This is a genomic window from Actinoallomurus purpureus (assembly GCF_024055795.1).
Taxonomy (GTDB): Bacteria; Actinomycetota; Actinomycetes; order Streptosporangiales; family Streptosporangiaceae; genus Actinoallomurus; species Actinoallomurus purpureus.
Genome location: NZ_JAMXMY010000025.1, coordinates 1 through 112,671 on the forward strand (window position 1 = coordinate 1; position 112,671 = coordinate 112,671).

The 112,671-nt window shown below is 70.8% G+C and carries 108 protein-coding genes, 2 tRNA genes, 3 pseudogenes and 1 riboswitch (1 of these 114 only partly in view); of the genes and pseudogenes, 38 read left to right on the forward strand and 75 right to left on the reverse strand.

The genetic code is table 11. The features are described from left to right. Positions 1-744 precede the first annotated feature (744 nt). From NE236_RS35065 to tig, 5 genes are all read right to left on the reverse strand, one after another. On the reverse strand, positions 745-3,330 hold the full coding sequence (locus NE236_RS35065; RefSeq protein ID WP_252846541.1) for a valine--tRNA ligase: 2,586 nt from the start codon (positions 3,328-3,330) through the stop codon (positions 745-747). 69 nt (positions 3,331-3,399) lie between these two features. Further along, positions 3,400-4,674 (reverse strand): ATP-dependent Clp protease ATP-binding subunit ClpX, encoded by a 1,275-nt coding sequence (gene clpX, locus NE236_RS35070; protein ID WP_252846542.1) that lies wholly within the window; start codon positions 4,672-4,674, stop codon positions 3,400-3,402. A gap of 160 nt (positions 4,675-4,834) precedes the next feature. Then, entirely contained in the window at positions 4,835-5,521 is a 687-nt protein-coding gene (locus NE236_RS35075; RefSeq protein WP_289851278.1) for an ATP-dependent Clp protease proteolytic subunit, read from the reverse strand. Beyond that, positions 5,518-6,156, reverse strand: a complete 639-nt coding sequence (locus tag NE236_RS35080; protein WP_308209193.1) for an ATP-dependent Clp protease proteolytic subunit — start codon at positions 6,154-6,156, stop codon at positions 5,518-5,520. The genes NE236_RS35075 and NE236_RS35080 overlap by 4 nt, the downstream gene beginning before the upstream one ends. A gap of 172 nt (positions 6,157-6,328) precedes the next feature. Continuing rightward, the gene (gene tig / locus NE236_RS35085; protein ID WP_252846543.1) at positions 6,329-7,759 is read right to left on the reverse strand and encodes a trigger factor; all 1,431 of its coding nucleotides are present in this window, start codon (positions 7,757-7,759) and stop codon (positions 6,329-6,331) included. Between the two features lie 299 nt (positions 7,760-8,058). Between tig and NE236_RS35090 the strand changes: the two genes are divergently transcribed. Next, complete coding sequence (locus tag NE236_RS35090; protein WP_252846544.1) at positions 8,059-8,436, forward strand: hypothetical protein; 378 nt, start codon at positions 8,059-8,061, stop codon at positions 8,434-8,436. A gap of 285 nt (positions 8,437-8,721) precedes the next feature. Further along, a complete protein-coding gene (locus tag NE236_RS35095; protein WP_252846545.1) occupies positions 8,722-9,132 on the forward strand; it encodes a pyridoxamine 5'-phosphate oxidase family protein in 411 nt (136 codons plus the stop codon). 129 nt (positions 9,133-9,261) lie between these two features. On the opposite strand, the gene NE236_RS35100 is transcribed toward NE236_RS35095, so the two are convergent. Beyond that, entirely contained in the window at positions 9,262-9,492 is a 231-nt protein-coding gene (locus NE236_RS35100; RefSeq protein WP_252846546.1) for a metallothionein, read from the reverse strand. A gap of 90 nt (positions 9,493-9,582) precedes the next feature. On the opposite strand from NE236_RS35100, the gene NE236_RS35105 reads away from it, so the two are divergent. Further along, positions 9,583-10,092, forward strand: a complete 510-nt coding sequence (locus NE236_RS35105) for a YbhB/YbcL family Raf kinase inhibitor-like protein (RefSeq protein ID WP_252846547.1) — start codon at positions 9,583-9,585, stop codon at positions 10,090-10,092. A gap of 130 nt (positions 10,093-10,222) precedes the next feature. Here the strand turns inward: NE236_RS35105 and NE236_RS35110 are convergent. Then, positions 10,223-10,296 (reverse strand) — tRNA-Pro (locus NE236_RS35110). Between the two features lie 847 nt (positions 10,297-11,143). Here NE236_RS35110 and NE236_RS35115 point away from each other — a divergent pair. Next, positions 11,144-11,644, forward strand: coding sequence for a hypothetical protein (locus NE236_RS35115; protein ID WP_252846548.1), 501 nt, complete (start codon positions 11,144-11,146; stop codon positions 11,642-11,644). A gap of 120 nt (positions 11,645-11,764) precedes the next feature. Further along, positions 11,765-11,838 (forward strand) — tRNA-Gly (locus NE236_RS35120). Between the two features lie 110 nt (positions 11,839-11,948). Here NE236_RS35120 and NE236_RS35125 read toward each other — a convergent pair. From NE236_RS35125 to NE236_RS35135, 5 genes and pseudogenes are all read right to left on the reverse strand, one after another. After that, a complete protein-coding gene (locus NE236_RS35125; protein WP_252846549.1) occupies positions 11,949-12,398 on the reverse strand; it encodes a tyrosine-type recombinase/integrase in 450 nt (149 codons plus the stop codon). Positions 12,399-12,699: 301 nt separating this feature from the next. Next, a pseudogene (locus NE236_RS45340) lies at positions 12,700-12,894 on the reverse strand (tyrosine-type recombinase/integrase); the annotation flags it as partial. Then, positions 12,818-13,045, reverse strand: coding sequence for a hypothetical protein (locus NE236_RS45570; protein WP_504915095.1), 228 nt, complete (start codon positions 13,043-13,045; stop codon positions 12,818-12,820). The pseudogene NE236_RS45340 and the gene NE236_RS45570, both read right to left, overlap by 77 nt. After that, positions 13,045-13,260, reverse strand: a complete 216-nt coding sequence (locus NE236_RS35130; protein WP_252846550.1) for an excisionase family DNA-binding protein — start codon at positions 13,258-13,260, stop codon at positions 13,045-13,047. The genes NE236_RS45570 and NE236_RS35130 overlap by 1 nt, the downstream gene beginning before the upstream one ends. 308 nt (positions 13,261-13,568) lie before the next feature. Then, a pseudogene (locus NE236_RS35135) lies at positions 13,569-14,123 on the reverse strand (replication initiator); the annotation flags it as partial. Between the two features lie 206 nt (positions 14,124-14,329). On the opposite strand from NE236_RS35135, the gene NE236_RS35140 reads away from it, so the two are divergent. Both NE236_RS35140 and NE236_RS35145 read left to right on the forward strand, forming a co-directional pair. Continuing rightward, positions 14,330-14,515 (forward strand): hypothetical protein, encoded by a 186-nt coding sequence (locus NE236_RS35140; protein ID WP_252846552.1) that lies wholly within the window; start codon positions 14,330-14,332, stop codon positions 14,513-14,515. A gap of 603 nt (positions 14,516-15,118) precedes the next feature. Continuing rightward, on the forward strand, positions 15,119-15,415 hold the full coding sequence (locus NE236_RS35145; protein WP_252846553.1) for a YcxB family protein: 297 nt from the start codon (positions 15,119-15,121) through the stop codon (positions 15,413-15,415). A gap of 552 nt (positions 15,416-15,967) precedes the next feature. Here the strand turns inward: NE236_RS35145 and NE236_RS35150 are convergent. Both NE236_RS35150 and NE236_RS35155 read right to left on the reverse strand, forming a co-directional pair. Then, on the reverse strand, positions 15,968-16,123 hold the full coding sequence (locus NE236_RS35150; protein ID WP_252846554.1) for a hypothetical protein: 156 nt from the start codon (positions 16,121-16,123) through the stop codon (positions 15,968-15,970). Between the two features lie 664 nt (positions 16,124-16,787). Further along, a complete protein-coding gene (locus NE236_RS35155; protein ID WP_252846555.1) occupies positions 16,788-17,072 on the reverse strand; it encodes a hypothetical protein in 285 nt (94 codons plus the stop codon). A 215-nt stretch (positions 17,073-17,287) separates the two neighbouring features. Between NE236_RS35155 and NE236_RS35160 the strand changes: the two genes are divergently transcribed. The 5 genes from NE236_RS35160 to NE236_RS44050 all read left to right on the forward strand — a co-directional run bounded on the left by NE236_RS35160 (position 17,288) and on the right by NE236_RS44050 (position 21,113). Next, on the forward strand, positions 17,288-18,532 hold the full coding sequence (locus NE236_RS35160) for a helix-turn-helix domain-containing protein (protein WP_252846556.1): 1,245 nt from the start codon (positions 17,288-17,290) through the stop codon (positions 18,530-18,532). 14 nt (positions 18,533-18,546) lie between these two features. Next, positions 18,547-19,080, forward strand: coding sequence for a GNAT family N-acetyltransferase (locus NE236_RS35165; RefSeq protein WP_252846557.1), 534 nt, complete (start codon positions 18,547-18,549; stop codon positions 19,078-19,080). A gap of 310 nt (positions 19,081-19,390) precedes the next feature. Next, positions 19,391-20,413 (forward strand): MDR family NADP-dependent oxidoreductase, encoded by a 1,023-nt coding sequence (locus NE236_RS35170; protein WP_252846558.1) that lies wholly within the window; start codon positions 19,391-19,393, stop codon positions 20,411-20,413. 13 nt (positions 20,414-20,426) lie between these two features. Beyond that, positions 20,427-20,825 carry a MerR family transcriptional regulator gene (locus tag NE236_RS35175; RefSeq protein ID WP_252846559.1) on the forward strand — a complete coding sequence of 133 codons (399 nt, stop codon included), beginning with the start codon at positions 20,427-20,429 and terminating at the stop codon, positions 20,823-20,825. 153 nt (positions 20,826-20,978) lie between these two features. Next, positions 20,979-21,113 carry a hypothetical protein gene (locus NE236_RS44050; protein WP_289851279.1) on the forward strand — a complete coding sequence of 45 codons (135 nt, stop codon included), beginning with the start codon at positions 20,979-20,981 and terminating at the stop codon, positions 21,111-21,113. Between the two features lie 59 nt (positions 21,114-21,172). Here the strand turns inward: NE236_RS44050 and NE236_RS35180 are convergent, their stop codons facing one another. The 5 genes from NE236_RS35180 to NE236_RS35200 all read right to left on the reverse strand — a co-directional run bounded on the left by NE236_RS35180 (position 21,173) and on the right by NE236_RS35200 (position 25,353). Further along, the gene (locus tag NE236_RS35180; protein ID WP_252846560.1) at positions 21,173-21,652 is read right to left on the reverse strand and encodes a GNAT family N-acetyltransferase; all 480 of its coding nucleotides are present in this window, start codon (positions 21,650-21,652) and stop codon (positions 21,173-21,175) included. Positions 21,653-21,708: 56 nt separating this feature from the next. Beyond that, a complete protein-coding gene (locus NE236_RS35185) occupies positions 21,709-22,827 on the reverse strand; it encodes a PP2C family protein-serine/threonine phosphatase (protein WP_252846561.1) in 1,119 nt (372 codons plus the stop codon). Between the two features lie 465 nt (positions 22,828-23,292). Continuing rightward, complete coding sequence (locus NE236_RS35190; protein ID WP_252846562.1) at positions 23,293-23,763, reverse strand: ribose-5-phosphate isomerase; 471 nt, start codon at positions 23,761-23,763, stop codon at positions 23,293-23,295. Beyond that, positions 23,721-23,903 (reverse strand): hypothetical protein, encoded by a 183-nt coding sequence (locus NE236_RS35195; protein WP_252846563.1) that lies wholly within the window; start codon positions 23,901-23,903, stop codon positions 23,721-23,723. Before NE236_RS35195 ends, NE236_RS35190 begins: the two co-directional genes overlap by 43 nt. 40 nt (positions 23,904-23,943) lie before the next feature. Then, entirely contained in the window at positions 23,944-25,353 is a 1,410-nt protein-coding gene (locus NE236_RS35200; RefSeq protein ID WP_252846564.1) for an aldehyde dehydrogenase family protein, read from the reverse strand. 177 nt (positions 25,354-25,530) lie between these two features. Here NE236_RS35200 and nicT point away from each other — a divergent pair, with 177 nt between their 5' ends. Beyond that, on the forward strand, positions 25,531-26,634 hold the full coding sequence (gene nicT / locus NE236_RS35205; protein ID WP_252846565.1) for a Nickel transporter NicT: 1,104 nt from the start codon (positions 25,531-25,533) through the stop codon (positions 26,632-26,634). A gap of 58 nt (positions 26,635-26,692) precedes the next feature. Here nicT and NE236_RS35210 read toward each other — a convergent pair whose 3' ends face one another. After that, positions 26,693-27,307, reverse strand: coding sequence for a mycothiol-dependent nitroreductase Rv2466c family protein (locus tag NE236_RS35210; protein WP_252846566.1), 615 nt, complete (start codon positions 27,305-27,307; stop codon positions 26,693-26,695). A gap of 299 nt (positions 27,308-27,606) precedes the next feature. Between NE236_RS35210 and pepN the strand changes: the two genes are divergently transcribed. Further along, positions 27,607-30,138: an aminopeptidase N gene (gene pepN, locus NE236_RS35215; RefSeq protein ID WP_252846567.1), complete on the forward strand. Its 2,532-nt coding sequence runs from the start codon at positions 27,607-27,609 to the stop codon at positions 30,136-30,138. A 52-nt stretch (positions 30,139-30,190) separates the two neighbouring features. Here pepN and NE236_RS35220 read toward each other — a convergent pair whose 3' ends face one another. Next, entirely contained in the window at positions 30,191-30,763 is a 573-nt protein-coding gene (locus tag NE236_RS35220) for a GTP-binding protein (protein WP_372494485.1), read from the reverse strand. Between the two features lie 367 nt (positions 30,764-31,130). Here NE236_RS35220 and NE236_RS35225 point away from each other — a divergent pair, with 367 nt between their 5' ends. Continuing rightward, the gene (locus NE236_RS35225) at positions 31,131-32,150 is read left to right on the forward strand and encodes a hypothetical protein (RefSeq protein ID WP_252846569.1); all 1,020 of its coding nucleotides are present in this window, start codon (positions 31,131-31,133) and stop codon (positions 32,148-32,150) included. A 58-nt stretch (positions 32,151-32,208) separates the two neighbouring features. Here NE236_RS35225 and malQ read toward each other — a convergent pair whose 3' ends face one another. Together malQ and NE236_RS35235 are read right to left on the reverse strand one after the other, a co-directional pair. Then, positions 32,209-34,371, reverse strand: a complete 2,163-nt coding sequence (gene malQ / locus NE236_RS35230) for a 4-alpha-glucanotransferase (RefSeq protein ID WP_252846570.1) — start codon at positions 34,369-34,371, stop codon at positions 32,209-32,211. Between the two features lie 59 nt (positions 34,372-34,430). Further along, positions 34,431-35,840, reverse strand: a complete 1,410-nt coding sequence (locus NE236_RS35235; RefSeq protein ID WP_252846571.1) for an amidase — start codon at positions 35,838-35,840, stop codon at positions 34,431-34,433. Between the two features lie 204 nt (positions 35,841-36,044). Between NE236_RS35235 and NE236_RS35240 the strand changes: the two genes are divergently transcribed. Together NE236_RS35240 and ilvD are read left to right on the forward strand one after the other, a co-directional pair. Continuing rightward, entirely contained in the window at positions 36,045-36,893 is an 849-nt protein-coding gene (locus tag NE236_RS35240; protein ID WP_252846572.1) for a nuclease-related domain-containing protein, read from the forward strand. A 126-nt stretch (positions 36,894-37,019) separates the two neighbouring features. Then, on the forward strand, positions 37,020-38,864 hold the full coding sequence (gene ilvD, locus NE236_RS35245) for a dihydroxy-acid dehydratase (protein WP_252846573.1): 1,845 nt from the start codon (positions 37,020-37,022) through the stop codon (positions 38,862-38,864). Between the two features lie 100 nt (positions 38,865-38,964). Here ilvD and NE236_RS35250 read toward each other — a convergent pair whose 3' ends face one another. Together NE236_RS35250 and NE236_RS35255 are read right to left on the reverse strand one after the other, a co-directional pair. Next, positions 38,965-39,744 carry a class I SAM-dependent methyltransferase gene (locus NE236_RS35250; protein ID WP_252846574.1) on the reverse strand — a complete coding sequence of 260 codons (780 nt, stop codon included), beginning with the start codon at positions 39,742-39,744 and terminating at the stop codon, positions 38,965-38,967. Then, positions 39,741-41,858: a prolyl oligopeptidase family serine peptidase gene (locus tag NE236_RS35255; RefSeq protein WP_252846575.1), complete on the reverse strand. Its 2,118-nt coding sequence runs from the start codon at positions 41,856-41,858 to the stop codon at positions 39,741-39,743. Before NE236_RS35255 ends, NE236_RS35250 begins: the two co-directional genes overlap by 4 nt. 115 nt (positions 41,859-41,973) lie before the next feature. Here NE236_RS35255 and NE236_RS35260 point away from each other — a divergent pair, with 115 nt between their 5' ends. The 3 genes from NE236_RS35260 (at position 41,974) to NE236_RS35270 (ending at position 43,734) form a co-directional block, all read left to right on the forward strand. Continuing rightward, positions 41,974-42,753 carry a hypothetical protein gene (locus tag NE236_RS35260; RefSeq protein ID WP_252846576.1) on the forward strand — a complete coding sequence of 260 codons (780 nt, stop codon included), beginning with the start codon at positions 41,974-41,976 and terminating at the stop codon, positions 42,751-42,753. A 218-nt stretch (positions 42,754-42,971) separates the two neighbouring features. Then, positions 42,972-43,481: an HNH endonuclease gene (locus NE236_RS35265; RefSeq protein ID WP_252846577.1), complete on the forward strand. Its 510-nt coding sequence runs from the start codon at positions 42,972-42,974 to the stop codon at positions 43,479-43,481. Positions 43,482-43,530: 49 nt separating this feature from the next. Continuing rightward, a complete protein-coding gene (locus NE236_RS35270) occupies positions 43,531-43,734 on the forward strand; it encodes an FmdB family zinc ribbon protein (RefSeq protein WP_252846578.1) in 204 nt (67 codons plus the stop codon). Between the two features lie 150 nt (positions 43,735-43,884). On the opposite strand, the gene NE236_RS35275 is transcribed toward NE236_RS35270, so the two are convergent. The 4 genes from NE236_RS35275 to NE236_RS35290 all read right to left on the reverse strand — a co-directional run bounded on the left by NE236_RS35275 (position 43,885) and on the right by NE236_RS35290 (position 47,887). Continuing rightward, the gene (locus NE236_RS35275; RefSeq protein ID WP_252846579.1) at positions 43,885-45,822 is read right to left on the reverse strand and encodes an FtsX-like permease family protein; all 1,938 of its coding nucleotides are present in this window, start codon (positions 45,820-45,822) and stop codon (positions 43,885-43,887) included. 2 nt (positions 45,823-45,824) lie between these two features. Further along, on the reverse strand, positions 45,825-46,595 hold the full coding sequence (locus NE236_RS35280) for an ABC transporter ATP-binding protein (protein WP_252846580.1): 771 nt from the start codon (positions 46,593-46,595) through the stop codon (positions 45,825-45,827). 387 nt (positions 46,596-46,982) lie between these two features. Further along, complete coding sequence (locus NE236_RS35285) at positions 46,983-47,078, reverse strand: DUF397 domain-containing protein (RefSeq protein WP_252846581.1); 96 nt, start codon at positions 47,076-47,078, stop codon at positions 46,983-46,985. After that, positions 47,078-47,887, reverse strand: coding sequence for a helix-turn-helix domain-containing protein (locus NE236_RS35290; RefSeq protein WP_252846582.1), 810 nt, complete (start codon positions 47,885-47,887; stop codon positions 47,078-47,080). The genes NE236_RS35285 and NE236_RS35290 overlap by 1 nt, the downstream gene beginning before the upstream one ends. Positions 47,888-47,992: 105 nt before the next feature. Between NE236_RS35290 and NE236_RS35295 the strand changes: the two genes are divergently transcribed. Then, complete coding sequence (locus NE236_RS35295) at positions 47,993-48,418, forward strand: ATP-binding protein (RefSeq protein ID WP_252846583.1); 426 nt, start codon at positions 47,993-47,995, stop codon at positions 48,416-48,418. Positions 48,419-48,597: 179 nt separating this feature from the next. On the opposite strand, the gene NE236_RS35300 is transcribed toward NE236_RS35295, so the two are convergent. From NE236_RS35300 to NE236_RS35310, 3 genes are all read right to left on the reverse strand, one after another. Beyond that, positions 48,598-48,861: a CPBP family glutamic-type intramembrane protease gene (locus NE236_RS35300; RefSeq protein WP_252846584.1), complete on the reverse strand. Its 264-nt coding sequence runs from the start codon at positions 48,859-48,861 to the stop codon at positions 48,598-48,600. A gap of 214 nt (positions 48,862-49,075) precedes the next feature. Then, a complete protein-coding gene (locus tag NE236_RS35305; RefSeq protein ID WP_252846585.1) occupies positions 49,076-49,417 on the reverse strand; it encodes a dihydrofolate reductase family protein in 342 nt (113 codons plus the stop codon). A 12-nt stretch (positions 49,418-49,429) separates the two neighbouring features. Further along, positions 49,430-49,924 carry a hypothetical protein gene (locus NE236_RS35310; protein WP_252846586.1) on the reverse strand — a complete coding sequence of 165 codons (495 nt, stop codon included), beginning with the start codon at positions 49,922-49,924 and terminating at the stop codon, positions 49,430-49,432. A 252-nt stretch (positions 49,925-50,176) separates the two neighbouring features. Here NE236_RS35310 and NE236_RS35315 point away from each other — a divergent pair, with 252 nt between their 5' ends. Continuing rightward, a complete protein-coding gene (locus NE236_RS35315) occupies positions 50,177-50,347 on the forward strand; it encodes an ATP-binding protein (RefSeq protein WP_252846587.1) in 171 nt (56 codons plus the stop codon). Positions 50,348-50,550: 203 nt separating this feature from the next. On the opposite strand, the gene NE236_RS44805 is transcribed toward NE236_RS35315, so the two are convergent. Then, complete coding sequence (locus NE236_RS44805) at positions 50,551-51,405, reverse strand: CPBP family intramembrane glutamic endopeptidase (RefSeq protein WP_252846588.1); 855 nt, start codon at positions 51,403-51,405, stop codon at positions 50,551-50,553. A 450-nt stretch (positions 51,406-51,855) separates the two neighbouring features. On the opposite strand from NE236_RS44805, the gene NE236_RS35325 reads away from it, so the two are divergent. Beyond that, the gene (locus tag NE236_RS35325; protein ID WP_252846589.1) at positions 51,856-53,172 is read left to right on the forward strand and encodes a sensor histidine kinase; all 1,317 of its coding nucleotides are present in this window, start codon (positions 51,856-51,858) and stop codon (positions 53,170-53,172) included. Continuing rightward, the gene (locus NE236_RS35330; RefSeq protein ID WP_252846590.1) at positions 53,157-53,816 is read left to right on the forward strand and encodes a response regulator transcription factor; all 660 of its coding nucleotides are present in this window, start codon (positions 53,157-53,159) and stop codon (positions 53,814-53,816) included. The genes NE236_RS35325 and NE236_RS35330 overlap by 16 nt, the downstream gene beginning before the upstream one ends. A 138-nt stretch (positions 53,817-53,954) precedes the next feature. On the opposite strand, the gene NE236_RS35335 is transcribed toward NE236_RS35330, so the two are convergent. Together NE236_RS35335 and NE236_RS35340 are read right to left on the reverse strand one after the other, a co-directional pair. Further along, a complete protein-coding gene (locus tag NE236_RS35335; RefSeq protein WP_252846591.1) occupies positions 53,955-54,521 on the reverse strand; it encodes a GNAT family N-acetyltransferase in 567 nt (188 codons plus the stop codon). 12 nt (positions 54,522-54,533) lie between these two features. Further along, entirely contained in the window at positions 54,534-55,985 is a 1,452-nt protein-coding gene (locus NE236_RS35340) for a tetratricopeptide repeat protein (protein ID WP_252846592.1), read from the reverse strand. 514 nt (positions 55,986-56,499) lie between these two features. Here NE236_RS35340 and NE236_RS35345 point away from each other — a divergent pair. From NE236_RS35345 to NE236_RS35355, 3 genes and pseudogenes are all read left to right on the forward strand, one after another. Further along, positions 56,500-56,790: a hypothetical protein gene (locus NE236_RS35345; RefSeq protein ID WP_252846593.1), complete on the forward strand. Its 291-nt coding sequence runs from the start codon at positions 56,500-56,502 to the stop codon at positions 56,788-56,790. A gap of 179 nt (positions 56,791-56,969) precedes the next feature. After that, positions 56,970-58,007 carry a mechanosensitive ion channel family protein gene (locus NE236_RS35350; protein WP_252846594.1) on the forward strand — a complete coding sequence of 346 codons (1,038 nt, stop codon included), beginning with the start codon at positions 56,970-56,972 and terminating at the stop codon, positions 58,005-58,007. A gap of 12 nt (positions 58,008-58,019) precedes the next feature. Continuing rightward, positions 58,020-58,397, forward strand: a pseudogene (locus NE236_RS35355) (globin); the annotation flags it as partial. 7 nt (positions 58,398-58,404) lie between these two features. On the opposite strand, the gene NE236_RS35360 reads toward NE236_RS35355, so the two are convergent. The 6 genes from NE236_RS35360 to NE236_RS35385 form a co-directional block, all read right to left on the reverse strand. Beyond that, a complete protein-coding gene (locus NE236_RS35360) occupies positions 58,405-59,601 on the reverse strand; it encodes an MFS transporter (protein ID WP_252846596.1) in 1,197 nt (398 codons plus the stop codon). 98 nt (positions 59,602-59,699) lie between these two features. Further along, positions 59,700-61,103, reverse strand: a complete 1,404-nt coding sequence (locus NE236_RS35365; RefSeq protein WP_252846597.1) for a S28 family serine protease — start codon at positions 61,101-61,103, stop codon at positions 59,700-59,702. A gap of 160 nt (positions 61,104-61,263) precedes the next feature. Then, a complete protein-coding gene (locus NE236_RS35370) occupies positions 61,264-61,710 on the reverse strand; it encodes an acyl-CoA thioesterase (RefSeq protein WP_252846598.1) in 447 nt (148 codons plus the stop codon). 286 nt (positions 61,711-61,996) lie between these two features. After that, positions 61,997-63,694 (reverse strand): energy-dependent translational throttle protein EttA, encoded by a 1,698-nt coding sequence (ettA, locus tag NE236_RS35375; protein ID WP_252846599.1) that lies wholly within the window; start codon positions 63,692-63,694, stop codon positions 61,997-61,999. Between the two features lie 10 nt (positions 63,695-63,704). After that, the gene (locus NE236_RS35380) at positions 63,705-65,021 is read right to left on the reverse strand and encodes a GGDEF domain-containing protein (RefSeq protein ID WP_252846600.1); all 1,317 of its coding nucleotides are present in this window, start codon (positions 65,019-65,021) and stop codon (positions 63,705-63,707) included. Positions 65,022-65,574: 553 nt separating this feature from the next. Continuing rightward, positions 65,575-66,573 carry an AraC family transcriptional regulator gene (locus tag NE236_RS35385; protein ID WP_252846601.1) on the reverse strand — a complete coding sequence of 333 codons (999 nt, stop codon included), beginning with the start codon at positions 66,571-66,573 and terminating at the stop codon, positions 65,575-65,577. A gap of 173 nt (positions 66,574-66,746) precedes the next feature. Here NE236_RS35385 and NE236_RS35390 point away from each other — a divergent pair, with 173 nt between their 5' ends. Both NE236_RS35390 and NE236_RS35395 read left to right on the forward strand, forming a co-directional pair. Next, on the forward strand, positions 66,747-67,721 hold the full coding sequence (locus NE236_RS35390; RefSeq protein WP_252846602.1) for an NADP-dependent oxidoreductase: 975 nt from the start codon (positions 66,747-66,749) through the stop codon (positions 67,719-67,721). A 466-nt stretch (positions 67,722-68,187) separates the two neighbouring features. Further along, a complete protein-coding gene (locus tag NE236_RS35395; RefSeq protein ID WP_252846603.1) occupies positions 68,188-68,778 on the forward strand; it encodes a hypothetical protein in 591 nt (196 codons plus the stop codon). A 453-nt stretch (positions 68,779-69,231) separates the two neighbouring features. Here the strand turns inward: NE236_RS35395 and NE236_RS35400 are convergent, their stop codons facing one another. The 19 genes from NE236_RS35400 to NE236_RS35490 all read right to left on the reverse strand — a co-directional run bounded on the left by NE236_RS35400 (position 69,232) and on the right by NE236_RS35490 (position 89,487). After that, positions 69,232-69,762, reverse strand: a complete 531-nt coding sequence (locus NE236_RS35400; RefSeq protein ID WP_252846604.1) for a single-stranded DNA-binding protein — start codon at positions 69,760-69,762, stop codon at positions 69,232-69,234. 116 nt (positions 69,763-69,878) lie between these two features. Beyond that, positions 69,879-71,609, reverse strand: coding sequence for a P-loop NTPase family protein (locus NE236_RS35405; protein ID WP_252846605.1), 1,731 nt, complete (start codon positions 71,607-71,609; stop codon positions 69,879-69,881). Between the two features lie 19 nt (positions 71,610-71,628). Next, entirely contained in the window at positions 71,629-73,350 is a 1,722-nt protein-coding gene (locus NE236_RS35410) for a GTPase family protein (RefSeq protein ID WP_252846606.1), read from the reverse strand. After that, a complete protein-coding gene (gene cobA / locus NE236_RS35415) occupies positions 73,347-74,585 on the reverse strand; it encodes a uroporphyrinogen-III C-methyltransferase (protein WP_252846607.1) in 1,239 nt (412 codons plus the stop codon). The genes NE236_RS35410 and cobA overlap by 4 nt, the downstream gene beginning before the upstream one ends. Before the next feature lie 66 nt (positions 74,586-74,651). After that, a complete protein-coding gene (gene cobT, locus NE236_RS35420) occupies positions 74,652-75,779 on the reverse strand; it encodes a nicotinate-nucleotide--dimethylbenzimidazole phosphoribosyltransferase (protein ID WP_252846608.1) in 1,128 nt (375 codons plus the stop codon). A gap of 307 nt (positions 75,780-76,086) precedes the next feature. Next, positions 76,087-77,148, reverse strand: a complete 1,062-nt coding sequence (cobC, locus tag NE236_RS35425) for an Rv2231c family histidinol phosphate aminotransferase CobC (RefSeq protein ID WP_252846609.1) — start codon at positions 77,146-77,148, stop codon at positions 76,087-76,089. Continuing rightward, complete coding sequence (locus tag NE236_RS35430) at positions 77,138-78,040, reverse strand: sirohydrochlorin chelatase (RefSeq protein ID WP_252846610.1); 903 nt, start codon at positions 78,038-78,040, stop codon at positions 77,138-77,140. Before NE236_RS35430 ends, cobC begins: the two co-directional genes overlap by 11 nt. Further along, on the reverse strand, positions 78,037-78,657 hold the full coding sequence (locus NE236_RS35435; protein ID WP_252846611.1) for a precorrin-8X methylmutase: 621 nt from the start codon (positions 78,655-78,657) through the stop codon (positions 78,037-78,039). Before NE236_RS35435 ends, NE236_RS35430 begins: the two co-directional genes overlap by 4 nt. Next, entirely contained in the window at positions 78,654-78,884 is a 231-nt protein-coding gene (locus NE236_RS35440; protein WP_252846612.1) for a hypothetical protein, read from the reverse strand. Before NE236_RS35440 ends, NE236_RS35435 begins: the two co-directional genes overlap by 4 nt. Positions 78,885-78,927: 43 nt before the next feature. After that, positions 78,928-79,128, reverse strand: a complete 201-nt coding sequence (locus tag NE236_RS35445; protein ID WP_252846613.1) for a ferredoxin family protein — start codon at positions 79,126-79,128, stop codon at positions 78,928-78,930. Further along, positions 79,119-80,876, reverse strand: coding sequence for a precorrin-3B C(17)-methyltransferase (gene cobJ / locus NE236_RS35450; RefSeq protein ID WP_252846614.1), 1,758 nt, complete (start codon positions 80,874-80,876; stop codon positions 79,119-79,121). The genes NE236_RS35445 and cobJ overlap by 10 nt, the downstream gene beginning before the upstream one ends. Continuing rightward, the gene (cbiE, locus tag NE236_RS35455) at positions 80,873-82,054 is read right to left on the reverse strand and encodes a precorrin-6y C5,15-methyltransferase (decarboxylating) subunit CbiE (protein WP_252846615.1); all 1,182 of its coding nucleotides are present in this window, start codon (positions 82,052-82,054) and stop codon (positions 80,873-80,875) included. The genes cobJ and cbiE overlap by 4 nt, the downstream gene beginning before the upstream one ends. Continuing rightward, entirely contained in the window at positions 82,051-83,208 is a 1,158-nt protein-coding gene (locus NE236_RS35460; RefSeq protein ID WP_252846616.1) for a cobalt-precorrin-5B (C(1))-methyltransferase, read from the reverse strand. Before NE236_RS35460 ends, cbiE begins: the two co-directional genes overlap by 4 nt. Before the next feature lie 11 nt (positions 83,209-83,219). Beyond that, entirely contained in the window at positions 83,220-84,014 is a 795-nt protein-coding gene (cobM, locus tag NE236_RS35465; protein ID WP_252846617.1) for a precorrin-4 C(11)-methyltransferase, read from the reverse strand. Then, entirely contained in the window at positions 84,011-84,757 is a 747-nt protein-coding gene (cobI, locus tag NE236_RS35470) for a precorrin-2 C(20)-methyltransferase (protein WP_252846618.1), read from the reverse strand. Before cobI ends, cobM begins: the two co-directional genes overlap by 4 nt. Beyond that, positions 84,754-85,290, reverse strand: coding sequence for a GNAT family N-acetyltransferase (locus NE236_RS35475; RefSeq protein WP_252846619.1), 537 nt, complete (start codon positions 85,288-85,290; stop codon positions 84,754-84,756). Before NE236_RS35475 ends, cobI begins: the two co-directional genes overlap by 4 nt. After that, positions 85,287-86,630 (reverse strand): cobyrinic acid a,c-diamide synthase CobB, encoded by a 1,344-nt coding sequence (locus NE236_RS35480; protein WP_252846680.1) that lies wholly within the window; start codon positions 86,628-86,630, stop codon positions 85,287-85,289. Before NE236_RS35480 ends, NE236_RS35475 begins: the two co-directional genes overlap by 4 nt. A 43-nt stretch (positions 86,631-86,673) precedes the next feature. Next, positions 86,674-87,276 carry a cob(I)yrinic acid a,c-diamide adenosyltransferase gene (gene cobO, locus NE236_RS35485; protein WP_252846620.1) on the reverse strand — a complete coding sequence of 201 codons (603 nt, stop codon included), beginning with the start codon at positions 87,274-87,276 and terminating at the stop codon, positions 86,674-86,676. Between the two features lie 39 nt (positions 87,277-87,315). Then, complete coding sequence (locus tag NE236_RS35490) at positions 87,316-89,487, reverse strand: putative cobaltochelatase (RefSeq protein ID WP_372494488.1); 2,172 nt, start codon at positions 89,485-89,487, stop codon at positions 87,316-87,318. 14 nt (positions 89,488-89,501) lie between these two features. Continuing rightward, a riboswitch (cobalamin riboswitch) is annotated at positions 89,502-89,623 on the reverse strand. 169 nt (positions 89,624-89,792) lie between these two features. On the opposite strand from NE236_RS35490, the gene NE236_RS35495 reads away from it, so the two are divergent. After that, the gene (locus NE236_RS35495; protein WP_252846621.1) at positions 89,793-90,821 is read left to right on the forward strand and encodes an LLM class F420-dependent oxidoreductase; all 1,029 of its coding nucleotides are present in this window, start codon (positions 89,793-89,795) and stop codon (positions 90,819-90,821) included. A gap of 72 nt (positions 90,822-90,893) precedes the next feature. Here the strand turns inward: NE236_RS35495 and NE236_RS35500 are convergent, their stop codons facing one another. Both NE236_RS35500 and NE236_RS35505 read right to left on the reverse strand, forming a co-directional pair. Beyond that, entirely contained in the window at positions 90,894-91,169 is a 276-nt protein-coding gene (locus NE236_RS35500; RefSeq protein WP_252846622.1) for a DUF6504 family protein, read from the reverse strand. 214 nt (positions 91,170-91,383) lie between these two features. Beyond that, complete coding sequence (locus tag NE236_RS35505; protein ID WP_252846623.1) at positions 91,384-91,659, reverse strand: hypothetical protein; 276 nt, start codon at positions 91,657-91,659, stop codon at positions 91,384-91,386. A gap of 318 nt (positions 91,660-91,977) precedes the next feature. On the opposite strand from NE236_RS35505, the gene NE236_RS35510 reads away from it, so the two are divergent. The 3 genes from NE236_RS35510 (at position 91,978) to NE236_RS35520 (ending at position 94,141) form a co-directional block, all read left to right on the forward strand. Beyond that, positions 91,978-92,868, forward strand: a complete 891-nt coding sequence (locus tag NE236_RS35510) for a helix-turn-helix domain-containing protein (protein ID WP_252846624.1) — start codon at positions 91,978-91,980, stop codon at positions 92,866-92,868. 27 nt (positions 92,869-92,895) lie between these two features. Further along, positions 92,896-93,006: a DUF397 domain-containing protein gene (locus NE236_RS35515; protein ID WP_252846625.1), complete on the forward strand. Its 111-nt coding sequence runs from the start codon at positions 92,896-92,898 to the stop codon at positions 93,004-93,006. A 91-nt stretch (positions 93,007-93,097) separates the two neighbouring features. After that, complete coding sequence (locus NE236_RS35520) at positions 93,098-94,141, forward strand: alpha/beta hydrolase (protein ID WP_252846626.1); 1,044 nt, start codon at positions 93,098-93,100, stop codon at positions 94,139-94,141. A gap of 92 nt (positions 94,142-94,233) precedes the next feature. Here NE236_RS35520 and manA read toward each other — a convergent pair whose 3' ends face one another. The 7 genes from manA to NE236_RS35555 all read right to left on the reverse strand — a co-directional run bounded on the left by manA (position 94,234) and on the right by NE236_RS35555 (position 102,580). Further along, positions 94,234-95,346, reverse strand: coding sequence for a mannose-6-phosphate isomerase, class I (gene manA / locus NE236_RS35525; protein ID WP_252846627.1), 1,113 nt, complete (start codon positions 95,344-95,346; stop codon positions 94,234-94,236). A gap of 3 nt (positions 95,347-95,349) precedes the next feature. After that, positions 95,350-96,393, reverse strand: a complete 1,044-nt coding sequence (locus tag NE236_RS35530; RefSeq protein WP_252846628.1) for an ROK family protein — start codon at positions 96,391-96,393, stop codon at positions 95,350-95,352. Further along, positions 96,390-98,282, reverse strand: coding sequence for a cellulase family glycosylhydrolase (locus tag NE236_RS35535; protein WP_252846629.1), 1,893 nt, complete (start codon positions 98,280-98,282; stop codon positions 96,390-96,392). The genes NE236_RS35530 and NE236_RS35535 overlap by 4 nt, the downstream gene beginning before the upstream one ends. 19 nt (positions 98,283-98,301) lie before the next feature. Further along, positions 98,302-99,144 (reverse strand): carbohydrate ABC transporter permease, encoded by an 843-nt coding sequence (locus tag NE236_RS35540; RefSeq protein ID WP_252846630.1) that lies wholly within the window; start codon positions 99,142-99,144, stop codon positions 98,302-98,304. Then, on the reverse strand, positions 99,137-100,105 hold the full coding sequence (locus NE236_RS35545; RefSeq protein ID WP_252846682.1) for a carbohydrate ABC transporter permease: 969 nt from the start codon (positions 100,103-100,105) through the stop codon (positions 99,137-99,139). Before NE236_RS35545 ends, NE236_RS35540 begins: the two co-directional genes overlap by 8 nt. A 2-nt stretch (positions 100,106-100,107) precedes the next feature. After that, the gene (locus NE236_RS35550) at positions 100,108-101,418 is read right to left on the reverse strand and encodes an extracellular solute-binding protein (protein ID WP_252846631.1); all 1,311 of its coding nucleotides are present in this window, start codon (positions 101,416-101,418) and stop codon (positions 100,108-100,110) included. Between the two features lie 127 nt (positions 101,419-101,545). Continuing rightward, positions 101,546-102,580: a LacI family DNA-binding transcriptional regulator gene (locus NE236_RS35555; protein ID WP_252846632.1), complete on the reverse strand. Its 1,035-nt coding sequence runs from the start codon at positions 102,578-102,580 to the stop codon at positions 101,546-101,548. 218 nt (positions 102,581-102,798) lie between these two features. Between NE236_RS35555 and NE236_RS35560 the strand changes: the two genes are divergently transcribed. Continuing rightward, positions 102,799-103,200 carry an NUDIX hydrolase gene (locus tag NE236_RS35560; RefSeq protein ID WP_252846633.1) on the forward strand — a complete coding sequence of 134 codons (402 nt, stop codon included), beginning with the start codon at positions 102,799-102,801 and terminating at the stop codon, positions 103,198-103,200. Between the two features lie 261 nt (positions 103,201-103,461). Here NE236_RS35560 and NE236_RS35565 read toward each other — a convergent pair whose 3' ends face one another. The 4 genes from NE236_RS35565 to NE236_RS35580 form a co-directional block, all read right to left on the reverse strand. Then, on the reverse strand, positions 103,462-104,334 hold the full coding sequence (locus tag NE236_RS35565; protein WP_252846634.1) for an alpha/beta fold hydrolase: 873 nt from the start codon (positions 104,332-104,334) through the stop codon (positions 103,462-103,464). Positions 104,335-104,406: 72 nt separating this feature from the next. Next, a complete protein-coding gene (locus NE236_RS35570) occupies positions 104,407-105,321 on the reverse strand; it encodes a LysR family transcriptional regulator (protein ID WP_252846635.1) in 915 nt (304 codons plus the stop codon). A gap of 166 nt (positions 105,322-105,487) precedes the next feature. Continuing rightward, positions 105,488-105,949: an NUDIX domain-containing protein gene (locus NE236_RS35575; protein ID WP_252846636.1), complete on the reverse strand. Its 462-nt coding sequence runs from the start codon at positions 105,947-105,949 to the stop codon at positions 105,488-105,490. A gap of 106 nt (positions 105,950-106,055) precedes the next feature. Further along, entirely contained in the window at positions 106,056-107,390 is a 1,335-nt protein-coding gene (locus NE236_RS35580) for an MFS transporter (RefSeq protein WP_252846637.1), read from the reverse strand. A 161-nt stretch (positions 107,391-107,551) separates the two neighbouring features. On the opposite strand from NE236_RS35580, the gene NE236_RS35585 reads away from it, so the two are divergent. From NE236_RS35585 to NE236_RS35595, 4 genes are all read left to right on the forward strand, one after another. Next, a complete protein-coding gene (locus NE236_RS35585; protein WP_289851283.1) occupies positions 107,552-108,961 on the forward strand; it encodes a helix-turn-helix domain-containing protein in 1,410 nt (469 codons plus the stop codon). 52 nt (positions 108,962-109,013) lie between these two features. Further along, on the forward strand, positions 109,014-109,427 hold the full coding sequence (locus tag NE236_RS35590) for a hypothetical protein (protein WP_252846639.1): 414 nt from the start codon (positions 109,014-109,016) through the stop codon (positions 109,425-109,427). Between the two features lie 358 nt (positions 109,428-109,785). Beyond that, a complete protein-coding gene (locus tag NE236_RS44060; RefSeq protein ID WP_289851284.1) occupies positions 109,786-109,914 on the forward strand; it encodes a hypothetical protein in 129 nt (42 codons plus the stop codon). Positions 109,915-110,019: 105 nt separating this feature from the next. Continuing rightward, a complete protein-coding gene (locus tag NE236_RS35595; RefSeq protein ID WP_252846640.1) occupies positions 110,020-111,090 on the forward strand; it encodes a methyltransferase domain-containing protein in 1,071 nt (356 codons plus the stop codon). 111 nt (positions 111,091-111,201) lie between these two features. On the opposite strand, the gene NE236_RS35600 is transcribed toward NE236_RS35595, so the two are convergent. Continuing rightward, positions 111,202-111,393 carry a hypothetical protein gene (locus tag NE236_RS35600; RefSeq protein WP_252846641.1) on the reverse strand — a complete coding sequence of 64 codons (192 nt, stop codon included), beginning with the start codon at positions 111,391-111,393 and terminating at the stop codon, positions 111,202-111,204. A 127-nt stretch (positions 111,394-111,520) separates the two neighbouring features. Continuing rightward, positions 111,521-112,671, reverse strand: partial view of an MFS transporter gene (locus NE236_RS35605; RefSeq protein WP_252846642.1) — the 3' portion only. The gene runs 436 nt beyond the window's last position; 1,151 of the gene's 1,587 nt are visible here — the last part of the coding sequence; the start codon falls outside the window, past its right edge; the stop codon is at positions 111,521-111,523.

A 112,671-nucleotide genomic window follows, 5' to 3' on the forward strand; every position in this document is an offset into this window, starting at 1 on the left:
CAAAAGGCACTGGCTTTTAGCACACTGTTGAGTTCTCAAGAAACGGACACACACCGTCAGGACCCTGTTTCCAGTTCCCGTCTGGGGCATTTCCTCTATCTTACCGATCCGTTTCCCTTTGTCGAATTGACCGACTCGGGATTCCTTCTCGGCCCCGCCCAGCATTAAGCGACCGAAGTATATAACTTCTGAAACTTTCACTGGGAGGCTCCCGGTGACCGCACCGCCTGATGGCGTCACGTACTCGACCGGGCCGACACCTCATGCTACCTCGCGCCAGAGCATTCTCTGTCACGATGTCGCGTGGAGTGTCTTCCGCGGGGCCGGCCGCCTCTCGGCGTCCTGCTCCCCTGCGGGCAAGATGAACACTACGTGTCTACGGCAGCAAGGTCAAATCCCGCCGCCGCCACGTATGGCTTCACAGGTCAATGCTCGTTGGGCTTCTCGTACCCCAGCGATCCGGCGGCGAAACATCGGGCACCGGAACATCATCGCCGTCCCCGAACCACACGAAGCCGTACACGTGACACACCGAGAGAACCCGCCTCCACTGCCGGGTCCCCCTCCATGCCGCAAGGGTGCTCGGCGACGTGCGGGCCAGGTCGCTGAATGACCGGTGGGCTTCCTCGCTCCGGAACGCCTCGTCTCCGGCATACGGCCGAGGCCGGCTCCCCGGACCTCGATGGATCCGGGGAGCCGGCCTCGGGGCGGCGCGACGGTGTTGCCGGGAACGCGGGAGGGCGCTCAGGCGCTCGGCAGGGCGGCCAGTTGTGCCTCCAGGCGGGCCACGTCGGCGTGGGCCTGCTCGAGACGGCTCCGGGTCTTGGCGACGACCTTCTCCGGCGCCTTGGCCATGAACTGCTCGTTGCCGAGCTTGCCCTCGGCCTGAGCGATCTCCTTACGGGCGGCCGTGAGGTCCTTCTCGATCCGGGCGCGCTCGGCGGCGACGTCGATCGCGCCGGCGGTGTCGAGGCGCACGGTGACACCGTCGGCGGGCAGGGACGCCGTCGGGGTGAAACCGTCCTCCGGCTGGGTGAGGCGGAGGATCGTGCGGGCCGCCTCCTCGTACGCGGGGTCGATGCCCTCCAGAGAGGCGGCGACCCGCTGCCCCGGCTTGAGACCCTGGTCGGCGCGGAACCGGCGGACCTCGGTGACGAGGCGCTGGAAGCCCGCGATCTCCGCCTCGGCACCCGGGTCGGTGAAGGCGCCGGGCCGCGGCCAGGACGCCGCCACGATGGTCTCGCCGCCCGTCAGCGCCGTCCACAGCTCTTCGGTCACGAAGGGCGTGAGCGGATGCAGGAGGCGCAGCAGGACGTCCAGAACGTGGCCCAGGACGGCGGAGGCGTCCACGCTCATCCCCGGAATCTTGGAAAGTTCGACGTACCAGTCGCAGAACTCGTCCCAGGCGAAGTGGTAGAGCGTCTCACACGCCTTGGCGAACTCGAACCGCTCGAAGTGCGCCTCCACCTCGGACACCACCGACGACAGCCGGGAGACGATCCAGCGGTCCGCCACCCTCAGGTCCGCGGGCAGGCCCTCGCCGACCACGCCGACACCGCCCGCCGGGCTCGTGGCGCCGTTCAGCAGAGCGAACCGGGTGGCGTTCCAGAGCTTGTTGCAGAAGTTGCGGGATCCCTGTGCCCACTCCTCGCTGACCGCGACGTCGCTGCCGGGGTTGGCGCCGCGCAGGAGGGTGAAGCGGGTCGCGTCCGCGCCGTACCGGTCGATCCAGTCGAGCGGGTCGACGACGTTGCCGAACGATTTGGACATCTTCTTGCCGAACTGGTCGCGCACCATGCCGTGCAGCGCGATGACCTTGAACGGCTCGACGCCGTCCATGGCGTACAGCCCGAACATCATCATCCGGGCCACCCAGAAGAACAGGATGTCGTACCCGGTGACCAGCACGGACGTCGGGTAGAACGCGCGGAGCTCGGGGGTGTCGTCGGGCCAGCCCAGGGTGGAGAACGGCCACAGCGCCGAGGAGAACCACGTGTCGAGCACGTCGGTGTCCTGCGTCCAGCCCTCCGGCGCCTCGTCGCCGGGGCCGACGCACGCCATCTCGCCGTCGGGGCCGTACCAGACCGGGATGCGGTGGCCCCACCACAGCTGACGGCTGATGCACCAGTCGTGCATGTTGTCGACCCACTCGAAGTAGCGGGGGGCCATCTCCTGCGGCTCGATCCGGACCCGGCCGTCGCGTACGGCGTCGCCGGCGGCCTTGGCCAGCGGCGCGACCTTGACGAACCACTGGAGCGACACCCGCGGCTCGACGACCGTCTTGCAGCGGGAACAGTGGCCGACGGCGTGGACGTACGGGCGCTTCTCGGCGACGATGCGGCCCTGCTCGCGGAGGGCCGCGACGACGGCCGGGCGCGCCTCGAGCCGGTCGAGCCCCTGGAACGGACCGTGCGCGGTGATGACGCCGCGCTCGTCCATCACCGTGATGGAGGGCAGGCCGTGCCGGCGCCCGATCTCGAAGTCGTTCGGGTCGTGGGCGGGCGTCACCTTGACGGCGCCGGTGCCGAAGTCCGGGTCGACGTGCGGGTCGGCGACGATCGAGATGCGGCGCCCGGTCAGCGGCAGCTCGATCTCGGTGCCGACCAGGTGGGCGTAGCGCTCGTCGTCGGGATGAACGGCCACCGCCGTGTCACCGAGCATCGTCTCCGCGCGGGTCGTCGCCACCACGATCGACGCGTCGCCCTCGCCGTACCGGATCGAGACGAGCTCGCCCTCGTCGTCGGAGTGCTCGACCTCGATGTCGGACAGGGCGGTGAGGCAGCGCGGGCACCAGTTGATGATGCGCTCGGCGCGGTAGATCAGGCCGTCGTCGTACAGCCGCTTGAAGATCGTCAGGACCGCCCGGGAGAGGCCCTCGTCCATCGTGAACCGCTCGCGGGTCCAGTCGACGCTGTCACCGAGGCGGCGCATCTGTCCGAGGATCTTGCCGCCGGACTCGGCCTTCCACTCCCAGACCTTCTTCACGAACGCCTCGCGGCCGAGGTCGTGCCGTGACAGGCCCTCCTGGGCGAGCCGCCGCTCGACGACGTTCTGGGTTGCGATGCCGGCGTGGTCCATGCCGGGCACCCACAGCGTCGCGACGCCCCGCATCCGCTGCCAGCGGATCAGCGCGTCCTGGATCGAGTGGTCCAGCGCGTGCCCGACGTGCAGGGAGCCGGTTACGTTCGGCGGTGGGATGACGATCGAGAAGTGGGGCTTGCCGGGTACGGCGTCCGGGGTGAAGTGGCCGCCGTCGATCCAGCGTTCGTAAAGACGCCCCTCGACGTCGGCCGGGGTGTATTGAGTCGGCAGGTCAGCACGCGAAGTCACGGATGCTGAGTGTACGGATGTTCGGGCGCGACCGTGGTCTTGCCCGAACATCGAGCGGCATGCGGCCGGTCAGGCCGACTTCTCACGAGGCTCACGCTTGTTCCGCTCGCGCGGCACCAGCGTCGGGTTGACGTGCTCCAGAACGGCCTCCCGGGTGATCACGACCCGGGCGACGTCGACGCGACTGGGCACCTCGTACATCACGGAGAGCAGGACCTCCTCCATGATGGCGCGCAGGCCACGGGCACCGGTGCCGCGCAGGATCGCCTGGTCGGCGATCGCCTCGAGCGCGTCGTCGGTGAACTCCAGGTCGACGCCGTCCAGCTCGAACAGCCGGTGGTACTGCTTGACCAGGGCGTTGCGCGGCTCGGTGAGGATGCTGATCAGCGCCTCACGGTCGAGGTTGTGCACGCTCGTGATCACGGGCAGCCGGCCGACGAACTCCGGGATCATGCCGAACTTCAGGAGGTCCTCGGGCATCACGTCGGCGAACCGGTCGGCGCCGTCGTCACCGTCGGCCTTGGTGCGCAGGACCGCGTTGAACCCGATGCCCTGCTTGCCGACGCGCTGCTCGACGATCTTCTCCAGGCCGGCGAACGCACCGCCGCAGATGAACAGCACGTTGGTGGTGTCGATCTGGATGAACTCCTGGTGGGGGTGTTTGCGGCCGCCCTGCGGCGGCACACTCGCGGTCGTGCCCTCCAGGATCTTCAGCAACGCCTGCTGGACGCCCTCCCCCGAGACGTCCCGCGTGATCGAGGGGTTCTCGCTCTTGCGGGCGACCTTGTCGACCTCGTCGATGTAGATGATGCCGGTCTCGGCCTTCTTGACGTCGTAGTCGGCGGCCTGGATCAGCTTCAGCAGGATGTTCTCGACGTCTTCGCCGACGTAACCGGCCTCGGTCAGGGCGGTCGCGTCGGCGATGGCGAACGGAACGTTGAGCAGTTTCGCGAGCGTCTGCGCGAGGAGCGTCTTACCGGAACCGGTCGGGCCCAGCAGCAGGATGTTCGACTTGGCGAGCTCGACGCCCTCGTCCCTGCCGCCGCTGCCCGACTGGATCCGCTTGTAGTGGTTGTACACCGCCACGGACAGGGCCTTCTTGGCCTTGTCCTGCCCGATCACGTACGAGTCCAGGAACTCGAAGATCTCCCGTGGCTTCGGCAGGTTGTCCCACTTGAGATCGGAGGACTCGGAGAGCTCCTCCTCGATGATCTCGTTACAAAGATCGATGCACTCGTCGCAGATGTACACGCCCGGACCCGCGATGAGCTTCTTGACCTGCTTCTGACTCTTGCCGCAGAACGAGCACTTGAGCAGGTCACCACCGTCGCCGATGCGTGCCACCCTGTCTCCTTTTCGTGGGGCCGCTCACCCGCTATGAGCGGGGCGAGGGAGCGTGCTGAGGCTCTCGACGTTGTGTCTCGACGTTACCGTCTCCTGGACCGTGAGTGAGCCCTCTGGCATGGTCAATCTGGCGGACACCGGGGCGACACCCACAGGCCGCTTATGACGACACTACCTCGGAGGGACGCTTCTTGCGGCTGGCGATGATGTCATCGACCAGACCGTACGTCTTGGCCTCCTCGGCGGTCAGGAACCGGTCGCGCTCGATGTCACGGCGAACCTTCTCCACGTCCTGGCCGCTGTGCCTGGCCAGGATCGTCTCCATCTCCGCGCGGATCCGGAGGATCTCGTTCGCCTGGATCTCGATGTCGCTGGCCTGGCCGTAGCCGCCCTCGGTGGCCGGCTGGTGGATCAGGATCCGGGAGTGCGGCAGCGCGGCGCGCTTGCCGGGCGTCCCGGCCCCCAGCAGAACGGCGGCGGCCGACGCGGCCTGGCCGATGCAGACCGTCTGGATGTCGCACCGGACGAACTGCATCGTGTCGTAGATCGCCGTCATGGCGGTGTAGGACCCGCCCGGGGAGTTGATGTAGATGCTGATGTCACGCTCGGGGTCGATCGACTCGAGCGTGAACAACTGGGCCATCACGTCGTTGGCGGAGGCGTCGTCGATCTGCACGCCCAGGAAGATGATCCGCTCCTCGAAGAGCTTGTTGTACGGATTCATCTCCTTGACGCCGTACGTCGTGCGCTCGACGAAGGACGGGATGATGTAGCGGCTTTCCGCAGGCTGGAGGCCGGCCCGGATCTCGTGGCTCACGCTGTTCAGTCCCCTCGGGTCAAAAGTCATGACACCGCGCCTTCCGAGGCGACCTGGTTGGCGTTGTGCACGACGTGGTCGATGAAGCCGTAGTCCTTCGCCTCGTCCGCGGTGAACCACCGGTCGCGGTCGGAGTCGGCCTGGACCTGCTCGAGCGGCTGACCGGTGTGGAAGGCGATGCGCTCGGCGAGCGTCTGCTTCACATAGAGCATCTGCTCGGCCTGGATCCTGATGTCGGCGGCCGTACCCCCGATGCCGCCGGACGGCTGGTGCATCATGATGCGCGCGTGCGGCAGGGCGTAGCGCTTGCCCGCCGTGCCGGCGCACAGCAGGAACTGCCCCATCGAGGCGGCCAGGCCCATGCCCACCGTCGCGACGTCGTTCGGGACGTACTGCATCATGTCGTAGATCGCCATGCCGGCGGTCACCGAGCCGCCCGGCGAGTTGACGTACAGGTAGATGTCCCGCCGGGAGTCCTCGGCCGCCAGCAGCAGGAGCTCCGAGCAGATCCGGTTGGAGATGTCGTCGTCGACCTGCTGACCGAGGAAGATGATGCGCTCGCGCAGCAGCCGCTGATAAAGCTGGTCCCCCAGCGGCAGAAGGGGCGCCTCGGCCGTACGCGCGTCAATGCGCGCCGGACGGTCGAAGGTCGGAGGCGTGGTCACTGCGTCACCTGCTCCGGTTCGTTGTTCGTGGTCGGTTGATTGCGACATTAACGCGCTGGAGCGGGGGCTTAAGCCGCGAGGGTGGCTTGTTCGCTGTCGGCGTGGAACCCGGAGGCGGGAATACGAACGGGCCGGCGCCCACGGCGCCGGCCCGTTCGTGGATTCGGCCTGATCAGGCGTCCGCCTTCTCGCCTTCGGCCTCGTTGTTCTCGTTTGCCTCGTTGTTCTCGTCGGTCACGGCGTCCGCCTCGTCACCGGCGGCCTCGGCGTCGTCCTCGCCGGCGAGCCGACGCTGCAGCGCCGCCAGGTCGACCTCGTCGCCGTTCTCGTCGGTGGCCTTGACGTGCTCGACCACGAGGTTGAGGGCCTTGCTGCGCAGGACCTCGGACACGACGGCCGGGATCTGGTTGTTCTCGGTGAGGTGCCGCGCCAGGACGTCGGGCTGCACGCCCATCTGCAGGGCGTTGGAGACGACGTACTCGGTGAGCTCCTCGTTCTCGACGGTCAGCTCCTCCTGCAGGGCGAGCTGGTCGAGGATGAAGCCGCCCTTGACCGCGTCGTGGGCGTCCTTCTTGAGCTCCTCGTCGTACTCCTCGGCGCTCTGCTCCTGCTGCTCGAGGTACTTCTCCCGGTCCAGGCCGTACATCTGGAGCTGCTGGTCGAGCTGCTCGTTGCGCCGCTCGATCTCGCTCTCGATCACGCTGTCCGGGAGCGGGATGTCGATCTTCTCCATCAGCGCCTCGAGGGCCTTGTCACGCGCCTCGCCGAGCTGCTGGGCGCGCTTCTGGTTCTCCAGGCGCTTACGGACGTCCTCGCGCAGTTCCTCGATCGTGTCGAACTCGCTCGCGAGCTGGGCGAACTCGTCGTCGAGCTCGGGCAGCTCCTTGATCTTGACGCTCTGCACGGTGACCGTGACCTCGGCCTCCTCGCCGGCGTGCTCGCCGCCGACCAGGGTGGAGGTGAAGGTCTTCGACTCGTCGGCGTTCATGCCGGTCAGCTGCTCGTCGAGCCCGTCGATGGACGAGTCGCTGCCGACCTCGTAGGAGTAGCCGCTCGTGCGGGCGTCCTCGACGTCCTCGCCGTCGATCTTCGCGGAGAGGTCGATGGAGGCGAAGTCGCCATCCTCCGCCGGACGGTCGGCGTTCGTCAGCGTCGCGAAGCGCTCGCGGAGGTTCGAGATGGTCTCCTCGATCTCCTCCTCGGTCACCTCCGCCGCGTCAATGGTGATCTCCAGGCCGTCGTACTCCGGCACCTCGAACTTCGGCCGGATGTCGACCTCGGCGGTGAACGCGAACTGCTCGTTGTCCTCGAGCTCGGTGATCTCCACGTCGGGCTGGCCGAGGGCGAAGACCTCGCTCTCCTGGACCGCGCGGCCGTACAGGTCCGGCAGCGCGTCGTTGACCGCCTCCTGCAGGACCGCGCCCCGGCCGACGTACTGGTCGATCAGACGAGCCGGCACCTTGCCCGGGCGGAAGCCCTTGAGGCGAACCTGCTGCGAGAGCTCCTTGTATGCCTTGTCGAGGTTGGGCTTCAGCTCGTCGAAAGGCACCTCGACGGTGAGCTTGACCCGAGTCGGGCTCAGCTCCTCAACATCGGTCTTCACTGGGGCGGTCTCCTTGATCCGGCCGCGGCACGGATTTCACGTTGGATGTCGTGGGCGGCTGCGTTTTTCAGCCGGACGCGGGCACGCTGAATGCGGTCACCGCGCGCCTTCGCGCGCCAAGTCTATGGTGTTCCAGCACGTCTGCGGACAGTCGGGGCCGCAATGCGTGCCCAAGCATTGCGAAAGGGCGGTCCTGCGGAGGTGCCGTCGGCCGTGATCGGGGTCCTCGGCGCGAGGATCTTCACGGCGGGGTCTGGGAAGCAACCACGAATCAGTAAATGTCATGCCATGATGCTGCGATGCTCGAGACGCGGGTCATCGGCGCGTGCGTGCTCGCCGCGCTGGCCCTGTCCACGGCGGCATGCGGCAGCGGAGTGGACAAGAAGGCGTGCGGCCGGCTGGAGAACACCCTCAGCGGCATCCGGCAGCAGGCCATGACGCACGTCGACGATCCCGGCCGTGTCGCCCAGACCTACGCGGCCGGCGCGGTGACCCTTCGCGACCAGGCGAAGCAGACGGACGGGAAGCTGCGCAAGTCCGCCGAGAAGGCGGCCGGCGCCCTGGACCAGCTGGGCCGGCAGGTGAAGGCGGCCGCCGACGGGACCGGGTCGAGCGTCGACTCTTCCCCCCTGATCGCCGCCACCAACGATCTCAAGCGCTCCTGCGGCGGCTCCTGACCCCGCCCGCGTGCGCGGTCGCGCACCGGAGCGGATCCGAGGGCGACCGCGCCGTACCGGCATGTCCGCGGGCGACGGCAAGGGACCTTGGTCCCGTGATCCAAGGATCTTCGCCCCGCCGCGTCCCCGCCCGTTGTCGTTAACGTCATAGGCATGGACGCCGTGATTCCAGTGGCCGACGGACGGCCCCGCACGGCCCGGTGTTCCGGCACCGGGTCGCCGTGTCGCGGCGGCTGCCGGTTTCTGATCAGCGTCCGCCCGAAGACCCTGCCTGAAGGATGACCCGTGTACGACTCCGGAGGCCTGGAGATCCTGTCGGAAGACGAGTGCCGGCAGCTGATCACCGCGGTCCAGCTCGGCCGGATCGTGTTCACGGACCGCGCGCTCCCGGCGATCCAGCCGGTCAACTTCGTCGTCGCCCGCGGTGAAGTGATCATCCGGACGTCGCCCGGGTCCAAGCTCGCCGCGGCGGCCCGCAACGCGGTCGTGGCGTTCGAGGTCGACGACTTCGACCCGGCGATCCGCACCGGCTGGTCCGTGGTGATCGTCGGACACGCCCGCATCGTGTCGGAGAACGGCGAACTCTCCGACCTGCGCAACCTCCCGCTCCGCACGTGGACACCGGCCGCCCAGGACTACTTCATCGCCATTTCCCCGGAGCTGATCTCCGGTCGCCGGCTGCCCAAGGCGGCCTGACCGATGCCGGGCCGCCCGAGGCGGCCGGCCTGGACGCTGGGCCGCTTGGGCGGCCTGGACGCCGGTCGCGGATGCCAGGCCCGTACGTCGCGGCCCGGACGTCGCGGCCCGGACGCCCGGCTGCGGATGTCAGGCCCGTACGTGCTCGATGCCGACCTCGCGCGCGCAGGCCGCACCACAGAAGATCCTGTCGTCCGCCTCGGCACCGTGCCCGAGGACCCGGCATCCGCAGTGGGCGCAGACCGGAGCGATCGCGTGCGCGGCGCACTCGATGCTGTCGAACACGCGTGAGGCCCCGTCGGCCGTGATGACGGTGAAGACCTTGTCGTACTCATTGCCGCAGACGTCACAGTGAGCCATGAGAGATCCCCCGATTCTCGCCATTAGGCCACGTCTTTAGCGATTCCCCGTACTCGGCGGTCGAAGCGAGCGCCGAGGGAGTTCCCGCAGGTGAATCGACCGGCCGGGCGCGGTGCGTCACCGGGCCGGAGCGGGCAGGACGCCCACATGCAGGAGATCACGCTACGAAGCCCCGCGTTCGACGACCATGCGGAGATCCCGAAGGAGTACTCCCACGAGGCCGGCGACGTCTCACCGCCGCTGCGGTGGTCGGGGGTGCCCGACGAGGCGGTCGAACTCGTTCTCACGTGCGAGGACCCGGACGCCCCGGTCGGCACGTTCGTCCACTGGCTGCTCGCGGGTATCCCGCCGGAGACGGAGGGCATGGAGGCGGGCGATCCGCCGACCGAGGCGGTCCCGGGACGCAGCGACTACGGGGGTCTCGGCTACGGCGGCCCGCACCCGCCTCCTGGCGACCGGCCGCACCGGTACGTCTTCCGGCTGATGGCCCTGTCCGAGCCGTCGGGGCTGACGGCAGGGCTCTCGGCCGGAGACCTGGACGAGGCGATCGAGGACAAGGTCATGACGACCGGAACCCTCGTCGGCGTCCACGGCAGATGAGGCGCGGCAAGCCGAACCCGTACGGGAGCGAGGACCTGCCGTGACACCGCACCGGCCGGGGTGACCCGGTGACAGAGGAGAACCCCCGAGGCGTGGTGCCCGGGGGTTCTCCTCTGTCACGAACGGAATGTCGGGCTGGGGAGATTCGAACTCCCGACCCCTGCGACCCAAACGCAGTGCGCTACCAAGCTGCGCTACAGCCCGTGCGTCACCGAGTGTACCGAAAAGCCGCCGTTCCCGGCTGCCGCGCGATTCTCACGCACAGTGACGGGCTCGCGAACGGCTCATACGACCCGGCGCGCGACCCCGGCGCTCCGCCGCGAGACGGCCCTGATCTCGAACGAGAATATCGGACTAATACAGATATAACCCTAAATTGGAAATGCGTCGGCGGCGTTGGTCGCGACCTTCTTCGGCACGCAACAAGGGCGGTTCGCCCGGATTGCCACCAGCAGATATTCACGTTGAGTAATCACTTCAGCGCTAAAAGTGATCTTATTAATAGTGCGATCAATTAATGCGTCCAGCGTGGCCGCAAAGCGGCTCTGGTCAGCTACTCTATTGCACACGTCACACATGACCGGGAGCTCCGGAACCCCGCGCCCGGCGCGGGTTCAGGACAGTCGGACGTCACTGCGAGTAGCGAAGAGCGGCATCTCAAGGGATACCGAGAGATCATTTTCGAAGCGGCCGGTCGCGACGGGATTCGCCCGGCACGACGGCGGAGGCCGGGAGAACGCGACCGACGCCCGAGAGGGCCGTACAACAGAAAAAGGCATCAGGGCCGCCCCCATCTCCGACCGGGGACTGTTGGCACAGCCGGCGGTAGACGCGGGCGGCCCCCTCCTCCATCGAACCTGCCGGTTTCGGGAACAGACAAGGCTCGCGGGAGTCTATGAAATGGCTATTTCACGCGTTTCGCCGCCATTGAGCTGGTCTAACGGCGGTCACGGGTTGCCATCGCGTCCTACCGTACGCCACCGGCGGTTCGCCGGTCGGGGGTTTACCGCTTCCGGCCCTGACGGGCCGCTCGGGACGATCGGCGGCCACCATGGATGACAGGACATCGCCCACGTCGCACCCGGCCAGCGGGCCCTCGCCCACCACACGCCACCGGCACGCCCGATCCGGCCCTCGGCGGCAGCGAGGCGTCCTGTACGTCGCCGGCGGGCTCTTCGGGGCGAGCGGCACTGGATGGTGGCTGTCCCAGGCACGCGACGACGGTCCTCGGATCACCGGTCTCCACGTGCCGCCGTCCGTCGCGCTGTGGGGCCTGGTCGGCCTGGCCGGTTGGGGAGCACTCCTGCTTCTCGGCGAACTGACGCTGTTCGTCCTGGCGATCGTCAACGTCGCGGATCCCGAGGTGCACGACCGCTGCCGCAACCTCATGATCCTCTGGGGGTACGTCCTAACGCTGGGCACCTCCCGGCTCTTCTGGAGACTGCCCGCGCAGTTCGCCCAGCTGTTCGCCGACGAGGACACGCCCCGCCCACCCACTCGCGACCGGCCCGGCGGCCGGCGACGGCGCCGGACACGGCCGCCACAGAGCTGAGACCTTCCCCGGGCCGTGCGCGCGATCACCGTCCATGCGTGCACGATCCGGGCGTGGGAACCGGTACGCTACGCGAGGGACGTTGTGGGATGGGCGCTCGTCCGCTCGTCTCCTGCGCACGCGGGCGTAGCTCAATGGTAGAGCCCCAGTCTTCCAAACTGGCTACGCGGGTTCGATTCCCGTCGCCCGCTCCAACCACAAAGGCCCAGGTCATCCGGCATTCCGGGACCTGGGCCTTTCGAACACCTGGGGGCCATTCTCGGCTCCGTGCCACAAACGTGCCACAGAGCGCCACGACCGTTGATCACATCCCGCGAACGGTCTTGAACGCCTCACCGAGCGCCTGGGCGACGACCTTGTCTCGATCACGGGTCGCGTGCTGGTAGATGAGCGCCGCACGCGGGGAGGCATGGCCCATACGGGTCACCAACTCCTTGAGGCTTGCGCCCGTGCTGGCGGCCAACGTGTTGCCGACGTGCCAGAGATCATGAAAGTGCAGGTCAGGTAGGCCAATCTGGGCACGGGCCTTGTTCCAGATGCGCCGGAAGCCGGAACGCCGCAACGGTCCCCCGCGTGGTCCGACGAACACCCTGCCTTCCGGTCCGAACTCGGCAAAGGTGTCAAGGTGCGCTTGCAGGTCCGGGATGGTCTCGGCGGGGATCGCCACCGTCCGGCGTCCGGCCCGAGACTTGGGCGTGTCCTCCATGAGCTTGCCGCCGTCGAGTTCGGCGACGGCCCCGGCGATCCGGACCACTCCCTCCCCGATCGAGCTGGCCACGACGAAGGCCGGCCAACTCGCCCCAGCGGAGACTGGCGAAGGTCCCCAGAAGCACGAGCGCCCGGTACCGCTCGGGAATGACCCCCATGATCTCGGCCACCTTGGCGAGCGGGATCATCTCCCGTTCGGGCGTATCCGGCGTTCCCGCGCCCTTGATCCGGCAGGGATTACGGCGGATCAACTCATCGTCCACAGCCGTACTCAGAATCGACTTGAGGAGCTGGTTAGCCTTGGCGACAGTGGACTGTCCGACCTCGCCAAGCCGTTCCTTGCGCCACCGACGTACATCCGGCTCCTTGATGTCCCTCAGGGAGTAACCGCCAAAGGTCGGGAGAAGGTGGTTGCGGAGCAGGCCCCGATACAGGTCCTCGGTGCGCGGCTTGAGCACGCGATCATCAATCCACTGAGTGGCAAAACTCGAAGGTGACCTTTCCGGCGTTCGGGTTGATCCAGTCCCCGCGATGGATCTCAGCCTCCTTCAGCACGAGCCACCGATCAGCGTCGCGCTTCGTCTCGAACGGTCTTGGTGCGGCGTACAGGACACCGTCAGGTCCTCGGTAGCGCGCTTGGAAGCGCCCGGACGGGAGCTTGCGTATGGTTCCGAACCGGCGTCGCTGAGTCATCAGGCCGCACCCCTGCCGAGTTGCACCGGTTCGACGACACCGGCAGCGACGAAGGCAGCGACAGCTGATTCAGGTACACGGACCTTCCGCCCGAGACGGACGAAGGTGATCCGCCGCTCCTCGATGGGTCGGCGAGGGAAACGCTCAGAGGTGTTGAGCAGTTCGGCGACCTCAGCCACAGTAAGCAGCCGATCTCGCGTGGGGTCGATCTTCACGCGTGTGGGTTCTCCTCACGGGTCAGGGCATACGGGCGTCCTTTCGTCGAGGGCGTGAGCTGCTGGCAGATCTCACGTCCGGCCTGCCGTGTTCTCCCGCGATGTCAGCGGCGGCGTTTGGCCTGGTGTCTTCTCACCGGTAGTGAGTCATGCAGCGTGCAGGGCGTCATCCTCGGTGGCGTCGAGGTGGACGAGTTCTTCACGGCCGGTCTCGCGCCATTGGCGGGCTTGGTCGGCTGCGGTGTTGGCAAGAAGGGCGTCTCCGGTGGTTTTCCAGCCGGTCCCGGCATAAGCGAGCCGACTGACGATCAGGGTTGTTTCGGTGTCAACGTCGTCTTGACGGTCAAAGCGGTCTTGGTCGTAGTCCGGGCCTTGTGGGCCTCGGTACGGCGGTAGATGACGCGTGCGTCCCGGAGGGCAGCGAAGGTGACCGAGTAGCGACGGGCCTTGGTGAGGAAGTGACCGCCGAACCCGAGCATGTGAGCCCACCGGCGCAGGGACTCCCAATGCTCACCAAGGTCCCAGGCTGCTTGCACCAGGCGTTCGGTGTGGGTGCCGTTGGGGTCGGCGTACAGACGGATGATGGAGGGATCAAGGCGGCGGGAACTGTGACCGGTGACCTCAGTGCCCTTAGTCGAGTACTTGGCCAGATAGCCCGCGACCATGGCGTCAGTGACGGTGCCATCGCCCGTAAGGGTGATGGGGCGGACGTCCAAGGCCTTATTCGGGTCACCCCAAGCGATAGGCCAGCCGTCGGGATGCTCGGGGTGCGGATCGGTGACGTAGCCGATTGACGCGGCGGCGTACCGGACGGCCTCATCGAGATCGGCGACGGTGAGGCCGGGGGGTGGCGGGATGATGCGGCTCTTGTCGTCGGAGTCGACGCCGAGCGCTCGGCGACTCCGGCCAGATGCTGTCCCTCAAGTCAATCGGTGTAACCGGGTTTCCTGCGGTGGCCGATACACGGTGTTCACGGACAATCACTTGTGCGTGCGCTAAACGGCACGCGAAACACACAGCCAAAAACCCGAACAGTCGGCCACACACCGACTACCATCAGGAGGAAGACATGGCGCAACGCGAACGCGAAGATGAATGGCGAGTTCCCTCCCCTGGCCTCCCGCAGCAGGCCGCCAACCTCAGCGACGCCATCGCGAACGGGTGCGTAACCCCCGAGGGGGCGGTCCGTTCGCTCGCCGAGGGGAACGGTATCTCGGAGAGCGAGGCGAAGGGCCTCATCGAGAACGCCAGCTAGTCCTGATCGCTGAACAGGTCACGGCCCTGGCCGGCTGGTGACCAACGGCTCCCGGTCCCTCGCTCAGGTGAGGGGCCGGGATCTTTGATTCCGGTGAGGGCATAAGAACTAGACACCGGTGACCGCCCTCGCGTCGGCGAACAGTGTGGTGATATGGCAGGATAAGCGAACCTCGATCCGGTCAAACGGAAAGGGGATTCGGCATGGTAAGACGTGTTGCGATGATGGCGGGGGCCATTGTTGTCGCGAGTGTCGCGAGTGTCGCGTTGACGGGTACGTCGGCGACGGCACAGGCCGCCAATGGGCAGGGCGGCAGGGCCGTCGTCAGCTCCACACGGACGCGACTGGCCGCCGCAGTGAGCCGGATGACGCTGCTGCGGCTCATCCGTGCGATGCCCGACCCGGCATCGGGCGGGCCGGTGCGGGTGCTGGGTGTCGATGACTTCGCCCTGCGCCGCGGTCACGTCTACGGCACCGTGCTGATCGACATCACGACCAGCCGGCGCGATCATTGTGCTGGGCGTTCTTGTCTTGAACCTCACGGGGTCGAGGGAGCCCAGCTCGACGGTGCGCTGCCTCGCGGGGTTGGCCCTGCTCATCGGTATGTACGTGCTGCTTCCTACGCTCCGGGGGCGGCGCGTATACAGGATGGTCGCCTCGCAGGGGAAATTCCAGGCCATCGTGGACGACAGCGGGGTGCGGGTGACCTCACGGGATACCGAAACGAGGTACCAGTGGCCGATGCTCACCCGGTATGCAGAGACGGATGAGCTGTTCGTCCTGATGACGCCCGACAAGCACGGCATCGGCTTCGTCGTCCTTCCCAAGCGCGGCGCCGCAACACCGGCGGACCTCGACCGATTGCAAGCCGTCCTCGACCGGAACTCCACCCGAGCCTGACCCAGAGGAATCCGGCCTAGATCGAACACGCCTCCGGCGGGGGCTCAAAGAGGCCGACTGGTCATGCCGGGTTAGTCGAGCGTGACACTGGGGGCTCCACCGCCCCCACGCCCCCGCGAGCCGGAGTACTCGCCCGCGCGCTCCTGTCTGTCACCACATCTCACCGCTCGCGCGGACGAGCACTCCGGGCCGATGCCGCCCGCCGCCATAAGCGTGCCCGCTGCGTGCCCGTCAGGATGGTGATCATGGAGGACTCACGGCGAGTCGCGGGCATCGTATGCAACGCGCTGAGCTGGGTCGGAGCAGTTCACAAGATCGCGGTCCGAAATCTTCCAAACTGGCTACGCGGGTTCGATTCCCGTCGCCCGCTCCAACCACAAGGCCCAGGTCATCCGGCATTCCGGAGCCTGGGCCTTTGATCTTCGTCAAGTCTTCTTGAGCCTTCGTGCCAGATCCGTGCCAGATTAAGACAAGCTCAAGAAAGGCCCCTTCCCCGAGGCTTCGGGGAAGGGGCCAGCGGGTCATAGTCGACCCTTTAGCAGCTCTGCCGAGCTACGACAGCGGGAACTCGACGATCCCGCCGTCAGTCTCGACCAGCACGGACTTGCTGGTCTCGGTGGTGTTGGTCGCGGTGGAGCCCAGCGGGAACTCGACGATCCCGTCATCGGTCTCGACCAGCACGTGCTGCGAGGTGTCCTTGTTGGACATGAGTTACTCCTTCATCAGTTGTCCGTGGATACACGTGTGGGGGTCTAGACACCCGCCACGGCAACGACTGTCTGCGGCATTCGTTGGAAGGCAACCCGCGAGAAGCGGCTAAGCCGCTGGTCGTGTTCCCGACGGGCCGCCCGTGCTGTCCGGCGATGGCAGGGTGAGCCTCCCTTCGAGCCGCAGCACCTGCCGGCATGCCTCCGTCGGGGGCGCTCCGGCTCGGGTATGGCCCCACCCGCACGCGGCGGGAGGTCTGAAAGTGGTTGAGGTGGAAGCCGGGTTATCCAAGCGGCCAGAACCGTGCGCGAGGCGCCCGCGTACGATGCGCGTTCGTGGGCCGTCCTCTCACTCTCCCGGCAGCGTCGCAACGCAGGTCACGAACGTATCTGGGGCGAAATGCGATACTGCCCTCACAGCCGCCCGTCACTTCAGGGATACGATCCGGCGCCTAAGGTCCACCGGGCCCCCTGCCGTGGTGCCGGCCAGGGCCAGACGTGAGCTTTGATGACCGCTTGGGTCAACTGCTCCGGGTCAGCGGCCTCGACGAGCCGCCACCCGCCCGAGATCGGCACGGCTGCCCACCAGACCCCGGTCCGGTGACCGAACCAGAACACCAATCCAGGGAATCGCCGCCTCAACACCCTGGTGGCTTCGGAGGCCATCACCTCTCCCCCGGTCCTGCGCCACGCGCTTCGAGATACTCCGCGATCGCTCTGGCCGCACCTGCCGGATCATCCACCGAGTGGCATGCTCGGTCGTCACGTCGCCATACGAACGACTCGCCAGAAGGATCGACCTCGATCCACGTTTTCCTGTCGACCAGACCACCGCGCACGGACAGTGCCGGGCGTGCGTCGCTCAGGCCCACTTTCACACCGAGCTTGGCGAGTTCCCGACACAGCTCCACCAGCAGGCCGAGATTCCGCTCGCTTTGGGGCGCGTTCACCGAGCACCCCTGGACAACGGGTCGTTCCCTATGACGAGATGGACGGTCGATGAGAAGTTCGTTTGCTGTGCAGGCACCTGCCACTCCCGGAATCGCCGTGTCGGTTCGGTCACGGACAGTCAAATGGCTGCGGGCCCGCCGCTGGTAGACGACAATGCGGGGCAGGGCGGGGCACTGGATATATGTGCTCTCGGCATGGTCCGTGAGGTGTGAACATGGCCGGTGTGCGACGGGAATGGGCTGCTCGCATCCGTACGGCCCGCAAAGCGCGCGGATGGGACAAACCCGAAATGGCGCGCAGGCTCGCGCAGGCTGCCGGCGAGTCCCGAAGCGGTCTCCCCGATCACGAGACGCTGCTCGGGTATGTCAAGCGATGGGAACGTGCAGCCGTCGGCATCTCCGAGCGGTACCGCATGCTGTACGCACGGGCGCTCTCGACGGACGAGGATGAGCTTTTCGGCGCCCAGCCATTCGCCGCCCCTGTCGATGAGCCGGCGATCATCGGTGCGAGCGAGCCTCTGGCCGGTTCCGCATCAGGGCGCATCGGTGTTCAGGATGTCGACGAGTTCCATCGGGCCATCCAGCAGCTCTACTCGATCGATGATCAATACGGTGGTGGCCGCCTACGCGACCCCGCGCTGAGGCTTCTGCGAGGGGTTCAGCATCTTCTGGACGAAGGAACCTACACCGAGCGAATCGGGACGACACTGCGCAGCGCCGCCGGTCACGTCTCCGAGCTTGCAGGCTGGGCGTTCTTCGATTCAGGCGATCAAGAACGCGCACGCCGTCACTACCTTGAGGCTTTGTTCGCCGCACACGTAGCGCAAGATCATCGACTCGCCACTCTTACCTTGTCGAGCATGAGCACCCAGGCCTACTACCAGCGCCGCCCGCAGGAGGCACTCAACCTGATCAGCGCGGCAGAGGCGTCTGCCCGTGGCTGGGCGACGCCGCGAGTCCGCGCCATGCTCGCGCTCCGTGAGGCGGTCTCGTATGCCGCCATGAGAGACCGCTCGGGGTTCTCGAACGCGATCGCACGGGCACGCTGGGAACACGCGGACGAGATCGAAACCGCCGATCCGCATTGGGTGCAGTGGCTCACCGAATCCGAACTGACCGTTCAGGAATCCAGCTGCTTCATGGACCTGGGCGAAGCCCGAGATCTGGACCGGGCTGAAATGCTCCTCAGTGAGGCGCTTGAGGATGTGATCGGCCCCTATCAGCGCAACCGCACGTTGTACGTCACCTGGCTGGCGGCCATCCGATATCGCCGGGGCGACGTCAACGGAGCCGCGAAGACCGGCATACAGGCCCTTGGGCTCCACTCCACGGTGTCCTCTGCGCGTGGCGTCGCACATCTCCAGGCCCTCCGAGATCATCTCGGTGCTCATAGCGGCAATACCGTCGTACGGGAATTCCTTGAAGGCTGCCGCGAGCGGTCCGCCGGATCGAACGGCTGAGCCCCGTGTCGGACTTGATCGTTCGTACGTATGACGGGTGCGGCGCCGCCGCGCTGACCGAGAAGGTCGTCGGCCTGTACGCGGCGGTGTTCGCCGAGCCGCCGTACGCCGAGGGACCGGAGGACGTCGAGGATTTCCGGGACCTGTTGGCCATCGAGATCCCGCAGCCGGGTTTCAGGCTGGTGACCGCCGAGGTCGACGGCGAGCTGGTCGGCTTCGCCTATGCCTACTCGCTCCGTGAGGCGACTCGATGGTGGGAGGACATCACGCCATCGCCCGCTCCCGAGGTCACGGCAGAACGTGATGGCCGCACGTTCGCGGTCAAAGAACTGGCCGTCGCGGCGCCGTACCGGCGAAAAGGGATCGGTCGGCGCCTGCACGGCGTGCTCCTCGCCCGGCGTTCCGAGGAGAGGGCCACCCTCACCGTCCGGCCGGACGCCGCTCCCGCCCTCGCGGCCTACGAATCCTGGAACTGGTCTCAGCTCGGCGTGATTCGACCGGGTGGTGGAGAGATCACGTACGTGGTCATGGTCCGCTCGCTGCCCTGACGCCTGGGTCCGTTCCATGTTCTCCGCTTGCTGACCCGGGGGCTGGCGCAATGCTCGGTGAACGCGCGAGCCAGGTGGCGGTCTGGGCGGGTTAGTTCCGGTTTGCGATGGCGGTTACCGAGCATTCTGCGCCGTTGCCTGGGCCGGAGCCCGGCTTCGGCGGTGGCGGGCGGGCATCGCGGCGGGGAGATGTCGCGGCTTGGCCGTCGTCGGCGGTTCGTACGGAGGTCGCGCGTTTGTCTTGCCTTTGACGCATGGGTCAAGGGTTAGCGTCGCGGCGCCTTGTTTTCGTTCTCTTGAGGAGCGTCTGATGTCGGAGCTGCCCCGTACCTCCCGTGAGGTGCGCCTCGTCGCTGTTCCCTCCGGGCTGCCGCGGCCCGGGGACTTCGCCGTCGCCGATACGCCTCTACCGGCTCCCGGTGACGGGGAGGTGCTGGTACGGAACCGGTTCTTCCACGTGTTCGCGGCGCTGCGGACGTTGCTCGGGGGCGGTGTGGAAGGGGCGCCGTTCCCTCCCCTCCGTCCCGGGGACACGCTGTTCGGACCGGCGGTCGGCGAGGTGGTCGCGGCACCCGGTGACAGCGGGGTGTGGCCCGGTGACCTGGTCTTCCACTGGCTGGGATGGCGCGAGTACGCCGTCATGGCCGCCGCGGACTGCTCTCCCCTCGATGACGCGCTGCCCGATCCGATCATGCATCTGGCGCAGGGACGGACCGTGTACGGGGCCCTGACCCGCGGCGCGAAGGTCCGGCCCGGTGACACGGTGTTCGTCTCCGGCGGAGCGGGGTCGGTGGGGTCGCTGGCCGGGCGGATCGCCCGGCTGCTGGGCGCCGAACGGGTGATCGGAAGCACCGGATCGCCGGAGAAGGCGAAGCGGATGGTCGCCGAGCTGGGCTACGACGCGGCGGTCGTCCGCGGGGCGGGGCCCCTCACCGAGCAGCTGGCAACGGCGGCGCCCGGCGGCATCGACGTCCTCTTCGACAACGTCGGCGGGGAGGAACTGCGCGCGGCGGTCGCGACGGCCCGGCCGGGAGCGCGGTTCGTCCTGGTCGGTGCGCTGTCGGGGCAGCTGGCGGAGAGCGGCTCCGGCACCACGGCCCCGGTCGAACTCGACTCCTACCAGCTCATCATCAAGCGGATCACGATGCTCGGGTACAGCGCCCTCGACGATCCGGGCGTCCAGGCGGAGTGGATCGACCGGTTCGGCGGCTGGGCGCGCTCCGGCGCACTCGGCTTCCCGCACGTCCGCGTCGACGGCATCGAGAACGGGCCGCGGGCGTTGCACGAAATGATGAGCGGCCGGCATCTGGGCACCGTCGTGGTGTCCCTGTAGGACCGGAGGACCCATGCGGATCGGCGACGCGGCGGCAGCGGCGGGCACGACACCCCGCGCGTTGCGCTTCTACGAACAGAACGGCCTGCTGCCGCCGCCACGGCGCACCGCCACCGGACAGCGGGAGTACGGCCATCGGGACGTGGCGCGCGTCCGTGTCATCCGCACGCTGCTGTCGCTCGGACTGACCGTCGCGGATCTACGCGACTGCGGGGATCGGCTGGATCTGCTGGAGGACGACGCGCTGCCGCCGTACGGCGGGCCGGGGGCGTGCTCGCGGCCCAGCGGCGTCGCGGAGCGTCGGCTCGCCGCCCTCGACGCCGAGATCACCCGGCTGACGCGGCTCCGCGAACGCCTCGCGGCCCGGGTCGGCGCGCAGGCCCAGGGCGTGTCTGACAGATCCCGTTCGTAGCGAGCGGCGTCCAGGCGGAGGAGGGGGTCAGCCTGGTTTGGCCGGCGACCGACGACAACGCGGCGGGGCGTCGCCTGAGCGTCGCGCAGCCGGACAGCGGATCTGTCGGACACGCCCCAGGAGCGCGCGGCCGACCGGGGCGAGCAACCCGCCGTGGTACGGCGGGCCGGCGATCCCGGCCTGCCCGGCAGCACGATCAGCAGTCCCGGCCCCGGCCTGCCCGGGACCCCGATCAGTGGTCCCGGCCCTGGCCTGCCCGGCGCCCGGATCGGCGCGGACCGGGTCTGACCGTCCCCTCGTCGGTGCCGGGCACCGGCGGGGTCGTGACCGCGTTCGCGAGGCCCCGGTCAGTCCGCCTCGCCGACGCGGAGCGTGGCGTGCACCGATCCGGTCTCAGGGTCCTCCCACAGCATGGCGCCGAGGGTACGCAGAGCCGAGACGGCGGCCGTGTTGGACACATGGGTCTCGGCGATGAGCGCGCTCGCCGCGTGCGCCCGCGCCTCGTCGATCAGCAGGCGAAGCGCCTCAGTGCTGTAGCCCTTCCCCCGGGCCGAGCGCCCCAGCCAGATGTACGCCTGGACCGCGCCGGGCGCCTCCGCAGGGGTGATGCGGGCCGCGCCGGCGAGCTGCCCGTCCACCAGCACCGCGTAGGCCGCCCCGTCCCCCGGTCGGTGGTACTCGTCGAAGGCGGCGCGGCTCGCGTCGTTCCACCGGGGCGCGACGGGAACGTCCGGCATCACCTCATGCGGGTCGGTGTCGGCGATCGCGATCTCGAGCAACCTCGGCAACAGGTTCTCGTCCACCGGTTGCAGTGTGACAGTGCTCATACCCGCAGACTGCCAGGTGCGCGGCGCCGTGGCGTGGAGGCACGGCCCGGGAGCCGTCACTTCCGCCAGATGAGGACCAGGGCGCAGTCGTCGTCGCGGGCGGCGGCCATCTCGGCGACGAGTTCGGCCGCTCCCTCACGGAATCCGCTGGGGACGAGGCTCTCGACCGCGCCGAGCAGCCGGTCGATGCCGGCGTCCAGGTCGCGGCCGGGCGCCTCCACCAGACCGTCGGTGTAGAGGAGCATCGCGTCGCCGGGCCCAAGCACACCACGCTCGGGTTCGGAGCTCATCTCGGGGACGACGCCGAGCACGATGCCCTTGGCCGAGCTGACCCGCCAGGTGCCGCTGCCCGAGTGGAACTGCACGGCGGGCGGGTGGCCCGCCGACTCGACGACGTACTCGCCGGTCCGCAGGTCGATGGTGAGACGGACCGCGGTGACGAACCCCTCGTCCCACCGCTGACGGTGCAGGTAGGCGTTGCACGCCGCCAGGAACCGCTCGGGCTCGACCGAGCCGAGCAGCCCGCCGAACGCCCCGGAGAGCATCAGCGCGCGCGTGCCGGCGTCGACGCCCTTGCCGGACACGTCGACCAGCGCGACCTCGAGCGTGTCGTCGCGGCAGACCGAGACGAAGAAGTCGCCGCCGAAGGAGGAACCGCCGGCCTGGAGCAGGACCACCTTGGAGTCCCATCCGGCCGGCAGTTTCGGCATCTCTCCGTGCCGGCGCAGCCGGTCGCGCAGTTCGAGCAGCATCAGCTCGCCGCGCAGGCCCTTCACGCCGATCTGCTCCCGGCTGCGGGCCAGCACCGTCGCCAGGACGGCCGTGACGATGATCGTCGCGATGACGCCGGGGCCGACGCGCGCGAAGCCCATGGCGATCGCGTCGTACAGCAGTGCGGCGGCGACCACGCCTAGGAGGACCCCGAGGCTGCGGACGCGGAGCACGAGACCACCGGCCAGCACGGTCAGGACGACGGCGCTGGGCGAGAACCAGGTCTGCGACGCCGGCGCGGAGATCCCGATCACTACGGTGACGGCGATGAGGGCGGCGAGGGCGTTGCGGTCCTGCGTGAGCTGGCCCCGCTGCAGCCACTGATACAGCCGCACCAGGACGGGGATCCGGCGCAGGAAGGCGCGGATCCTCGGTGGCAGGAACTGGACCAGGCGGCTGAGCATGATGCGGGCACTGTATCGAGCATCGCCTGGTCCGTGCTGCGTGCCGTTGCGCAGGACGCGTGTCTCGGCCGTCCGAAACACCGGTGCACCGCTCGGCTCGACGCGTCGGATCCGCCGCCGGTGACGGGTGTGGCGGCACGTTCGTGTTTTCCGCCCGCCCATCGAGGGGAGACCTAAAAGATCATCGGATCTTCCGGAGGTGGCGGATGGGACAGGGCATGCGTGTCACGGTCGACGCGGCGATGCGGGCCCGCGACGTCTCGCGCGTCCGGTCGGAGGATGATGCGCCGAGCCCTCCGGCCGCACCGCCTCAGCCCGTGAAGCCCCGTAGAGGGGAGAAGCGGCGGCTGGCGAAGCGCCGAGCCGCCGCGGAGCTCTGACCGGCGGCCGTCTCTGACGGCCGGCCGCCTCTGACGGCGGCGTCCGCTGACGGCTCGGTCGCCGCTGACGCTCCGGCGTCCCGCGTCAGGCCGGGAGCTTGGGAAGGTCGCCGGTCTGCTCGAAGGCGGTCAGCATGGCGATGCGCCGGACGTGTCGCTCCTCACCGGAGAACGGCGTGTCGAGGAAGATCCCCACGAACCGGGTCGCCTCGTCGAGCGGGTGCATGCGCGCACCGATGCTGATGATGTTCGCGTCGTTGTGCTCGCGGCCGAGCCGTGCGGTCTCCTCGCTCCAGGCGAGGGCCGCGCGTACGCCGGGGACCTTGTTCGCGGCGATCGCCTCGCCGTTGCCCGAGCCGCCGATGACGACGCCGAGCGAGGCGGGGTCGGCGGCGGTCCGGGCCGCCGCGTCCATGACGAACGGCGGATAGTCGTCCTGGCCGTCGTACTCCTTCGGGCCGCAGTCGACCGGCTCGTGTCCCTGCTCGGTGAGCCATCCGATCAAGTGCTGCTTCAGTTCGTACCCCGCGTGGTCGGAGCCGAGATAGACGCGCATGCCGCAAAGTCTGTCAGGTCGGTGCCGCCGGCCGCACGACCGGGGCTCGGCGCGCGGGCGGCGGCGTCGAGCGGCCACTGGGCGACCGTGAGCATCGCGCCGACGCCGCCGATGACCGCCCCGATCACCCGTGAACGCATGGCCGGACGCTGACCTGCCACGGGAGATGCCGGAAGACCCTCAGAACTGCAGCGACTTGACCTCCAGGAACTCCTCCAGCCCGTACCGGCCGAGCTCGCGGCCGAGGCCGGACTGCTTGTAACCGCCGAACGGCGCCACGGGGTTGAAACGACCGCCGTTGATCTCCACCTGACCCGCCTTGATGCGGCGGGCCACCGCCACCGCGTGGTCGCGGTCCGCCGACCACACGGCGGCCGCGAGCCCGTACGGCGTGTCGTTGGCGGTCCGCACGGCGTCGTCCTCGGAGTCATAGGCGAGCATCGACAGGACGGGTCCGAAGATCTCCTCGCGGGCGATCGTCATCGACGGCGTCACGTCCGCGAAGACGGTGGGCGGGACGTGGTAACCGGGGCCGAGCGAGGTGTCCGTGCCGCCGGTCACCAGCCGTGCGCCCTCCTCGACGCCCTTGTCGATGTATCCGCGGACGCGGTCGAGCTGGGCGCGGGAGGCGAGCGGGCCGAGGCGGGTGCCCTCGTCGAACGGATCGCCGGGGGTGTGGCGCTCCGCCGCCTTGGCGGCGAGTGCCACCGCCTCGTCGTACAGGGTGCGGGGCACGAGCATGCGGGTGAGGGCGTTGCAGGTCTGGCCGGAGTTGACGAAGGCCTTGGCCACGCCCACCTTGACGGCGAGGGGGAGGTCCGCGTCCGGGAGGATGAGGTTCGGCGACTTGCCGCCGAGTTCGAGCGCGACGCGCTTGACCGACGCGGCGGCCAGCTCGGCGACGCGCCGGCCGGCCCGGGTGGAGCCGGTGAAGGAGACCATGTCGACGTCCTCGTGGGCCGCGATCGCCTCGCCGACGACGGGGCCCGTCCCGGACACCAGGTTGAACACCCCCGGCGGCAGGTCGGCCTGGTCGATGATGTCGGCCAGCGCGTACGCGGCGAGCGGCGCGACCTCACTGGGCTTGAGGACGACCGTGCAGCCGGCCGCGAGGGCGGGGGCGACCTTGGTGACGACCTGGTGCAGCGGGTAGTTCCACGGCGTGATGGCCCCGACGACGCCGACCGGCTCGCGGACGATCACCGAGTTGCCGCAGTGCTCACCCGCGAAGTCGTACGTCCGCAGCAGGTCCACGATGCCGGTCAGCACCCCGATGGGGGCGGCGACGTGCACCTTCCGCGCGAGTGCGTACGGCGCGCCGAGATCGGTCGCGATGATCCTCGCGAGTTCGTCCTGCCGGGCCGCGATGCCGGCCAGGATCGCCTCGAGGTACCCGGCGCGCTCCTCCGGCGCGGTGGCCTCCCAGGCGGGCAGGGCCCGGCGCGCCTGGGCCACGGCCCGGTCGACGTCCGCCGCGGTGCCCGCGGGGATCCGGTCGATGACCTGCTCGTTCGCCGGGTTGATGACGTCGATCGTCGCCGTGGCCGATGAGTCCGCCCACGCCCCGCCCACATAGATCACATCGCGCATGTCCTCATCCTTCCCCCGGTCGCCGGACGCGGACCAGCCGTCCGGGTGAGGGATATGGATCCGCCCCGGGCAGGGGCCCGTCCCGGCATACGATCGGCTGTTGCAAGTAATTTGCAACAGGGATTGAATGGCAGATGAGCGCATGTCATGCGCATACGGCGGAAACGAGGAGGATCGATGGCGACGGTGCGGTCCGCGGCACGGACCCGGCTGGGCCGGGCGGAATGGGGACGCCTCGCCGGGATGATCGGCTTCGTGGGACTGTTGCACGTCGTCGGCTGGGGGATCCTGCTGTTCCTCGTCGTACCCGGCCAATACCACCTCGGCGACGGGAAGCTGTTCGGCGTCGGGATCGCACTGACGGCGTACACGCTCGGCATGCGCCACGCGTTCGACGCGGACCACCTCGCCGCCATCGACAACACGACCCGCAAGCTGATGTCCGACGGCCAGCGCCCGGTGTCGGTCGGGTTCTGGTTCTCGCTGGGGCACTCCTCGGTGGTGTTCACCGCCTGCGTGCTGCTCGGCTTCGGCGTCAAGGCGCTGTCCAACGGCGTCTCCGACGAGAACTCCGGGCTGCACCAGATCACCAGCACGATCGGCCCGACCGTGTCCGGCACGTTCCTCGCCATCATCGCGATCATCAACCTGGTGATCCTCATGGGCATCATCAAGGTGTTCCGCGAGATGCGCGAAGGCGCCTACGACGAGGCGGCGCTGGAGGAGCAGCTGAACAACCGCGGTTTCATGAACCGCTTCCTCGGCCGCTTCACCAAGGCGATCACCAAGCCGTGGCAGATGTACCCGCTGGGCTTCCTGTTCGGGCTGGGCTTCGACACCGCCACGGAGATCGGCCTGCTCGCGCTGGCAGGCTCGGCCGCCGCCACGAGCTCCCTCCCCTGGTACGCCGTGCTGTGCCTGCCGATCATCTTCGCGGCCGGCATGTCGCTGTGGGACAGCATCGACGGCACGTTCATGAACTTCGCGTACGGCTGGGCGTTCTCCAACCCGGTCCGCAAGATCTTCTACAACATCGTCCTGACCGGGGTCTCGGTGGCGTTCGCCTTCGTGATCGGCGGCACCGAGCTGCTCCAGGTCGCCCAGGAGCGGTTCGGACTGCACGGGGGCTTCTGGGACTGGGTCGCCGGCCTGGACCTCAACACGGCCGGTTTCGTCGTCACCGGCCTGCTGCTGGTCATGTGGGCGGGGGCGCTGGCGATCTGGAAGTTCGGCCGCATCGAGCAGCGGTGGTCGGCCGCCCTGCAGGACAGCGACGCCTGACGGCGGCGTGGTCGCCGGGCCCGTGCCGCGAGCACGGCCCGGCGACCGCGGAGCCGCATCAGTCGAAGATCGGGTCCCGCGTACGGCTGCGCTTGAGCTCGAAGAAGCCGTCCGTGCCGGCGACGAGACGGACGCCGTCCCACAGCTTCGCCGCCGCCTCGCCGCGCGGGATCGGCGACACGACGGGGCCGAAGAACGCCGCCCCCTCCACCGAGATCACCGGCGTGCCGACCTCGTAGCCGACCCGGTCCATGCCGTCGGCGTGCGAGGCGCGTAGCGCCTCGTCGTACTCGTCGCCGTCGGCGGCGGCCGCGAGAGCCCCGTCCAGACCCGCCGCCTCGAGGGCCTCCTCGATGACCTGGCGGGTGTCCTTCCGCTGCTCGTCGTGGAAGCGGGTGCCGAGCTCGGTGTAGAGCGCGCCGAGCACTTCGGCGCCGTACTTCTTCTCGGCCGCGATGGCCACCCGGACCGGTCCCCACGCCTCCTTCATGAAGGCGACGTACTGCTCCGGCAGGTCACGACCGTCGTTGAGCACGGCCAGGCTCATGACGTGCCACCGAACGTCGATGGGCCGCAGCCGCTCGACCTCAAGGATCCACCGCGAGGCGATCCAGGCCCACGGGCACTTCGGGTCGAACCAGAAATCCACCGGCGTGCGCTCGGTGTCGGTCACCGCTACCTCCACAATGCCTCGGCGCGTCCTCCCGGACCGCCGTCGAATGGCCGGGAGACCTCGCACGGAGATCACCGGCCCGTTTGGCGGGCTCCGGACGTCGCTGGGACACCGGACCCCGTAACCGGCAACAGACGCATTTCGGTCGGCATTCCTTCTTGGAGTTCTCCCAGATCCGAGGGCATGATCACCATCTCGCGGTTAGATGTGTGCTGAGGCGGACCGCCGTTCGTACGGCCGCTCTTCGAGCCGTACGGTTGGTAGGACCACGACGTCGCGAAACGAGGCGAGGAGTTCACTTGGCTGGCAATCTGACGCGCGATGAGGCGCGGGAGCGCGCCCGGCTGCTGACCGTCGAGTCGTACGAGGTCGATCTCGACCTCACGACGGGAGCGGAGACGTTCGTCTCGGACACCACCATCAGGTTCGGCTGCGCCGAACCGGGCGCGTCCAGCTTCGTCGACCTGCACGGCGCGACGGTCCGCGAGGTCACCCTCAACGGTCAGCCGCTCGACCCCGGATCGTACGACCCGGACAAGGGCCGCGTCCCGCTGCCCCGGCTGGCCGCCGAGAACGAGCTGCGGGTGGTCTCCGACAACGCCTACTCCCGTACCGGCGAGGGACTCCACCGCTTCGTCGACCCGGTCGACCAGGAGGCGTACCTCTACACGCAGTTCGAGACGTGCGACGCGCACCGCATGTACGCCTGCTTCGACCAGCCGGACCTCAAGGCGCGGTTCGAGCTGAGCGTGACCGCGCCGGAGCACTGGCAGGTCATCACCAACAACGCCCCCGACCGGTCCGAGGGCGGCCGCTGGCACTTCCCCGCGACGCCGGGCATCTCCACCTATATCACCGCCCTCGTCGCCGGCCCGTACCACGTGGCGCGCGACGAGTACGCCGCCGACGACCAGCGCATCCCGCTCGGCGCCTACTGCCGGGCCAGCCTGGCCGAGCACTTCGACCCCGAGGCGATCTTCGAGGTCACCAAGCAGGGCTTCGACTTCTTCCGCAAGATCTTCGCCCGGCCGTACCCCTTCGACAAGTACGACCAGCTCTTCGTGCCGGAGTTCAACGCGGGCGCGATGGAGAACGCCGGCTGCGTCACCTTCCTCGAGGACTATGTCTTCCGGTCGCGGGTCACCGACGCCGCCTACGAGCGCCGGGCCGAGACGATCCTGCACGAGATGGCGCACATGTGGTTCGGTGACCTCGTCACCATGCGCTGGTGGGACGACCTGTGGCTGAACGAGTCGTTCGCGACGTACATGAGCGTCCTCTGCCAGTCCGAGGCCACCCGCTGGAAGGGCGCCTGGACGACCTTCGCGAACCTCTGGAAGGCCTGGGCGTACCGCCAGGACCAGCTGCCGTCCACGCACCCGATCTCCGCCGACATCCCCGACATCCGGGCGGTCGAGGTCAACTTCGACGGCATCACGTACGCCAAGGGCGCGAGCGTGCTCAAGCAGCTCGTCGCCTACGTCGGGCGCGACAACTTCATCAGCGGCGTCCGCAGCTACTTCGACCGGCACGCGTGGGGCAACACCTCGCTGTCCGACCTGCTCGACGCCCTGGAGGAGACCTCGGGCCGCGACCTGACCTCCTGGTCGAAGGAGTGGCTGGAGACGGCCGGCGTCAACACCCTGCGCCCGTCGTACGACGTCGACGACGAGGGCCGCTTCACCTCGTTCACGGTGCTGCAGGAGGCGCCGGAGAACCACCCGACGCTGCGCTCGCACCGGGTGGCGATCGGCCTGTACGACCGGACGGACGAGGGCATCGTTCGCCGCAGGCGGGTCGAGCTGGACGTCGTGGGCGCCCGTACGGAGGTCTCCGAGCTGGTCGGCGAGCGGCGCCCCGACCTCGTGCTGGTCAACGACGACGACCTGACCTACGCCAAGATCCGCCTCGACGAGCGCTCACTGCGCACGCTCGTCGACGGGATCGGCGAGATCGTCGACGGCCTGCCGCGGGCGCTGTGCTGGTCGGCCGCCTGGGACATGTGCCGCGACGCCGAGCTCGCCGCCCGCGACTACGTCCGGCTGGTGCTGTCCGGCATCCGCGGCGTCTCCGACATCTCGGTGACCCAGACGCTGCTCCGGCAGGCACGGCTGGCGACCTCGCAGTACGCCGACCCGGCCTGGCGCGACACCGGCTACGGCCTGCTGGCCGACGCGCTGCACACGCTGATGACCGAGGCCGAGCCCGGCTCGGACTGGCAGCTCACCTACACCCAGGCATTCGTCTCGGTGGCCACCTCGGACGAGCACGTCGCGTTCGTGCGCGGCCTGCTCGACGGTTCGGCGAGCCTCGACGGGCTGGTCGTCGACACGGACCTGCGCTGGTCGCTGCTGCGGCGTCTCGTCGTACGCGGCGCCGCCGGGGAGGACGAGGTCGAGGCGGAGCTGCGCCGCGATCCCACCGCCGCGGGCGAGCGGCAAGCGGCCGGCGGCCGCGCCGCGATCCCGACGCCGGAGGCGAAGGTCGCGGCGTGGGAGCGGATCATCGGCGGCGACCTGCCCAACGCCGTGTTCCGCGCCACGCTCGGCGGCTTCGTCGACACCGACGACATCACGCTCCTCGAGCCGTACGTCGAGAGGTACTTCGCCGAGGTCGGCCGCGTCTGGTCGTCGTGGTCCAGCGACATGGCCAGCACGTTCGCCGAGAGCGCCTACCCGTTCCTGGTGATCTCGCCGGCCGTCATCGACCGGACCACCGTGTACATCGAGGCGGAGAACCCGCCGCCGGCCCTGCGCCGCCTGCTCGTCGAGGGGCGCGACGGCGTCGCCCGCGCGCTGCGGGCGCGGGAGAAGGACCGCCAGAGCGCGTAGGCGTCCGCACCGTGATCGCGAGGGCCCGGCCGGTCTCCGGCCGGGCCCTCGCTCAGTAGGAGGCGGTCGACCGCTGGCGCTGCCGGGTGCCCAGGACGTGCTCGACCAGGGTGATGAGCACCTGCTTGACCGACTCCCGCTCCCGGGCGTCGCAGGCGATCACCGGCACGTGGGGCTCGAGGTCGAGCGCGCTGCGGACCGCCTCGATGTCTGGCTGGGCCGCGCCCTCGAAGCGGTTCAGGCCGATGATGAACGGCATGCCCCGGCGCTCGAAGAAGTCGATCGAGGAGAAGCAGTCGGCCAGCCGACGGGTGTCGGCGAGGACGACCGCGCCGATCGCGCCCGTGGCCAGTTCGTCCCACATGAACCAGAACCGCTTCTGCCCCGGGGTGCCGAACACGTAGAGGACGAGTCCGTCGCCGAGCGTGATACGGCCGAAGTCCATCGCGACGGTCGTGGTGGTCTTCTGCTCCACGCCGGAGGTGTCGTCGACGCCGACGCTCTGCGAGGTGAGCATCTCCTCGGTGCGCAGCGTCTGGATCTCACTGACCGTGTTGACCAGGGTGGTCTTGCCGGCCCCGAATCCGCCGGCGATCAGCACCTTGACCGCGAGCTGGGTTCCCATCTGCATCTCAATACGCCCTTTCACGGGAACGGGCGCCGGAGTGGAGCCGCGAGACGAGGGCGTTCGCCGGCGGACCCTGGGGGGACGGCACCGCGGCTCGTCTCACCTCGGCGGGTCTCAGCATCGCTTCAGCGGCCACGGGCTCCTTCTCCTACTCCACGACGGCACGGAAACCGGACGATCGCCGTGTCAGCAGACATGATCCCACCCAGAGGGAAACAAGATCCCCGAAATGGAATACGGATTTGTAACTGGACTCTAACCTTCGGCGGGTTCGCCCGATTCACGGTCATTCGCCGTGCGGAGGTGGCGGAGACCACCGCACCGCGGCACGGGCGCTGTCACCGGGGCATGGCAAAGTGAACGGGTGGAGACGGCACACGAAGTACTCACGACTCTCGCCTGGCGCTACGCCTTCGGTGACCTCGCCGCCCTGTGCGAGGCGGGCGCCGCGGGGCTGCGACCTGACGTCGCCGCCGAGGTCCGGTTGCTGTGCTCGTTCGGGCAGCGGCTGATCGACCTGGACGCGGAGGACTTCGGCGTCCCCGAACGCACCGGCGACCCGGCCGTCGACGTCCACGAGGTGCCCGATCACCTGCTCGCCCGCGCCCGGGCCAGCCGGATGCCGCAGTCCGCCAAAGAGAACACCCGCGGGGCGCTGCGGACGCTCCGTCCCGCCTACGGCCTGCTGCTCGAGGTGATCGAGGCGCGGTGGCGGCGGCGCGAGATGGCGGCCCTGGTCGCCGCCCTGCACATCGCCGCCGAATACCTCCCGCTGCTGGCCTGGGAGCCGGTCCTCGGCCACGCCGGCGACCCGGCGCTGCTGCCCGCGGCGGTCGCCGGCACCGGCAGCCGGTTCGGTGTGATGCCCGAGCCGGGCACGCCGCGCCAGTGCGACCTGACGCGTCCCGAGCAGTCCGCCGCCGAGCGCGCGCTGCGGGTGGCCGGAGAGCCCGGTCCCGGCTGGCGCGCCTACCTCGACCGCCAGCACAGCACGCTGGCGTCCGCCCTCGGACGCTGTGCCGCGTCGTGCCGCACGCCCTGCGACGTGGTCACGCGCCTGTCCCCCGACGTGCTCGAGGCCCTGACCGCCCGCTGCCGGCTGGCCCAGGAGTTCTCCGACGGCGCGCTCGTGCGCCTGCGCCACGCCGCGCCGGTCGGGCACGGCTTCGGGGTCCCGAGCCCCGAGGAGGTCGAGGAGGCCTGGTCCCGCACCCGCAGGTCGGTGGGCAACCAGCCGCTCGGGCGCGCGGTGGTCGAGCCCAGCACCGTCTACTGCCTGCCCGGCCTGCCCGAGGTGTTCTCCGCGGCGGCCGGGCGCCCGATCCTGCCCGACACCCTGCTGCACGACGTCGCCGCGCACATCGTCGCCATCCTCGAACACTGATGAACCTTCCGCCCGTCCCCTGATCCGCCGCTCGTGTCCTCCCGCGACGCGGAGGACGTCAGTGGGCACCGCCCTGATCGAGTACGGGACCGAGGGTGGCCGGCAGGCGGGGGTGACGGGGAAGGTCGTCCAGGAGCACCGGGCGGCCGGCGGCGTCCGCCAAGGGGATCCGCCAGTTCGGGTACTCATCGACCGTGCCGGGCTGGTTCTGCGTGCGCCGCTCCCCCACGGCGTCCGCCAGCGACACGCCGATCAGCCGCGCGGGCGTACGCGCGAGGAATGCGTGCAGCGCCGCCGTCATGTCGGCCGTGTCCAGGCCGAGCGACGTCAGCAGTTCCTTCCACTCGCGCAGTGACCGGTCGAGTTCGGCGTACTCCTCGGCGGCGGGCCGGGTGAGCAGGCCGAGACGCTCCCGCAGGACGATGTGGTCGCCGTTCAGGTACCCCTCGATGGGCGGCATGTCGTGGGTGCCCACAGTGGCCAGGCACAGCTCCCGCCACTTCCCCGGCGGCAGCGGCGCACCGCTCTCGTCGCGCTCGAACCACGCCATGGACGTGCCGAACACCCCGCGCTCGGCGAAGACGTCGCGCATGTAGTCCGCCACGGTGCCGAGATCCTCGCCGATGACCACGGCCCCGGCCTCGTGCGCCTCGGCCAGCAGCACGCCCAGCAGGTCGCCGTACGGGTAGGAGACGTACGTCCCATCGGCCGGGGAGGCACCCTGCGGCACCCACCACAGCCGGAAGACCTGCATCGCGTGGTCGAGGCGGAGCCCGCCCGCGTGCCGGAGCACGTGGCGCAGCATCGCGCGGTACGGGGCATAGCCCGCCGCCGCGAGCCGCTGCGGGTGCCAGGGCGGCTGACCCCAGTCCTGGCCGCGCTGGTTGAACTCGTCCGGCGGCGCCCCCACGCTCATCCCCGGCGCGAACAGGTCCCGGTACGCCCACGCGTCCGCCCCACCCGGGTCCACCCCGACGGCCAGGTCGTGGACGATCCCCAGGTCCATGCCGGCCTCACGCGCCGCGTCGTGGACGGCGCCGAGTTGCTCGTCGAGCCACCACTGCAGCCGACGGTGGAACTCGACGCGGTCGGCGCGCCGCTCACGCTCGGCCGCGACCGCCGCCGATCGGGGGTCGCGCAGGTCGGCCGGCCAGGACGGCCAGGACGAGCCGTGCTCCTCCGCGAGGGCGCACCAGGTCGCGAACGCGGTCAGTTCCTCTCCCTCGCGCTCGCGGAACCCGGCGTACGCCGCCGCACGCTCCGGGGTGAGCGGCACCTCGACCAGGAGTTCCAGCGCCGCCCGCTTGGCCGTCCAGACCGCGTCGCGGTCGATGTCGTCGGTCGTCCGGGACCGGGCCTGCTCGGGAGCGGCCAGTTCGGCGACCCGGCGCCGCACCTCCGGGTCGGCCCCGGTGTACTCGGACACGTCCTCCGGCCGCAGGTACAGGGGGCTGGTGTAGCGGCGGCTCACCGGCAGGTACGGCGACGGCCTGACCGGCGGGGCCGGTTCCCCCGCGTGCAGCGGGTTGACCAGGACGAATCCCGCGCCGAGCGCGCGGCCGCTCCACGCGGCCAGCTCCCGCAGGTCGGCGAGGTCCCCCATTCCCCACGAGCGGGTCGACCGCAGGGAGTAGAGCTGGGCCATGAGGCCCCAGGAACGCTCGCCGGGGTCCGGAGCCCGCGAGGGCGCGACGAGCAGCGGCGCGGCCTCCTCCCGGTCGCCGCGCCGGGCGCGTACCCGGTGCCATCCGAGCGGCGTCTCCAGGGGCAGCCGGTACGCCGTACGGAACCCGGTGGCCTCCGCCGACGTGGCGGGCGGCCGTCCTGCCGTCGCGGCCGCCTGCGGGCCGCCTGCCGTGGCCGCCTGCGGGGCGGCGGAGGACGGGCGCGGTTCCGCGCGGTGGAGACGGAGTTCGTCGCCGGTGGCGAGTTCGACCCACAGCTCGGCGTCGTCCGCCGCGAGCAGGTCCTCTCCCGCGAAGACGACGGCGACGGACGGGAGGAGGCGGGCGCGGCACTCCCGGTCGATCCGCTCGAGCTCGCGGCCGACGGCCTCCGACGACGACACGTCCGCCCCGAGCGCGGTGAGCACCGAGCTGATCGTGGTCACGGAGACGTCGGCCGGCCGGCCCCGCCAGTCCGTGTAGGAGGTCTCGACGCCGTACGCCGCGGCCAGCGCCTTCAGATCCTCGGTGCCCTCGGCCACGGTGTCCTCTCTCACGATGTCCCCGTCCTCGGCCCGCTCCCGGCTCCTGCCCGACGACTACGATGCCCCGTGGATCAGTCCCAAATCGGGGGATGACGGTGGGCCCACGGTCGGGCCTCCTCCAGTTGCGACGACAGGGCGATCAGCGTGGCCTCGTCGCCCACCCGCCCGGCGAGCATGACGCCGATGGGCAGGCCGCCGTCGGTCCAGTGCAGGGGGACGTTCACCGCGGGCTGGCCGGTGACGTTGTACACCGAGGTGAACGGTGTGAAGCGCTTCTGCCGCTCGAAGTTCTCCACGGGCTCGGCCTCCTCGAAGTGGCCGATGGGCACGGGCGGCTGCGCGAGCGTGGGATGCAGGATCACGTCGTAGCGATCGAGGACCGGCAGCGCCGTCCGTACGGCGGCCTGCAGCGACGCCTGGGCGCGCAGCAGTTGCGGAGCGGTGATCGTCTGGCCGCGTTCGCGCAGCCATCGGGTGAGCGGGCGCAGGAGCTCCTCGCGCTCGGGCGGGACCGGGGTGAGCGTGGCCATGGACGCCCAGATGACCTCGAAGTGGGGCATCAGCTCGTCCTGCCACGGCGGGACGATGTCCTCCACCTCGTGGCCGAGCTCCGCCAGCAGCGCGCTGGCGGCCTCGTAGGCGGCGAGGCAGTCGGGGTGCACCTCGGCGCCGGAGATCGGCGGCACGGCGCTGCGGCCGACGCGCAGCCGTCGCGGTGCCCGGTCGGCGGCCTCGAAAAAGGTCCCCTCGGGCGGCGCGGCGCGGTACATGTCGCCTGGAGCGTTCCCGGCCATGACGTCGAGGAGCAGCGCGGCGTCCCGTACGGTCCGGGTGATCGGGCCGCTGGTCGACAGGCCGACGAGGTCGGGGCTGACGGGCCCCTGGCTGATGCGGCCGCGCGTCGGCTTGATCCCGAAGAGGCCGCAGACGCTGGCCGGGATCCGGATGGACCCGCCGCCGTCACTGCCGTGCGCGGCCGGTGCGAGCCCGGCGGCGACCGCCGCGGCGGCGCCTCCGCTGGACCCTCCCGCGGAGCGTTCGACGTCCCAGGGCGTACGCGCGGGGGGTGCCACGGCGTTTTCGGTATAACAGGGCAGTCCGAATTCCGGCGTATTGGTCTTCCCCAGGAGAATCGTCCCCGCTTCACGCAGAAAAGCGACGACGTTGTCGTCGGTGAATGCCGTGAAGTCGGCAAAGGCCGCCGAGCCGAGCGTCGTCCGTACGTCCTTGACCATGTTGAGGTCCTTGACGGGGATCGGAACGCCGAGCAGCGGAGCCGCGTCGCCGGCCATGACCGCGCGCTCGGCCGCCTTGGCCTGGTCACGCGCGAGGTCGGCGGTCACGGTGATGTAGGCGCCGACGCGGTCCGTCAGGCGGTCGATGCGGTCGAGGTAGTGCTCGGCGACGTCGACGGGTGAGAGCTCCCGGCGGCGGATCGCGGTGGCCTGCTCCCGGACACTGAGATCGTGAATTTGCGTCACAAGTGAAAACGGTACGCCCACCGAAAGTTGCAGCAGAGCAGTGGGGGGATAGGAATTATCTACCCTGGTAGGATGCCACCGAACCGCTCAAGGGCGGAGACAAAAGTATCAACCGGACACGACTATGCACTCGGCGCCGGCTCTGGTTACGCTTCGCTCGGAAGATCATGTGCGCTGCCGTCAATCGAGCACGGAGTGTCGACAATGGCCAGTGTGGAGCGAGGCGAGTCCACCCAGACGTCCACACGCGAGCACCCTGACGACGAACGTCCGTTCGAGCTGCCCGGTGAAGAAGGCTCGGCCGAACGTCCTGACGAGGGACGCCCGCCCAAGCGGCGGAGGGAGCAGGCGATCGGAGGCCGGATCAGCGATCCGCAGATCCAACGCTGGATGATCCGGATCGGCGCGGCCGCCGTTCTCGGCCTGCTGTTCGCGATCATCTTCGAGATCCGGATCGGCCTGGCCGTGGCGGTGCTCACCGTGGTCGTCGATGTCGTCCGGAGATCCCGTCAGCACTCCAGTGTGGAGGCCTGGCGGAAGCCGTCGGTCGCGGAGCGCAGGACCGAGCGGCAGCTGCGCGGCATGGAGAAGGCCGGTTATCGCGCCCTCCACGCCCGCGCCGTCCCCCGCGACGACGACGGCGTCAGCGATGGGCAGATCGACCACCTCGTCATCGGGCCGACCGGCGTGTACGCCGTCGACTCGGAGAAGTGGGACAAGCGGCTGCCCGTACGAGCGCTGTCGCACCGCAAGCTGTTCCTCGGGCCGTTCAACAAGAAGGAGCGCCTCGACGAGGCCCGCTGGGAGTCCGACCAGGCCAGCAAGCTGATCAGCGCGGAGCTCGGCTATGAGGTGCCGGTCCAGCCGTCGCTGGCCATCTACGGCCCGGCGATCTCCTGGAAGGTGCTGATGGTGCGCAACGTCGACGTCTACTCCGGTGGACGGGCCCGCAACTACCTGCGGCGCCGGCCCAAGATCCTCACCGCGGTGGACATCGAGCGCATCTACAACGCCGCCGAGCGGGTGCTGCCGCCGAAGTACCCCGGATCCTGACCGTCTCCCGTCGCGTGCCCGACGCTCGATCCCCGGTACGACGTCCCAGAAACTGAGACCGCCGTCTCATGCGGGCCGTCGACCCCATACCATCGAAGTCTGAGCACGAATCGATGGGAGAGGCAGATGCCCCCGCTGAGGTCACGAACGGTCACGCACGGCAGGAACATGGCGGGAGCCCGGGCCCTTCTCAGGGCCACCGGCGTAGCGCGTGAGGACTTCGGCAAGCCCATCATCGCGGTGGCCAACAGCTTCACCGAGTTCGTGCCCGGCCACGTCCATCTGCGCGAGGTCGGCCAGGTCGTCGCCGCCGCGGTCAAGGAGGCGGGCGGCATCCCGCGCGAGTTCAACACGATCGCGGTCGACGACGGCATCGCGATGGGCCACGGCGGCATGCTCTACTCGCTGCCGTCCCGCGAGCTGATCGCCGACTCGGTCGAGTACATGGTCAACGCGCACTGCGCCGACGCCATGATCTGCGTCTCCAACTGCGACAAGATCACGCCGGGCATGCTGATCGCGGCCATGCGGCTCAACATCCCGACCGTGTTCGTCTCCGGCGGGCCGATGGAGGCGGGCAAGCCAGTGAACGGCACGACCAAGCTCGACCTGATCGACCCGATGATCGCCTCCGCCGACGAGTCGGTCTCCGACGAGACCCTCGCCCAGATGGAGGAGAACGCCTGCCCGACCTGCGGGTCCTGCTCGGGCATGTTCACCGCCAACTCGATGAACTGCCTCACCGAGGCGATCGGCCTGTCCCTTCCGGGCAACGGCACGATCCTGGCGACCCACGCCGACCGCAAGAAGCTGTTCCAGGACGCCGGGCGCCGCGTCGTCGAGATCGCCAACCGTTACTACGCCGGGGACGACGAGTCCGTCCTCCCGCTGAACATCGCGACCCGCGACGCGTTCGAGAACGCCATGGCGCTCGACGTGGCGATGGGCGGATCGACCAACACGATCCTGCACCTGCTCGCGGCGGCCCGGGAGGCCGGCGTCGACTTCGGCCTGAAGGAGATCGACGAGCTGTCGCGCCGCGTGCCCTGCGTCTGCAAGGTCGCCCCGGCCACGGCCAAGTACCACGTCGAGGACGTACACCGGGCGGGCGGCATCCCCGCGATCCTCGGCGAGCTCGACCGCGCCGGGCTGCTCAACCGCACGGTCCACACGATCCACAGCGCGTCGCTGGGGGAGTTCCTGGAGGCGCACGACGTCCGCTCCCCCGGCGTCCGTCCGGAGGCGGTCGAGCTGTTCCACGCCGCGCCGGGCGGGGTCCGCACGATCAAGCCGTACAGCCAGGACAACCGCTGGGAGGAGCTCGACCTCGACCGCGAGCAGGGCTGCATCCGCGACGTCGAGCACGCCTACACCAAGGACGGCGGGCTGGCCGTGCTGCACGGCAACCTGGCCGTCGAGGGCGCCGTCGTCAAGACCGCCGGCGTCGAGGAGGCCCTGTGGACCTTCGAGGGCCCGGCGATCGTCTTCGAGAGCCAGGACGACGCGGTCGAGGGCATCCTCGGCAACCGGGTCAAGCCCGGTGACGTCGTCGTCATCCGCTACGAGGGCCCCAAGGGCGGCCCGGGCATGCAGGAGATGCTGTACCCGACGTCGTTCCTCAAGGGCCGCGGGCTCGGCAAGGCCTGCGCGCTGATCACCGACGGGCGCTTCTCCGGCGGCACCAGCGGCCTGTCCATCGGCCACGCCTCGCCGGAGGCCGCCGCCGGCGGCGACATCGCCCTGGTCGAGGACGGCGACCGGATCGTCATCGACATCCCGCGCCGGGAGCTGCGCCTCGACGTGCCCGCCGACGAGCTCAGGGCGCGCCGCGAGCGCCTCCTGAAGGAGCTGGGCTCCTACCGGCCCCGCGACCGGCACCGTCCGGTGAGCGCCGCGCTGCAGGCCTACGCCGCGATGGCCACGTCCGCCTCCACCGGCGCGGCCCGCGACATCTCCCAGCTCGGCGGCTGACCTCCCGGATCCGGTGGGCGTCACCCGCCCACCGGATCACTCCTGGTTCGCCCCGCCGCCGACACGTCCATGACGACACAGGGCGCGCGGCTCGGACATCTCAGCTTCGGGTGCCGCCCACGAACTGCATCAGGCCGTACGTCCGCTGGCGCAGGGCCGTGAAGCCGCGGCCCCTAAGGGCGTGGCAGAGGTCGTCGGTGCCGAACATCCGGATGCCGGTCAGCCGCCCGAGCACGGCGCTGCCCGTGCCGATGAGCGGGAGCTCCGGCCGCCGGGTCGTGAGGAACACGGCCCGGCCGCCGGGCCTGAGCACGCGGGTGATGTCGTCGACGGCCGCCCACGGGTCGTCGAAGAGGTACAGGCCGCCGAAGCAGCACACCGCGTCGAACGCCTCGTCGCGGAACGGCAGGTCCGCCGCGTCGCCGCGGACGTAGGCGGCGTCGGCGGCGCCGTTCTCCCCGCGGGGACTCGGCCGGGCCGTCTCGGCCACCGCGCGGTCGAGCATGGTCGAGGAGGCGTCGATGCCCACGACGAGCCCGTGGCCCGTCATCCCGGCGGCCAGCGCGCGGGTGATGTTGCCGGGGCCACAGGCCACGTCGAGCACGGTGCCGTCCGGAACCGCGGCGAGGTCCAGCCAGTCGCGGGCGAGCGCGTACTCCTCCTCGACGCTGGGCCCGAGCGGGCCCTTGGACAACCCGAACATCACCGGCCGCCACACGTCCTCGTAGATCTTCGGGAGGAAGCCGGAGCGCATGAGCCGTTGCGCCATCGTGTCGTGCTGCCGCGCCTCCTCGCCGAGGAGGTCGAGGTAGCCGCGCGACACGTCCGGCTCGGCGGGCGGCCGGTCGAGCAGCGGCAGGACGCGTTCGAGCGCGGTCATGTCCCCTGTCCCGCCTCCTCGAGCGTGAGACCGGTGTGCGCGGCCATGAACGACAGGGTGTCGACGCTCAGGTCGATCGAACGGCTGACCGCGCGGGCGCCGTGCCCGACCTCGGCCTCGTTGCGCAGGAGGATGGGGCCGCCCTCATCGGAGGTGGCGTGCTGGAGGGCCGCGCACATCTTGCGGGCGTGCAGCGGGTCGACCCGGGTGTCGCTCTCGAAGACCGTGAAGAGGGTCGCCGGGTGGGCGACGCCCTCACGCACGTGGTGGTACGGGGAGTAGGCGTACAGCCAGCCGAACTGCTCCGGGTCGTCGGCCGTGCCGTACTCGACGTTCCAGGTCTGGCCGAGGCCGAACCTCTCGTACCGGATCATGTCCAGCAGCGGCGCCGAGCACACGGCCGCCGCGTACAGGTCGGGCCGCTGGGTGATCGCGGCGCCGACGAGCAGGCCGCCGTTGGACCCGCCGGAGATGGCGAGCCGGTCCGCCGAGGTCCACTCGTCGGCGATGAGCTTCTCGGCCGCGGCGTGGAAGTCGTCGAAGACATTCTGCTTCTTGCCCAGCATCCCGGCGCGGTGCCACTCCTCGCCCTCCTCCGAACCGCCGCGCAGGTTCGCGACGGCGTAGACGCCGCCGGCCTCCACCCAGGCGAGCGTTGCGGCGGAGTACGCGGGCGTCAGCGGGACGTTGAAACCGCCGTAGCCGTAGAGGATGGTCGGCTTGGGCGTGCCCTCGCCCGGCACCGCGTCGGCCCGGGCGACGATGAGCATGCGCACCTCGGTGCCGTCCTTCGAGGTGTACGTCACCTGGCGCGCCTCGACGTCGGGCACGTCGACCGTGCCGGGCGCGGACGCCCACAGCGTCGTCTCGCCCGTCGTGGCGTCGAAGTGGTACACGGACGTCGGCGTCGTGTGGTCGACGTAGGAGAACCACGTCTCGTGGCCGCCCTCGGGACGGTCGACGAGGCCGCCGATGGTGCCGAGGCCGGGCACCGGAACCTCGCCGATACGCTCCCCGGTCGCCAGGTCGTGGACGGTGATCTCGCTGATCGCGTGGCGGGTCCATCCGGCGAGCAGGATCGGCCGGTCGAGATCGTCGAGGATCGCGAAGTCCGTGAGGACCGCCTCGGTGTCCTCGGGGAGCAGGTCGCGCCAGGCGCCGGGCGACAGGTCGGCCGGGTCGGCCACGCACAGCCGGCCGCGCGGGGCGTCCCGGTCGGTGAAGACGTACGCGCGGCCGTCGCGCCCGAAGTGCACGCCGGTCTCGGCGTCGACGCCCTCCTGGACCACCCGCAGCTCCGGGGCCTCCGGGGAGGAGGTGGTCAGGTCGGCGACCCACAGGTCGTTGCGCGGCGCGGTGCCCTGGGAGGAGGAGAGGCTGAGCCAGCGGCCGTCGCGACTGACGCCGACGCCGTAGTAGTTGGTCTTCTCCCGCCCCTCACCGAAGATCATCACGTCGTCGGTCTCCGGGTCGGTCCCGAGCCGGTGCAGGTAGACGCGGCGGTGGTACTGGTCCTCCCCCGCCGGGACCTGGTCGGCGGGGAGCCGGCGGACGTAGTAGTACGTCTCGCCGCCCGGCAGCCAGGCGATCGGGGTGTAGCGGCACCGGTCGATCGGCCCCTCGACCGTCTCGCCGGTGGCGACGTCCATCACGTAGAGCTTGGACTCCTCGTCGCCGCCGTGGGAGAGCTGGTAGGCCAGCAGGCGGCCCTCCTTGTCCGGCTGCCAGGAGTCCAGCGTCGTCGTGTGGGTCGGGTCGAGCGCCATCGGGTCGATCAGCGCCCGCTCCCCTCCGCCCTCGCCGGGGTCGACGGTGTAGAGGACGGCGTGCTCCTGCTCCGCGGTGCGCCGCATGAAGAACCGGCGCTCGCCCCGCCAGACCGGAGCCCCGACGCTCCCGGCGCCGAGCAGCTCGCGCACGCGCGCCCGCATCCGGTCCCGGCCGGGCAGGTCGTCGACCTCGCGGTGGAACAGCTCGTCCTGGGCCGCCAGCCATTTCTTGGTGTCGTCGCCGTTCGGATCCTCCAGCCACCGGTAGGGATCGGCGACGCGATGACCGTGGATCTCCTCGACGATGTCCTGACGATGCGCGGACGGGTACTGCAGTCGGCTCATGACGGCACTTTACGAGGTCGCCGTCACCGCCCGCGCCGGGCGTGGCGGTTTCCCCCCGATCGCCGCGCCGAGAAAGATGTGGGGCGCGTCTTTCCACGTTGATTCGGGGGGAACAATGAAAGACACCATCGACCCGCACGGGTCGGACTCGCGCGCGAGCGGTCCCTACGGCAGCCGTACGAGACTGGTCGCGGCACCGGCGCTGGTCACGGTCGCCCTGACCGCCGGGGCCCTGGCGGGCGGGACCGCGCTCGCGCTCGCTCCGCGGCCACACGCGGCCGCGTCACCGCAGGGCGCCCAGCGCGCAGAACGGCCGGCGCATCCGGGACACGCGGCCCAGCCGTCACACGCACCGTCCCACGCGACCGAACCGTCGCACGCACCGTCCCAGGCGGCCCAAGGGCCACACGCGGCGTCGCACGAGGGCGCCCAGCAGTCACACGCGGCGTCGCACGAGGGCGCCCAGCGCTCCCGCGAGGCGCAAGGAGGGCACCGCACCGAGGCACAAGGAGGGCACCGCGCGCAGGGGGCGGCCCTGCGGCTGCTGTACGACCGGCCCGAGGCCGCGCCGGGAGGTTCCGGCGTCATCTGGCGCTGGACCGTGGCGAACGACGGAAAGAGCGCGGCCGAGGGCGTCGTCGCGACCCAGAAGATCACGTCCGGTCACAAGATCCTCGGGCTGTCGAAGCCCTGCGGCTCGGACCACGAGACGGTCGTGTGCCGCTACGAGACGCTGGGCGCGGGCGACAAGCGCACCGGCTGGATCAAGACCTCGGGCAACCCGAAGGGCGGCCCGCTGCGCGTCGACGCCAAGATGACGTGGCACGGGCGTCCGGCGCAGGCGGCCACGCCGGACGCGGGGACCGAGACAGGCGGTCACCACCCGGGTCACTGACCCGTCGAGCCGCCTCACGGGCGCGCTTCCAGCGATTGCCGCGATATGGGGTAGCGGGATCAGCACCTCAGCAGCCACACTGATTTGAACTCGGGTATCACCCGTGAGGAGGTCCTCGTGTCGGGTGCGCTGGTGAGAAAGATCATTGAGCCTCATGTCGAGGCGCGCTGGAGCGTGGCCCGTGGGGCAGCCGGCGCCTGCGGCGCGGAGGCCGTCTGATGAGACAGGTCCTGCTGCTCAACGCGACCTACGAACCCCTTACCACCCTTCCGCTGCGGCGTGCGGTCTGCCTGGTCCTCCGGGAGAAGGCCGAGATCGTGCATCTTGACGCCTCTGGAGCCCGGCTGCACTCGGCCTCCGTCATCGTCGAGATGCCGTCGGTGATCCGGCTTCTGCGCTACGTCCGGATCCCGTACCGACAACGCGTGCCGCTCACCCGGGCGGCCCTCATGCGGCGTGACAGCTTCCGGTGCGCCTACTGCGGCCTTCGCGCGGAGACGATCGACCACGTCCTCCCGCGCAGTCGCGGGGGAAAGCACGTCTGGGAGAACTGCGTCGCCTCCTGTCGGCCTTGCAATCACCGCAAGGCCGACAAGCTACTTGAAGAGATCGGATGGAAGCTGCGCTTCGTCCCGGGCGTTCCGCGGGGGGCGCACTGGCGGCTCATCGGCCTGGTCAACGACGGCGACCCCCAGTGGGCGCCCTACGTCTCCGAATCCGCCGCCTGATCGCCTGGCGGGGCGTGACGGACGGGCGGCGACGTCGTACCCTGTGGCCGTGCCACGCTACGACTACCGCTGCCGCGCCTGCGGCGCGACGTTCGAGATGTCCCGCCCGATGGCCGAGGCGTCCGCCCCGGCCGCCTGTCCCGACGGGCACGACGACACGGTGAAGCTGCTGTCCACGGTCGCCGTCACCGGCGGCGCGACCGCCACTCCGCCCAGCGGCGGGGGGTGCTGCGGAGGCGGCTGCTGCGGCTGACGGTTGTTTCCAGGGCTCATCTCCGCCGAGCGGCGCCGCCCTCCGGCCGGCATCCGGGCGAAGCTCCTTACAGCCGTGCCGCCGGCCGTTCCCGGAGGGGCGTGTACCCGTAGGCCGGGAAGACCTCGACCATGGTGCGCAGATTCTTGATCACTCTTTCGCGGTGGCCAGTGTCACCGGAGGCGGGCGGGTGGCCGAAAAGGTGCTCCACGCGCTCGCCACGCCGGTCACGATGAACGCCCCCGGCACCAGCAGTCCCAACAGTTCCCAGGGCACCGCGACGAGCGGCCTGCCGATGGCCCGGTCGGCCGCCGCGCCGAGTCCCGCCAGCGCACCCGCCGCCACGAGGAGCCCGAGGAACAGCCCGATCGCGGTGACCGCCGCCGCCTCGATCAGCGCCATCCGTACCACCTGCGAGCGACCCATCCCGATGAGACGCACGACCGCGAACTCGACCTTGCGCTCGGCACCGGCGATGACCACCGCGTTGACGACGGCGACGGCCGCGTAGAGACCGCCGAGGCCGACGAGCACCGCGAAGATCGCCTCGTTGCCCTTCTGCTGCCTGTCGGCCTCATCGTCGGCCCAGTCCGCCAGGCTGCGGACCGTCCCGATCCCGGCCGCGCGGATCCGCGCGGCGACGGCCGAGGGCGCGGTGCCGGGCACGACCTGGACCACCGTACGGGTCGGCGCCGTGGCGATGACATCTTCCGGGAGCAGTTCGCGCGGCAGGAGGAAATTGTCCGCGCCGTTCTCCAGCACGGGGGCCAGCACGGCGACGATCCGCAGCCGTAGGCGTCGCCCGCCGATCCGGGCGGTCGCCGCCTGCCCGCGCCGCAGGCCCATCTCGCTCAGGCCCGGCCCGACCGCGATCGTCCGCCCGCGCAGAGCCTCGAGCGAGCCGAAGCGGGGTGGCCGCCGATGGGTCCGCCCGTACGCCGCCGGATCCACCGCGACGACCCCCGAGTAGTAGGTGTGCCGGTACGCGCCGCGCCCGACCGTCACGGCGATCGGGACGGTGGCCTGCGGCGACGCCACCGCGATCCCCGGAACGGCCGCGATCCGGGACGTCTGCGCGCCGGTCGAGTCGACGACCAGGTCACCGGCCACGATGCGCTTCTGCTCCTCTCCTCCCATCCGCCCCAGGGACGCCAGGGTGCCCATCAGGCCGACCACGAGGGAGACGAGCACGATCAGCGGAGCGGCGGTCGAGGCGCTCCGCCGGACGGCGTCCCGCAGGTTGGCCTGGGCGATCTCGCCGAGGGTGCTCCGGCGCAGCGCGAGGCCGATGAGGCGGCCCACGAGCGGCACGACCAGGGGGCTCAGCAGGCTCAGGGCCACCGCGCCGAGCACCGAGACGGTCATGGCGATGAGAAGCGCGCCCAGCACGTCGACGCGGCCGGTCTGCGCCGCGGTGACCAGCCAGATCACGCAGGCGAGCAGGGACAGGCCGAACACCCAGCGGGCGACGGTCATGACCCGGGCGGCACGGCCGGTGTCCCGCAGCGCCTCCAGGGGGCGCACCAGGGCGGCCCGCCGCGCGGCCGTCAGGACGCCGAGCAGTGCCACCGTGAGGCCGACGCAGGCCGACGCCAGGATGATCCCGCCACCCAGGTGCGGGGAGACCCCGCCGGGCAGGAAGCCGAACGCCACCAGCAGCCAGGACTGGGCCCACGTACCCGGCACGCCGAGCAGGACGCCCGCCCCGGCACCCGCCGCACCGAGCAGTGCCGCCTCCGACAGCAGCAGGACGACGAGCTGGGGGCGGCCGGCCCCGGCCAGCCGCAGCAAGGCGAGTTCCCGGCGCCGCTGGGCCACGGTGAAGGCGAACGTCGAGCCGACGATGAACAGCGCGAGGAAGCCGGCGAGCATCACCGTCATGCCCAGCAGGGTCGCGGCGCCCGCGTAGGCGTCCTGGATCCGCTCCCTGGCCTGCCCGGACACGCCCGCGGGGATCCGCGCGTCAGAGACCGCGGCCATCATCGACAGCGAGGACTGCATCAACGCGACGCCCAGGGCGACGGCCAGAATGGCGCCGACGAACAGGCGGCGGTGCTCCCGGAAGTTGCTCCACGCGATCCGCAGCACGCTCAACCCTCCAGTCGCGCGAGCCGGTCGGCGACCTCCCGCGCGGACGGGCGCATCGCGTGGTCGACGATCCGACCGTCCGACAGGAACACCACCGCGTCGGCCCGTGCCGCCGCGCCGGGGTCGTGGGTGACCATGACGATCGTCTGGCCGGCCGAGTCGACCATGTCCCGCAGCAACCCGAGCACCGTACGGGCCGATCCCGAGTCCAGCGCGCCGGTCGGCTCGTCGGCGAACAGCACCGCCGGCCGGGTCACCATCGCCCGCGCGATCGCGACGCGCTGCTGCTGCCCGCCCGACAGCTCCCGGGGCCGGTGCCCCAGCCGGTCCCCCAGGCCGACGGCCTCCAGCACGTCGCGAACGGCCTGCCGGGAGACCTTCCGCCCGGCGAGCCGCAATGGCAGAGCGACGTTCTGCTCCGCGGTGAGCGAGCCGACCAGGTTGAAGGTCTGGAAGACGAACCCGACGGTGTGCCGCCGCAGCGCGGTGAGCGTGCCGTCCGGCGCGGAGGTGATGTCCTGTCCCCTCAGCAGGACCCTGCCGCCGCTCGCCTTCTCCAGACCCGCGGCGCAGTGCAGCAGCGTCGACTTCCCCGACCCCGACGGCCCCATCACCGCGGTCCAGGACCCGGCCGGAAACCCGATGCTCACCCCGGCGAGGGCCCGGACCTTCGCCTCGCCCTTCCCGTACTCCCTGCTGACCTCGCGCAACTCCACCGCGGGTGCGGCGGGGCCCGCGGGCCATGCCTGTCCGATCCCTTGTCCCACCGTCATACGACGATCCCATCGCCCCAGCGATCCAGGGGCATCAGCCCAGGACACCAACCCGAGGTATGCCTGGCCCTACCTCCGCCCTCACGGGTGGACGTGATCCACCCACCGCGAGCACCCGGCCCCGCCCCGACGTCGCGCTCGCCGTCATCCCGGCCTGCCCTGATTCCCGGCTCCCGCTCCGGGGGAGGGTGACGCGCAGAATGCTCGGTGACCGCTGCCGCAAACGGGACGAACCCCTCAGACCATCAGTCGATTCGGGGCCTTTACCGAGTCTTCTGTTCCAGGCGCCCACCCAGGTCCCACACGCTGCCGACACCCGCGCAACCTGCGCTGGTCACACATAGAAATGGCCCCCGCCGAATGCGAGGGCCATACGTCGTGGAGGGGTCAGGGGTGCTCGATCTCTTCGCGGCCGCCGACCACGACCTCGACGCATTGCCCGCCGCCCGAATCACTGCGGCTGCTCTTGCGCCAGTCGGTCATCACATCTTCTCCATCGCTCGCTTGATCACGTCGCGGGACGCCGAGCGGGACAGGGAATCCGCCCCGATCTCGTCGAACCGTACAACGAACCGCCGAACGCCTGGACCGTCGAGTACGAGTCGACCGCCCTCCGCCGCCTCCGTATAGGCGATGTCACCGTCGGGCTCACAACTCATGATTTTGAATGCTCCGGTCAGCCCCAAGTAGTAGCCGGCCGACCGCGGGTAGATGCGCACAACGACGTCCGGCAGGTCCGAGAACTCAAGCAGGCGCGCAAGCTGGGCGCGCATGACCTTGGCTCCCCCCACGGGCCGGTCGAGTACGCCCTCGTCCAGCAGCACATGCATCCGTGGCGGGTTCTTCCGGGTCAAGATCCGCTGGCGGTCCATGCGTAGCCGGAGGTCCGCCTCAGGGTCTCCGGATCCTTCCGTCGCGATTGCCACGCGTGCGTAGTCCTCCGTTTGGAGCAGCCCGGGGATGATGAGCGGCTCGAAGATTCTGAGTGCGTAGGCGCGAGCCTCGTACAACAGGTGTTCGCGGAACCAGTTCGGATCATGGCCTTCCTGGGCGAAAGTGAACAGCCGGACAAAATGCCCGCCGGTTTCCCATGCCGCATCAAGGGCTCTGAGTTTTTTCAGGCCCGGACGACGCCGACCGCTCTCGAAGTTTGAAAAGTGGGACGCGCTGACGCTGACGATCTTGCCGGCCGCAGAGAGGGAGACCGTCTGCCGCTTGCGGTATCTGCGCAGCTCATAGGCCAACCACGCCCACAGCGACGACTGCGGATCCAGCGTCTCGACGCCGACCATGACGACCCCCGACCTTTTCAATCTTCACCGTGCAGCGCGGACCATAACAAAAGCGAGCCATTATTTCTGCTATTCACGAAATCCCATCGATAAGTGGGGCGAAAAATGGAAAAGCCGACGGCCTGGGTACCGGCCGACGACGACGGAATGCTACGGATCTACAGAGCAGAGCCCGCCGCCGCGAAGGCAGCTCGGGAATTCGCGGCGGAATGCCTCACGACGCACGGCCGCGCCGATCTCAGGGAGCGCGCCGAAGAGGTCGTCTGCGAACTGGCCACCAACGCGATACGCCACGCGACTCCGCTCGGCGGCATGTTCGCGGTCCGCTTCGCACGCAGCGGGCGCGCCTATGTCTTCGACGTGATCGACAGACGCCCCGACGCGTGCCCCACGGTCCGCGACGCCGACGAGCTGGACGAGGGCGGCCGCGGCCTGGTCCTGGTCGAAGCACTCGCGGACGCATGGGTCTTCTTCACCCGCCCGGCCGGAGGCCCCGCCGCCGTGAAGGTGGTCAGAGCCACCTTCCTCTAACCGGAACGCGGAAGCCACGTCCGTGTCACGGCGCACGAAAGCTCGGAAATCGCGCGCGCGGAAACAGACAAACCGCCTCTGTCGGCATCCGGATCAGTCGTTTACCGAGTTTTCCGTCCGGGTGCCCATCCGCCGGCCGGCGGCGCTCGCCAGCTGGGCGTCCGTGACGAGTCCACACCTCAGCGATGGCTGTGCGCGCGCACCTGGTGGATCGGGGGGCCCGGGAGACGGCCTGTCAGGAGGATCCAGCCGCCCACGGCGATGATCGGCACGGACATGATCAGCGTGGTGGCGGTGACACCGAGTCCGCTGTGCGACAGCAGCTGCCCGGTCAGCAGGGACAGGACCATGTTGTTCCCCGCGTGCGCCAGGCTCGGCGCCCAGACGCTGCCGCTGCGCGACCAGAGCCACGCGAGGATCACCTCCTGGAAGACGAAGGACACCGTCCGGAGGGCACGGGCGGTCTCCCGGCGGCCCCAGCCAGATACGGAGCGCCCGGTCCTGGGACAGGGCGCCCGCTCGTTGATTCGGCCGCCCGCCAGGTCATTCGCGCCGGGCAGCGTGAGCAGGAAGGCCCGAGGAGTCGCCTCGTCGCCGACTGAGCCGTCCGTGATCGTCGAGGTCCTTCGTCGTTCCGCGTACGAAGAACCTCGACGATCAAGCTGAGGAGCGCTTCGGCTCGAAGTGCAACACCGTTATCCCGCAGCTAAAAGGTTCGGCGGCGACCAGGCGGAGACGATGATGGGCGCCCAGGTCGGGGAATACGGGCATTCCGGTGCCGATCGCCGTCGGGTTGACGAACAGGTGGAGCTCGTCGAGCAGCCCCTTGGCGATCAGGCTCGCCACGAGTGTGCCGCCACCGTAGGCGATCATGTCGCCGCCCGGCTGGGACTTCAGCCGGGCGACAGTCTCCGTCAGATCGCCGCCGGCGACGACGGCGTTCTTCCAGGGCGACTCGGTGAGGGTGTTGGAGATGACGACCTTCGGCGTGTCGTTCATCGGCGATCTCGGTCAGGAGATGCTCTGTGTCCCTCCCAGCTCCCATTTGAAGCTGCCAAGCTTGTCGCCGTTGATGTCGTAGGTCACGGTGGCGTCGGCGGTCCAGCCGCCCTTCGCGCCCGACTTGGACGACGCCGAGCCGCAGCTGATGGCAGAGCTTTCGTGGTTGTTGATGAGGTTCTTGTAGTCGCAGGTCTTCGTGCCCTTGGTCTTGTTGCTGCGCTCCAGCCGGACCTGCAGTTTGAACTTGTCGAACTTGTCGGTCCAGCCGTTGCCGTCCCAGAAGTTGCCGTACGCCGTGGCGTAGTGATAGCCGCCCGACTTGGAGACACACAGCTTGAGCTTGACGTCGGTCTTGTTGCCCCAGGTGTCGAACTCCTTGTGCTGGTAGCCGGTGCACTTCTCGGTGTAGGCGAGAGCCGGCATGGCCGTCAGAGTGGTCATGCCGCCGACGGCGAGAGTGGAGGCGGCCAGCGTGACGGCGAGACGTCGCGTTGTGTGCTTCATGCGGAGCCTCCCTTTCAGGAGCGGTTCCGGGCTCCGGAGCAACCCGAGTTGACCGGAATATCATGATCGTAAACGGCTCGCACACGACAGGGGCGTTATGGAATCGGTATCCGATGATCTCTATACACGCACGTCAACGGGGGTCTGGACAGACGCAACCCTGAGCCGCGAAACGCATGCGAACCACGGCGCTCCGCTTTTTCGGCGAGCCGATACTCGAAGGTCGAGCACTTCGCGCTGTGCCTTTTCGACGTGATCGACAGACGCCCCGACGCGTGCCCCACGGTCCGCGACGCCGACGAGCTGGACGAGGGCGGCCGCGGCCTGGTCCTGGTCGAAGCACTCGCAGACGCATGGGTCTTCTTCACCCGCCCGGTCGGAGGCCCCGCCTCCGTGAAGGTGGTCAGAGCCGCCTTCCTCTAACCGGAACGCGGAGGCCGTGTCCGTGTCGCGGCGCACGGAAAGCTCGGTAATCGCGAGCGCGGAAACGGGCAAACCGCCTCTGTCGGCCTTCGAATCCGGCGTTTGCCGAGCGTTCCGTCCGGGTGCACCGCCACCAGCAGCCACTGACCGGCACCGGCCGACGGCAATCGCCGGCGGCGGGGCGTCCGTGACGAGTCCGCGCCTCAGCGGTGGACGTGCGCGCGCATCCGGTGGGATCGGGGGGCCGACCGGCTCGCGGGGAGACGGCCTGTCAGGAGGATCCAGGTGCCCACGGCGATGATCGGCACGGACATGATCAGCGTGGTGGCGGTGGCGCCGAGTCCGCTGTGCGACAGCAGTTGGCCGGTCAGCAGGGACAGGACCATGTTGTTGCCCGCGTGGGCAAGGCTCGGCGCCCAGACGCTGCCGCTGCGCGACCAGAGCCACGCGAGGATCACCTCCTGGAAGACGAAGGACACCGTCCATGCGGCCAGGCCGAGGGCGACGTTGCCGAAGTGGATGTATCCGACGAACGCCAGGGGATAGTGCCACAGCGCCCAGATGAGGCCGGTCACCACGACCGACGCCAGGGGCCGGTCGGGGAACAGGCGCGGTCGCAGGTAGCTCGTCCAGCCGAACTCCTCACCCCAGTACACCGGCGTGAGCAGGACGACCAGCACCATCAGCAGGAGCGGAGCCGCCCAGCCGGGAAGGCCGGAGACGATGCCGTTCAGCGGGGACAGGTCGGGGTGCCACACTCCCACGACCGCCGCCGCGCCCAGGGCGGCGACGACGAACACCGGCGGTCCGATCCAGGCCGCCAGGTAGGGAAGCCGCGACGTCCCCAGGCGAAGGCCCGCGTCGGCGAACCCCTCCCGCGTGATCCAGCGTCGTACGATCACCGCCGCGATGGCGGGGGCGAATCCCAGGGGAAGCTGCACCAGCGGATTCACGAGCGACAGTCCCAGCGCGAACCGGGCGGTGAAGAGATACGTCCAGGTGGTGCCGAACGCGATCAGCAGGAACGCCACCACTCCCCTCTTGTGTTCCGTGACCACGTAACGCACCTTTCGCCGACCGGAGATGATCTTCAGGTCACGGAACCATCCGGCCGACCCCTCGGACATCACGGCGGGCCACCGGATCCGGGTAGGGCCAGGGCCACCCTCGTAGGAGCGGCCAGCGGTGATCCGCGGTGCGCGCAGCACGAACGGCCCACGCAGACGGGGCCTACGCGATGCACGGCCGGCGCGGCACGATCGGCCTGCCTGGGTCCGATCTGCGCGGTGCGAGCGGCCTCCGTGGCGTGGCCGGTGCGGTGCACGGCCGACGCGAACGGGGTCTGTGGGTGCGCGGTCTGCGTGGTGCGGGCGGCCTCCGTGGTGTGGCTCGCCCGGTACGAGCGGCCTCCGTGGTGCGGCTCGCCCGATGCGAACGGCCTCCGTGGCGTGGCCAGTGTGGTGCGGCCGGCCGCGTCGAGACGTGCAGGGGACGACTAACGTACGTCCGTGTCCGATTCCGCGCCTCGTACCGCGTTCGACGCGGTGCTCCGGCGACGCTTCCTGATCAGCGGCTGGCCGTGGCGGTGCGTGGCCTATCTGCTGACGGCGGCGGCGCCGCTGGCCGCGGCCGCCGTGCCTCTGGTGCTGCTCGGCCTGCCGTGGGTGTTCGCGCTGCGGAGAGCGACGGGCAGGGACCCGGCACCGGTCACCGTCGCGCTACTCGCCGTGCTCGGCGTTCTGCTCGTGGCGGGTGTCGGTCCGCTGGTCGCGGTTCCGCTGGCGGAGCTGGAGCGCCGCCGGCTGCGCCTCGTGGACGCCCGGCCCATCGCGTCCGGGCACCGTACGGTCCACGGCGTGTGGGCCCGGCTGCGCACCCGGTACGGCGAGGCGGCCACCTGGCGTGAGCTCGGTTACCTCTGCCTGCTCCTCGTGGTGGCACCGGTCGTCTACCTGGTCCTCCTGGTGTTCCTGCTGCTGGTCGGCGCGTTCCTCCTCAGCCCGCTGCTGGCCCGCGGCGGCCGGGTCGCGCTCGGCTTCGGAAGCGTCGCCGACCCGATGGAGGCCCTCCCGTACGCGCTCGCCGGTCTGGCGCTGGTGCCCACCATCCCGTACCTGACGGCGGTGGTCGCCGGGGCGCACGCGGCCGTGGCCCGCGCGCTGCTGGGGCGCGGGCCGGACGAGCGGCTGCGGGCCGAGCTCGTCGAGGTGTCGCGGTCGCGCGCCCGGCTGGTCGGCGCCTTCGAAACCGAGCGCCGGCGCATCGAGCGGGACCTGCACGACGGGGCGCAGCAGCGGCTGGTGAGCCTCACCCTGCAGCTCGGCATGGCCCGGCTGGACGTCCCGCCCGACTCCCCCGCGGCCCTGAGTGTCGCCGACGCGCACGAGCAGGCCAAGCGGCTGATGACGGAGCTGCGGGAGCTGATCCGCGGCATTCACCCACGGGTGCTCACGGACCGGGGGCTGCCCGCCGCGCTGCGCGAGATCGCGGATCGATCCACCATCCCGGTGACGGTCGACGCGGAGTTGCCGGACCGTCTGCCGGCCCATGTCGAGGGCACCGCCTACTTCGTCGTCTCGGAGGCGCTCGCCAACGTCGCCAAGCACAGCGGCGCTTCAGAGGCGGTCGTCACCGTACGGCGGCGGGGTGACCTGCTCACCGTGGAGGTCCGCGACGACGGTAACGGCGGCGCGGATCCGCGCGAGGGGACCGGGCTCACCGGCCTGGCGGACCGGGTCGCCGTGATCGACGGCAGAATGCTCCTGTCGAGCCCGGTGGGCGGGCCGACCATCGTTCAAGTGGAGCTTCCGTGCGGGAAAGGGTAGTCCTCGCCGAGGACGGGGTGCTGTTGCGGGAGGGGCTGGCCGGCCTGCTCGGCCGGTTCGGCTTCGACGTGGTGGCCGGCGTCGGTGACGCCGACGCGCTCGTGGCCGCCGTGACCGAACACCGTCCGGACCTGGTGGTGACCGACATCCGGATGCCTCCCGGATTCACCGACGAGGGCCTGCGCGCCGCCGTCGAACTACGGCGCGTCCATCCCGGCCTGGCCGTGGTGGCGCTGAGCCAGTACGTCGAGCTGAGCTACGCGTCCGAGTTGCTCGACTCGGCGGACGGCCGGGGGGTGGGGTATCTCCTCAAGGACCGGGTCGTCGACGTCGAGGAGTTCGTCGACGCGCTGCGGCGGGTGGCCGACGGCGGGACCGTGGTCGATCCGCAGGTCGTGCGCCAACTGCTCCGCCGGCAGCGCGATCCGCTGTCGCGGTTGTCGCCGCGCGAACGGGAGGTGCTCGGTCTCATCGCCGAGGGGCACTCGAACACCGCCATCGCCCGGATCCTCGTGATCTCCGAGGCCACCGTCGGGAAGCACGTCGGCAGCATCCTCACCAAGCTCGACCTGCCCCCGACGGAGGACACGCACCGCAGGGTCCTGGCGGTACTCGCCTATCTGCGGAGCGGCACCGCCGGCTGAACGGCACCGACCGTCGGCATCGGCCATGTCGTGAGCGGCGGCGGACCACCGCCGCCGCTCACGGCCCCCTTCCCAGCCGGCTGCCGCCACTGACGGACCCATCGATCCCAGCGGGTCACCTCAGCCGTTCGCGTCGCCCTATCCCGGCCTGCCGCCGACGCCGCTCACGGCCTCCTGTCTCAGGTGTTTCTCGAAGTAGACCGTGACGGTGCCTCCGGTGGCCTTGCGGTCCACCTCCCGCCAGCCGAACGAGCGGTACAGCCCGATCGCGACCCGTTGCTTGACGGTGGTGTCGGCCCGGAGCACGCGGTAGCCGAGCTCGGCGGCGCGTTGCTCCAGGACGGTGACGAGAGCCGCGCCGTAGCCCCGGCCCTGCAGGTCGGGACGGACGCGCAGGCGGACCATCTCGGCGGTCCCGTCGTCGACGCGCCGTAGCCCGCCGAGCGCCGCGACCTCTCCGCGCACCTCTCCGACGAGGAACTCGCCCCGGTCGCGGAGATAGATCTCCTCGATCCGGGCGAAGTCGCCGTCGTAGTAGACGCCGTCACCGGGGCGCAACCCCACCTGGAACAGGCATTCCTGGTGGAGGGCGAACACCGTCCGGTGGTCACGTCGGGTGTAGCGCCGGAGACGGAGGTCCGCGAACTGCCATTCGGGTGGCTCCCTGCGCAGCCTCCGTGGGATCGCCGAGGTGCTCCCTGACACGCGGGCCACGGATCAGGCCTGCCTTCTGGTGATCCCCGCCGTCGCCGGGGCGGCGAGCGCGTCACGGAACTCACGCGCCGCCCGGATGTCGCCGTACTGCGCGACCACGGCGCTGGCGAGCTGGCGGGCACGGTGGATCACGATGTCGGTCCGGTGCGCGGCGGACACCGCGAGGATGGTCTCCTTCGCGGTGCGCAGCGCCTCTTCGGGCTCTCCTTCCTGGAGACGGCACGACGCCCGGTCGAGCCAGATGAGCGTGCGGTCGAGCTCTTCGGTCGTGGGGTAGAGGGTCAGGGCCTTGCGGAGGGTCTCCTCGGCGTTCCCGTGATCACCGAGGTTGGTGTAGGTGTCGCCCATGTGGAAGGCCAGTTGGCGCTCGGTGTAGCCGAAGGCGGTGTCCTTCACCTGTTCCTTTCCCAGCTGGGAGAAGACCGCCTGGCCGCGTGCGAGCGCGCGTTTGGCGCTGGGGACCGCTTCATTGCGTCCCCGCTTGACGAGCATGCCGAGGGCGCGGGCCTCGACGATCGGCGCCATCGCGCCGGCCACGCTCGGCGCGCGGCCGGCCAGGTCCTGCGCCCGCCGCGCGAGGTGCAGGGCCTCGCGCGGATCGCCGTAGTACATCGGCACGAGTGCCTCGCGCACGCTCACCCAGGCGCGGAGCGCGCGGTCGCCGGTCTCGTCGGCGGCCGTCCGCGCGGTGCGGAAGAAGGAGCGGGAGAGGCGGTGGTCACCGAGGTCGATCATGATGACGCCGGACATGCCGGACAGCTGTGCCGCGATCCGGCACAGCCTCTCCTGCAGTTCGATCGGCTGCCGTTGCTCGCACATCCGGCGGACCTCGCTGAAGTCCAACAGGACGTCGCAGAGCAGCCGCAGCGGCGGCGTCGACATGTACTGCTGTCCGTACCCCTGTACGGTCTCCTCCCACTGGTCGAGCATGGTGGGCGACACGGAGGCGTTGACCAGGGTGTCGTCCATGCGGCGGCGGATGCCGTCGACCGCCCCCAAGATCTGACCGTCGAGCACCACGCCTGCCCCGGCCAGGATCTGCAGGAGAGTTCGCCGAAGCACTATGTCCTCCTCATCTCCGTCCTTGCCTCCGGGGTCCTCGGCGCGGTATCGGACCCGGGACATGCGCGGAACAGAGTGTTGGTCGAATTTGGACGCCCATTCGTTGCTGTCGGTGACGACGGCTCGCGGCCTGATCACACTGTCGGGCTCGCGAGCCGCGGTCTGCTGGGCACCGGCCCGCGGGCGCTCGTGCCGGTGCCCGCAGACGCACGGCCCTTGAAAGCCGAGGTCCGGGGGTTCGACTCGGTAGACGCTGCACAGGTAGTGCAGATATTCGGGGCCCGGACGCTTGTAGCCGCTCTCGTACGCCGACAGCAGCGTCTCGCCGAGCTTGGGGAGGGGTTTTCCCTCCAACTCGTAAATCGCCCTCACCTGGGCGACGACATCGGACAACGCGATGCCGTGCGCCAGTCGCTGGGATTTGATCTGACTGGTTCCGAAGATCGGCCCGCATTGATCGTGAATTTCCCTCGCAATGTCGGGTGGCGCATGACCTTGTGCCAGCCCGCGGGCACGGATACGACGTGCCGTTTCAGCCTCTTTGCGAGGTGGATCCTTTTTACGGGGATCTGTCACTTCCGTTCTTGAGGGATCTGTCACTTCCCGGCCTCCTCGGGGGAAAGACCGACCGGATAACTCATGGCCACGGAGATGAAATCTCGCGTACGCAGCGTAACTCCGACATCGCGATACGCCAACCGAATCAGTCAGAAAGGCAAGCGATACGGTCGCTCTGCCCATACCGGAGCAGAAAAAGCTCATCCAACAGTGGAGAAACCTCTACCCGCGTAGACAGAAGATGGTCTTCAGCCGCTCTGACGGCCTCTTGACCGCCCCTGGAGGGCTTGCGATTCTCGCACCGCGTGACGAGGTGAGTTCGACTGGTGAGTGAGGGAGGCGTCACACCGTGTTCGACGAACGTCGACTGGGATATCTCGAAGGTCTGGTCAGCGAGTTAGGCCGGCGCGGCCTGGTGGCCCGCGTGGTCCGCAGCCGCTCCGGCCCGGCCTTCTGCCGCGTGGTCAACCCGGACGCCGCGAGCATGTCGGAGAACGTCATGTGCGCTCCGGCGCCCGGAATCCCCGACCAGCGGTCCTGGTACTTCTGGTGGTCCTGGGGAGAGCCGATGCACGAGGTCGACGACCCGTGCGGTGCCGCCGTCAAGGTGGCCCGCGTCCTGGAGGCGCACGGCGCCTAGAAGATCCCCCGCGGAGCCTGTTGCCAGTGGCGCGGACTGACCGGCTCCGCGGGGCCCACCGGATCGCACAAGAGCCGCCGGATCGCACAAGAGACGTCCCGTCGTCGCCTACCATCCATCGGGTAGGTTCGCCGATCCAACGCGGTCGCCCGACACGGGCACCACCGGGAGGATGTCTCGTGTTCGCGCGTCACCCGATGACGACCTTGCCGTTCCTGGGCGGCAAGGGCACGCTCAACGACGCATGCACGGACAAGGTCCCGAACGCGTCCCCGCCCACCACGGGTTGCCGGTGGACGTGGCAGGTCACGCACAACACCCACGTCGCCCACTGGTACCACGACTGGCTCGACGGGAAGAGCCCGATCACCTGGACCGTGAAGGTCATCCTCACGATCGTGATCGCGCTCGTCCTGCGGAACCTCACGCACAAGCTGATCACCAAGGTCACCGTGCGGATGGCCGAGGGCACGATGTCCGAGCGGCTCCGCGAGAGGACCCGCACGATCTTCGACGGCAGCCCGGTGCTGGTCAGCGAGCGGCGCCGGCAGCGGGCCGAGACGATGGGGTCGGTGCTGCGGAGCATCTCCTCGCTCATCATCCTCGGCGCCGCGGCCCTCACCGTGCTCGGTTACCTCGGGCTCGACCTCACGCCGTTCCTCGCCAGCGCCAGCATCGTCGGCGTCGCCGTCGCCTTCGGCGCGCAGAACCTCGTGAAGGACTTCCTCACGGGCATGTTCATGCTGCTGGAGGACCAGTACGGCGTCGGAGACGTCATCGACGTCGGCACCGCCAAGGGCACGGTGGAGGCGGTGACGCTGCGCACGACGCGCCTGCGCGACGTCAACGGCATCGTCTGGTACGTCCCGAACGGGGAGATCAAACGGGTCGGCAACGAGTCGCAGAACTGGGCCCGCGTCGTCCTCGACGTCCCGGTCGAGTACGACGTCGACCTGGACAAGGTCCGTACGATCCTCGCGGAGACGGCCTCGGCCCTGGCGGTCGAGCCGCCGTGGGACGAGATCATCTTGGAGGACCCGACGGTCTGGGGCGTCCAGGCGCTGTCCGGCGAGGCGATCGTCGTCCGCGTCGTCTGCAAGACGGCACCGGGCAAACAGGCCGACACCGCGCGGGAGCTGCGGGAACGCGTCAAGAAGGCGTTCGACGCGGCTGGCGTCGCGGTCGCCACGTTCAAGGAGGACACCTCGGCCGCGTAGGCTGGGCACGTCATGACACAAGAGGTCACTTTCTACGAAGCGGTCGGCGGCGAGGAGACCTTCCGCCGCCTGGTGCACCGGTTCTACCAGGGGGTGGCCGCCGATCCGCTGCTGCGCCCGCTCTATCCCGAAGAGGATCTGGGGCCGGCCGAGGAACGGCTCCGGCTGTTCCTGATCCAGTACTGGGGCGGCCCGCGCACGTACGGCGAGCGGCGTGGTCACCCCCGGCTCCGCATGCGGCACGTGCCGTTCCGGATCGGCGAGGCCGAGCGGGACGCCTGGCTCGGCCACATGCGCGACGCCGTCGAGGAGCTGGAGCTCCCCGAGCCGGTCGAGACGATGCTGTGGGACTACCTCGTCATGGCGGCGAACAGCCTGATCAACGCGCCCGGCTGACTCACCGCCGCGCGCGAGCCTCTGCCGGGGCGGCCGATCGGGTCGATGGCTGTTCGGCCCGTATCGGGAGCAGCAGGCCCGCCACCACCGGGAACGCCACCGCGACGGCGAAGGCCGTCCCGAAGTCCGACCCGGTGACGAGGAGGCCGAGCACCGGCGGGGTCGCCGCGGCGAGGAGGTTCTGGCCGGTGTTCTGGATCCCGAGCGCCCGGCCGGCCCAGGCCCGCCCGGCGTACTCCGCCACGGCGGTGAAGGCCAGCCCGTTGGTCGTCACCGTGATCACCGCCGCGACGACCAGCACGACGGGGGTGGCGCCCCAGCCCGCCAGCGCGCCGAACGTCAGGGACAGCATCACCACGCCGATTCCCATCGCCAGAATGCGCATCGGCCGCAGCCGGCTGCCCGCGCGATCGGACCAGTGGCCGACGGCCAGCCGCGCCGCGGCCCCGCCGATCTGGGCGGCCGCCAGCAGCCGGCCGGCGGTTCCGGCGTTCCAGCCCTGGGCGTCGACCAGGTAGACGAGGGCGAACGCGGACACCGCGAACTGCGGGACCACCAGCAGCGCGCTCGCGGCGTGGATCCGCCACAGGACCGGAGTCCGGTACGGCGATCGGCCTCCGTGCGGCTCGTCCGCCTCGGTACGGGCCGGGTCGCGGACGAGCAGCGCCACCAGCAGCGCGGCTGCGAGGCAGCAGCAGGCGAGAAACACCAGGCCGCCCGCCAGGCCGGCGCCCGCCGCGAGCGGCGGCAGGACGAGGGCCGCCAGCCCGACGCCCAGTGGCTGCCCGGTCTGGCGTACGCCCATGGCGAGACCGCGCTCGTGGGCGGCGAACCAGCCGAGGATGAGCCGGCCGCTGGCCGCGTGGATGGAAGCCCCACCGGCTCCCGCGACGAAGAAGCACGCCCCGAGTGCGACCAGGTCGCGCATCGCGGCGGCGGCGAGCAGCGCGGCACCGGCCACTGCCAGGCCCATGGCGAGGATGATCCGTTCGCCCCAGCGGTCGGCGGCCACGCCCCACAGCGCGAGGGAGACGAGGAGCCCCGCCACGGGGCAGGAGATCAGCATGGCGGCCCGGTCCAGGGAGAGCCCGGCGTCCGCGCGGAGGGCGGGGATGAGGTACGGAAGGCCGTACTGGTAGGCGCACCCGGCGATCATGGCGAACAACCCGACACCGAGGACCGACCACCGTCTGTTCATATCATGATACTAATGTCTCATAATATGAGACGAGTCTGGCGGTGAACGCGGCGCGCCACCGGACCGTCGGGGTCCGGTGGCGCGTCGTCGGGGCTTCGCTACAGCGGCGGGCGCTGGGCGAGGCTCGGGTCCTCGGCGACCTGCGGGACCGAGAGGGTCTTCGCCTGCGCTGCGGACACGCCGGCCCAGCGGAGGAGGTCGGCGGTCGCCCGCGCGCGCTGCGCGTCGGGCAGCTTCGCGATCAGGCGTCCGCTGTGGTTCATGCCGGGCGCGACGTACACGGCCGAGTCACGGCTGCCCGGGCCGACGCGGAAGGCCTCGGCGCCCCACGGGTCGTTCTGGCCGTAGACGAACATCATGTGGGTCGCGTGGGCGTCGACCCAGTGGTCGATGTCCTTCATGGCCGTCGGGTCGAACCGCATCGGGATGTCCCTCGGCACGTACGTCCGCGGCTGGTAGGTGCTCTCGTAGCGCAGCAGCGGACGCAGGTGCCTGAACTTCGGCGACGGCCAGCCGAGCTGGGTGCCCGCCTGGTAGTAGTACGCGATGTACGGCTCCAGGCCCTGGTCGGTGTAGGTCAGCGCGCCGGAGATCGTGTCGAAGTAGGAGTAGATGGCGTCGGTCGAGGCGGTCGTCGCCGGGATGTCCTTGCACTCCGACTGCAGGTGGTACTGCCAGAACGCCCACTCGAAGTCCATCACCGAGTTCTCGAAGGCCCGGTCGACGGTCTTGATGATCTTCCAGGTATAACCCGCCTTCTCGGCATCGGCGCTCATCCGCGCCAGGATCTGCGGGCGGCGCTTCAGCAGCTCGCGCTGCAGACTTTCCAGGTTCGTCCGGCACCGGGGATCGGTTCCGACCTTCTTGAAGAACCGGTCGTACGCGCTGTCGTCCTTGTTATTGACGTCGTTGGGAGCGACATAGGCGACCGTTCCGTCGACGTCCGACGGGTAGAAACGCTTGTGGTAAGTGGCGGTCATGCCACCCTTACTGGCCCCCGTCGAGATCCACTTGCCGTGGTAAATGGTCTTGAGCGCCTTGATCAGCCGGTGCTCGTCGGTCGCGGCCTGCCAGATGGTGTCCTTCTTCCACACCGGCGGCTCGGGCTCCGACGGCGAGAAGAAGCGGTACTCCACCGAGATCTGGTTACCGCCGACGAGCGCCGTCGGCTCCGACAGGAACATCGTCGTGGGCGTGTTGTAGCCGCTGGTGTACAGGACCATCGGCAGGTCGGCGGACTTGTGCTCGAGCAGCACGCGCTGCTCGAACCAGCCGCGTTCCGGGTGCCGGTGGTCGACCGGCTGCCGGTAGTTGAGCCAGAGCCAGCGGTAACCGGACAGGGTGGAGGTCTTCTCCTCCACCGTCATACCGGGAATCGCCTTGAGCTTGGTCAGGACGTCGTCGTCCGCCGCTCGTACGGGCGCCGCGTGCGCGGTTCCGCCGACGCCGCCGAGCCCCGCCGCGAGCAGCAGTGCCAGCATTCCTCGAGAGAGGTTGCGCATCCCTACCCCTTTGTGTCGGATCGCGAGAATGCAACCGCGACATTAGGGCGCAAAGGGCTCGGAAAGTCTGATCTACGCGCGCTTCGTTACTGAACTGTCGCCGCCCCGCCGGTCAGCCGGTCAGCCGGTCAGCCGGTCAGCCGGTCAGCCGGTCAGCCGGTCAGCCGGCCGGAGCGTACGCCTCCAGGAAGGCCCGCTCTCGCTCGTCGAACCGTCGGGTGCGTCCCTTCGCGAGGTCGTAGCCGACCATGACGGAGGTCGCCCGCGCGTACACGTGCTCGTCGTCGCACACCTCATAGGCCAGGCCGAACGACGCCGCACGGATCTGCGTGACCCGCGTCTCCACCCGGACCGGCTCGGGCCGCAGCAGCAACGGCCGCCGGTAGTCGATCTCATGCCGGGCCACGACCACGCCGTGCAGCGGGTGGCGTCGCTCGCGCTCCGGGTCGGTGAAGAACATCGCCACCCGCGCGTCCTCCAGGTACGTGAGGTACCGGCAGTTATTGACGTGCCCGAGCGAATCGATGTCGCCGAACCGCACGTGGAACTCGTGCACGTGCTTGCGCGGCACGCCGACGTGGCCGGGGTCAAGGGCAGACTGGGTCATCACTCATCCATCTCGTGTCACGGGATCAGGGGACAGTCTCTCGCCTCCCTCGATGGACGAGTGCGGCCGGGGCGCCGATCGCCCTCCGACCCGAAACATGCCGCGAGCCATCGGGAGTGCCGCCGACCAAGAGCCATCGGGCGATAGGTCCGACCTCTTTAGACCGCTCCGGCCGCCCCGCCCTGGGGACTCCCCGCCTGAGAGATCAGTTCGTCCAAGCCGCCGGCCGAGCAGAAGGGCCGCGCGACCATGATGCGGTCACGCGGCCCTTTCGTTCGCCGCTGTGTCAGCGGGTCAGCTTGCGGTGGGTGACGCGGTGCGGGCGGGCGGCCTCGGCACCGAGGCGCTCGATCTTGTTCTTCTCGTAGTCGGCGAAGTTGCCCTCGAACCAGAACCAGTTCGAGCCCTCTTCCCACGCCAGGATGTGCGTGGCGATGCGGTCGAGGAACCACCGGTCGTGCGACGTGATCACGGCGCAGCCCGGGAACTCCAGCAGGGCGTTCTCCAGCGAGCTGAGCGTCTCGACGTCCAGGTCGTTGGTGGGCTCGTCGAGCAGCAGGACGTTGCCGCCCTGCTTGAGGGTGAGCGCGAGGTTGAGGCGGTTGCGCTCACCGCCGGACAGCACGCCGGCCGGCTTCTGCTGGTCCGCGCCCTTGAAGCCGAACGCCGCGACGTAGGCGCGGCTGGGCATCTCCACCTGGCCGACCTTGATGTGGTCGAGCCCGTCGGAGACGACCTGCCAGACGTTCTTGTCCGGGGCGATGCCGCCACGGCTCTGGTCGACGTAGGAGATCTTGACGGTGTCGCCGACCTTGAGGCTGCCCTCGTCCGGCATCTCGTCCGCGATGACGCCCTCGGGCGCGCCGGCGCCGGCCGCACTGACGATCATGCGGAAGAGCGTGGTCTTACCGACGCCGTTCGGGCCGATGACGCCGACGATGCCGTTGGGCGGCAGGTTGAGGGTCACGTCCTCCATCAGGAGACGGTCGCCGAAGCCCTTGGTGAGGTGCTCGGCGACGATCACCGTGCCGCCCAGGCGGGGGCCCGGCGGGATCTGGATCTCCTCGAAGTCGAGCTTGCGGTACTTGGCCGCCTCGGCCGCCATCTCCTCGTAGCGCTGGAGCCGGGCCTTGCTCTTGGTCTGGCGGGCCTTCGGGTTGGAGCGGACCCACTCGAGCTCCTGCTCCAGGCGCTTCTTCTTCTTGGCGTCCTTCTGACCCTCGACCTTGAGACGCTCGGCCTTCTTCTCCAGGTAGGTGGAGTAGTTGCCCTCGTAGCCGACGAGACGGCCCCGGTCGACCTCACAGATCCAGCCGGCGACGTTGTCGAGGAAGTAGCGGTCGTGGGTGACCGCCAGCACGGTGCCGGCGTACTTCTCGAGGTACTGCTCCAGCCACTGGACGCTCTCGGCGTCGAGGTGGTTGGTGGGCTCGTCGAGCAGCAGGAGGTCGGGTGCCTCCAGCAGGAGCTTGCACAGCGCCACGCGGCGCCGCTCACCGCCGGACAGCGTGGTCACGTCGGCGTCGGACGGCGGGCACCGCAGCGCGTCCATCGCCTGCTCGAGCTGGCTGTCGAGGTCCCACGCCTGGCGGTGGTCCAGTTGTTCCTGGAGCTTGCCCATCTCATCGAGCAGCTCGTCGGAGTAGTCGGTCGCCATCTTCTCGGCGATCTCGTTGAACCGGTCGAGCATCGCCTTGGTCTCGGCGACGCCCTCCTCGACGTTGCCGAGGACGGTCTTCTCCTCGTTGAGCGGCGGCTCCTGCGCGAGAATGCCGACGGTGAACCCGGGCATCAGCCGGGCCTCGCCGTTGGACGGCTGCTCGAGGCCGGCCATCATCCGCAGCAGCGTCGACTTGCCGGCGCCGTTGGGCCCGACGACACCGATCTTCGCCCCGGGCAGGAAGCTCAGGGTGACGTCGTCGAGAATCACCTTGTCGCCGTGCGCCTTGCGCACGCGCTGCATCGTATAGATGTACTCCGGCATGCCTTCAAGACTAGAGCCTCCGGGGGGATGGCCTCGCCGTGATCCGGCGACGCTCACCCGGCTTCTTCACCGCCGGCAGGCAGATCCTGTCGCGCCCGGACTCTTTGGCGCGGTACAACGCGAGATCCGCGGAGGCGAGCAGCTCGATCAGATCGTGCCCGTGGGTGCGGAACAGCGCCACGCCGATCGAGATCGTCACCGTGATCGTGGCGTCGTCGGCGGGCACGCACATCCGGCCCACCCGGCTGCGGAGCCGCTCGGCCACCCGGCAGGCCTCCAGCATGTCGGCGTTCGGGAGCAGCACGGCGAACTCCTCCCCGCCGAACCGGCCCACGACGTCGTACTCGCGCAGCTGCTGGACGAGCGTTCCCGCCACCCCGGCCAGCACCTGATCGCCGGTCAGGTGGCCGTGCGCGTCGTTGACCCGCTTGAAGTGGTCGATGTCGATCAGGAGGAGGGCGAGCGACTCGTCGGTGCGGACCGCACGCGCGATCTCCGTGTCGGCCTCCAGCTGCCAGGTCGCGGCGTTCAGCAGGCCGGTCTTGGCGTCGAGGCGCGCGGCGGCCCGCAGCTGGTGGTGCATGAGGCTGCGCTGCAGCAGCATCACCGGAGGCAGGGCGATCACCAGCAGCAGCGGGGTGAGCGCGCAGGAGATCGTGATGAGGATCCCGACGCACACCTCGGCCATGTCGAGCAGGAGGATCTCGCGGTTCCACAGCACGTCGCGCCAGGAGGACTCGGGATTCGTGATGTGCGCCGCCACCACGACGATCGCCGTGTTGATCACGGTGAACAGGACGGCGCAGACGACCACCGTCGGGATCATGGCGTCCAGGTCGGTGAGCCACTGGGCCGCGTCCCGGAGCGGATGCGGGATGACGGCGTGGAACGCCACGGAGGCGGCCGCGCCGGCCAGGGCGTGCGCGGAGGTGACGATCGCGCGCCGGTGCAGCATCGTGCGGCGCACCCGCACCTGCAACAGAAACTGCAGGGGGATCGGCATCAGCAGCGCGTACATGGGCTGGAGGAGCAGCGCTGCGGGCAGCCACCAGGCCGACAGCAGGTCGCGCGCGACGCCTGCCGGCATGCCCAGCCGCCGTGACGCCTCGATGCTGATCGCCCCGCAGGCCAGCAGCGCACCGAAGACGATCAGCGACTGTGCGCGCCATGTCGTGTGCATGACCGCCACACCGATCAGCACCACGTGCAGGGCGACGACCACGAAGACGTAGGGAGCGAGCAGCGGCGGCTGCTCCAGCAACGGCCACCGCCGCGGGACCGCGGCGACGTCACCGTGTCCGTCGCCGGAGGCTTGCAGTGCCGTCATTCATCCCCCTACGGGTCAGGCCGTGACCGCCCATCGAGGACGGCCCCCGCGACGCAGGACGGCGGCTCGTGCTCACTCTTGATCGAATCACGTTCAGTAATAGGATAGTTGCAATGTGTGCGGAGCGGGCAAGAAATTCGGTACCTTCTTAGGGCGCCCGGCGGCGGGGCGGCGGTCACGCAGGTCATGGACCGCCACGCCGAGGCCCACCTGACGTGCTCGCACGCGCCGGCTCCCCACGCCGGTGGACGCGCCATCTTTGGGAGGAAAGCACGATGCGTGGCATCTCCTGGATCTGACGGCGATCACCTTCCCCTTCCCCCGTGCACGCGGCACCGCCGGCGGGCATGTCCGCTTGCGGCCAATCTCCCGGCCCGGGTAGCTCCATGGGACGGCCGCGCCTGCGGGCTCTACGCATCCCGCTTCCTCGAGGGGCTGCGGCCGTACGGGTGGGGGCGCCCAGGGTGCCCCCACCGTCAGGGTCACGGTGCGCGTGGTCACCTCGGCGGGGCGACGCTCTCCGACATTCCTGACGCGAACGGCATCGACACCCCTACAACGCCGCCGCCCCGTCGGCGGCAGGGTCCGATGCCGCCGTGTTCGGCCGTGCGGACGAGCCGCCATTGCGCCGGTAGTGGCCGGGGGCGATGTCGAACTGGCGTTTGAACGCGTTGGCGAAGGCGAACTCTGAGCCGTACCCGACCTGGCGGGCCACGACGCTCAGTGGGGCGTCGGAGATGTGCAGCAGCCGCGTCGCGGTCGTCAGCCGCCACCAGGTCAGATAGGCGAGCGGTGGGCGCCCGACCAGCGCCGTGAATCGTCGGGAGAACGCGGCGCGCGACAGCCCGGCGTGCGCGCCCAGACCGGCGACGGTCCAGGGATGTGCCGGATCCCGGTGGATCGCCTCCAGCGCTCTGCTGATGGCCGGGTCCGTGAGGGCCGCCGCCCACCCGGTGTCCCCGGCACGCATCGGCTGCTCGGTGAACCAAGCTCGCAGGATGTAGACCAACAGGGTGTCCAGGAGAGCGGGCACGAGGGCGTCGATACCCGGCCGCAGATCTTCCAGTTCCGCGCCGAGCAGATCGACCGCGGCGCGCAGTCGGGGATGTCGTCCGAGCCTGGCGGGCAGGTGCAGGAGCGGAGGCAGGTCGCTCAGCAACGGGTGAAAGCGGGCTTCGTCGAGTTGGTAGGCCCCGCACAACGTCACCGTGGCCGGGGCGCCGCCGCGTCGGCCGGCCGGTGCGGCGGCGTACCTGCGTTCGAACCTGGAGTCGTCCTGCGGGTCGCAGACATGCTCGGCCAAGGGCGTGGAGGGAGCGTCCGCCAAGCCGTGCGAACCTCCGTGCGGCCGGAACACCACGTCGCCGGCGGTCAGCGGTACGGGATCCCCGTCTTCGGGGATCAACCAGCAGTGCCCGCGCAGGACGATCTGGAAGCCCGCCGCTCCCGGCACCGTCCGGAACCGCTGTCCCCACGGTGCCTGCCACTCGACCCGAGCGGATCGTGGCTCACCGGTACGCATGACGGCGATCACATCACTCAGCACGTCCATCGTCGGATCTTAGGTGCGGGCTCTCCCAGGAAGACGTACACGTAGGTTTCCGAGATGACCACGCATTGGCCGTCTCGCGCACCGGTCCTACGGTCGAGTCACTCGAAGATCGCCACGCATCTCGCCGCCGTGCGAGTACAGCGGTCGAAGCATCGGTCACGACAGGACGCCTCATGACAGCAGAACCGGTGACGAGCCGGCCCGCCGACAGCCCGAGCGCCATGATGATGGCGGCACGTGTCCATGCCTTCGGTGGGCCCGACGTGATCCGCCTTGAGCGGGTGCCTCGTCCGGTTCCCGGACCGGGCGAGGTGCTGGTACGGATGGCCGGCGCCGCGTTCAACCCCTCGGATGTCGGCTTCCGGGCCGGTCTGATGCGGGACATCGTCCCGCTGGACCTGCCGTTCACGATCGGGTCCGAAGCCTCCGGGACGGTCGTCGAGACCGGTGACGGCACCGAACGCTTCAATGTCGGCGACCGCGTCGTCGGCCGTCTCGACGGAGGCGGTGCGGCGGCGGAGTACTTCGCCGCCCCCGCCGTCGGGCTGGTGGGTGCCCCTTCCGCCGTTCCGCTCGCCCACGCGGCGGCGATCCCGGTCGCCGGTCTGACCGCCTGGCAGGGGCTGTTCGAACATGGGCGCCTCGAACCGGGCACCCGGATCCTCATCAACGGTGCGGGCGGCGGCGTGGGCATGTTCGCCGTCCAGCTCGCCCGGCACGCCGGCGCCCATGTGATCGCCACCGCCGGGCCACGCAGCGCGGGTCGGGTGCGCGATTACGGTGCGGAGCAGATCATCGACTACACGCGCACCTCGCCGCAGGAGGCGCTGGACCATCCGGTGGATCTGGTGTTGAACCTCGCCGCGATACCTGCCGAGGCCGCGCAGACGCTGTGTCGTGGCATCCGGCCCGGCGGCGCGCTGGTGTCGATCACCGTCCCAGTGGAGGCCCCGGCCGGGGCCGATCTGAGGACGGCGCACTTCGTCGCCCGCGACGACCCTGCCCAGCTCGCCGAACTCGTCGCCCTCATCGACGCCGGCGTGGTGCGCGTGGACATCACGGCCGCTCGCCCGCTGGCTGAGCTCCCGGCGGTGCACCGCGACGCCGAGGCGGGCCGCATGAGCGGGAAGACCGTCCTCATCCCCTGAGGAACACCTGGTGAGACCTCTCGCTCGGCCCCCGAGGGCAGGGGTCGCCAAGTGCGCGCGGTCGGCTCGGAGGTCTCCTGATCCGACTCGCCCGACCCCTCGGCGACCTGGGTCGTGAGCTCCTCGGCGCCGTCGGCGCCCTCCTCCGCCTCGAGCCAATGGATCACGAGCTTCGGCACCGTACGGGCGGCCGTCTGCGCCTCTCCGTCGACGGCCGTCGGCTTTCGAAGGAGATCACGGACCGCCAAGACGACGGTAAGGAGATCTTCGGCCGCCACGTGTGAGCCGGTTGGCGAAGACTCGCCAACCGGATGTGCGTCGTGGCGCCCTCCGCCCGGCAGGGGTGGGCCTCGATACTTCCGGCCCCGCAGCGCTTGCCGATCATGAGCTTGCGCGCACTGTAATTTTCGGCACGCCAATAAGCGGCGTGCCAGCAACAGACCAGACGCTAACAAAGGACGTCGTCATGACTCCGGAAAACCTGTCCGCGGCTGTCACCTTCGCGGTCGTCGGCTTGGTGATGCTGTTCACACACACAGTCGCCGACCACTGGGTCCAAGCCAGCTGGCAGGCGAACAACAAGGGCCTGCAGGGCGACGAGAAGTGGACGGGCCACCTGTGCGGCCCCAAGCGCGAACTGCCCCGCTGGGTCGGCCGGCTGGTCGGCACCGAGCGCGAGCTGCCGAAGAAGTGGGTGGGCCGCCTCGCCTGCGCCGCCCACGTCGTGTCCTACACGTTCTGCACCGCCTTGGCGGTGGGGGCCGTGTGGTACAAGTACGGCCTTCACATCACCTGGACCGGCTTCATCCTGGGCCAGGTGATCTCTGCGGTCACCCACTACTGGGCTGACCGGCGGTTCACCCTGAAGGGCCTGGCCAAGAAGCTCGGCAAGGAAGGGTTCTACGCCCTCGGCGCGCCGCGCACGGGCGAGGACAAGGACGGCCGTCCCTACGACGACAACCCGTCGCTCGGGACCGGATCGTACTCATTGGACCAGAGCTACCACATGTTCTGGATCATGATCGCCGCGATCGTCACCTCGCTCGTGGCCATCTGAACCACGCCGTGACCGCCCGGCACGCGGGCGGCGGCGAACACCACCTCAACTGAGCACAGCGATCGCATCAGCTCCAACTTCGCGAGGCCCGGCAACGCCGGGCCTCGTACCTTTTACAGCCCCTCTCGGCCTGCTGCGACGGGTGTTCGATCATCTCGGCCGGTGAGCGTGCAGGCGTGGGCGGGCGCGAAGATCTGAGATCTTCGATTCGCGGTGGTCTGTTACGGCGGCCGGGTGCGATCCCGGCGTCGGCCGACGTGCGGCCGCACGGTGCCGTACGGATAGCGCGTGAGGAGACGCGGGTGGCGACCGCCCGTTGAGGGTCGGCGGCCGGGCCGGTGTGGCGGGGGCGCCGGGGGTCGCCCCCGCCATCGTCAGGGTCGCGGTGCGCCAGTGGTCATCGTGCCGGGAACACGCTCGCCGAGCGGGCCCACGAGACGCCGGAGGGGCGCATCAGGCGACCGCTCGGAACGTGGCCGGCTCGGAGGTCTCCTCCGAGTCGCCGGACCCCTCGGCGACCTGGGTGGTGAGCTCCTCGCCGTCGGCGCTCTCCTCCCCCGTGAGCCAGCGGTCGGCGAGGTCGTCGGCCTGCCTGCGGTCCTCCGACAGGTTGACGGCGGAGCGCTGGGAACGCTGCAGCCGGGCGACGCCTCGGCTGAGGTCGTGGCCGACCGTGGTGGCCTCGATCTGGGCGGAGAAGCGCATCTGCCCGTCCTTGGCGTACTCCCGGATCCGGAGCCGGCCCGTGACGATGACCGGATCTCCGCGTTTCATATCGCTCTCCTGGAGGTTGGTGGCCAGGGAGCGCCAGCACGTCACGGTCAGGTACATCGGGTCCTCGTCACGCCACTGGCCGAGGTCGCGGTCGAAGCGGCGCGGGGTGCTGCCGATGCGGAGCGACATCAGGGTCGTGCCGCTGGACAGGACCTCGAAGTGGGGCTCGGCGGCCACGAAACCGATGACGGTGATCAGCGCGTCGTTCACGGAGGCTCCTCGGGTGCGTGCGCGGCGGCCCTGTGCCGCCGCCGTCACACCAACCGTCGAGGATGCGGGACCCCGCCCACCAGCCCTCTCCGTGAACTGTGGATAACTCCCCGTGCCTACGGCGCGATGTCGCGGAGCGCGTGGCCCGCCTCGTCGCGGAACCGCGCGTACACGGCGAGCTCCCGCTCGATCGGCTCGATGACGAGCTCGCGCGCCGCCGCCGTGACGCCGTCGCGCATCTGCTGCTCCATCCGCTCGCTGTGCTTCACCGACGTCAGCGCGATCATGTTCCGTGCGGCGAGGGCGGTGAGCAGGCCGAGGCCGAGGACGCACACGAACACCAGGGCGACGTACGGCGCGACGCCCGCCTCGCCGATGAGGCGGGTCGGCGAATGGGCGACCTTCAGCCCGGCGAAGGCGGCGATGGCGCCGAGCCAGACGAGGCTGACGGCGGCGACGGCCAGCAGGAGGTACTGCCAGATCCGCACCGCCCACCACCAGGCCGGGACCTGGTTGAAGGACGGCACCACGTCGCGCAGTGAGGTGCCGAGCGCCTCCGGGACCGCTTCGGCGTTCGACCGGCCGGCCTCGCGCACCGACCGCCGCCAGGAGGTCGGGAGGTTGCGGACGACGTCCTCGGTGACGTCCTGCAGGGCGTTGTCGACATGGGCCTGCTGCGCGTTGACGGGGGCCGTGAACGCCGCGCGCAGTTCGTCGCGGAGCTCGACGAGGCGCATGCGGCGCAGCGGGTCGCTGCGCAGCCGGGCGGTGAGACGGGCGAGGGGCCAGCCGACGTAGTCGTGCGCGCGCAGTTCGTACGCACTCTCCATCGCCTCGGCCACCGCCGGGATCCCGGCGGCGTCCACGAGCGCCTCGACCAGCGCGGCGGCGCGCCTGTCGTCGACGGTCGTCGGCGGCTCGACGTCGCCGTAAATGCCCTCGAACCGCTGGATGAGCCGGTCCAGGTCGGCGACGAGCCGCTGGGTGCGGGCCCCCCGGGCGGCCACGGTGTCCGCGATGACGCCGCGGAAGTCGTCGATGCCGGCCCCGGACTTGGCCGAGGTGGTCAGGATGTGCGGGGCGCGCAGACCTTCGGCCTCGAGCAGGCGCCGCAGGTCCTTGACGCACTCGTCGATCTCCTCGGGCGCGAGACGGTCGACCTGGTTGAGGACGATCAGGCTCACGCCGTCGTGCCCGGACAGCGGCTCGAGGTAGCGCCGGTGCACGGCGAAGTCGGCGTATTTCTGCGGGTCGAGCACCCAGATGAGCAGGTCGGCGACGCCGACGTACCGGTCGACCTCGGCGACCTGCTCGGACCGGATGGAGTCGTGGTCGGGCAGGTCCAGCAGGATCAGTCCCTGCAGGGAGCCGGCGCTCTCGCCGCCGCTCGTGTGGTCGAGCGCGCTGGCCCGGGCGTAGCGGTGACGCTTGTCGATCTCCAGCCAGTCCAGCAGCGGTCCGGCGCCGTCGAGGCCCCAGACGCATGCGTGCGCCGAGGAGGTCATCGGACGGCGCATCCCGGTCGGGGACAGCTCGAGGCCGCAGACGGCGTTGAACAGCGAGGACTTGCCGCTGCCGGTGCCGCCGGCGAGCGCGACGATGGTGTGGTCGCCGGACAGGCGCAGCCGCTGGCCGGCCCGGCCGAGGAGCTCGACGGCGTCGTCCATGAGCTCCTGGTCGACGCGGCCGTCCCCGAGCTCGACGAGCCGGTCGAGGGTGGCCAGGCGCTGGGTGAGCCCGGACGCGTCGACCGGCGCAGCCGCCGGCTCCGGCACCGGGCCCTGCTCCGTCCGCTCCGGCTCGGTCTCTTCGGACATGCCGGAGACGTCGGGGGTGGTCGTCGTCATCGGTCGCGATCCTCCTCGGTCACCGTGCGACCTCGAGGTTGTATGTGGCCTGATAGAGCTGGACGGGGGTGGTCTCGTCGGGCACTCCGGCGCCGTCGAGCACCTGCCCGAACCTGATGGCCTCTTCGTCGAAGAGCATGCCGACGCGGCCGCGCAGGTCGGCCCGCGCCTTGGCGCTCATGCTCCGCAGCGACTCGGCGCCGAACAGCGCCTTGAGCAGCCGCTGCGGCACGGCGCTGGTGCCGCCCTCGACCGCGATCTCGCTGGTGCCGAAGCCGAACAGGCCGACCATCAGCACGAGCGCCAGGGCCTCGTCGTCATAGGAGACGAACTTGGCCACCGAGCGCTTGGTGACGCCCTCGGTGCGGATCAGCTCGGCGATGTGGTCCTGCCAGGCGCTGACGGCACGGGTGACGCGACGGGGCAGCTCGGCGGAGGCCCGATCGAGCACCTCCTCGCGCCCGGTCAGCAGCACGGCGCCCGCCGGTCGGCTCCGCCAGCGGCTCACGACCTCCTCGGCGGCGCGCTCGGCACCGGCCACGATGAGTGACTCCAGCGCGCTGCGCAGGGCGGCCTTGAGCGCGCGGACCCGCGCGGGGGTGCGCCGACGGCGGCTGCCGCGGTGCCCGGTCTGACCGCGGCCGGCGTGCAGCGCGCGTTCGAGGTCGCCGGTGCCGGCGAAGTCCTGCCAGCGTGCGAGCACCTCACCGCGCAGCAGGGAGCCGTTGCGGGTGGCCTCGTCGAGCTCGGCGAGGCCGGTGGCGTAGGCGGCCTCGACCTCCTCGCGGAGCATCGTGCGGAGCGCGACCTGCTCCTCGACCTTCACGGCCAGCTCGGGGACGCGCGTACGGAAGGTGTCGAGCACGCCACCCAGGGTAGACCGGATGACCTCCGCCCGGCCATCCTCGTCCTCGCTGATGCTGCCCAGCCACACCTGGACCTCGTCGGCCGCCTCGGAGGGGAGCATCCCGCCGGAGACCGTGGTCTCGGGGATGACGAACTGCGCGGCCCCCTCGAGGCCGTTGTCCTTGAGCATCTCGGTGAAGTGCCCGACGACCTCCTCGCCGCCCTCGGGCACGCGCGACAGGACGACGCCGAGGGTGGCACCGTGGTCGCGGGCGCGGTGCAGCAGGCGCCAGACCAGGGCGTCGGCGTAGCGGGCCGCGGTGGTCACGCAGACCCACACGTCGGCCGCGGCCAGGAACTGTGCCGCGAAGTCGTGGTGGTCCTCGAACACCGAGTCGACGTCGGGGCTGTCGAGCAGGGCCAGCCCCTTGGGCAGCACGTCGCTCTTCATGATGACGAGTTGGTCGCCCATGACGGCGTCGGGCGCCGGGCCGGGGACCCGCCCGAAGCCGGGCAGGACGTACCGCTCGTCGAGCCACCAGTCGGCGTCGTCGGGGTGGCAGACGAGGATCGGGCTGCTCGTCGTGGGACGGAGCACACCGGTCGCGCTGACCCGCTCGCCGACGAGCGTGTTGACCAGCGTGGACTTGCCCGCGCCGGTCGACCCGCTGAGCACGACCAGCAGCGGGGCGTCCTCGCGGCGCACCCGCGGCAGGAGGTAGTCGTCGAGCTGGTTCAGCAGATCCTGTTGGGTGACGCGGGCCTCCTCGACGCCGGGAGCGTCGAGGACGAACTGGAAGGAGGCGATCTGGTCCCGCAGATCGATCAGGGCCTCGTCGAGTGGGAGAGGTGTAGCCGCGCGTTTGATCGCGCTGTGATCAGCCGGGGGTGTCACGGAGTCCGCCCCATATCCGCGTTCAGAATGTCGATCTCTCGTGCCACCTGCACGACCTCACCGACGACGACGATCGCCGGTGGCCGCACTCCGGTGGCCGTCATCTCATCCGCTACCGTCGCAAGCGTCGCCATGAGGGCACGCTGGGTCTGCAGCGTACCGTCCTGGATGACGGCGACGGGAGTGTCAGGCGACCGACCATAGCGCATCAGCGTGTCGGCGATGACCCCCATGCGCTCCACCGCCATCAGCAGGACGAGCGTGCCCTGGGCCCGGCCGAGGCCCTCCCAGTCGACCGTCGACGCGGGGTCACCGGGGGCGACGTGCGCGGACACGACGTGGAACTCCTGCGACACGCCGCGGTGGGTGACCGGGATGCCGACGGCGGAGGGCACGGCGATGGCGCTCGTGATCCCGGGAACGACGGTGACGGGGATCCCCTCCCGTACGCAGTGCAGCACCTCCTCGGCGCCCCGGCCGAACACGAACGGATCGCCGCCCTTCAGGCGAACGACGAAGCGGCCGGCCCTGGCGTGCTCGACGAGTGCGGCGTTGATGTGCTCCTGCGTCACCGAGCGGCCGTACGGGATCTTGGCCGCGTCGACGATCTCGACGTCGGCGGGCAGCTCGTCGAGGAGCTCGCGCGGGGCCAGCCGGTCGGTCACGACGACGTCCGCCTCGGCCAGCAGCTGCCGCCCGCGTACGGTGATCAGCCCGGGGTCGCCGGGGCCGCCGCCGACGAGCGCGACGCCCACGGGCCGCCGCCGCGAGTGGCGGGCGCCGATGGTGCCGTCGCGCAGACCGTCGACGATGACGTCGCGAAGACCCGCGGCGTGCCGGGGGTCGCCGCCGGCGAGCACGCCGACGGTGGTCTCGCCGACCCTGCCGCTCGCCGGGGTCCAGGCCGGGGACAGCTCCGCGTCGTCGGCGCGCACGCACCAGATCCGCCGGCTCTCGGCCTCGGCGGCGACCGCCGCGTTGACCTCGCCGTCGTCGGCGCATGCCTGCACGAGCCAGGCGCCGTCGCAGTCACCCGGACCGTACGGCCGGCGCTCCCACGAGATCTCACCGCGGGCGGCCAGATCCTCGAGCATCGGCGTCACCTCCGGGGCGACCACCAACACGTCGGCGCCGGCGGCCAGCAGCGTGGGGACGCGACGCTGGGCGACGCGCCCGCCACCGATGACGACGACGCGGCGGCCGTCGAAGCGGAGACCGAGAAGGTAGGGCGGCAAGGAAGGATCTCCTGGTCGAAGGCGTGGACGGTGGGTGCGGTCCGGCACCAAAGGTACCCGCGCCGGTCAGGTGCCATCCGGCGAGGCGTCATCGTCCTTGTCGGCGACGCCCGCCGAGTCGAACGTGGCGACCTCGTGCAGCACGCGCACGGCGCTGCTCATGATCGGCAGGGCCAGCACGGCGCCGGTCCCCTCGCCCAGGCGGAGCTCGAGATCGATGAGCGGGCGCAGCTCCAGGAACCACAGGGCGGCGGCGTGGCCCGGCTCGGCCGACCGGTGACCGGCCACGCAGTAGTCGCGGGCGCCGGAGGCCAGTGCCACGGCCACGAGCGCGGCGGCACCGGCTATCACGCCGTCGAGCAGAACGGGAACGCGCTGGGCGGCGGCGCCGAGGATGAAGCCGGCGATCGCCGCGTGCTCCAGCCCGCCGACCTGGGCGAGCATCGCCAGCGGATCGGCGGAGGCGACCCGGGCGTCCGCGCTGTCGCTGCCGTCGTGGCCGGGGAGGTCGGCGCGGGCGCGGGCCAGGGCTGCCTTGACGACCTTGATCTTCCGCGCGTGCGTGGTGTCGTCGATGCCCGTCCCGTACCCGGTGACGCCTTCGACCCTCCGGCCGGTGAAGGCGGCGATGAGAGCGGCCGAGGGGGTGGTGTTGGCGATGCCCATGTCCCCGGTGACCAGACACCGGTGGCCCGCCGCGATCAGGTCGCGGGCCACCTCGATGCCGACCTCGACGGCCCGCCGGGCCTCGTCGGCGGTCATCGCCGGTCCCTGCGTCATGTCGGCGGTGCCGTCCGCCACCTTCCGGGAGAGCAGGCCCGGCGCCGGCGGCAGTTCGCCCTTGACGCCGACGTCGACGACGGTCACCTCGGCGCCCGCCTGCCGGGCGAACGCGTTGACGACCGCCCCTCCTGCGAGGAAGTTCTGCACCATCTGCGCGGTCACCTCCTGCGGCCAGGGCGTGACGCCCTGGGCGTGCACCCCGTGGTCGCCGGCGAACACCGCGACGGCGGCGGGCGACGGCAGCGGCGGCGGGCACACCCCCGCGACCCCGGCGAGGCGGACCCCCAGCTCCTCCAGGGCGCCCAGCGAGCCGCGCGGCTTGGTCAACCGGTCGTGGCGGTCGCGGGCCGCCCGCATGGCCTTCTCGTCCAGCGGCCGGATCGCGGCGATCGTCTCGGCGATGAGCTCCATGGGTTCTCCTCGTTGCGGGGATTCGGCGGGCGTACGTGAAGATCATTAGCAGGCGGCCGGCGACGCCGACCCGCCGGGGTCCCCGTCCTCAGCACGGCGGCAGAGCCCCGCCGGGCACCGGCTCCCGGCGACGTGGTCTCCGCGGACACCGTCCTCAGCACGGCGGTGCGGCGCCACCGGGCACCGGCTCCGACATCTGCGGACACCTGCCCGGCACGGCGATGCGGCCCCGCCGAAAACCCCCGGCGGCCCGACGTCCGCGGACGCCGTGCCCGGCACGGCGGTGCGGCGTCGCCGGGCACCGTCTTCAGCATGACGATGGGGCGTCGCCGAGCACGGCCTTGAGCGCGGTCGTGAAGGCGTCGTTGGTCGGCGCGTCGCGGACGGCGACGCGCAGCCAGTCGGGTCCGAGGCCGGGGAAGGTGTCGCCGCGCCGGACGGCGTATCCGCGGTCGCGCAGCGCCGCGCGTACGGCCAGGCCGCCCCGTGCGGCGGGGACGCGCACGCACAGGAACGACGCGCGCGCGTCCGGGACGACGTGCGGGCCGAGGGCACGGATCGCCGCCGCCAGCCGGTCGCGTTCGACCGCCAGATCGCGGGCCCACCCGTCGGCCTCGGTGAGGGCCCGCGGGCTCGTGCAGGCCTCGGCCGCCACCAGGGCTGGGGTCGAGACCGACCACAGGGGCTGTGCCTCGGCCAGGCGCGCGATCAGCGGCGGCTCGGCGAGGACGTAGCCGACGCGCAGGCCCGCCAGTCCCCACGTCTTGGTGAGGCTGCGGATGACGACGAGTCCGGGGACGCGCTCGCCGGTCCCGGCCAGGACACCGGACGCCAGGCTCTCGGTCTCGCCGGGGACGCAGTCCATGAACGCCTCGTCGACCACGAGCGTCCGGCCCGGCCGGGCCAGCGCGGCGATCGCCGTCGCCGGGTGCAGCACCGACGTCGGGTTGGTCGGGTTGCCGACCATGACGAGGTCGGCGTCCTCGGGCACCGTACCGAGCCGGAAGTCGCCGTCCAGGATCACGCGGTCCGGTGCATGACCCGCCGCGCGCAACGCCGCCTCCGGCTCGGTGAACTGCGGGTGCACGACCACCGCGCGCCGGGGGGCGAGGACGCGGGCGAGCAGGACGAACGCCTCCGCCGCGCCGGCGGTCAGCAGCACCTCGCCGGGAGGACGGCCGTGGCGGCGTGCCACCGCCTCCCGCGCGCGGGAGTCGTCGGGGTAGGCCGCGAGCCGGGTCACGCTGTCGCGCAGCAGCGCGGCGAGCCAGGCGGGCGGCGTCCCCGGGCGCACGTTGACCGCGAGGTCCACCAGGCCGGGCCCGACCTCGGTGTCGCCGTGGTGGCGCAGGTCGACGTCAGCGCGCATGGGCGTGCGACGGGTCGTCCGGGTGGGCGTGCGCGGGGCCGTGGTGGTGGTGACCGTGCGCGGGGTCGTCCGGGTGGTGGTGCGGGAGCTGCGGCGCTCCGACGCGGTCCTCGAACCCCGGCATCGCGATGCGGTACACGCAGGTGTCGCAGTTCATGCGGATGTCCCCGGCCAGGGCCTCCTCGTACCGCTCGGCGACCAGGTCGGCGAGCCCGTCGCAGTCGCCGATCACGTCGGCGCACCGGACCTCCAGGTCCTCGTACGCCGCGGCCTGCGCCGCCACGCGGTCTGGCAGCACGCCGGGGAACAGGAAGTACGGCAGCACGACCACGCGGCGCGCGCCGAGCCGGCGGCAGCGTTCGAGCCCCTCGGGGACGTCGGGCCGGGCCAGCGACACGAACGCCGGCTCCACCATGCCCAGGCCCCGGCCCTCCCAGAGCAGCCGGGCGACCTTGTGGACCTCGGCGTTGGCGTCCGGGTCGGTCGAGCCGCGCCCGACGAGCAGCACGGCGGTGTCGGCGCGCTCGGCCGGGTCCAGGACGGCGGACAGGCGCTCGTCGAGCAGTTCCAGCAGTGTCGGGTGCGGGCCGAGGGGGCGGCCGTAGGAGTACGACAGGCCGGGGCGGCGCGCCCGCTCGCGGGCCAGCGCGCCGGGGATGTCGCCCTTGCCGTGCCCGGCGGCGACCAGCACCATCGGCACGGCGGCGAGCCGGCGGTGCCCGGCGTCGTACAGCGCGGCGACGGCGTCGGTCAGCGGCGGCGGCGACAGCTCGATGAAGCCCCCGGACACGTCGACCGGCAGCCGGCCCCGCAACCGCTCGACGAACCGGCCGAACTCCTCGGCCCCGCTCTCGTCGCGCGTTCCGTGCCCGACCAGCAGCAGCGGCGTCATGCGTTCCCTTCTTCTCGCTCGATCTCCGGGCCCTGGTGGTAGAGCAGGGCGTTGAGCGCGGCGGCGGCCACGGCGGAACCGCCCTTCTCGGAGACGTTGCTGACGGCGGGCAGCCCGCTCCCCCGCAACGCCTCCTTCGACTCGGCGGCTCCGACGAACCCGACCGGCAGCCCGATCACCAGAGCCGGCTCGACGTCGCGCGCGATGATCTCCTCCAGGGCGGTCGGCGCGCAGCCGACGACCCAGATCGCGCCCCGGCCGACCTCGGCGTACGACAGGCGGATCGCCGCCGCCGAACGGGTGATCCCGGCCGCCCGGGCCATCCGCGCGGCGGCCGGGTCCGCGACGGAGCAGACCGTCTCGCGCGCGGTGATCCCGGCGGCGACCATGGCGACGTCGGTGACGATCGGCGCCCCGGCGCGCAGGGCCCGAAGCCCGCGTTCGAGGTGGGCCTCGTCGGTGACGAGGTCGACGGCGTACTCGACGTCGGCGCTGGCGTGGATGACGCGCTCGGCGACGGCCCGCCACAGCGGCGGCATCGGGCTGAGGTCGACGCGCGACCTCAGGATGGCGTACGACCGCTCCTCGATCGGGTGGATGGTCCTGTCGATGATCATGTGCTGCTCCCGTACCTCTGCTCGAACCGGCCCGCTCTCCAGAGGACGGCCGCGACGAGCCAGGAGATGACGAACACGGCGACGATTCCATAGCCGGGGTACTCGAACCGGTCGGCGAGGGAGGCGTAGGAGTCCAGGAACGTCGCCACGCCGAGGATCCCGGACAGGCACATGCGTTCGGCGCGTGTCCAGATCCCGGCCGTCAGTTGCACGGGGGGTGCCGTCACAGGGCCTCCTTGGTGGGCCCGGTGGCCCGGCCGGCTCGCCGGGTCACGGGAGTTCCTCGATCGCGTCGACGGGGCAGATCTCGGCGCATTCGCCGCATCCGGTGCAGCGGTCGGTCAGGACGCGCAGTGGGTCGCCGCCGTTCGCGGCCCACCCGGCGTGCGGGCGGATGGCGTGTTCGGGGCAGGTGAGCAGGCAGGCGCCGCAGCCCTGGCAGCGTCCGGTGACGCGCACGGTCAGGCCCATCGGTACCCACGGGGGGTGACGAAGCGGCCGGCGACGGCGCGGCTGCGGCTGGATCCGACGATGACGACGGTGAACATGTCGATCCGCGCCGGGTCGAGGTCGGCGAGGGTCGTCAGCGTCACCGCCTGGTCGGGGCGAGCGGCGTTGCGGACGTACCCGACCGGCGTCTCCGGCGGGCGGTGGGCGGCGAGGATCTCCAGCGCCTTCGGCAGCTGCCAGTCGCGCGCCCGGCTGCGGGGGTTGTAGAGACACACCGTGAAGTCGCCCTCGGCGGCGGCGGTGACCCGGCGCTCGATGGCCTCCCAGGGGGTGTGCAGGTCGGAAAGGGAGATGTAGGCGTGGTCGTGGCCGAGCGGCGCGCCGAGGACGCCTGCGGCGGCCACCGCCGCGGTGATGCCGGGGACGCCCTCGACGTCGATGTCGGAGCCGGCGAACTCCAGGGCCGGGCTCGCCATGGCGTACACCCCGGCGTCGCCGGAGCCGACGAGCGCGACCGCGCGGCCCGCCGACGCCTCTGCGACGGCGGTACGGGCGCGCTCCTCCTCCTGGCCGAGACCCGACGCGATCACGCGGGTGCCGGGGCGGATGAGGTCGCGGACCTGGTCGAGGTACTGGTCGAGGCCGACGACGACGGACGCCCGCTGGAGCGCGGTGATCGCGCGGGGCGTCAGCAGGTCGCGCGCGCCGGGGCCCAGGCCGATGATCGCGAGCCGCCCGCGCGGCCTGAGCCGGGCGACCGCCGCCGTGGCGTTCGCCGACTTGCGCTTCTCCACCATGAGCGCGGCGTCCCGGCCGTGGGCCCGCGCCCCGTGCAGGGCGGCGGCCTCGGCGACGCTGGGCGTGCCGACCTCCGCGCGGACCACCTCGGAGGGGTTGGGGACCACGACCGCCGCGAGGGTCTCCGCCGGGTAGGTGACGACCTCCCAGCCGCGCGCGGCGGCGGCCTGGAGAATGCCGTCCTCGTCGGCCTTCAGGTCGACGGTCGCGAGACACCGTACGGACTCGGGGGCCAGCATGTCGGCGGCCAGTGCCTGGTCGACCAGCGTGCCGACCTCCTCGGCGGAGACACCGCGCGCCGAGCCGACCCCGACGACCAGTGATCGCGGCCGGTAGACGAGGGCTCCGTCGAACCAGCGGCAGTCGTGGCCCATGCAGTCGTACTCGGCGTTGTCGGTGATGAGGATGTGGTGCCCGGCGTCGCCGGCGTCCGGTGAGACGTTGGGCGGCAGCGGGGGCAGCGGCCAGTGGTCCGCCCCGTCGATCCACACGGGTTCGCCGGACAGCACGGCCGCGCCGACGTGCGCGAGCAGCTCGGGGTTGTGAACGGTGAAGCCGAGGTCGGCGCCGTAGGAGTCGAGCGGGGTGACGTTGCTCTGGTCGCTGGCGGTCGTCACCACGGGCCGGCAGCCGAGCACCCCGGTGAGGCGGTGGGCGAGGAGGTTGGCCCCGTGGTGGCCGCCGAGGACGGCGACGGCGAACGCCATCGACTCGTCCACGCAGACGACGGCGGGGTCGGTGGTCTTGTGGCCGAGCAGCGGCGCGAGGACGCGTACGGTCGCGCCGACGGCCAGGAAGCTCACGATGGCGTCACAGGTCCGCCACGCCTCGCGCAGCGCGTCGGCGGCCTTGTCCGCCGTCAGGACGCGGACCTCGTCCGGCCAGGCGGCCCGCAGCGTCTCCGCCGCCGTCCGGCCGCTCGCCGTCGCCGCGACGACCCCGATCCGCCCGACGCCCGTCCTCTCCCTCACCGCATCCTCCCCGTCAGCACGAACACCGGATTCTGGGCGTCCAGGCGGAACGAACCGCCGGGCAGGTCCGCGAACCGCGACGCGGCCAGTTGCACGCCCTCGACCGCGTAGCCGGCGTCGGCCAGCAGCCGCCGGGCGGCCACCGCCCGGTCGACCGCCGCGAACGTCGCCACCGCCGTGCCCGGACGGCGCGCGAGAGCGCCGCCGAGCGCGTCGAGCCCGCCGCCGCCGACGAACACCGCGTCCGGGTCGGGCAGCCCGTCGTACGCCTCGGGCGCGGCGCCCTCGACGACCCGTACGCCGGTCGAGCGGGCGTTGCGCCGGATGAGGTCGCAGGCCGCCGGGTCGCGTTCGACGGCGATCACGGCCGCGTGGTGCTCGGCGCACTCGACGCCGACCGAGCCGCTGCCCGCTCCGACGTCCCAGATGAGCGTGCCGAGCGTCGGCCGCAGCCGGGACAGGACGACGGCGCGCACCTCCCATTTGGTGATCATCCCGGCGCGGTGCTCGTAGCCGTCGTCGGCGTACGCCCAGCCGTCCGGCGGCGCCGTGGGCTGGTCATGCAGACGGGGCCCCTCCGCCGGCCGGTGCTCGTCGAGGGCGATGACGACGTTCGGGTCGGTCCAGTCGCGGGCGGCGGCCTCGGCCGGGGTGCAGCGGACGACCCGTTCGCCGGGGCCGCCGAGGCGCTCGGCCACCCACAGGACACGGTCCCACCCCGCGAGCTCGGCGCCGATCTCGCCGGGGCCGCAGGCGGGCGAGGTGAGGACGGCGACCTTGGGCATCGCCCGGCAGGCGTTGACGGCCGCACGCGGGTCGCGGCCGTGCGCGCTGACCACGACGGCGTCGTCCCACGGCAGGCCGATCCGCGCGAACGCGCCGGCCACCGAGGAGACGGCTGGCAGGACCTCCGGGGCGTGCCCGTGCTCGCGAAGCGACCGCAGGATGCCGAAGAACCCCGGGTCGCCACTGGCGAGCACCACGACGTCGTCGCCGGCCACCGCGTCGATCTCGGCGAGCGCCGCCGGGACGTCGCCGAGCACGATCCGGCGGACGCGCTCCGGCGGGCGTACCGCCTCCAGGTGCCGCCGTCCGCCGACGACCAGCGAGGCCTTCTGGAGCCGGTCCATCGCCCGCTCGGGCAGGGGGGAGCCGTCGCAGCCCACGACCGTGATCATCGGGCGAGCCGCCCGTACATGGCGATCATCCGTTTGCCGGTGAAGTCGACCAGGACCACCTGGGCCGCGACGCCGTTCGCGCCCGGCACCTGTGCCGCCTCGTCCTCGGCGAACCGCTCCAGGACCCCGGCGACGCGGCGGCACAGCTCACGGCCGGCGCGGCCGAGCAGCCCGGCGGACTCCCACAGCTCGTACGCGTGCCGCGCCGTGTTGGCCTCCGCGACCTCCGCGGCGAGGTCCTCGGGTCCGCCGACCGCGGTCGTGATCTCTCCGAGCAGCGCGGTGTCGACCTTCGAGCGCGTGTAGTGCGTCATGAGCACTCCGGACGCGAGCTTGGTGAGCTTGCCCGCCATGCCGACGAACACGACCTGGGTGACGCCGTTCTCCACGGCCCGGCGCAGCGCGGCCCCGGTGAAGTCGCCGACCTCGACGAAGCACACGGCGGGCAGCTTCGGCAGGAGCTTCATCGCGCCCTGCTCGGTGCGGCCGCCGGTGCACAGGACGAGCGACCGCTCCCCCTGTGCGGCCATCACCGCGACCGCCTGCTCGACGCTCGCCCGCCACGACGCCGTCGAGAACGGGCGGACGATCCCCGTCGTGCCCAGGATCGAGATGCCGCCCAGGATGCCGAGCCGCTTGTTCGTGGTCTTGCGCGCCATCTTCTCCCCCTCGGGTACCGAGATGACGACGCGTACGCCCCGTGTGTTCAGGTCCACCGACTCCCCCACCGCCTGTTGGATCATCTGCCGGGGCACCGGGTTGATCGCCGGGCCGCCCAGCTCCAGGCCGAGCCCGGGCCTGGTGACGACCCCCACCCCGACGCCGCCGTCCAGCTCGATGCCCGGCTCGTCCCGCCAGGAGACCGTGGCGGTCAGATGGGCACCGTCCGTGACGTCAGGGTCGTCTCCCGCGTCCTTGATCACCACTGCTTCGGCCCGCCCGTCGTGGATCAGGCAGGAGTCCACCGCGAACGTCACCCGCCGGCCCGACGGCAGCGCCACCTCGACGACCTCCGGGACGACGCCCGTGACCAGCGCCTCCGCCGCGGCCTTGGCCGCCGCCGAGGCGCACGTGCCCGTCGTCCAGCCGGTGCGCAGCGCCTTGCCGCGGACCTTCATGGTCCGCGGCATGTCGGGCTCGTAGGGGGTGCTCATCGCCGGTCCGCTCAGCCGCCCCGCAGCGCCTTGCGTGCCGTACGGTCCGCGCGCCGGTGGCCGTGGAAGTGCCCCGGGTGATACAGGTGCGAGCGGGTGCCGCCGGCCTCGAGCGCGGCGCCGACGAGCACGAGCGTGTGCTTCCACAGCCTGTGCTGCTTGACCGTCTCGGCCAGCGCGTCCAGGCGGCAGCGCACGATCAGCTCGTCCGGCCACGTGCACTGGTAGGCGATCACGCACGGCGTGTCCGGCGGGTACCCGCCCTCGAGGAGCTCGTCCTGCAGCTGCCTCGACCGCGCCGCCGACAGGAACAGCGCCATCGTCGTGCCGTGCCGGGCGAACTCCCGAACCTCCTCCCCCGGCGGCATCGGCGTCTTGCCGCCGCCGAGCCGGGTCAGGATCACCGACTGGGCGACCTCGGGGATGGTCAGCTCCCGGCCGACGGCGGCGGCGACCGCCGAGAAGCTCGACACGCCCGGCACGATCTCGGTGTCGAGGCCGAGGGTCCGGCAGCGGTCGAGCTGCTCCTGCAGCGCCCCCCACAGCGCGGGGTCGCCGGAGTGGATCCGCGCCACGGTCAGCCCCTCGGCGGCGGCGCGCTCGTAGTACGGCAGCACGCCCTCCATGGGCAGCCGCGCCGAGTCGACGATCTCCGCGTCCGGGCGGGCGTGCTGGAGGACGTCCTCGTGGACCAGGCTGGCCGCCCAGATCACCACGTCGGCCTCGGCGATCGCCTTCGCCGCCCGGAACGTCAGCAGGTCCGCCGCGCCCGGCCCCGCACCGACGAACACCACGCGTCCCGTCATCTTCTCCCCCTCAGTTTCCCGCCGGTGGTCGTCCGGCGTCCGGGCACGATCAGCGTCGACAGGTACGGAACCGGCCCCTGGAGTTCCCTGGCCGCCCGTACGTCCTCGTCGGGCAGGCCCAACCGCGCGCCGTACACCGCGTCGTCGAGCCGGCCGGCGTCCCGTACGGCGGCGAGGGTCTCGCCGGCGACCCGGCCGAACTTGTACGCGACGACGGTGTCGCACGTCTCCAGCGCCGTGCGCAGGGCGGCGGTGCCGCCCGTCAGCGGCAGCAGGCACAGCGACTCGTCGCCCTCGGTCAGGACGGTCCCCGACCGCGCCGCGAGGTCCTGCATGGCGGTGACGCCCGGCACGGTCTCGACCTCGACGCCCGGCTCCCGCGAGCGCACGGTCCGCGCGAGGTAGGTGAAGGTGGAGTAGACGTTCGGGTCGCCGATCGTGGCGAACGCGACCGTCCGCGCGCCGCCCGCGAACGCCTCGACGACCCGGCGCGCGGCGGCGTCCCAAGCGGTCACCCGCCGCTCGCTCAGCCCGTTCGGGTCGTTCAGCGCGAAGACGACGCGCTCGGCCCTGTCGGTGTACGCGCGCACGACGGACTCGGCGCGGCCGGGCTCGTCGAGCGCCATGACCGGGACGAGCACGACGTCGGCCTCGCGCAGGATCCGCACCGCGCGGACGGTGACGAGCTCCGGGTCGCCGGGCCCGACGCCCACGCCGACCAGCCTCGGCCTGTCAGGGTTCATGTGAGTTCGCTCTCCAGCAGGCTGAACAGCACGGCGTCGACCCGCCCGGCCGGAGTGAGGGTGGCCTCGCGGAGCACGCCCTCACGGGTGAAGCCGGCCTTCTCGGCGACGCCCTGCGAGGCGTGGTTGCCGACGGCGGCCAGCAGCTCCACCCGGTGCAACCCCTTCCCGAAGGCGTACGCGGCCGCGCCGCGCGTCGCCTCGACGGCGTACCCCTTGCGCCGGGCCCAGGGCGCGATCCAGTAACCGACCTCGACGCGGCCGTCCGTCCAGTCGGCACGGCTGAGGCCGACGGTGCCGACGAACCGGTCACCATCGACGATGGCGAAGTTGACCCCGTGCCCCGGATCGGCGTTGGAGTGCGTGACGCACCAGGCCAGCGCGGTCTCGGCGGTCTGGGCGGGCGCCCAGGCCATCCAGCGGAGGATCTCCGGGTCGCGGCTCGCCGCCAGGACGTCCGGGGCGTCGGCCTCCTCGAACGGGCGCAGCAGCAGCCGCTGGGTCTCCAGCAGCACACCCACGTCGAAAGTCATCGGCAGGCTCCCACGAAACGTCGCGCCATCTCCGGACTACCAGCCCAATGCAGATGGAGGTAGGAGGCAAGGCGCGTGCCGCCGGCGAATCCCTCCGGGTCCGATCCGGACCACCGCCAGGCGGGTTCGGCGCCCGGCCCGCGGCGCACCGCCGTCCGGTGGAACTCGTGCCCCCGGAAGCGTTCGCCCGTCCGCGCCACCGGCGAGTCGCGCACCGCGACGGCCTCACGGTAGCCGAGGGTGAGCCGGGAGGTCATGCGCGCCTCCGCGTCGACGACCCCGCACATCGGCGCGCCGTCCAGGGTGCGGGCGAGGTACAGCAGGCCGGCGCACTCGGCGTAGATCGGCCCGTCGAACGCGGCGACCCGGCGGCGCAGCGGTTCGTTGGCCGCCAGCTCGCCCGCGTACATCTCGGGGAAGCCGCCGCCGATCACGACGCCGCGTGTGCCCTCCGGCAGCGCCTCGTCGCGCAGCGGGTCGAACGGCACGACCCGCGCCCCGGCGGCCGCCAGCAGTTCGTCGTTCTCGGCGTACCCGAACGTGAACGCCGGGCCGCCCGCGACCGCGACCACCGGACGCGCGCCCGGCGGGACGGCTAGATCCTGCGACGCGTGCTCCGCCGCGTCCCAGGGGCGGGCGTCGACGGGCGGTGCTCCGTGGGCGAGGGCGAGCAGGCCCTGAAGGTCGCACGACTCCCCTACGAGGGCGCCGAGCCGCTCGACGGTCCGTACGGCCTCGGCCCGGCGTTCGGCCGCCGGGATGAGGCCGAGATGGCGTGACGGGGTGCCGGCGTCCTCGTGCCGCCGCAGCACCCCGAGCACCGGCAGCCCGGTCTCCTCGATCGCCGCGCGGCAGATCCGCTCGTGCCGGTCCGAGCCGATGCGGTTGAGGATCACGCCGCCGATCCGCACCGTGGAGTCGTAGGTCGTGAATCCGTGGACCAGCGCGGCGATCGAGCGGCCCGCCGACGAGGCGTCCACGACGAGGACGACCGGCGCGGCCAGGAGCCGGGCCACGTGCGCGGTCGAGGCGAACCCGCCCGCATCGCCGGTCTCGGCGCCGTCGAACAGCCCCATGACGCCCTCGATCACGGCGACGTCCGCGCCGCGCGCGCCGTGCAGGAACAGCGGCGCGATGAGCTCCTCCGACGTCAGCCAGGGGTCGAGGTTGCGGCCCGGCCGCCCGGCCGCGAGCGCGTGGTAGCCGGGGTCGATGTAGTCCGGCCCGACCTTGTGCGGCGAGACGTCGAGCCCGCGCGCGGTCAGCGCGGCCATCAGCCCCGTGGCCACCGTCGTCTTGCCGCTCCCGGAGGCGGGCGCGGCGACGACGATCCGCGGCATCCTCACCGGACCGCCCGCGTGGTCGTGCGGCGCCGGCCGGCCGTCACCATTCGATGCCCTTCTGGCCCTTCTGGCCGGCGTCCATGGGGTGCTTGACCTTGCCCATCTCGGTGACGAGGTCGGCGAGCTCCACCAGGCGCGGGTCGGCGTCACGGCCGGTGATGACGACGTGCTGGTGACCCGGCCGGTCCCGCAGCGTCGCGACGACGTCCTCGACGTCCACCCATCCCCACTTCATGGGATAGGTGAACTCGTCGAGCACGTACAGCGTGTAGGTCTGCGCGGCCAGGTCGCGTTTGATCTGCTCCCAGCCCTCGCGGGCGTCCGCCGCGTGGTCCTCCTCCGCACCGGGCCGCTGGATCCAGGACCAGCCCTCGCCCATCTTGTGCCAGGTGACCGGGCCGCCCTCGCCCGACTCGCCGAGCACCCGCAGCGCGCGTTCCTCGCCGATGCGCCACTTGGCGGACTTGACGAACTGGAACACCCCGATCGGCCAGCCCTGGTTCCAGCCCCGCAGGGCCAGCCCGAAGGCGGCGGTCGACTTGCCCTTCCCCGGCCCGGTGTGGACGACCACGAGAGGCCGGTTGCGGCGCTGCCGGGTGGTGAGCCCGTCGTCGGGTACAGACACCGGCTTACCCTGCGGCATGTCGATCCTTTCCGGGGACGGTCACGGGGGCCTGCGGGGTCACGCCGCCGCCCTGCTGTCGTTGACGACGCCGGTGAGGGCGTCGGCGGCCAGCTCCTCCAGGCGCACGACCTCGGCGCCGAGGCGGGCGGCGAGCCCGCCGGCGAGTCCGAGGCGCACCGGTCCGCGCTCGCAGTCGACCACCACCGAGGTGACACCGCGCAGCAGGTCGGCCGCGCGCAGCGCGTCGGCCGGCGAGCCGTGGGTGGCCCTCCCGTCGGTCACGAGGACGAGCAGGGGGCGGCGGGCGGGGTCGCGCAGCCGCTCGGCGCGCAGCACGTCCGCCGCGCGCAGCAGGCCCGCGGCCAGGGGGGTGCGGCCGCCGGTGGGCAGGGTCTCCAGGCGGCGGGCGCCGGCCTCCACGGAGGAGGTCGGCGGCAGCGCGAGCTCGGCCGACGTGCCCCGGAAGGTGATCAGGCCGACCTTGTCGCGGCGCTGGTAGGCGTCGAGGAGGAGGCTGAGCACGGCGCCCTTGACGGCGCGCATCCGCTGCCGGGCGGCCATCGAGCCGCTGGCATCGACGAGGAACATCACCAGGTTGCCCTCGCGGCCCTCCCGGACGCGCTCACGCAGGTCGCCGCGGCGGATCACGAGCCCGGTGCCGGTGCGGCCGCGGGCGCGCTGGTGGGGGGCCGACGCGAGGAGCGTGGCGGTCAGGTGCACCGACCGCGCGCCCGGCCGCGCACCGGTCGTCCGGCCGTACGGCGTGCGGGCCCGCGAGCGGCGGCCCGGCGCGCCGTCGCCAAGACCGGGGACGGTGAACACCCGCGTCCGGTAGACCGCGTCGGCGGGCGCCGGCTCGGGGACGTCCTCCCGGGTGCGCTCGCCGGCGTCCTCCCGGGTGCGCTCGTCGGCGTCCTCGCCGGACAGCGCCTGCTCGATGTCGACCAGGGCGCCCTCCTGGGGGTCCGGTCGGGTCGAGTCGTCGGGCGTGTCCGGGTCCGACCCGTCCGGTCCCCCGCCGCCGGGCCCGTCGTCCGGGCCGGGGTCGTCGGGGTCGGGGTCCTCGGAGTCCGCCTCCGGACCGGTCCCGGCGCCCGGGCCGGGAGGGCCCGGGTCGCGCTTCGTGCCCCGGGGGGGTCGGGTGCTCGGCGCCGGGGGATCGTCGGAGTCGTAGCCGCCCGTGTTCTCGAGGACCTCGTCGAGTTTGTCCTCGTCGAGGCCCGGCGCGTCGAAGGGGTCGCGGCGGCGCCGGTGCGGGAGGGCGAGGCGGGCCGCGACGCGCACGTCCTCCGCGGTGACGACCGTACGGTCGTGCCACGCGGCGAGGGCCATCGCGGCGCGGGCCATGACGATGTCGGCCCGCAGCCCGTCCACCTCGAACGCCGCGCACACCGCCGTGATCTGACGCAGCGCGCCGTCCGGCAGGACGACCTCGGGCAGCAGGGTGCGGGCCTCCCCGATTCGCCAGGCGAGCTCGGTCTCGGCCCGCGCCCAGTCGGCCGCGAACGCCGCCGGGTCCGCCTCGTACGCCAGGCGGCGGCGGACGACCTCGGCCCGTTCGTCCGGGTCGCGGGTGGCGGCCACCTCCACCGTGAGGCCGAACCGGTCGAGCAGCTGCGGTCGCAGCTCGCCCTCTTCGGGGTTCATCGTGCCGACGAGCAGGAACCGCGAGGCGTGCCGGACGGAGACGCCCTCGCGTTCGACGTACGAGTGGCCCATCGCGGCGGCGTCGAGGAGCAGGTCGACGAGGTGGTCGTGGAGCAGGTTCACCTCGTCGACGTACAGCACGCCGCGGTGCGCGGCGGCCAGCAGGCCGGGCTGGTAGGCCTGGACGCCTTCGGTGAGGGCGCGTTCGAGGTCGAGTGAGCCGGTGAGGCGGTCCTCGGCCGCGCCGATCGGCAGCTCGACGAGCCGGGCGGGCCGCACCAGGGTGCCGTCGCCGTCGCCGTGCGGGCCGTCGGGACACCGCGGGTCGGGCGCCTCCGGGTCGCAGGAGAACCGGCAGTCCGCCACGACCGCGACCTCCGGCAGCAGCGCGGCGAGCGCGCGCACGATGGTGGACTTCGCGGTCCCCTTCTCGCCACGGACCAGCACTCCGCCCACGGACGGTGAGACCGCGTTGATCATGAGGGCGAGCTTGAGGTCCGCCATGCCGGTGATGGCGGAGAACGGATAGGTGTTCACCCGGTGGTCGTCCTTTCCTCGGGTTAACGCGCCCGTAGGTGGCATGGCGTCGGCGGCCGGAGTCTCCTGGCTCCCGGATCACCGCCCGCCCTCGGCCTTCCGGCTCACGCCGTGGCCTGCGTTGAGGAAGAACTCCCCGGTCACAGTTGCGCGACAGCCCCGGATTCGCACCGGGTTCCTCCGCGTACCGCCGGAGGACAGCATGACATATCCGGCCTGGCCCGCGACAGCGCAGGTACGGCCACCCTCCGGGATACCCGGTGGCGAAGGGGTCGAGGAGCGTCCGGCCGCTGCCGGGCGGGCGGAGATCTGCTTGAATAGAACCTGTTCTACTTTCAGGGGAGGCGCGGATGAGGCTCGGCATCAACGTCGGCTACTGGCAGCGGGATCCGGAGGACGCGACCGAGACGGTGCTGGCCGCCGAGCGGCTCGGCTACGAGTACGTCTACACAGCCGAGGCCTACGGCTCCGACGCCTTCACGACGCTCACCTGGTACGGCGCCCGGACCTCCCGCATCAAGCTGGGCACGGCGGTGGTGCAGATGTCCGCCCGCACGCCCGCCGCCACCGCCATGCACGCGCTGACCCTCGACGCGCTGTCCGGCGGCCGGCTCACCCTGGGGATCGGCGCGTCCGGCCCCCAGGTCGTGGAGGGCTGGTACGGCGTGCCGTTCGCCCGGCCGCTCGAGCGCACCCGCGAGTACGTACGGATCCTGCGCGACGTCTGGCGGCGCGCGGAGCCGGTCACCTCCCCCGGACCGCACTACCCACTGCCGCTCCCGGCCTCGGCGTACGGACCGGGCCGCGTCACCGGCCTCGGCAAGCCGCTCAAGTCGATCGCCCACCCGGTGCGCCCGCGGATCCCGGTCTACCTCGGCGCGGAGGGCCCGAAGAACATCGCCCTGGCGGCCGAGCTCGCCGACGGCTGGCTCCCCCTCTTCGTCGACCCCACGCGGATCGAGACGGTCTTCGGCGCGCCGCTGGCCGGTCGCCGCGAGGGGTTCGACATCGCCGCGACGGTGACGACGATCGTGACCGACGACCTGGCGACGGCGCTGGAGTTCGCCAAGATCCCGCTGGCCTTCTACATCGGCGGCATGGGGGCCAGGGACCGCAATTTCCACCTCGACCTCATCGGACGGCTGGGATACGCCGAGGAGGCCGCCCGGGTGCAGGAGCTGTTCCTGTCGGGCCGGCGCGACGAGGCGATCAAGGCGGTGCCGGACGAGCTGGCCGACTCGATCTCCCTGCTGGGCCCGATCGGCCGCGTCAGGGAGCGCCTGCAACTGTGGCGCGACTCGCCCGTGACCACGCTCCTCATCGCCGGAGTCAAGGACGAGCCGACACTGAAGGCGATCCGCGACCTCGTACAGCCCTGACCGGCCCCAGCGAGGCGCCGCCGGCTCCGGGCCACGGTCAGGCTCCAGGCCACCGTCAGCTCCGGACCACCGTCAGCTCCAGGCACGGGAGAGCATCCACGTGCCGGTCGCCTGGTCGTGGCGCAGCTCGTAGACGCCGACCGCCCGGTCCGGGGTGGCCTCCACACGCCAGAACTCGCGCTCGGAACCCTCCGGGGCCTCCGGGTGGCGTTCGTGCCACCAGTCGCGGGTGGTGACCCAGCGGTCCAGCACCCGGAGCACGGTGTAGAGCCGGCCGCGCCAGACGAAGCGCGAGGGCCTGCCGTCGGTGAGCCAGACCTCCACCGGGTCGCCGTACACCCGGCTCATCGCCCGCCGCCCGGCGCGTCTCCACGCCCCACGGGTCCATCGCTCGCTCCGCCCACGCGGGCCGCCCACCTTCCGGATCGGTGACAGGAGTGAGCCTGGGGGAAGACAGGCGACAGACTCGAACATACGTTCGGAGGAGTCACTTGTAAAGGCCCATCGGGAATCCCCGGCCGGGGTCGGCGGCCCGCCTGTGCGATGGGCCCGGCGGCGGGAGTCAGACGCCGAGGGCCTGCGCGATCGACTCGGCCGCGCCGACGGGGTCGGCGGCGTCCGCCTGGCCGCCCCCGCCCCACAGGTAGGACCAGCCGATCCGGGACGTCGGCATGGCGACGACCATGACACTCTGCCCGCTGGACGGGTCCACCACGCGCAGCATGGGCTCCTCGGCCCCGACCAGAAGGCCTCGCAGGCCGCGCCCCTCCACCTCGCGGGCGAGCGCCTCCAGATGACGGCGCCGCGGCCCGGACGCAGAATCCGCAGTGGCGGCCATGGTTTGCCACCCCTCTCGCGCTTGGACGATACGGCAGGAAGGGGTACGCCCTAGGGCGTTCAACAGGTAAGGTGCCATCCGGTGGCAAAAGGTGCCCAGGTGGCAACGGTGAGTGACCTTCCCTGTCAGGATGTCCTCCCCCACTTTTACGTGCAAGTATTTTCGGACAAATAGATCAGACGGATTCGGCATCACCCGCACACAGTTCAACGGCCCCGGCGCGGCCCGACCAAGAGTTTCGGCCCCACCCAGCGCCGCCCACCACCACTCTCCCTTCTCCTCGCGCTACCCGCAGGACGCTCGCCATGGAGGTGCCCCATGTCCGATGGCCGTAGTCCAACCGTCCGCCGCCGCCGGCTGGGAATGGAACTGCGCAGGCTTCGCGACGCCGCGGGTCTCATGATCGAAGACGTCGCGAAGCACCTGGAGTGCTCGATGTCGCGCGTCAGCCGCATCGAGACCGGCAAGTCCGTGGCGCGAATCCGCGACGTACGCGACATGCTCGACCTCTACGGCCTGCCCGAGGGCGCCCAGCGCGACCAGCTCCTCGGACTTGCCAAGGACGCCCAGCAGCGCGGCTGGTGGACCGAGTACGAGGCGGTGCTGTCCGCGTCGGCGGGCCTGGACACCTACATCGGGCTCGAGGCCTCGGCGGCGTCCATTCGAACGTTCCAGACCCATCTGGTGCCCGGTCTCCTGCAGACCGAGGAGTACGCCCGCGCGCTGATCAAGGCGGGCCGCCCCGGCGAGTCGCCCGAGAGCGTCGACCGGCGCATCGCGCTGCGCACCCGCCGTCAGGCCATGCTGCACGACTCCGGCTCGCTGGAGCTGTGGGCCGTACTCGACGAGGCGGTGCTGCGCCGGCCGATCGGCGGCGTGACCGTCATGCAGGCCCAGCTGATCCGGCTGCTGGAGGTCGGCGAACTTCCCGGCGTCACCATCCAGGTGCTGCCCTTCGCACGGGGCGCCCACCCCGGCGTCGACGGCGCCTTCACGATCATCGGCTTCCCCGACCCCACGGACCTGGACGTCGTCTACATCGACTGTCCCGCCGGGAACATCTTCCTCGAGAAGGACAAGGACGTCCGCCGTCACACGACCTGGTTCGACCACCTGCGGGCCGCCGCGCTGCCACCCGACGAGTCAGCCGAGTTCATCACGGCGGCGGCGGACGAGTTCAAGAATGCGTCCCCGTACCCACGGGGGTGATTTTCGCACCAGGAAGGAGACCAGGGGATGAGTGGCCACCCCGATCTCACCGACGCCGGCTGGCGAAAGAGCACCCGTAGTTCCAACAACGCCGACTGCGTCGAAGTCGCCGTGATCGACGACGCGCACGACGACTGATCCGATACCTCCACAGGGCCGCGGGAGCGCGCTCCCGCGGCCTCCAGGGCCCGCGTTAGAGTCGATCTCCACCCTCTCTGAAGGAGATCGCATGCTGCCCTGGCCGGCCCCGCTCGCCGGACGCATCGACGAACACGAGATCACCAGTGAGCTGCTGCGAGGCAACCCCCTCGGCGATCCGCACCGGCGGCCGCTGTGGGTCTACGTCCCGCCGGGGTACGACGACGAGCCGGACCGCCGCTACCCCACCGTCTACGCGATCCAGGGCTACACCGGGTCCCTGCCGATGTGGCGCAACCGCGCGCCGTGGCGGCAGCCCTTCCCCGAACTCGCCGACCAGGTCTTCGCGCGCGGCGAGGCGCCGCCGGTGATCGTGGTCTACGTCGACGCGTGGACGTCGGTCGGCGGCAGCCAGTTCCTCGACTCCCCGGGCACCGGGCGCTACCACTCGTACCTGTGCGAGGAGATCGTGCCGTGGGTGGACGCCCATTACCGGACGCTCCCCGACCGCGACCACCGCGCGATCAGCGGCAAGTCCAGCGGCGGCTACGGCGCGATGATCACGCCGATGCTGCGGCCCGACGTGTTCGGCGCGCTCGCGACGCACGCCGGGGACGCCCTGTTCGACGTCTGCTACCGCCCGGAGTTCCCGAAGACGGCTCGTACGCTGCGCGACGCCTACGACGGCTCGATCGACCGGTTCCTCGCCGACTTCCGTGGCCGCCTCGCCGGCACCAAGGAGACCGACCTCCCGCTCATCGAGATGTACGGCAACTCCGCGGCGTACTCCGCCGACGAGGACGGCACCGTCCAGCTGCCCTTCGACGACACCGGCGACGTCGTCCCCGAGATCTGGGAGCGCTGGCTGGCCAAGGACCCGGTGCTCATGGCGCGGCGCCCGGAGTACGCCGAGGCGCTGCGCTCGCTGCGGGCCGTCTGGATCGACGCGGGCACCAGGGACGAGTACCACCTCGACTTCGGCGCCGTCGCCTTCCGCCGCGCGGTCGCGGCCGCCGGCCTGAAGGACGACGCCGTGCACTTCGAACTGTTCGACGCGGGCCACGGCGCCATCGAGTACCGCTACCCCCTCGCCCTCACCTGGCTCGCCGAACGCCTGAGCCCTGATCGGCCCTGAGCGGTCGGTGGGCGTCTTTGGCCGTCACCGTCACCACAGCCGTGGCGTGGCCACTGGCGGATGGTGACGGCAGGGAAGCCGTAGCAGCTCGCTCAGCTCTCCGGGAGGCTCGCTCGGAAGAGGACGCCCGCGCCGGTCGCCTCGATCGGGCCGCCGCGGTGTTCGGCGAAGGCGGCACGGCCCCGGGTCAGCTCGGTCGTACGGCCGTCGCGGCGCAGCTCCACCCGGCCGTCCGTGCACAGCAGCAGCTGCGGACCTCCGGCGGGCAGCACCGCGTCGTCCGCGACGTCCACGCAGGACAGCCGGAACTCCGGCGCCGGCGTGAGGTAGACCTCCTCTTCGCCGTGGCGGACGGGGTCGAGCACGTCCGGGCGTCCGGGTTCGAAGGAGGCGATGTTCAGCAGCTCCGGCACGTCGACGTGCTTGGGCGTCAGCCCGGCCCGCAGCACGTTGTCCGAACCGGCCATGAGCTCCACGGCCGTCCCGGCGAGGTAGGCGTGCGGCACGCGCGGCGGGACGTACATCGCCTGCCCGGGAGCCAGCCGCACCTCGTTCATCAGCATCGCCAGGATGACGCCCGTGTCGGCGGGGTACCGCTCGGCCAGCGAGGCGTACGGCTCCCCGGCGACGGCGGCGGCCTCGGCCACGACCCGGTCCGGAGACGGCCAGGTGAGCAGGGTCCGCACCGCCGAGCGCAGGTCGCCCGCCGCGAGCAGATCCACGATCGGGCGCAGCGCCGGGACCTTGCTCAGGAGCTCGGCGCTCTCGCCCGGGTCGCGCAGCCCGCACAGCGCGTGCACGTCGGTCAGCGCGCACAGCAGCTCGGGCTTGGGCCAGTCGTCCTTGTAGTTGCGCGCCGGGTCGCCGGGCGGGGCGTGCTCCGCCGCGAAGCCGCGCTCGGCCTGCTCACGGTCCGGGTGGACCTGCAGGGACAGGGGCGCGGCGATCGCCAGGACCTTCAGCAGGAACGGCAGCCGCGGCCCGAACCGGGCGACGGCGGCGGGCCCGAGCGTGCCCTCCGGGTCGGCCGCGACGTGCTCCTCCAGGGACGTGCCGCCGGGCAGCCGCGACGGCGCGGCCGGGTGCGCGCCGATCCACAGCTCCGCCTGCGGCCGCTCGGTGGGCGACGGCAGGCCGAGGAAGTCGGCGAGCACGGTGTGCGATCCCCAGGCGTACTCCTGGACGGGGTTCTCAAGACGTTCCATGAGTCAGACGAGCTCCGGGTCGTGGGCGAGGGCTGCGGCGCCGAGTAGGCCGGCCTCCGCGCCCAGCTCCGATGGCACCACTGTGACACGCCGGACGAAGGCCAGACCGGCGTAGTCCCGCATGGCCCGGACGAGAGGTGGTTCGAGCACGTCCCAGGACCGGGAGACGCCACCGCCGACGACGACGCGGTCGAGGTCGCACAGGGCGGCGGCCGACGCGATCCCGGCGGCCAGGCCCCGGCCCGCGCGGTCGAACGCCGCCAGTGCCACCGGGTGGCCGGCGCGCGCGTCGGACGCGAGCGCGGCGCCGTCGGGCGCCGGGTGCGTCCAGCCGTTGGCGCGCGCCCAGCGGACCATGGAGGTGCCCGAGGTGAACGTCTCGACGCAGCCCCGCGACCCGCACGGGCACGGCTCACCGCCCAGGTCGACGGTGGTGTGCCCGATGTGCCCGGCGTTGCCGGTCGGCCCGGCGTACACCTTCCCGTCGAGGATCAGTCCGCCGCCGACGCCGGTCGACACCACCATCCCGAGCATGGCGCGGCTGCCGCGTCCGGCGCCGTGGCGGTACTCCGCGACCGCGCCCGCCACGGCGTCGTTGATCAGTGTCACGGGCGGGCCGCCGAGCAGGGCGGCGAGCCGGTCCCGGACGGGAAAGCCCCGCCAGGAGCCGATGTTCACCGGGCTCGCGGTGCCGGCGACGGTGTCGAGCGGCCCGGCGCAGCCCATCCCCGCTCCGATGACGGCCTCATCGCCCATCGCCTCGGTGACGGCGGCGGCCAGGGCGGCCCAGATCGCCTCGGCGTCGCCGGGCGGGGTCGGGCGTGTGGTGTGCCCCCGCAGGCGGCCGTCCGGCTCGACGAGCGCGGCGGCGAGCTTGGTGCCGCCGATGTCGACGGCGAGGACGGCGCGCCCGGACGGCCCGTCCGGCGACGCATCCGACCTGAGCGGGGTCTCGTCGGGTCCGTCCGGCGACGTGTCCGACCTGTCCGGCGACCCGTCGGGCCCGTCCGGCGTGTCCGGGGCCGTCTCGGATACGACGCCGGTCACTTTCGCAGCTCCAGCACCCGCACACCATATGGCCCGAACACGATCTCTTCACCCCCGGCATGGCCGTTTCCGGCGACGACCGGCCGGATCGCCAGGTCGGCGTCCGCCTGGCTGACGAACACGGCGAATCGGGTCCCGTCGGCGCGGACGAGGACGTCGGCCGACACGCGCGGGTCGTCCACCCGCACCGGCCGGTGCGCCCCGGCCAGCACCGCCAGCGCGTCGTAGATCCGGTACGTCGGCTCGGGGTTCACCCGCGGGGTGACGGCCGCCATGTGCTCCAGCGGGTAGGTGCACAGGACGATCCACCCGTCGCCGCAGCGCCGCCGCAGCAGGGCGGGCCGGCCGTGGCCGTCGACCGCGACGACCTCCGCCGTCGTCGGCCGGACCGGCAGGTACGCCCGGCTGTGCTCGGTGCCCGCGGCGCGGAAGACGAGGGTCGTGCCGGCCTTCAGCGGGCCGAGGTCGCCCGTGAGGGTGAACTCGACGACGTCGTCCTCGATCGGGTCGACGAGCCCGTACGTGAGACGGTGCTCGACGCCGAACATCGCGTTCATGTGGGAGTACCAGGGCCCGCGCTGCCCGCCGTGGGGGCCCGCCGAGTACGAGACGTACACGACCGCGCCGCCGCGTGCGAGGTCCTCGAGCCGGCGCCAGCCGGGTGCGGTCAGCTGCTTGGCCGACGGGACGAGGTACAACCGGGCGTCCCCGGCGATGCCGTCGGACTCCCGGGTCAGGCCGGGTGCCAGGTCGGCCGCGCGGGCTGCGACGTACGCCTGCCGGAGGGTGGCGAAGGCGTACGTGCGGTCGTCGGGCGCGGTGAACGGGAAGCCGCCCTCCAGGACCTCCGGCACCACCAGGGCGGTGTCGGTGTCCGCCCGGGCGCAGGTCGCCAGGTCGAGTTCGGCGAGCGTACGGGCGAAGTCCCGCATCTCCTCCAGGACCGGTTTCGGCGTGCCGTCGGCCGTGGTCAGGCCGAAGTGCAGCTCGAACGGATGGTGGCTGTACGGCGGCTGGTCGACCAGGTCGAAGTCGGTGTTGTTCCACGCGATCCAGCCGGTCGCCCCGGCCAGCAGGCTGTTGTGGAGCACCTGCCGGTAGTAGTGCGCGGCGTTGTCGTCGGCGGCGAAGTCGGAGGAGCAGCCGAACTCCTCCAGCACGACCGGCCGCCCGAACGCCCCCGCCAGTTCGCAGACGAACGCCGCGCCGTAGTGCTGCCGGATCAGGTCGTCCTCCATCCGGTAGACGTGCGGGCCGACGAAGTCGGTCAGCGCGGCGAGCGCGCGGACGGAGAAGCCGTTGTCGACGCCGGTGACCTCGATGCCCCAGGCGCCGTCGCCGATGGAGACCGGTTCCTTCGCCCCGGCCGCGTGGACCGCCTGCACCATGAGCTGCGCCCAACTGGTCACCTGTTCGGCCGGGGCGGTCCCGCCGTAGATGGGCATCTCGTTGGTGATCAGCCACCCGGCGATCGCCGGGTGGCCGGTGAACCGCCGGGTCATCTCCTCGGCGAACCACGTCTGCCGGGCCACCATCCACACGTCGGCGTACAGGTCGCGGCCCTGCCGCCACGCCGGGTCCCAGTTCTCCCCCGACATGTGGCCGACGATGAAGGTCGGGATCGTCCGCATCCCCCGCTCGGCGTGCGCCTCCAGGAAGTCGGCGTACCGCTCCACGAGGGTCGCGTCGATTCGATCCGGCTCGGGCATGAAGTCGGGCCAGTAGAAGAACGACCGGGTGACGTTCAGCCCATGATCGGCCAGCACCTCCAGTTCGTCGCGGACGATCCCGGGGTCGTACGACCGCCACATCAGCGGGCCGCCGGTCCGGGACCAGAAGTTCGCGCCCAGCCACGTCGGTCCGGGCAGCTTGCGGAAATCACGTCGCACGGGGAGACCTTTCGCTCGTTCAGGACTTGACGGCGCCCGCGGTCAGGCCGTGGACGAGGAAGCGCTGGAGGGCCAGGAAGCCGACCACGACCGGCAGGCTGATGACCAGGGAGGCGGCCATCACCTGGTTCCAGTAGACGTTCGCCTGGGTGGCGTAGCCCCGCAGGCCGACGGCGAGCGTCCGGGTGGCGTCGTCGGTCAGGACGGAGGCGAACAGCACCTCACCCCACGCCGTCATGAACGCGTAGATCGCGACGGCGACGACGCCCGGCGCGGCCACCGGCAGGACCACGCGGAACAACGTGCGCAGCGGTCCGGCGCCGTCGACGCGCGCCGCCTCGTCGAGCTCGCGCGGGATGGTGTCGAAGTACCCCGCGATGAGCCAGATGGAGAATGGCAGCGCGAACGTCAGGTACGTGACGGTCAGGCCGGTCCGGCTGCCGTACAGCCGGAGGCCGGTGTACTTCTCGACGTTGACGAAGATCAGGAAGAGGGGGAGCAGGAACAGGATGCCGGGGAACATCTGCGTCGACAGGACGGCCGTCATGAAGGTGCCGCGCCCGGCGAAGCGGTATCGGCTGACGGCGTACCCGGCAAGGATCGCGATCGCCACCGAGCACACGGTCGCGGCGAGCGAGACGACCAGGCTGTTCACGAAGTAGCGGCCGAGCGGGACCGTACGCCACATGTCGACGAACGGGCGGAACGTCACGTGCGTCGGCAGCCACGCGAACCGCCCCTGCACGTCCTTCAGCGGCTTGATCGACGAGACCGCCATGACGTACAGCGGCAGCACGGTGAACAGCGCGAGCAGGCCCAGGACGACCGGCCGCGCCCAGCGCAGCGTACGGGACTCACGCATGGCGGCTCCTCAGTCGTCCGATTCCCAGATATCCGAGCGTGACGACCATCAGGAACGCCAGGAGCAGCACGGACATCGCCGCGCCCAGCCCGAAGTTCCAGGTGATGAAGGACGCGTTGTAGATGTGGATGGAGATCATGTCGGCGGCCGCGGGAGGCTGGTCGAACAGGATGTAGGCGACGTTGAAGTCGTTGAACGTCCAGAGGAACAGCACGAGCAGCAGCACCCGGTTGACCGGCCGCAGCAGCGGGAGCGTCACCCTCCCGAGGAGGCGCAGCGAACCGGCCCCGTCGAGGGCCGCCGCCTCGTACAGGTCGCTCGGGATGCTCTGCAGCCCGGCGGTGATGGTGAGGAACGCGAACGGCCACATCCGCCAGATCGCGATGGCCGTCACCGCCGCGAAGCTGCGGTCGCCCAGCAGCCAGAACGGATGGCCGTGCGCGAGTCTCAGCTGGTCGGACAGCAGCGCGTTCACCATGCCGGTGTCACGCTGGAACATGAACCGCCAGGTGATGACCGCCGTGAACACCGGCAGCGCGTACGGCACGAGGAAGAGCGTCCGCAGCGCCGCCCGGCCCGGGAACGGGCGTTCCAGCAGCACGGCCGCGGTCATGCCGAACAGCCACGAGCAGCCGACGACGACGGCCGTGATCGCGACGGTGACGAGGAAGGAGTGCAGCAGGTCCTCGCCGACGGGCCCGTGCGCGTTCACCGCGACCCGGTAGTTGGTCAGCCCCCCGTACGGCGCCTGTGTCCAGTTGCGGATGAAGAACTGGGTGAGGTGGAGCAGGCTCATCCACGCCCCGACCAGCATCGGGATGATGTGCACGGCCAGTTCGGCGACCAGGGCGGGCGCGAGCAGAAGGTACGGCAGCGCCTTCGCGAGACGCGGGCGACGGGGCGAGGGCCGCCCGGGAGCGCGGGCGGGCGCGCTCCCGGGCGCCGTGACGGTCCGTGCCACGCTCAACCGCCGGCCTGCATCTTCTTGTTCGCGGCGGCGAGCCTGCTCCGGATCGTCGCGTCGTCGACCGGGCGGCCCGCGGCGGCGTCGGCGATCAGCTCCTTGACGGTGTTGCCGACGAGGGTCTCGAACTGCGCCTCCTGCGGGATCATCGGCAGCGTCTCCGACGCCTCGGCGAGCACCTTGCGGAACGTCGCGATGGCAGGCGTCTGGAACCTCGGGTCGTCGTACGCCTGCGGGACGACGGGCAGGCTGCCCCACGCCGCGTTGAGGATCTTCTGCTCCTCCGGGCCGGTGAGGAACTCGACGAGCTTGAGCGCGCCGTCCTTGTTCCCGGAGTTCTTGAACACGCCGATGTTGATGCCGGCGACGTGGCTGGCCACCTTCCGCCCGCCGGCTGGGAGGGGATCGGGCAGCGGGATCTGCGTGACGCCGTACTCGTCGTCCTTCATGCCGTTCTCGCGAACCCCGGCGGTAGCGTAGCTCTGGATCATCATCATGCCGAACTTCCCGGCCGCGAAGTCCTTGAGGATCTGGTCGTCGTTGACGTACTCCGCGTCGGCCGGATCGATCACCTTGTCGGTGCCCAGCAGGTCGAGGTACTGCTTGACCCCGGCGACCATCTGCGGGGAGTCGAAGCCCGGCTGATTCCCCTGGAAGAGCCGGGCGCCCTGCTGGGCGCCGAACATGAACGCGAAGTGGGCGCCCTCGGTGTAGCTCGCGCCGAGGACGCCGACGCCATACCGCTTCTTGGCCGGGTCGGTGAGCCTCTTCGCGTCGGCGACCAGCTCCTGCCACGTCCGCGGCGGCTGCTTGATGCCCGCGTCCGCGAACAGCTTCTTGTTGTAGAACAGCCCGTACGCCAGGCCGTAGATCGGGACGAAGCCCGGCGGCTTGCCCGCCGCGCCCGTCGAGGTCAGCGTCGAGGGGATGAAACGGCCCCGGCCGCCGACCTTGGCGATGGTCGCGTCGTCGAACGACTGGAACGCCCCCGTCGCCTGGAGCGAGGCGGACCAGGTGTTACCGATGTTGAGAACGTCGGGACCCTTGCCGCTGGAGGTCGCGGCGAGGATGCGGTTCAGCAGGTCGGGCCAGCCGATCACCTCGAGCTTGACCTTGATCCCGGTCCGCTGCTCGAACTTCTTCAGCTCCGGGCCGAGCACCTGCTGGTCCTGCTGGATCGAGCGGCCCTGGTTGCTGGCCCAGTAGGTCAGCGTCTTGGGGGACGCCTTGTCCCCGCCGCCTCCGCAACCGGCGCCGGTCATGACCAAGACGACGCCCGTGACGAGCGCCGTGATTCGGCGTGCCTTCACTTGGTGAACTCCCATCAGCCGTCATGGAGGGCATCCCGGTCGAGCGCAGACCGGCCGGAGGCCGGTACGACCCGGCCACCGGTTAGTTCTCCGGACACTGTGGAAATCCGCTGTATCGATAGGAACACTAAACCGGTTTAGCGTCAACCGTCCCGGCCGCGGCGGCCGTGCTGCCCCGCGGCGTCAGTACGGGCGTGGCGTGGCAGCCGCTGTCGACGGGATGCCCGGCGACCAGATCGAGAAGGCGGCGCGCGACCTCCGCGCCGTAGGAGGGGATGTCGAGCCCGACCGCGGTCAGCGGCGGGTGGACCAGCCGGCAGAGCACCGAGTCGTCCCAGGCGACGATGGACAACCGGTCCGGAACGGGCACGCCCATCTCGGCGGCGACCGCCAGCCCGGCCAGGGCCATCACGTCGTTGTCGTAGACGACGGCGGTCGGAGGCGCCGGCGACGCGAGCAGCCGGCGGGTGGCGCGCGCTCCCTCCTCCCCGGTGTAGTCCGTGGCCACCGAGGCGGGCGCGATCCCGAGTGCGGCGGCCGCGGCCTCGAACGCCGCCCCGCGCGCGGCCGTGTGCCGCAGCTCCGGCGGCCCGGCCACCCGGGCGATCCGCCGGTGGCCGAGGGCCGCGAGGTACTCCACTACGGCCCGCATCGCCTCGGCCTCGTCGTTCCACACGCCGGGCAGCCCTCCGTGCCCCTCCGGTCCCCCGATCACGATCGCGGGCATCCCCAGCTCAGTGAGCAGCCCGACCCGCTCGTCCTCCATCCTCAGGTCGACGAGGAACACCCCGTCCACGCGGCGCTCGGCCCACCAGCGGCGGTAGGTCGCCATCTGCGCCTCGCCGTCTTCGGCCATCTGCAGCAGGAGCGCGACGTCACGCGCGGCGAGCTCGCCCTCGATGCCGGAGATCAGCTGCATGAAGAAGGGCTCGATCCCCAGCGTGCGCGCCGGGCGGTCCACGACCAGGCCCAGCACGCCCGCCCGGCCCCCGGACAGCGCGCGGGCCACGCGGCTCGGCCGCCACCCCATCTCCCGCGCGATCTCGAGGATGCGGTCACGTGTCGCGGCGGAGACACCAGGCCGGTCGTTCAGCGCGAACGAGACGGTGCTCTTGGTGACCCCCGCCCGGCGCGCGATGTCGGCGATCGTCGGACGCTTCATCCCACCTCCCCCGGAAGACCGATTTGATAAACCGGTTTTGCTGTTCTCGATGACCATATCGGCAAGACCGTTGACACTGCTTACAGCAACGGAATAGCTTGCTGTCGCCGATGGCATCCGATCGAGCGCGGACCGTCCTCTCCCCTCCGAGCCCTCTTTCCCCTCCGAGTTCCCGTTCCCGGCCGACGGGCCGGGTCCGGCCGTGGCACGCTGGGGGCATGCGTGTGCGGTGCGTGGGAGCGATCGTCCATGACGCCGAGGGACGCCTGCTGCTGATCCGGCGCGGGCAGCCACCCGGCGAGGGCATGTGGTCGCTTCCGGGCGGCCGCGCCGAGGCGGGCGAGAGCGACGCCGACGCCGTCGTCCGCGAGGTCGCCGAGGAGACCGGGCTGCGGGTCGATCCGGGACCGCTGGTCGGCTCGGTGGACCGCGCCGGCCCGGGCGGGGTCACCTACGACATCCGCGACTACCGGGCGACCGTCACCGACGGCGTCCTGCGCGCGGGCGACGACGCCCGGGACGCCCGCTGGGTCACCGCTGAGGAGCTGTCCGCCCTCCCGACGACCACCGGCCTGATCGAGACCCTCGCCTCCTGGGGTGTCCTTCCCGCCCCCCGATAGTCCGCCCCGGGACACCGGCCAGGGTCGGAGCGCACGATGCCCGGTCGAGGCTGTTCGGACGGGTTCGCCGCGGTCGCCTCGACCGGGCATCTCGCTGTATGGCCGCCCGGGAGCGGAGCGGACGAGTCACCGGTGCACGATGCTCGGTGAAGGTCGGCGGCGGCCGGGGTTTTCGGGCGCTTCACCCGGCCCTGCGGTGCCCTTGCCCGAGCGTCCCGCACGCCACCGAAACGGCCGGGCGGGGCGGCATCGGCGGTCCGCTCAGCGGGCGGGGACCGGGTCGGCGTCCGGGCACCGCGCGGGGGTGCCCGGCCGGTCGGCGGGGAGGAAACGGTCGAGGATCTCGGCGACCTCCACGGGCCGCTCGAGAGGCAGCATGTGGGGCGCGCGTGCCACCTCCTGCCGGTGAGCTCCGGGGATCCGCTCGGCGAGTGCCGCCATGAACTCCGGCGGTGCCGACACGTCGGACCCCCCGCCCATCAACAGGATCCGCCCCGGGAAGCCGTCCAGCCGCCCCATCACGTCCAGGCTCTTGTACGCCCGCCAGGTGGCGGCCCACACGGCCGGGTCGAAGCGCTCAACGCACTCCCGCGCGTACCGCACCGCCCAGCCGTCGGCGGCCAGGGCTTCAGGGGTGAACCAGCGGGTGAGCGTGCCGTCGACCTGTGCCGGCATGCCCTCGGTCTCGGCGCTCCGCGCCCTTGCCTCGAAGACGTCCGGGAAAGGATGGTCGGTCGTGGCCAGCAGGGCGAGGGACACGAACCGGTCAGGCCACGCGACGGCGGCCGTCTGCGCGATCGCGCCGCCCAGAGAGAGCCCGACGAGGTGGGCGCGGTCCACGGCGAGGACGTCGAGCACGCCCAGCAGGTCGCGGGCCGTATCGGCCATCGTGAAGGGGATCGGCGCACCGACCGCCTCCCCATGGCAGCGGACGTCGTAGGCGAACACGCGCCGGCCGGCCGAGAGCCGCGGCATGACCGGCTCCCACATCCGCCGGTCGACGCCCATCGAGTGGATGAGGACGACCGCCGGACCGTCGTCGCCCATCTGCGTCACCACCGTCTCGTGATCGGTGAGGCTCACGCGGTGCGACCGCGTGCCTCTGCGGGCGTCCCCCTCGGAGTGAAAGTCCATGTGGGGATGATCGAGCCCCTCCGAGCCATATGTCCAAGATCTTGTTGATCTGACGGTGAGGCCTGTGAGATATCACCCGCCGACGGTCAGCTCGGAACTCCGGGTCGCGAAGTCGAGGAAGGCGGCCAGCGCCGGACCCGGGCGGCGAATCGCCGACCACACGAGTACGGGTCCCCACACCGGTTCGGGCTCGAGCCGGACGACGTGCACCGGCCGTCCGGGCTCCTCGGCGATGGACCGGGGAACGATCGCCGACGCCGCGCCGAGACCGGCGAGCGCCCGTGCCGTCGTGTAGTCGCGGGTCTCCATGCGGAGTCGAGGCCGGGCCCCTGCGGCCGCCAGTGCCGACAGGATGGTCTCCCACACGACGGACCCGGACGGGTAGGCGATCAGGTCGAGCCCGTCGAGAGCGGCGACGGGCATGCGCCGCTCTCCGGCGAGCGGCCCGGTGGAGGCGGTGATGAGCACCAGCGGCTCCTCGCCCAGCGGATGCGACGCCAGGCGGACGTCGTCCACGCGGGACGACAAGGCCGCCGTCGCCGCGTCCAGTCGGCCCGCGTGCAGGTCGTCGATTTGCTCGGCGCTCGTCATCTCCCGCAGTTCCACCTCCACCGCCGGGTAGGCGTCGCCGAAGGCCGTGAGCAGGCGGGCCAGCCGGACCGTGAGACCGTGGGCGCTGCCGAGGTGGATCCGGCCACGGGCACCGGTCGCCCAGCCGAGCATCTCCTCCTCGACCGCCGCGAGGTCCGACAGGATGCGTTCGGCATGGTCCAGCAACGCCGCTCCGGCGGGCGTGAGCCTCACCCGATGGTTGTTACGTTCGAAGAGCGCCACGCCCAACTGCCGCTCCAGCTTGCGGATCTGCTGCGACAGCGCGGGCTGCGCGATCCTCAACGCCTCCGCCGCCCGGGTGAAGTGCAGTTCCCGGGCGACCGCCCGGACGTACTCCAGCTGACGCGAACTGATCACCCTGAATTGTCGCACCACGGTCAGAATCGGATCCATGCCTTGCCGCCGGCGTGGACGCCTTGCCGCCGGGATGGACGGGGCAGGTCCCGGCATGCCGGGTTCGTGCCGACAACAGCGGCGGCAAGGCGGCGAGAACGAGGTCAAGCGGCCCGCGTCGCCGACGCATCTCGCACGCAGGCGAACCTCAGCTCACCGCCCAGCTGCGAATGGTCTGGGCGGTCTCCTCGGTGACGCTGGATTCGGCGAGGTCCGCGGGCCGGAGCCACCGGTACGTGGTGTGCTCGGTGCTGAGCGCGATGGGCCGCCCGTCGTGGGGCAGCCCGAAGGTCAGCTGGCGGGTCTTGTGGCCGGAGCCGGAGAGGTAGTCGAAGTTGGCGACGAAGCCGGAATCGAGGGTCATCGGGCCGGTCCGGCCGATCTCTTCGGCGAGTTCGCGCGCGAGTGCGGTGAGGAGGTCTTCGCCGGCTTCGACGCCACCGGAGGGCAGTTCCTCGATGCCGGGCAGGAAATCGTCGATGGCCGAACGACGCAGGACGAGAACCTTGCCGCCGGTGTGGACGACGGCGCCGACCACTAGCTTGGCGATGCCGTCACGGCCGGCGTCGTACGTCAGACGTGTCGGGTCGATTCCCGGTGCGGTGATCACGTTGCGAGCGTACGTCGCGATGGACTCTTTGCCGCCGGTGTTGACGGGGGACTGCCGGGATTGCCGGATCTGGTCCGTCAACAGCGGCGGCAGAGACGGGGAACCCTCAGGCGTAGGCCGTGTCATCGGCGACGTCGATCCGGCTGCGGTCCGGGAGCAGGGCGGTCGCTCCCAAGGTCAGCAGGGCGGCCACGACCATGACGAGGGAGATCGCCCACCACCCGTGGTCGTGCAGGAGCCAGGTCGCCAGCAAGGGCGCCGGGCCGCCGGCGATGACCGAGGCGAGCTGGTAACCGATGCCCGCGCCGCCGTACCGCAGCTTCGTCGGGAACACCTCGGCGATCAGTGACGCCTGCGGCCCGTACTGCATGGCGTGCGGCACCTGGGCCAGCACGACGGTGAGGAAGACGACCGCGGGGATGGCGGTGTTGAGCAGCGCGAAGTACGGGAAGGCGAAGAAGCCGAGCAGCAGTGCCCCCATCGCGTACACGCGTTTGCGCGGCACGGTGTCGCTGAGATGGCCGAACGTCGGGATGAGGATCAGCTCGAGGGCGGCGGCCACGGCGACCGCGTTCAGCGCGAAGGTCCTCGACAGCTTGACGTCCTCGACGATGTAGGTCAGCGCGAACGACGTGAAGATGTAGAACGGCATCTGCTCCGAGCAGCGCAGGAGCGCGCTGAGGAGGATCTCCTTCGGGTGCCGGCGGATCACTTCGAGGACCGGCACCTTGGCCACCTCGCGGCGTTCGACGACCTTGGCGAACATCGGGGTCTCCATGACGCGGAGCCGCACCCAGAGACCGATCCCGACGAGCACCAGGCTGAACAGGAACGGAAGGCGCCAGCCCCACTGCTTGAACGCGTCCCCGCTCGCGGTCGCCACCGAGGACATCGCGACGGTGCCGAGGATGAGACCGATCGGCACGCCGATCTGCGGCCAGCTGGCCATCAGGCCGCGCCGGCGGGGGTTGCCCCATTCCATGGAGAGCAGCACCGAGCCGCTCCACTCCCCGCCGACGGCGATGCCCTGCAGCACGCGCAGGGCGACGAGGAGGATCGGCGCGGCGACGCCGATGGTGTTCGTGCCCGGCAGGACGCCGATGAGGGCGCTGGAGACGCCCATGAGGAGGAGCGTGACGATCAGGGTCGCCTTGCGGCCGAGCCGGTCGCCCCAGTGGCCGAAGATCGCCGCGCCGATCGGCCGGGCGGCGAATCCGACGGCGTACGTGGCGAAGGACGAGAGCGTCCCCACGTACTGGGTGGACTTGGGGAAGAAGACGTCCTTAAAGACGACGGCCGCCGCTGTGTTGTAGAGGAAGAAGTCGTACCACTCGATCGAGGTGCCGACGATGGCGGCCAGGGCCGCCTTGCGTACCTGCGATCCGTGCTCGCTCTCGGCGACGGATCGGGCGTCGCGCGCCTCTTCTGGGTCCAGGACCATCGGTTCCTCCTGTCGCCCCCGATCATTTTTGAGCAACGGAGGACGACTACCCGGTTTCCGGTGAGACGGAACGAGCGATATGTGACAAAAACTGCTGGTCGCCGGGAGAACCCGGACGGGTCTCTGCGGCGACCAGCGAAGGCGCCTCGGCGGCCTGCGGCATGGGGAGCACTTCTGGGCAGAGCTCGCGTACCAGAACATCGCCACCGCGCGGAGCATCGCGCGGAAGCGGGCGGGCTGATCCGACCGCCGGAGAAACGCTGCGGTCAGACCTCTTTTCCGGCTTCGCGGCGTACCCTGGCCGCAGGGTCACCGCTACTCGTTGGGAGTCCCCCGTGCCCGAGACTCTTCCCTCTGAGCTGACGCCTGGCGAACGTATCCGTGTCCTTCGGGAGCGTCGGGGAATGTCCCGCATGGTGCTCGCCAATCTGGTCGGCCGTGGTCCGGACTGGCTGAAGAAGATCGAGAGGGGCGAACGGGAGCTACGCAGTTACACGCTCCTCGTGCGGCTCGCCACAGCTCTCCGGGTCAATGACCTGTCCGTCATCACCGGTGGAACGACGCCGGTTCCGGTCGACGCCTCCTCGCGCCTCATGCTGCCGTTCGTCGGTGAGATCCGCGATGCCGTACGGGGGTCGTTGTTCTCGTCTCCGTCACAGGATGACCCGCCGTCCTTGGACGTACTTCGCGGGCGGGTCTCGGAGCTGTGGCGACTGTGGCACTCCTCGCGCTTCCAGCGCTCGGAGGTCGGCCGGATGCTGCCTGTTCTCATCCGGGACGCTCAAGTGTCAACGCGCCACTTCGACGGGGCGGAGCGACGTAAGGCGTACGCGGTGCTCGCTGACGTCTACCACCTGGCGCAGCAGGCACTCGCCTACGCCTGTGAGCCGGAGCTGTACTGGATTATCGTCGACCGTGGTCGTCTCGCCGCCCAGGAAGCCGACGATCCGGTGAGCCTCGGCGGGGCCGCGTGGACGTACGGCAACGGGCTCCGAGAGACGGGGTATGCCGAGGAGGCCATACGCGAGGTCGAGACGGCGGCGAACGGACTCGCCCCTCTTCTGGATGGCGGCTCCGATGATCTGCGGGCCATGTACGGTGCGCTGCATCTGCACGCTGCGATCACCTACGCGCGGGAGGGAAGAGACGGCGACGCGTGGCGTCACTGGGACGAAGCCAATCGCGTCGTCGAGCGGCTTCCCGCTGCCTACGCGCACGCCTGGACCGTCTTCGGGCGGGCGAACGTCGACATTCACGGCATCTCCGTAGGAGTGGACCTCCGCACGCCCGGTGCCGCTCTCCAACGGTCCGAGGACATGGACCTCGACACCGTTCCGTCCGTCGAGCGGCGGTCGCGCGTCCTCATCGAACTCGCTCGGGCACAGCACCAGCGCCACGACCACGCGGGCACTCTGCACTACATGAACCGTGCGCACACGACATCGCCGGAGTCCGTCCGCTACACCCCTCTTGCCCGAGGACTCGTCTCCGACCTGCTACGAGAGGCGCGAGGACCGCTGAAGAGCGACGCTGTCGCACTCGCTGACGCTGTCGGGGTCCTCGCGGGCTAGGGGGACACCGTGTCCCCCTGCGGTCACTCTGCGGCTCCTACTGTTCCGGACCATGACAGGTGAGGGAACACGTCCAGAAGTTCCGGGGGACGCGCATACGGTCGCTGACGGTCTGGCGCGGGCCTGCCGGATGGAGGGGTTAAGCGCCGAAGCGCTCAACTCAACGCGGGAACAGCACGAGCGCGAGATACGCCTCCTGACCGATCTGGTCCGGGAACTGGTCGGCTTCGGGCTCCAGGTCGGGATGAGTGACGCGGGTCCGGCCGCGTTCATCCGTTCAGCCGCGGGGCGGCTCGTCGTCGTGATCGCGGTGAGCGGTGACTACTTCGAGTGGAAGTCGGGGAACGACAGTCACCTGGTGACGGATCCGGCGGGGGCGGCTGCTGCCATTGCCGCGCATGTCTGGACAAAGGCGGGTGAGGCACGGGCGGCACGACGGCCTGGGAATCCGGGCGGTGCGTCGTGAACCTTCTAGCCCCCAATCCCATGGTGGTGGCGATCTTGACGCGCCGTTTTCCTGGGGTGCCACTCTGGTTCGGTGAGGCAACTAAATCCTGGTGGGCGTTGGTGCGAGTGTCGCGCGGCTGGCGCTTGGTGGAGGCAGCGGACGTGGAGGAGTTGACGCGGGCGATCATTCAGGCGGACAACTGGCCGCGCCCGCCCACCCACCCTCGGCGGACTGTCCGTCGCCTGGGGGGCAGTCTTCACCTGTCGCTGAACACCGAGCCGACCCGTGCTGACCTCCCTGCGCTGAGGTGGCCTTAACAGCCATCGATCCGTACCAGCGCCTCAAAGGCGCAACGAATCGGAGACGGGAGGTGAGCATGGGCAGACACGGTGGAGGCAACAGCGACGGCAAGACCCCGACGGACGGCAAAAACCCGCAGGGCGGCAAGCGCGGCAGTGGCGGCGACACAAACGACAACAAGAGCGACGGCAAGAGAGGTAAGTGAGCGATGACATCCCCTGACCCGCGTGCACGCGCCGAAACCCTCGCTGACCTGCTCGCGGGTCAAGGGGACCTCACGGATGAGCGGTGGCGGCAAGCGCTGGTGGAGGTGCCCCGGTACCTGTTCGTGCCAGATGTCGCCTGGGCGAACCCGGACGGTCCTGCCCCTGGATACCCGGTCGATCGGGCCGGTGACGAAACGGCCTGGTGGGAGGCCGTTTACTCCGATGCGTCGTTGGTCACGCAACGCGACGATGGCGGCTCCGACGTGCTGGGCGACGGGCGGGCCAGCTCGTCCTGTTCGGCTCCGGGGGCGGTCTTCGCATTCCTGGAGTCGCTCATGGTCAAGGATCACGATCGGGTCCTGGAAATCGGCACGGGAACCGGTTGGACGGCGGCGCTGTTGTCGCATCGCATTGGCGGCCGGAACGTGACCACCATCGAAATCGATCCGGTGCTGGCGGAACGGGCGGCGGCGAACCTCAAGGCGGCCGGATACGCGCCCCGCTTGGTCGTCGGTGACGGTGCCGATGGGTGGCCGGACGGTGCGCCTTTCGATCGTGTCCACGTAACATGTGCGGTCGCGACGATCCCGTACGCCTGGGTGGAGCAAACCCGTCCGGGTGGGCTGATCCTGACCCCCTACAGTTCTGGCTACGGGTACGGCTGGCTGACTCGCCTGGTCGTCGTCGGCGACGGAACGGCCGTCGGGCGGTTTCCGAGTCCAGCCGGGTACATGCTGATGCGCTCGCAGCGCCCGGCACGCGGGGCCGCGTTCGACTGGGTGCACGAGTCGGATGACCCGGCTGAGTCGACAACCCGCCTCGACCCGCGACACCTGCACGACGACACCGACGCAGACCTGTTCATTTGCGCCCGCGTTCCCGGTGTGCACAAACGCCTCTACTACGACGAGGAGACGAACTCCGGGGAAGCAACATTCTGGGTGCTCGACAATGCCGGGCACCATGGGTCCTGGGCGTCGGTGGACTACGTGCCCGGAAAGGCCGAGTTCCTCGTCCAACAGCATGGGCCGCGCCGCCTGTGGGACGAAGTCTCCGAGGCATACCTCCGGTGGCTGTCCCTCGGACGTCCGGCCCGCGATCGGTTCGGGCTGACCGTCTCACCGGAAGGCGAACGCGTGTGGCTTGATGACCCAATCGATCTGGTCGGACCCTAGCGGGGGCCGGAATGTCACGATGCTCGGTGAAGACAAGAGATCGTGATGGGTTTCGCACTGCTTCGTCCCGCCTTGCGGCGGGCTTTGCCGAGCGTTCCGTGCGCAACCAGCTCAGCCGGCCGCCGGTGTTGGCGCCTTGCCGCCGGTGTTGACGGAGACACATCCCGAATGCCCGGTTCGTGTCGGCGACACCGGCGGCAAAGCAGGAAGGAGGATCAGGCGTAGGCCCCCCAGGGTCAGTACGACGGCCACGACCATGGCGAAGGAGATCGCCCACCAGCCGTGGTCGTGCAGGAGCCACAATTCGCCGAGCGTGAGCCAAGCGCGAAGACCGGCCCGCTACGCGGGCCGGTCTCGTTCCATTGAGACCTCAGGACTGGGCGCAGTTCTGCGTGTGACGGATCGCGATCATGGTGCCGTCGGAGGCGGCTCAAATGTGCATGGCGGCGCCCTCGACCTGGCGGCCCGCCCGGACGAGGAGGCTCAGCAGGGCGGCGATGAACGCCATGGCGGCGCTCACGATGAACGCCAGGTGCATGCCGTCGATGAACGACAGGTGGCTGGCCTTGACGATCAGCTGGGCGACCTGCGGCGGGGTGTTCTTCGGCACCGGCGCGACGCCCTGGGAGATCGCGCCCTTCATCAGGTCGACCTGCGCGGGGGTCGGTGCCGGCAGCCCCGCGTCCTTCATGTGCCCGGGCAGGACCCCGGCCACCTTCGCGGTCAGCACGGCGCCGAGGACCGAGGTGCCGAGCGCGCCGCCGACCTGCATGGCCACCTGCTGCAGGCCGCCCGCGACGCCCGACAGGGCGATGGGCGCGTTGCCCACGATGATGTCGGTGGCGGCCACCATGACCGGGCTCAGGCCGATGCCGATGAGCGCGAACCACGGCGCCATGGCCATGAAGCTCGCGTCCACCCCGAGGCCCGACATCCCGAGGAACGCCACGCCGGCGAGCCCCATCCCGACGACCAGGGGGACGCGCGGCCCGACCTTGGAGATCACTCCACCGGCGACCGGGGAGGCCACCATCATGGCCAGCATCATCGGCAGGAGCCGCACGCCGGTGGCCACGGGCGTCAGGCCGTGCACGCTCTGCAGGTAGAAGGTGAGGAAGAACATCGCGCCGAACATGCCGAACGCCATCAGCATCATGAGCACGACGCCCACGGACAGCGACACCGAGCGGAACAGCGTGAGCGGGAGCAGCGGCTGACGGGCCATCCGCTCACGCACGAGGAAGAGGATCAGCAGCGCGACCGAGCCGCCGAAGAACGCCAGGGTCTTCGCGTCGCCCCAGCCGTACGCCGGCGCCTTGATGACGCCCCAGACCAGGGTGAAGAGCATGCCGGACAGCAGCACGATCCCGGTGATGTCGAAGCCGCCGGACTGCGACTCGCCGCGGGCGTTCAGCAGGAACAGGGCGCCGACGGTCAGCGCCACGATGCCGACCGGCACGTTGATGAAGAAGACCGACTGCCAGTTGACGTGCTGGACCAGCAGGCCGCCCACGATGGGGCCGGAGGCCGTGGAGGCCGCGATGCACGCGCCCCACAGGCCGATGGCCATGTTGAGGCGCT

What these genes read in the sequence shown, in the direction of transcription:
- NE236_RS35075 (WP_289851278.1), bottom strand. Translation starts at nt 5,521, where the DNA reads ATGACTTTTGACCCGAGGGGACTGAACAGCGTGAGCCACGAGATCCGG.
- NE236_RS35090 (WP_252846544.1), top strand. Translation starts at nt 8,059, where the DNA reads ATGCTCGAGACGCGGGTCATCGGCGCGTGCGTGCTCGCCGCGCTGGCC.
- NE236_RS35100 (WP_252846546.1), bottom strand. Translation starts at nt 9,492, where the DNA reads ATGGCTCACTGTGACGTCTGCGGCAATGAGTACGACAAGGTCTTCACC.
- NE236_RS35115 (WP_252846548.1), top strand. Translation starts at nt 11,144, where the DNA reads ATGGATGACAGGACATCGCCCACGTCGCACCCGGCCAGCGGGCCCTCG.
- NE236_RS45570 (WP_504915095.1), bottom strand. Translation starts at nt 13,045, where the DNA reads ATGACTCAGCGACGCCGGTTCGGAACCATACGCAAGCTCCCGTCCGGG.
- NE236_RS35140 (WP_252846552.1), top strand. Translation starts at nt 14,330, where the DNA reads ATGGCGCAACGCGAACGCGAAGATGAATGGCGAGTTCCCTCCCCTGGC.
- NE236_RS35145 (WP_252846553.1), top strand. Translation starts at nt 15,119, where the DNA reads ATGTACGTGCTGCTTCCTACGCTCCGGGGGCGGCGCGTATACAGGATG.
- NE236_RS35150 (WP_252846554.1), bottom strand. Translation starts at nt 16,123, where the DNA reads ATGTCCAACAAGGACACCTCGCAGCACGTGCTGGTCGAGACCGATGAC.
- NE236_RS35160 (WP_252846556.1), top strand. Translation starts at nt 17,288, where the DNA reads ATGGCCGGTGTGCGACGGGAATGGGCTGCTCGCATCCGTACGGCCCGC.
- NE236_RS35170 (WP_252846558.1), top strand. Translation starts at nt 19,391, where the DNA reads ATGTCGGAGCTGCCCCGTACCTCCCGTGAGGTGCGCCTCGTCGCTGTT.
- NE236_RS35175 (WP_252846559.1), top strand. Translation starts at nt 20,427, where the DNA reads ATGCGGATCGGCGACGCGGCGGCAGCGGCGGGCACGACACCCCGCGCG.
- NE236_RS35180 (WP_252846560.1), bottom strand. Translation starts at nt 21,652, where the DNA reads ATGAGCACTGTCACACTGCAACCGGTGGACGAGAACCTGTTGCCGAGG.
- NE236_RS35185 (WP_252846561.1), bottom strand. Translation starts at nt 22,827, where the DNA reads ATGCTCAGCCGCCTGGTCCAGTTCCTGCCACCGAGGATCCGCGCCTTC.
- NE236_RS35190 (WP_252846562.1), bottom strand. Translation starts at nt 23,763, where the DNA reads ATGCGCGTCTATCTCGGCTCCGACCACGCGGGGTACGAACTGAAGCAG.
- NE236_RS35195 (WP_252846563.1), bottom strand. Translation starts at nt 23,903, where the DNA reads ATGCGTTCACGGGTGATCGGGGCGGTCATCGGCGGCGTCGGCGCGATG.
- NE236_RS35200 (WP_252846564.1), bottom strand. Translation starts at nt 25,353, where the DNA reads ATGCGCGATGTGATCTATGTGGGCGGGGCGTGGGCGGACTCATCGGCC.
- nicT (WP_252846565.1), top strand. Translation starts at nt 25,531, where the DNA reads ATGGCGACGGTGCGGTCCGCGGCACGGACCCGGCTGGGCCGGGCGGAA.
- NE236_RS35220 (WP_372494485.1), bottom strand. Translation starts at nt 30,763, where the DNA reads ATGGGAACCCAGCTCGCGGTCAAGGTGCTGATCGCCGGCGGATTCGGG.
- NE236_RS35240 (WP_252846572.1), top strand. Translation starts at nt 36,045, where the DNA reads ATGGCCAGTGTGGAGCGAGGCGAGTCCACCCAGACGTCCACACGCGAG.
- ilvD (WP_252846573.1), top strand. Translation starts at nt 37,020, where the DNA reads ATGCCCCCGCTGAGGTCACGAACGGTCACGCACGGCAGGAACATGGCG.
- NE236_RS35250 (WP_252846574.1), bottom strand. Translation starts at nt 39,744, where the DNA reads ATGACCGCGCTCGAACGCGTCCTGCCGCTGCTCGACCGGCCGCCCGCC.
- NE236_RS35255 (WP_252846575.1), bottom strand. Translation starts at nt 41,858, where the DNA reads ATGAGCCGACTGCAGTACCCGTCCGCGCATCGTCAGGACATCGTCGAG.
- NE236_RS35260 (WP_252846576.1), top strand. Translation starts at nt 41,974, where the DNA reads ATGAAAGACACCATCGACCCGCACGGGTCGGACTCGCGCGCGAGCGGT.
- NE236_RS35265 (WP_252846577.1), top strand. Translation starts at nt 42,972, where the DNA reads ATGAGACAGGTCCTGCTGCTCAACGCGACCTACGAACCCCTTACCACC.
- NE236_RS35280 (WP_252846580.1), bottom strand. Translation starts at nt 46,595, where the DNA reads ATGACGGTGGGACAAGGGATCGGACAGGCATGGCCCGCGGGCCCCGCC.
- NE236_RS35285 (WP_252846581.1), bottom strand. Translation starts at nt 47,078, where the DNA reads ATGACCGACTGGCGCAAGAGCAGCCGCAGTGATTCGGGCGGCGGGCAA.
- NE236_RS35290 (WP_252846582.1), bottom strand. Translation starts at nt 47,887, where the DNA reads ATGGTCGGCGTCGAGACGCTGGATCCGCAGTCGTCGCTGTGGGCGTGG.
- NE236_RS35295 (WP_252846583.1), top strand. Translation starts at nt 47,993, where the DNA reads ATGGAAAAGCCGACGGCCTGGGTACCGGCCGACGACGACGGAATGCTA.
- NE236_RS35305 (WP_252846585.1), bottom strand. Translation starts at nt 49,417, where the DNA reads ATGAACGACACGCCGAAGGTCGTCATCTCCAACACCCTCACCGAGTCG.
- NE236_RS35310 (WP_252846586.1), bottom strand. Translation starts at nt 49,924, where the DNA reads ATGAAGCACACAACGCGACGTCTCGCCGTCACGCTGGCCGCCTCCACT.
- NE236_RS35360 (WP_252846596.1), bottom strand. Translation starts at nt 59,601, where the DNA reads ATGAACAGACGGTGGTCGGTCCTCGGTGTCGGGTTGTTCGCCATGATC.
- NE236_RS35365 (WP_252846597.1), bottom strand. Translation starts at nt 61,103, where the DNA reads ATGCGCAACCTCTCTCGAGGAATGCTGGCACTGCTGCTCGCGGCGGGG.
- NE236_RS35370 (WP_252846598.1), bottom strand. Translation starts at nt 61,710, where the DNA reads ATGACCCAGTCTGCCCTTGACCCCGGCCACGTCGGCGTGCCGCGCAAG.
- ettA (WP_252846599.1), bottom strand. Translation starts at nt 63,694, where the DNA reads ATGCCGGAGTACATCTATACGATGCAGCGCGTGCGCAAGGCGCACGGC.
- NE236_RS35380 (WP_252846600.1), bottom strand. Translation starts at nt 65,021, where the DNA reads ATGACGGCACTGCAAGCCTCCGGCGACGGACACGGTGACGTCGCCGCG.
- NE236_RS35385 (WP_252846601.1), bottom strand. Translation starts at nt 66,573, where the DNA reads ATGGACGTGCTGAGTGATGTGATCGCCGTCATGCGTACCGGTGAGCCA.
- NE236_RS35390 (WP_252846602.1), top strand. Translation starts at nt 66,747, where the DNA reads ATGACAGCAGAACCGGTGACGAGCCGGCCCGCCGACAGCCCGAGCGCC.
- NE236_RS35395 (WP_252846603.1), top strand. Translation starts at nt 68,188, where the DNA reads ATGACTCCGGAAAACCTGTCCGCGGCTGTCACCTTCGCGGTCGTCGGC.
- NE236_RS35405 (WP_252846605.1), bottom strand. Translation starts at nt 71,609, where the DNA reads ATGACGACGACCACCCCCGACGTCTCCGGCATGTCCGAAGAGACCGAG.
- cobT (WP_252846608.1), bottom strand. Translation starts at nt 75,779, where the DNA reads ATGGAGCTCATCGCCGAGACGATCGCCGCGATCCGGCCGCTGGACGAG.
- cobC (WP_252846609.1), bottom strand. Translation starts at nt 77,148, where the DNA reads ATGCGCGCTGACGTCGACCTGCGCCACCACGGCGACACCGAGGTCGGG.
- NE236_RS35430 (WP_252846610.1), bottom strand. Translation starts at nt 78,040, where the DNA reads ATGACGCCGCTGCTGCTGGTCGGGCACGGAACGCGCGACGAGAGCGGG.
- NE236_RS35435 (WP_252846611.1), bottom strand. Translation starts at nt 78,657, where the DNA reads ATGATCATCGACAGGACCATCCACCCGATCGAGGAGCGGTCGTACGCC.
- NE236_RS35445 (WP_252846613.1), bottom strand. Translation starts at nt 79,128, where the DNA reads ATGGGCCTGACCGTGCGCGTCACCGGACGCTGCCAGGGCTGCGGCGCC.
- cbiE (WP_252846615.1), bottom strand. Translation starts at nt 82,054, where the DNA reads ATGATCACGGTCGTGGGCTGCGACGGCTCCCCCCTGCCCGAGCGGGCG.
- NE236_RS35460 (WP_252846616.1), bottom strand. Translation starts at nt 83,208, where the DNA reads ATGAGCACCCCCTACGAGCCCGACATGCCGCGGACCATGAAGGTCCGC.
- cobM (WP_252846617.1), bottom strand. Translation starts at nt 84,014, where the DNA reads ATGACGGGACGCGTGGTGTTCGTCGGTGCGGGGCCGGGCGCGGCGGAC.
- cobI (WP_252846618.1), bottom strand. Translation starts at nt 84,757, where the DNA reads ATGAACCCTGACAGGCCGAGGCTGGTCGGCGTGGGCGTCGGGCCCGGC.
- NE236_RS35475 (WP_252846619.1), bottom strand. Translation starts at nt 85,290, where the DNA reads ATGACTTTCGACGTGGGTGTGCTGCTGGAGACCCAGCGGCTGCTGCTG.
- NE236_RS35480 (WP_252846680.1), bottom strand. Translation starts at nt 86,630, where the DNA reads ATGCCGCGGATCGTCGTCGCCGCGCCCGCCTCCGGGAGCGGCAAGACG.
- cobO (WP_252846620.1), bottom strand. Translation starts at nt 87,276, where the DNA reads ATGCCGCAGGGTAAGCCGGTGTCTGTACCCGACGACGGGCTCACCACC.
- NE236_RS35490 (WP_372494488.1), bottom strand. Translation starts at nt 89,487, where the DNA reads ATGCCACCTACGGGCGCGTTAACCCGAGGAAAGGACGACCACCGGGTG.
- NE236_RS35495 (WP_252846621.1), top strand. Translation starts at nt 89,793, where the DNA reads ATGAGGCTCGGCATCAACGTCGGCTACTGGCAGCGGGATCCGGAGGAC.
- NE236_RS35500 (WP_252846622.1), bottom strand. Translation starts at nt 91,169, where the DNA reads ATGAGCCGGGTGTACGGCGACCCGGTGGAGGTCTGGCTCACCGACGGC.
- NE236_RS35505 (WP_252846623.1), bottom strand. Translation starts at nt 91,659, where the DNA reads ATGGCCGCCACTGCGGATTCTGCGTCCGGGCCGCGGCGCCGTCATCTG.
- NE236_RS35510 (WP_252846624.1), top strand. Translation starts at nt 91,978, where the DNA reads ATGTCCGATGGCCGTAGTCCAACCGTCCGCCGCCGCCGGCTGGGAATG.
- NE236_RS35515 (WP_252846625.1), top strand. Translation starts at nt 92,896, where the DNA reads ATGAGTGGCCACCCCGATCTCACCGACGCCGGCTGGCGAAAGAGCACC.
- NE236_RS35520 (WP_252846626.1), top strand. Translation starts at nt 93,098, where the DNA reads ATGCTGCCCTGGCCGGCCCCGCTCGCCGGACGCATCGACGAACACGAG.
- manA (WP_252846627.1), bottom strand. Translation starts at nt 95,346, where the DNA reads ATGGAACGTCTTGAGAACCCCGTCCAGGAGTACGCCTGGGGATCGCAC.
- NE236_RS35540 (WP_252846630.1), bottom strand. Translation starts at nt 99,144, where the DNA reads ATGCGTGAGTCCCGTACGCTGCGCTGGGCGCGGCCGGTCGTCCTGGGC.
- NE236_RS35555 (WP_252846632.1), bottom strand. Translation starts at nt 102,580, where the DNA reads ATGAAGCGTCCGACGATCGCCGACATCGCGCGCCGGGCGGGGGTCACC.
- NE236_RS35560 (WP_252846633.1), top strand. Translation starts at nt 102,799, where the DNA reads ATGCGTGTGCGGTGCGTGGGAGCGATCGTCCATGACGCCGAGGGACGC.
- NE236_RS35565 (WP_252846634.1), bottom strand. Translation starts at nt 104,334, where the DNA reads ATGGACTTTCACTCCGAGGGGGACGCCCGCAGAGGCACGCGGTCGCAC.
- NE236_RS35580 (WP_252846637.1), bottom strand. Translation starts at nt 107,390, where the DNA reads ATGGTCCTGGACCCAGAAGAGGCGCGCGACGCCCGATCCGTCGCCGAG.
- NE236_RS35585 (WP_289851283.1), top strand. Translation starts at nt 107,552, where the DNA reads ATGGGGAGCACTTCTGGGCAGAGCTCGCGTACCAGAACATCGCCACCG.
- NE236_RS35590 (WP_252846639.1), top strand. Translation starts at nt 109,014, where the DNA reads ATGACAGGTGAGGGAACACGTCCAGAAGTTCCGGGGGACGCGCATACG.
- NE236_RS44060 (WP_289851284.1), top strand. Translation starts at nt 109,786, where the DNA reads ATGGGCAGACACGGTGGAGGCAACAGCGACGGCAAGACCCCGACGGAC.